The sequence below is a fragment of the Lacinutrix gracilariae genome (assembly GCF_042684485.1).
Lineage (GTDB): Bacteria > Bacteroidota > Bacteroidia > Flavobacteriales > Flavobacteriaceae > Oceanihabitans > Oceanihabitans gracilariae.
This window is the reverse complement of sequence record NZ_JBHULM010000004.1, coordinates 1-115,343: the sequence shown is the minus strand read 5'-3', so window position 1 is coordinate 115,343 and position 115,343 is coordinate 1. Positions and strand designations below refer to the sequence as shown.

At 32.0% G+C, this 115,343-nt stretch carries 90 protein-coding genes, 1 tRNA gene and 1 pseudogene (1 of these 92 running past the window's edge); 54 read left to right on the top strand and 38 right to left on the bottom strand.

Annotation, left to right across the window (positions count from 1 at the left end; genetic code table 11):
* The 16 genes from ACFSSB_RS02315 to uvrB all read left to right on the top strand — a co-directional run.
* Window positions 1-835, top strand: partial view of a hypothetical protein gene (locus ACFSSB_RS02315; protein WP_379900538.1) — the 3' portion only. It extends 119 nt beyond the left edge of the window; the window shows 835 of its 954 coding nt (coding positions 120-954); the start codon falls outside the window, past its left edge; its stop codon occupies window positions 833-835.
* 2 nt (window positions 836-837) lie between these two features.
* The gene (locus ACFSSB_RS02310) at window positions 838-1,398 is read left to right on the top strand and encodes an L-threonylcarbamoyladenylate synthase (RefSeq protein ID WP_379900536.1); all 561 of its coding nucleotides are present in this window, start codon (window positions 838-840) and stop codon (window positions 1,396-1,398) included.
* Window positions 1,399-1,438: 40 nt separating this feature from the next.
* Window positions 1,439-2,854, top strand: coding sequence for a CCA tRNA nucleotidyltransferase (locus tag ACFSSB_RS02305; protein ID WP_379900534.1), 1,416 nt, complete (start codon window positions 1,439-1,441; stop codon window positions 2,852-2,854).
* Between the two features lie 38 nt (window positions 2,855-2,892).
* A complete protein-coding gene (locus tag ACFSSB_RS02300; RefSeq protein ID WP_379900532.1) occupies window positions 2,893-3,342 on the top strand; it encodes a GNAT family N-acetyltransferase in 450 nt (149 codons plus the stop codon).
* A 2-nt stretch (window positions 3,343-3,344) separates the two neighbouring features.
* On the top strand, window positions 3,345-4,358 hold the full coding sequence (locus ACFSSB_RS02295; protein WP_379900530.1) for a COX15/CtaA family protein: 1,014 nt from the start codon (window positions 3,345-3,347) through the stop codon (window positions 4,356-4,358).
* A gap of 109 nt (window positions 4,359-4,467) precedes the next feature.
* The gene (locus ACFSSB_RS02290; RefSeq protein ID WP_379900528.1) at window positions 4,468-4,983 is read left to right on the top strand and encodes an IS1096 element passenger TnpR family protein; all 516 of its coding nucleotides are present in this window, start codon (window positions 4,468-4,470) and stop codon (window positions 4,981-4,983) included.
* 133 nt (window positions 4,984-5,116) lie between these two features.
* The gene (locus tag ACFSSB_RS02285) at window positions 5,117-6,016 is read left to right on the top strand and encodes an ABC transporter ATP-binding protein (RefSeq protein WP_379900526.1); all 900 of its coding nucleotides are present in this window, start codon (window positions 5,117-5,119) and stop codon (window positions 6,014-6,016) included.
* A gap of 92 nt (window positions 6,017-6,108) precedes the next feature.
* Window positions 6,109-6,933 (top strand): ABC transporter permease, encoded by an 825-nt coding sequence (locus ACFSSB_RS02280; protein ID WP_379900524.1) that lies wholly within the window; start codon window positions 6,109-6,111, stop codon window positions 6,931-6,933.
* A gap of 84 nt (window positions 6,934-7,017) precedes the next feature.
* Window positions 7,018-9,708, top strand: a complete 2,691-nt coding sequence (locus ACFSSB_RS02275; RefSeq protein ID WP_379900522.1) for a T9SS type B sorting domain-containing protein — start codon at window positions 7,018-7,020, stop codon at window positions 9,706-9,708.
* Window positions 9,709-9,716: 8 nt separating this feature from the next.
* A complete protein-coding gene (locus ACFSSB_RS02270; protein WP_379900520.1) occupies window positions 9,717-12,164 on the top strand; it encodes a T9SS type B sorting domain-containing protein in 2,448 nt (815 codons plus the stop codon).
* Between the two features lie 36 nt (window positions 12,165-12,200).
* Window positions 12,201-14,042: a gliding motility-associated C-terminal domain-containing protein gene (locus tag ACFSSB_RS02265; protein WP_379900517.1), complete on the top strand. Its 1,842-nt coding sequence runs from the start codon at window positions 12,201-12,203 to the stop codon at window positions 14,040-14,042.
* A 92-nt stretch (window positions 14,043-14,134) separates the two neighbouring features.
* Window positions 14,135-19,000: a T9SS type B sorting domain-containing protein gene (locus tag ACFSSB_RS02260; RefSeq protein ID WP_379900515.1), complete on the top strand. Its 4,866-nt coding sequence runs from the start codon at window positions 14,135-14,137 to the stop codon at window positions 18,998-19,000.
* An 81-nt stretch (window positions 19,001-19,081) separates the two neighbouring features.
* Entirely contained in the window at window positions 19,082-21,409 is a 2,328-nt protein-coding gene (locus ACFSSB_RS02255) for a T9SS type B sorting domain-containing protein (protein WP_379900513.1), read from the top strand.
* Between the two features lie 71 nt (window positions 21,410-21,480).
* The gene (locus ACFSSB_RS02250) at window positions 21,481-23,979 is read left to right on the top strand and encodes a T9SS type B sorting domain-containing protein (protein WP_379900511.1); all 2,499 of its coding nucleotides are present in this window, start codon (window positions 21,481-21,483) and stop codon (window positions 23,977-23,979) included.
* A 149-nt stretch (window positions 23,980-24,128) separates the two neighbouring features.
* The gene (locus ACFSSB_RS02245; RefSeq protein ID WP_379900509.1) at window positions 24,129-27,962 is read left to right on the top strand and encodes a T9SS type B sorting domain-containing protein; all 3,834 of its coding nucleotides are present in this window, start codon (window positions 24,129-24,131) and stop codon (window positions 27,960-27,962) included.
* Between the two features lie 100 nt (window positions 27,963-28,062).
* Window positions 28,063-30,066 (top strand): excinuclease ABC subunit UvrB, encoded by a 2,004-nt coding sequence (gene uvrB, locus ACFSSB_RS02240; RefSeq protein ID WP_379900507.1) that lies wholly within the window; start codon window positions 28,063-28,065, stop codon window positions 30,064-30,066.
* A gap of 168 nt (window positions 30,067-30,234) precedes the next feature.
* Here the strand turns inward: uvrB and ACFSSB_RS02235 are convergent, their stop codons facing one another.
* Complete coding sequence (locus ACFSSB_RS02235; RefSeq protein ID WP_379900505.1) at window positions 30,235-30,636, bottom strand: TerB family tellurite resistance protein; 402 nt, start codon at window positions 30,634-30,636, stop codon at window positions 30,235-30,237.
* A gap of 219 nt (window positions 30,637-30,855) precedes the next feature.
* Here ACFSSB_RS02235 and ACFSSB_RS02230 point away from each other — a divergent pair, with 219 nt between their 5' ends.
* Window positions 30,856-31,134 (top strand): DUF1456 family protein, encoded by a 279-nt coding sequence (locus ACFSSB_RS02230; RefSeq protein ID WP_379900503.1) that lies wholly within the window; start codon window positions 30,856-30,858, stop codon window positions 31,132-31,134.
* A gap of 132 nt (window positions 31,135-31,266) precedes the next feature.
* Here ACFSSB_RS02230 and sucC read toward each other — a convergent pair whose 3' ends face one another.
* A complete protein-coding gene (sucC, locus tag ACFSSB_RS02225; protein WP_379900501.1) occupies window positions 31,267-32,457 on the bottom strand; it encodes an ADP-forming succinate--CoA ligase subunit beta in 1,191 nt (396 codons plus the stop codon).
* Between the two features lie 178 nt (window positions 32,458-32,635).
* Here sucC and lysA point away from each other — a divergent pair, with 178 nt between their 5' ends.
* On the top strand, window positions 32,636-33,880 hold the full coding sequence (lysA, locus tag ACFSSB_RS02220; RefSeq protein ID WP_379900499.1) for a diaminopimelate decarboxylase: 1,245 nt from the start codon (window positions 32,636-32,638) through the stop codon (window positions 33,878-33,880).
* A gap of 61 nt (window positions 33,881-33,941) precedes the next feature.
* Here lysA and ACFSSB_RS02215 read toward each other — a convergent pair whose 3' ends face one another.
* A complete protein-coding gene (locus ACFSSB_RS02215) occupies window positions 33,942-34,931 on the bottom strand; it encodes a T9SS type A sorting domain-containing protein (RefSeq protein ID WP_379900497.1) in 990 nt (329 codons plus the stop codon).
* A gap of 314 nt (window positions 34,932-35,245) precedes the next feature.
* Here ACFSSB_RS02215 and ACFSSB_RS02210 point away from each other — a divergent pair, with 314 nt between their 5' ends.
* Window positions 35,246-35,755 (top strand): nuclear transport factor 2 family protein, encoded by a 510-nt coding sequence (locus ACFSSB_RS02210; RefSeq protein ID WP_379900495.1) that lies wholly within the window; start codon window positions 35,246-35,248, stop codon window positions 35,753-35,755.
* 24 nt (window positions 35,756-35,779) lie between these two features.
* Here the strand turns inward: ACFSSB_RS02210 and ACFSSB_RS02205 are convergent, their stop codons facing one another.
* From ACFSSB_RS02205 to ACFSSB_RS02195, 3 genes are all read right to left on the bottom strand, one after another.
* The gene (locus ACFSSB_RS02205; protein ID WP_379900493.1) at window positions 35,780-37,183 is read right to left on the bottom strand and encodes a M20/M25/M40 family metallo-hydrolase; all 1,404 of its coding nucleotides are present in this window, start codon (window positions 37,181-37,183) and stop codon (window positions 35,780-35,782) included.
* Window positions 37,184-37,413: 230 nt separating this feature from the next.
* Entirely contained in the window at window positions 37,414-38,718 is a 1,305-nt protein-coding gene (nhaA, locus tag ACFSSB_RS02200) for a Na+/H+ antiporter NhaA (RefSeq protein ID WP_379900491.1), read from the bottom strand.
* Between the two features lie 290 nt (window positions 38,719-39,008).
* Window positions 39,009-39,887, bottom strand: coding sequence for a PPK2 family polyphosphate kinase (locus tag ACFSSB_RS02195; protein WP_379900489.1), 879 nt, complete (start codon window positions 39,885-39,887; stop codon window positions 39,009-39,011).
* Window positions 39,888-40,070: 183 nt separating this feature from the next.
* Here ACFSSB_RS02195 and ACFSSB_RS02190 point away from each other — a divergent pair, with 183 nt between their 5' ends.
* A complete protein-coding gene (locus ACFSSB_RS02190; protein ID WP_379900487.1) occupies window positions 40,071-41,279 on the top strand; it encodes a hypothetical protein in 1,209 nt (402 codons plus the stop codon).
* Between the two features lie 80 nt (window positions 41,280-41,359).
* Here the strand turns inward: ACFSSB_RS02190 and ACFSSB_RS02185 are convergent, their stop codons facing one another.
* From ACFSSB_RS02185 to ACFSSB_RS02160, 6 genes are all read right to left on the bottom strand, one after another.
* A complete protein-coding gene (locus tag ACFSSB_RS02185) occupies window positions 41,360-42,523 on the bottom strand; it encodes a sigma-54-dependent transcriptional regulator (RefSeq protein WP_379900485.1) in 1,164 nt (387 codons plus the stop codon).
* 12 nt (window positions 42,524-42,535) lie between these two features.
* The gene (locus tag ACFSSB_RS02180; RefSeq protein WP_379900483.1) at window positions 42,536-43,360 is read right to left on the bottom strand and encodes a mechanosensitive ion channel family protein; all 825 of its coding nucleotides are present in this window, start codon (window positions 43,358-43,360) and stop codon (window positions 42,536-42,538) included.
* Window position 43,361: 1 nt separating this feature from the next.
* Complete coding sequence (locus ACFSSB_RS02175; RefSeq protein WP_379900481.1) at window positions 43,362-44,672, bottom strand: ABC transporter permease; 1,311 nt, start codon at window positions 44,670-44,672, stop codon at window positions 43,362-43,364.
* A 3-nt stretch (window positions 44,673-44,675) separates the two neighbouring features.
* Entirely contained in the window at window positions 44,676-45,602 is a 927-nt protein-coding gene (locus ACFSSB_RS02170; protein ID WP_379900479.1) for an ABC transporter ATP-binding protein, read from the bottom strand.
* Window positions 45,603-45,976: 374 nt separating this feature from the next.
* Window positions 45,977-47,101 (bottom strand): molecular chaperone DnaJ, encoded by a 1,125-nt coding sequence (gene dnaJ / locus ACFSSB_RS02165; protein ID WP_379900477.1) that lies wholly within the window; start codon window positions 47,099-47,101, stop codon window positions 45,977-45,979.
* 137 nt (window positions 47,102-47,238) lie between these two features.
* Complete coding sequence (locus ACFSSB_RS02160; RefSeq protein WP_379900475.1) at window positions 47,239-47,763, bottom strand: nucleotide exchange factor GrpE; 525 nt, start codon at window positions 47,761-47,763, stop codon at window positions 47,239-47,241.
* A gap of 160 nt (window positions 47,764-47,923) precedes the next feature.
* Here ACFSSB_RS02160 and ACFSSB_RS02155 point away from each other — a divergent pair, with 160 nt between their 5' ends.
* Together ACFSSB_RS02155 and ACFSSB_RS02150 are read left to right on the top strand one after the other, a co-directional pair.
* Window positions 47,924-48,592 (top strand): YceI family protein, encoded by a 669-nt coding sequence (locus tag ACFSSB_RS02155; RefSeq protein WP_379900473.1) that lies wholly within the window; start codon window positions 47,924-47,926, stop codon window positions 48,590-48,592.
* Window positions 48,593-48,828: 236 nt separating this feature from the next.
* A complete protein-coding gene (locus tag ACFSSB_RS02150; protein WP_379900471.1) occupies window positions 48,829-49,263 on the top strand; it encodes a hypothetical protein in 435 nt (144 codons plus the stop codon).
* On the opposite strand, the gene mnmD is transcribed toward ACFSSB_RS02150, so the two are convergent.
* Genes mnmD through ACFSSB_RS02135 form a run of 3 tightly spaced genes read right to left on the bottom strand, consistent with a single transcriptional unit; the run spans window position 49,264 to window position 50,893 of the window.
* Complete coding sequence (gene mnmD / locus ACFSSB_RS02145) at window positions 49,264-49,941, bottom strand: tRNA (5-methylaminomethyl-2-thiouridine)(34)-methyltransferase MnmD (RefSeq protein ID WP_379900470.1); 678 nt, start codon at window positions 49,939-49,941, stop codon at window positions 49,264-49,266.
* Between the two features lie 8 nt (window positions 49,942-49,949).
* Window positions 49,950-50,381: a hypothetical protein gene (locus ACFSSB_RS02140; RefSeq protein ID WP_379900469.1), complete on the bottom strand. Its 432-nt coding sequence runs from the start codon at window positions 50,379-50,381 to the stop codon at window positions 49,950-49,952.
* Window positions 50,382-50,386: 5 nt separating this feature from the next.
* Window positions 50,387-50,893 carry a DUF4920 domain-containing protein gene (locus ACFSSB_RS02135; RefSeq protein WP_379900467.1) on the bottom strand — a complete coding sequence of 169 codons (507 nt, stop codon included), beginning with the start codon at window positions 50,891-50,893 and terminating at the stop codon, window positions 50,387-50,389.
* Window positions 50,894-51,011: 118 nt separating this feature from the next.
* Between ACFSSB_RS02135 and ACFSSB_RS02130 the strand changes: the two genes are divergently transcribed.
* Entirely contained in the window at window positions 51,012-52,079 is a 1,068-nt protein-coding gene (locus tag ACFSSB_RS02130) for a branched-chain amino acid aminotransferase (protein ID WP_379900465.1), read from the top strand.
* 72 nt (window positions 52,080-52,151) lie between these two features.
* On the opposite strand, the gene ACFSSB_RS02125 is transcribed toward ACFSSB_RS02130, so the two are convergent.
* Window positions 52,152-52,538 (bottom strand): pyrophosphohydrolase domain-containing protein, encoded by a 387-nt coding sequence (locus ACFSSB_RS02125; RefSeq protein WP_379900463.1) that lies wholly within the window; start codon window positions 52,536-52,538, stop codon window positions 52,152-52,154.
* 414 nt (window positions 52,539-52,952) lie between these two features.
* Between ACFSSB_RS02125 and ACFSSB_RS02120 the strand changes: the two genes are divergently transcribed.
* The 5 genes from ACFSSB_RS02120 (at window position 52,953) to ACFSSB_RS02100 (ending at window position 60,057) form a co-directional block, all read left to right on the top strand.
* On the top strand, window positions 52,953-53,384 hold the full coding sequence (locus ACFSSB_RS02120) for a hypothetical protein (protein ID WP_379900461.1): 432 nt from the start codon (window positions 52,953-52,955) through the stop codon (window positions 53,382-53,384).
* 57 nt (window positions 53,385-53,441) lie between these two features.
* Window positions 53,442-55,244 carry an ATP-binding protein gene (locus ACFSSB_RS02115; RefSeq protein ID WP_379900459.1) on the top strand — a complete coding sequence of 601 codons (1,803 nt, stop codon included), beginning with the start codon at window positions 53,442-53,444 and terminating at the stop codon, window positions 55,242-55,244.
* A complete protein-coding gene (locus ACFSSB_RS02110) occupies window positions 55,241-55,867 on the top strand; it encodes a response regulator transcription factor (RefSeq protein ID WP_379900457.1) in 627 nt (208 codons plus the stop codon). The genes ACFSSB_RS02115 and ACFSSB_RS02110 overlap by 4 nt, the downstream gene beginning before the upstream one ends.
* Window positions 55,868-55,978: 111 nt before the next feature.
* On the top strand, window positions 55,979-57,088 hold the full coding sequence (locus ACFSSB_RS02105) for a hypothetical protein (RefSeq protein WP_379900455.1): 1,110 nt from the start codon (window positions 55,979-55,981) through the stop codon (window positions 57,086-57,088).
* Between the two features lie 2 nt (window positions 57,089-57,090).
* Window positions 57,091-60,057, top strand: a complete 2,967-nt coding sequence (locus tag ACFSSB_RS02100) for a T9SS type A sorting domain-containing protein (protein ID WP_379900453.1) — start codon at window positions 57,091-57,093, stop codon at window positions 60,055-60,057.
* Window positions 60,058-60,381: 324 nt separating this feature from the next.
* Here the strand turns inward: ACFSSB_RS02100 and ACFSSB_RS02095 are convergent, their stop codons facing one another.
* Window positions 60,382-62,409: a dipeptidyl-peptidase 3 family protein gene (locus ACFSSB_RS02095; RefSeq protein WP_379900451.1), complete on the bottom strand. Its 2,028-nt coding sequence runs from the start codon at window positions 62,407-62,409 to the stop codon at window positions 60,382-60,384.
* Window positions 62,410-62,500: 91 nt separating this feature from the next.
* Here ACFSSB_RS02095 and ACFSSB_RS02090 point away from each other — a divergent pair, with 91 nt between their 5' ends.
* Entirely contained in the window at window positions 62,501-63,535 is a 1,035-nt protein-coding gene (locus ACFSSB_RS02090; protein WP_379900449.1) for a GyrI-like domain-containing protein, read from the top strand.
* Between the two features lie 74 nt (window positions 63,536-63,609).
* On the opposite strand, the gene ACFSSB_RS02085 is transcribed toward ACFSSB_RS02090, so the two are convergent.
* Window positions 63,610-65,688, bottom strand: coding sequence for a hypothetical protein (locus tag ACFSSB_RS02085; protein ID WP_379900447.1), 2,079 nt, complete (start codon window positions 65,686-65,688; stop codon window positions 63,610-63,612).
* 175 nt (window positions 65,689-65,863) lie between these two features.
* Here ACFSSB_RS02085 and crcB point away from each other — a divergent pair, with 175 nt between their 5' ends.
* On the top strand, window positions 65,864-66,229 hold the full coding sequence (crcB, locus tag ACFSSB_RS02080) for a fluoride efflux transporter CrcB (protein ID WP_379900445.1): 366 nt from the start codon (window positions 65,864-65,866) through the stop codon (window positions 66,227-66,229).
* An 81-nt stretch (window positions 66,230-66,310) separates the two neighbouring features.
* Here the strand turns inward: crcB and ACFSSB_RS02075 are convergent, their stop codons facing one another.
* Window positions 66,311-66,913, bottom strand: a complete 603-nt coding sequence (locus ACFSSB_RS02075; RefSeq protein ID WP_379900443.1) for a DUF1684 domain-containing protein — start codon at window positions 66,911-66,913, stop codon at window positions 66,311-66,313.
* Window positions 66,914-67,176: 263 nt separating this feature from the next.
* Between ACFSSB_RS02075 and ACFSSB_RS02070 the strand changes: the two genes are divergently transcribed.
* A complete protein-coding gene (locus ACFSSB_RS02070) occupies window positions 67,177-68,388 on the top strand; it encodes an MDR family MFS transporter (RefSeq protein ID WP_379900441.1) in 1,212 nt (403 codons plus the stop codon).
* 60 nt (window positions 68,389-68,448) lie between these two features.
* On the opposite strand, the gene ACFSSB_RS02065 is transcribed toward ACFSSB_RS02070, so the two are convergent.
* Window positions 68,449-68,889 carry an Lrp/AsnC family transcriptional regulator gene (locus ACFSSB_RS02065; protein ID WP_379900439.1) on the bottom strand — a complete coding sequence of 147 codons (441 nt, stop codon included), beginning with the start codon at window positions 68,887-68,889 and terminating at the stop codon, window positions 68,449-68,451.
* A 118-nt stretch (window positions 68,890-69,007) separates the two neighbouring features.
* On the opposite strand from ACFSSB_RS02065, the gene ACFSSB_RS02060 reads away from it, so the two are divergent.
* Window positions 69,008-69,403 (top strand): hypothetical protein, encoded by a 396-nt coding sequence (locus ACFSSB_RS02060; RefSeq protein ID WP_379900437.1) that lies wholly within the window; start codon window positions 69,008-69,010, stop codon window positions 69,401-69,403.
* Between the two features lies 1 nt (window position 69,404).
* Here the strand turns inward: ACFSSB_RS02060 and ACFSSB_RS02055 are convergent, their stop codons facing one another.
* The 4 genes from ACFSSB_RS02055 to ACFSSB_RS02040 all read right to left on the bottom strand — a co-directional run bounded on the left by ACFSSB_RS02055 (window position 69,405) and on the right by ACFSSB_RS02040 (window position 72,562).
* Window positions 69,405-70,019: a DEAD/DEAH box helicase gene (locus ACFSSB_RS02055; RefSeq protein ID WP_379900435.1), complete on the bottom strand. Its 615-nt coding sequence runs from the start codon at window positions 70,017-70,019 to the stop codon at window positions 69,405-69,407.
* Between the two features lie 62 nt (window positions 70,020-70,081).
* Entirely contained in the window at window positions 70,082-70,621 is a 540-nt protein-coding gene (locus tag ACFSSB_RS02050) for a sigma-70 family RNA polymerase sigma factor (protein ID WP_379900433.1), read from the bottom strand.
* A 265-nt stretch (window positions 70,622-70,886) separates the two neighbouring features.
* Window positions 70,887-71,354: an OsmC family protein gene (locus ACFSSB_RS02045; RefSeq protein WP_379900431.1), complete on the bottom strand. Its 468-nt coding sequence runs from the start codon at window positions 71,352-71,354 to the stop codon at window positions 70,887-70,889.
* A 209-nt stretch (window positions 71,355-71,563) separates the two neighbouring features.
* On the bottom strand, window positions 71,564-72,562 hold the full coding sequence (locus tag ACFSSB_RS02040; RefSeq protein WP_379900429.1) for a YhdH/YhfP family quinone oxidoreductase: 999 nt from the start codon (window positions 72,560-72,562) through the stop codon (window positions 71,564-71,566).
* Between the two features lie 139 nt (window positions 72,563-72,701).
* On the opposite strand from ACFSSB_RS02040, the gene ACFSSB_RS02035 reads away from it, so the two are divergent.
* Window positions 72,702-73,019 (top strand): winged helix-turn-helix transcriptional regulator, encoded by a 318-nt coding sequence (locus ACFSSB_RS02035; RefSeq protein WP_379900427.1) that lies wholly within the window; start codon window positions 72,702-72,704, stop codon window positions 73,017-73,019.
* A gap of 278 nt (window positions 73,020-73,297) precedes the next feature.
* Here the strand turns inward: ACFSSB_RS02035 and ACFSSB_RS02030 are convergent, their stop codons facing one another.
* On the bottom strand, window positions 73,298-74,044 hold the full coding sequence (locus tag ACFSSB_RS02030; RefSeq protein WP_379900425.1) for a hypothetical protein: 747 nt from the start codon (window positions 74,042-74,044) through the stop codon (window positions 73,298-73,300).
* Between the two features lie 315 nt (window positions 74,045-74,359).
* Complete coding sequence (locus ACFSSB_RS02025; protein WP_379900423.1) at window positions 74,360-77,773, bottom strand: methylmalonyl-CoA mutase family protein; 3,414 nt, start codon at window positions 77,771-77,773, stop codon at window positions 74,360-74,362.
* Window positions 77,774-78,003: 230 nt separating this feature from the next.
* On the opposite strand from ACFSSB_RS02025, the gene purU reads away from it, so the two are divergent.
* The 4 genes from purU (at window position 78,004) to ACFSSB_RS02005 (ending at window position 80,537) form a co-directional block, all read left to right on the top strand.
* On the top strand, window positions 78,004-78,852 hold the full coding sequence (gene purU, locus ACFSSB_RS02020; RefSeq protein ID WP_379900421.1) for a formyltetrahydrofolate deformylase: 849 nt from the start codon (window positions 78,004-78,006) through the stop codon (window positions 78,850-78,852).
* 129 nt (window positions 78,853-78,981) lie between these two features.
* On the top strand, window positions 78,982-79,686 hold the full coding sequence (locus ACFSSB_RS02015) for a DUF4197 domain-containing protein (RefSeq protein WP_379900419.1): 705 nt from the start codon (window positions 78,982-78,984) through the stop codon (window positions 79,684-79,686).
* A gap of 404 nt (window positions 79,687-80,090) precedes the next feature.
* A complete protein-coding gene (locus tag ACFSSB_RS02010; protein WP_379900417.1) occupies window positions 80,091-80,288 on the top strand; it encodes a Lacal_2735 family protein in 198 nt (65 codons plus the stop codon).
* A 102-nt stretch (window positions 80,289-80,390) separates the two neighbouring features.
* The gene (locus ACFSSB_RS02005) at window positions 80,391-80,537 is read left to right on the top strand and encodes a hypothetical protein (RefSeq protein ID WP_379900415.1); all 147 of its coding nucleotides are present in this window, start codon (window positions 80,391-80,393) and stop codon (window positions 80,535-80,537) included.
* Here the strand turns inward: ACFSSB_RS02005 and ACFSSB_RS02000 are convergent.
* From ACFSSB_RS02000 to ACFSSB_RS01970, 7 genes are all read right to left on the bottom strand, one after another.
* Window positions 80,509-81,294, bottom strand: coding sequence for an ABC transporter substrate-binding protein (locus ACFSSB_RS02000; protein WP_379900413.1), 786 nt, complete (start codon window positions 81,292-81,294; stop codon window positions 80,509-80,511). The two genes, ACFSSB_RS02005 and ACFSSB_RS02000, sit on opposite strands and share 29 nt — an antisense overlap.
* A 43-nt stretch (window positions 81,295-81,337) precedes the next feature.
* On the bottom strand, window positions 81,338-82,156 hold the full coding sequence (pyrF, locus tag ACFSSB_RS01995) for an orotidine-5'-phosphate decarboxylase (RefSeq protein ID WP_379900411.1): 819 nt from the start codon (window positions 82,154-82,156) through the stop codon (window positions 81,338-81,340).
* Window positions 82,157-82,195: 39 nt separating this feature from the next.
* Entirely contained in the window at window positions 82,196-83,272 is a 1,077-nt protein-coding gene (prfA, locus tag ACFSSB_RS01990; protein WP_379900409.1) for a peptide chain release factor 1, read from the bottom strand.
* A gap of 412 nt (window positions 83,273-83,684) precedes the next feature.
* Window positions 83,685-84,650, bottom strand: coding sequence for a DUF3078 domain-containing protein (locus ACFSSB_RS01985; RefSeq protein ID WP_379900407.1), 966 nt, complete (start codon window positions 84,648-84,650; stop codon window positions 83,685-83,687).
* Between the two features lie 77 nt (window positions 84,651-84,727).
* A complete protein-coding gene (locus tag ACFSSB_RS01980) occupies window positions 84,728-85,906 on the bottom strand; it encodes an AIR synthase related protein (RefSeq protein ID WP_379900405.1) in 1,179 nt (392 codons plus the stop codon).
* Window positions 85,907-85,946: 40 nt separating this feature from the next.
* Window positions 85,947-86,618: a Curli production assembly/transport component CsgG gene (locus ACFSSB_RS01975; protein WP_379900403.1), complete on the bottom strand. Its 672-nt coding sequence runs from the start codon at window positions 86,616-86,618 to the stop codon at window positions 85,947-85,949.
* A gap of 447 nt (window positions 86,619-87,065) precedes the next feature.
* Entirely contained in the window at window positions 87,066-89,252 is a 2,187-nt protein-coding gene (locus ACFSSB_RS01970) for a glutamine synthetase III family protein (RefSeq protein ID WP_379900401.1), read from the bottom strand.
* Between the two features lie 187 nt (window positions 89,253-89,439).
* Here ACFSSB_RS01970 and ACFSSB_RS01965 point away from each other — a divergent pair, with 187 nt between their 5' ends.
* Complete coding sequence (locus tag ACFSSB_RS01965) at window positions 89,440-90,459, top strand: glutamine synthetase beta-grasp domain-containing protein (protein WP_379900399.1); 1,020 nt, start codon at window positions 89,440-89,442, stop codon at window positions 90,457-90,459.
* Window positions 90,460-90,552: 93 nt separating this feature from the next.
* Here ACFSSB_RS01965 and ACFSSB_RS01960 read toward each other — a convergent pair whose 3' ends face one another.
* Window positions 90,553-91,494: a calcium/sodium antiporter gene (locus ACFSSB_RS01960; protein WP_379900397.1), complete on the bottom strand. Its 942-nt coding sequence runs from the start codon at window positions 91,492-91,494 to the stop codon at window positions 90,553-90,555.
* A gap of 158 nt (window positions 91,495-91,652) precedes the next feature.
* Here ACFSSB_RS01960 and ACFSSB_RS01955 point away from each other — a divergent pair, with 158 nt between their 5' ends.
* On the top strand, window positions 91,653-92,012 hold the full coding sequence (locus ACFSSB_RS01955; RefSeq protein ID WP_379900395.1) for a BlaI/MecI/CopY family transcriptional regulator: 360 nt from the start codon (window positions 91,653-91,655) through the stop codon (window positions 92,010-92,012).
* A gap of 2 nt (window positions 92,013-92,014) precedes the next feature.
* Window positions 92,015-93,664 carry a M56 family metallopeptidase gene (locus ACFSSB_RS01950; RefSeq protein ID WP_379900393.1) on the top strand — a complete coding sequence of 550 codons (1,650 nt, stop codon included), beginning with the start codon at window positions 92,015-92,017 and terminating at the stop codon, window positions 93,662-93,664.
* A gap of 72 nt (window positions 93,665-93,736) precedes the next feature.
* On the opposite strand, the gene ACFSSB_RS01945 is transcribed toward ACFSSB_RS01950, so the two are convergent.
* Complete coding sequence (locus ACFSSB_RS01945; protein WP_379900391.1) at window positions 93,737-95,701, bottom strand: endonuclease; 1,965 nt, start codon at window positions 95,699-95,701, stop codon at window positions 93,737-93,739.
* Window positions 95,702-96,279: 578 nt separating this feature from the next.
* Here ACFSSB_RS01945 and ACFSSB_RS01940 point away from each other — a divergent pair.
* From ACFSSB_RS01940 to ACFSSB_RS01875, 14 genes and pseudogenes are all read left to right on the top strand, one after another.
* Entirely contained in the window at window positions 96,280-96,432 is a 153-nt protein-coding gene (locus tag ACFSSB_RS01940) for an SsrA-binding protein (RefSeq protein WP_379900389.1), read from the top strand.
* A gap of 241 nt (window positions 96,433-96,673) precedes the next feature.
* Window positions 96,674-96,747 (top strand) — tRNA-Arg (locus ACFSSB_RS01935).
* A 190-nt stretch (window positions 96,748-96,937) separates the two neighbouring features.
* Window positions 96,938-97,072, top strand: a pseudogene (locus ACFSSB_RS01930) (ATPase); the annotation flags it as partial.
* A gap of 274 nt (window positions 97,073-97,346) precedes the next feature.
* The gene (locus tag ACFSSB_RS01925) at window positions 97,347-97,748 is read left to right on the top strand and encodes a hypothetical protein (protein WP_379900387.1); all 402 of its coding nucleotides are present in this window, start codon (window positions 97,347-97,349) and stop codon (window positions 97,746-97,748) included.
* A 305-nt stretch (window positions 97,749-98,053) separates the two neighbouring features.
* Window positions 98,054-100,540, top strand: a complete 2,487-nt coding sequence (locus ACFSSB_RS01920) for a T9SS type B sorting domain-containing protein (protein WP_379900385.1) — start codon at window positions 98,054-98,056, stop codon at window positions 100,538-100,540.
* A 355-nt stretch (window positions 100,541-100,895) separates the two neighbouring features.
* Entirely contained in the window at window positions 100,896-102,683 is a 1,788-nt protein-coding gene (locus tag ACFSSB_RS01915; protein WP_379900383.1) for a helix-turn-helix domain-containing protein, read from the top strand.
* Between the two features lie 105 nt (window positions 102,684-102,788).
* Complete coding sequence (locus tag ACFSSB_RS01910; protein WP_379900381.1) at window positions 102,789-103,865, top strand: serine hydrolase domain-containing protein; 1,077 nt, start codon at window positions 102,789-102,791, stop codon at window positions 103,863-103,865.
* A 21-nt stretch (window positions 103,866-103,886) separates the two neighbouring features.
* A complete protein-coding gene (locus tag ACFSSB_RS01905; protein ID WP_379900378.1) occupies window positions 103,887-104,747 on the top strand; it encodes an SDR family oxidoreductase in 861 nt (286 codons plus the stop codon).
* 396 nt (window positions 104,748-105,143) lie between these two features.
* Complete coding sequence (locus ACFSSB_RS01900; protein WP_379900376.1) at window positions 105,144-105,761, top strand: CatB-related O-acetyltransferase; 618 nt, start codon at window positions 105,144-105,146, stop codon at window positions 105,759-105,761.
* Window positions 105,762-105,947: 186 nt separating this feature from the next.
* Entirely contained in the window at window positions 105,948-106,592 is a 645-nt protein-coding gene (locus tag ACFSSB_RS01895; protein ID WP_379900374.1) for a hypothetical protein, read from the top strand.
* Window positions 106,593-106,664: 72 nt separating this feature from the next.
* A complete protein-coding gene (locus ACFSSB_RS01890; RefSeq protein WP_379900372.1) occupies window positions 106,665-107,228 on the top strand; it encodes a hypothetical protein in 564 nt (187 codons plus the stop codon).
* A gap of 187 nt (window positions 107,229-107,415) precedes the next feature.
* Entirely contained in the window at window positions 107,416-108,468 is a 1,053-nt protein-coding gene (locus tag ACFSSB_RS01885; RefSeq protein WP_379900369.1) for a type 1 glutamine amidotransferase domain-containing protein, read from the top strand.
* A 6-nt stretch (window positions 108,469-108,474) separates the two neighbouring features.
* Window positions 108,475-109,611, top strand: a complete 1,137-nt coding sequence (locus tag ACFSSB_RS01880) for a serine hydrolase domain-containing protein (RefSeq protein ID WP_379900367.1) — start codon at window positions 108,475-108,477, stop codon at window positions 109,609-109,611.
* A 4-nt stretch (window positions 109,612-109,615) separates the two neighbouring features.
* Complete coding sequence (locus tag ACFSSB_RS01875; RefSeq protein ID WP_379900365.1) at window positions 109,616-110,866, top strand: S41 family peptidase; 1,251 nt, start codon at window positions 109,616-109,618, stop codon at window positions 110,864-110,866.
* Window positions 110,867-111,290: 424 nt separating this feature from the next.
* On the opposite strand, the gene ACFSSB_RS01870 is transcribed toward ACFSSB_RS01875, so the two are convergent.
* From ACFSSB_RS01870 to ACFSSB_RS01860, 3 genes are all read right to left on the bottom strand, one after another.
* Window positions 111,291-113,234, bottom strand: a complete 1,944-nt coding sequence (locus tag ACFSSB_RS01870; protein WP_379900363.1) for an OmpA family protein — start codon at window positions 113,232-113,234, stop codon at window positions 111,291-111,293.
* 10 nt (window positions 113,235-113,244) lie between these two features.
* Entirely contained in the window at window positions 113,245-114,180 is a 936-nt protein-coding gene (locus ACFSSB_RS01865) for a PorP/SprF family type IX secretion system membrane protein (protein ID WP_379900361.1), read from the bottom strand.
* A gap of 63 nt (window positions 114,181-114,243) precedes the next feature.
* The coding region (locus ACFSSB_RS01860; RefSeq protein WP_379900359.1) for a T9SS type B sorting domain-containing protein at window positions 114,244-115,343 on the bottom strand (1,100 nt) is incomplete at its 5' end.

Below are 115,343 nucleotides of genomic sequence, written 5' to 3'. Positions count from 1 at the left end.
AAAATATAAATACAAGCATATTTTTGAAAAAGCCTACGCAGCAATCTATAAACTTTTTACAAAAAACAAATTAAAAAACTACTACAAGCTACAACCTATAATTGAAGCTACTGCTGGTAAAACCTACGATTATATTTTAATTGTAAGACCTGATTTATTTTTTGATTCGCAACTATCTATATTAAAAAGTAAAACCAAAAACTTTATTGCTTATTATCATGATTCTATCAATAATATTACTAGAAAAAAAGAAGTAATTTCCTTTTTTGATAAAGTATATTCTTACGAAAAAAAGGATGTTAAAGATTATAATTTAATTTTTTTACCAAACTTTATTTATTTAAATCAAGACTATAAAAAAACAGCTTTAACGTATGATGCTTTTACTATTATGTCTAAAGATTTTAGATTTAACACCTTAGAAAAACTTGCAGCATACTTTAAAAAGAAGCAAGTAAAATATGAGTTTTTAGTACAATCTGATAAAAAAATAGAATCCGAACTTATTCATTTTATTCAAGAAAGAAAAAACAACAAGCAAGTATTAGAGTACTTACTAAAAACCAATATTATTGTAGATATTCATAAATATGGTGTACAAGACGGACTAACGTTTCGTGTTTTTGAAAGCCTTTTTTTAGAAAAAAAATTAATCACAACAAACGCTGATATTAAAACTTACGATTTTTACAATCCTAATAATATTCACGTGATTACACCTGATACAGAAATTGATATTCCGGAAACATTTTTAAATACTCCGTATGAACCTATTCCTTCAGAAATTTATCAAAAATATCACTATACAAACTGGTTAAAAACCATTTTAAGTTAATTATGCATCAAGAAATAAAAAAAACAATAGAAGTTCTTAAACAAGGCGGAATAATCTTATATCCTACAGATACCGTTTGGGGAATTGGCTGTGATGCTACCAATGCAGAAGCCGTTGCTAAAATTTACAAACTAAAAAAACGTATAGAAACTAAGGCTATGATTTGCTTGGTTGCAGATGATAGAATGCTAAAAAAATACGTAAAAACAGTTCCTGACGCTGCACAAAGCATTTTTGATATTGCAGAAGAACCAATAACTATTATTTATGATGATGCGCAAAACCTTGCTCCTAATTTAATTGCCGAAGACAAAACCATTGCTATTAGAATTCCTGATGATGAATTTTGCTATCAAATATGCAGAAAACTAAATGGTGCTATAGTTTCTACCTCAGCAAATATTAGTGGTGCTCCTACTCCAAAATCCTTTAAAGAAATATCTCAGGAGATTATAAAAGGTGTGGACTATGTTGTAAATTTGCACCACGAAAAAAAGGCAACAAAACCATCCTCTATTATCAAGTTAAGTCGCGATGGTGTTGTTAAAGTTATACGAAAGTAAAATACTTTTAGCCACGCATACACAGGAGTAAAAAATTAAAATGAATTACAAAAACGCATTACAACATAAAATATTTAAAACCATTTCAAAATCTGCTAAAGAACTAGGTCTTGAAAGCTATGTTATTGGTGGTTTTGTTCGTGATTTTATCTTAAATCGTGGCACTGCAAAAGATATTGATATTGTTGCTGTTGGTAGTGGTATTGCGCTAGCAAAACAAGTAGCAAAAAACCTACCTAACCAACCTAAAGTACAAGTATTTAAAACCTATGGTACAGCAATGCTTCGTTTTGATGGTATTGAGGTGGAGTTTGTTGGTGCTAGAAAAGAATCTTATAATGAAAACAGTAGAAATCCTATTGTTGAAAATGGTACGTTACAAGACGACCAAAACAGAAGAGATTTTACTATAAATGCACTCGCTTTAAATTTATCTGAAGACCATTTTGGGGAACTTTTAGATCCTTTTCAAGGTTTAGAAGATTTAGAGGCTAAGATTATTAAAACGCCATTAAATCCTGATATTACTTATAGTGATGATCCGCTTCGTATGATGCGTGCCATACGTTTTGCCACACAGCTAAACTTTATTATTGAAAAAGAATCGTTAAACGCAATTACTAGAAATAACGAAAGAATAAAAATAATAACCAAAGAACGTATAGTTGTAGAATTAAATAAAATCCTGGAAGCAAACAAACCTTCTATAGGTTTTCTACTATTAGAAAAAACAGGACTACTGCAATATATTTTACCAGAGTTAACAGCCTTAAAAGGAATTGACGAGGTTGAAGGACAAAAACATAAAGACAATTTTTACCACACTTTAGAAGTGGTAGACAATATTGCAAAAACTACAGATAACCTATGGTTACGTTGGGCTGCATTGTTACACGATATTGGTAAAGCTCCTACAAAAAGATTTAGTAAAAAAGTAGGTTGGACCTTTCATGCACATGAATTTGAAGGCTCTAAAATGGTCTACCATTTATTTAAAAGACTAAAAATGCCATTAAATGACAAAATGAAATTTGTTCAAAAAATGGTTTTTATGAGCTCTAGACCTATTGTTTTAGCGCAAGAGGTTACAGATTCTGCTGTAAGACGATTGGTTTTTGATGCTGGTGAATATGTAGATGATTTAATGACACTTTGCGAAGCTGATATTACTACAAAAAACCCTCACAAATTCAAGAAATACCACAACAACTTTAAAATTGTTCGTGAAAAAATTGTAGAGGTAGAAGAAAGAGATCACATACGTAATTTTCAGCCTCCAATTTCTGGTGAAGAAATTATGAAAACCTTCAACTTAAAACCTTCTCGCGAAATTGGTGTTATAAAAGAACATATTAAAGAAGCCATTTTAGAAGGAGTAATTCCTAACGAACACGATGCCGCTTTTCAATTGATGCTAAAAGAAGGTGAACGTTTAGGACTAACAAAAAGTGAGTAGCACATGGTGTTTCGTGTTTGTAAATAAAAAGCAAAAAAATGCATTTAGTTAAAACCAATTCAGAAAACCCAGACTTTATTCATTTAGTACAACAACTAGATGCATATTTAAAAATTATGGATGGTGAAGAGCATGATTTTTACAACCAATTCAATAATATTGATGTTTTAAAAAATACTATTGTTGCTTATATAGACAATGTTCCTGTTGGTTGTGGCGCTTTTAAAGAATACAACACATCTAGCGTTGAAATTAAGCGCATGTATACAAATACCAAATCTAGAGGTCAAGGTGTTGCCACAAAAATAGTACAAGCTTTAGAAGATTGGGCAAAACAATTAGGCTATAAAAAATGCATTCTAGAAACCGGAAAACGGCAAACCGAAGCTGTAACATTTTACAAAAAAAATAATTACAAAATAATAACAAACTATGGCCAATATGCAAATATTGAAAACAGCTTGTGCTTTGAAAAAGAATTAATTTAAAAATGAAAAAAGACAACAAAAAAGTAATTTACTGGCTATTTACAGGATGTTTCTTAATATTTATTATGGTTGTAGTTGGTGGTATCACTAGATTAACAGATTCTGGTTTATCTATTTCAAACTACAAATTAATTACAGGTACTATTCCGCCAATAGGCGAACAAGCATGGCAAGAAGCTTTTGCGCTGTACCAACAATATCCTGAGTTTCAAAAACTGCATTCGCATTTTACCTTAGAAGATTTTAAAAGTATCTATTTCTGGGAATGGCTACATCGCGTTATAGGTAGATTAATTGGTATGGTTTTTATTATTCCGTTTTTATACTTTTTGGCTACCAAACAGCTTACTAAAAAAACAATAAAAAAATGCATTGTACTTCTTGCTCTTGGTGGTTTTCAAGGCTTTTTAGGTTGGTATATGGTAAAAAGTGGTTTGGTAGATAAACCAGATGTAAGTCATTTTAGATTGGCTGCACATTTAACAACGGCCTTTTTAACTTTTGCGGCAACCTTATGGGTAGCTTTAGATTTAATTTTTCCGGAAAGAAAAACAGTAGACAAAAAATTTAGAAACCTTATTATTGGTGGTTATGTTGTTTTAATTTTTCAAATAATTTATGGTGCTTTTGTAGCAGGATTAAAAGCTGGATTATTACATAATCATTGGCCTTTAATGAATGAAGGAAAGTTTATGCATGAAACCGTTTATATACTACAACCGTTTTATAAAAACCTTATTGAAAACCCAAGTGGTATTCAATTTATTCACAGAACAGCAGCTTATTTAGTAGTTGTTTTTATCTTACTAATATGGTTTCAATCTAAAAAACTAACACGTACTAAATACCAATTAAAAGCAGTAAATTCTTTGTTAATTCTAGTAGTAGTACAATTTTTATTAGGTGTATTTACTATAGTTTACCAAGTACCATTAGCCTTAGGTGTAGCACATCAAATAGGTGCGTTTTTTCTATTGAGTGCCATGACATTTACATTGCATCGTTTTAGTAAATAGAAACAAAAAAGGTAGTATACTTTAAGAAGTATTTAGTTTTAATATTTACAAATTTAGTTTTTGGGTTTTGAGGGTTGGAAATCGTACCTTTGCAAAATAATTTTTTATAATGATTTACAGATTTAGAATAGTACTTGATAATGATACGGAAGATGATATTTTTCGTGATTTAGAAATTCGTGAAACAGATACTTTAGAAGACTTACATAATACCATTACGCAATCTTTTGGTTTTGATGGTTTAGAAATGGCTTCCTTTTACATAAGTAATGATACTTGGGAGCAAGGTGAAGAAATATCTATGTTTGATGTTAGTGAAGGTGCAAACACAGTTCGTTTAATGAACGAAACCACCATTAATGATGTGGTTCATGAAATGCAAACCAAACTAATTTACGTATACGACTTTTTAAGCATGTGGACTTTTTATGTAGAACTTGCTGAAATTGTTGATGAAGCAGAAGGTACAGACTATCCAAACCTTATGTTTGTTCATGGGCAAATTCCTGACGAAGCTCCTACCAAAAATTTTGAAAGTGACGATTTAGAAGAATTTGATGAATTTGACGATGGATATGATGTAGATGATTATGATAACCTAGACTTTGAAGAAAACTGGAACTAGGCTATATTAACCCTACAATTCTTAATATATAAAGCACTCTACATTACTATAATTAGAGTGCTTTTTTTTGTTGAGTATGTAACATTTTTTTACTTCCTTCGTCTTACCTATAACTAATCAAACCGCTTTAATTTTGGAATCTATTTTAACTATTAATAACCTTACCAAAAAATTTGGTTACCTCACAGCTGTAAAAGACCTATCGTTTACCATTAAAAAAGGAAATGTATATGGTATTCTTGGACCTAACGGAAGCGGAAAATCTACAACACTTGGTATTGTTTTAAACGTAGTAAACAAAACACATGGAGATTTTAAATGGTTTGATGGTACAGTATCTACACACGATGCATTAAAAAAAGTAGGCGCCATTATTGAACGTCCTAACTTTTATCCATACATGACTGCTGCACAAAACTTAAAATTAGTCTGTAAAATTAAAGGAGTAAGCTATAGTAAAATTGAAGAAAAACTAGCAGTTGTTGGTCTAGAAGACAGAAAAAACCACAAGTTTAATACCTACTCTTTAGGTATGAAACAACGTTTAGCTATTGCTTCGGCATTACTAAATGATCCTGAAATATTAATACTTGACGAGCCTACAAACGGATTAGATCCGCAAGGAATTCATCAAATAAGAGAAATAATAAAAGATATAGCTGCAAGCGGAACAACCATTCTTTTAGCTTCGCACCTTCTTGACGAAGTAGAAAAAGTATGCTCGCATGTTGTGGTGCTTCGTAAAGGAGAAAAATTATACGCTGGTCGTGTTGACGAAATGATTTCTAGTCATGGCTTTTTTGAGTTAAAAGCAGACAAACAAGAAGATTTAATTCAATTACTAGAAAGCAACACTACTTTTAAAAATATAAAAGTTGAAAACGGTTTAATTACTGCCTTTTTAAATGAACCAATGGATGCTTCAGATTTCAATAAATTAATGTTTGAAAAAGGCATCATCTTATCGCATTTAGTAAAACGTAAAGAAAGTTTAGAAGAACAATTTCTTCAGCTTACAGATAATTTAAACTAATTCAATACACTCCTTTATTTTTTAAAAGAAAAGTGTATTGGATTAAAAAAAGAATCAAAGACAAAAAAAGGTAAAACACCAAAACCAATCTCATGTTACGACTATTAAATCTTGAATTACAAAAACTACTACTAAACAGAGCTAGTAAAGTACTTATATTTGTTTCCTTTATTTTGCCTTTCACAGTACTGATTCTTTCTTCTATAAAAATAAACTTCTTTGGTTTTTTCACTTTAGAATTAGGAGAACTTGGCATCTTTAATTTCCCTATAATTTGGCATATTACTACCTTTTTTGCATCACAATTCAAGTTCTTTTTTGCTATTGTAGTGGTAAGCATGATTGGTAATGAATATAGCAACAAAACCATAAAACAAAACTTAATTGATGGTTTAAGTAAAAAAGAATTTATACTTTCTAAATTCTATACCATTGTATTCTTTTCATTAATAGCTACAGTATTAATAGCATTGGCTTCTTTTTTTATTGGCCTTTACTACTCTAGCTACACCGAAGCTAGCATTATTTTTAGAGAAACTAATTTTTTAGTTGCCTATTTTGTGAAGCTGGTTGGTTTTTTCACTTTATGTCTATTCTTTGGTATGCTGGTAAAACGCTCTGCTTTTGCTTTAGCTTTCCTATTTATTTTATACATTTTTGAATACATTGTTTTAGGTTTAATTACTTGGCAAAGCAACTATGAATTGGCAGAGAAAATCCAGAATTTCTTTCCTTTAAAATCTATGTACAAATTAATAGATCAGCCTTTTCAACGTGTCATGATGACTAAGTTTCCAGATAAAACAGATCTTACGTATGACTATGCTGTACATGGGTATGAACTAGCAATTGTTGTTGGGTGGACAATTCTTTTTGTGTTTTTATCTTATAAAATATTAAAAAAACGAGATTTATAAATTGTAACTTCTCGTTTTTTTAACATTCTTCTATAATTATTACAGAATTAAATGTAATACCTTTGGTAGCTATTGCTTTTTAAAATGAAAAAAATATTCTACCTCCTTTTTCTAGCCTTTGCTATGTCTTATTCTCAAGACCAAGCATCTAACTGGTATTTTGGCGAAAATGCAGGAATTCAATTTAATACTTTAAATGGTGCTGTTACCGCTTTAACAGACGGACAATTAAACACTAAAGAAGGTTGTTCTTCCATTTCGGATGAAAATGGTAATTTACTTTTTTATACAGACGGCTCTACTGTTTATAACAGAATGCACAGTATAATGAGTAATGGTAGTAATTTGTATGGAGATGAATCTAGTACGCAATCTGCAATTGTTGTTCCTAAACCTGGTGATCCTGATATTTACTATATTTTTACGGTAGACAACGCTGTAGATGGTACTAATGATGGTTTAAATTACTCTACTGTAGACATGAGTTTTGATGGTGGTTTTGGTGCTGTAGTTAACAAAAACAGTAGTTTACTTAGTCTTTGTTCAGAAAAAATAACAGCCGTTTTAAAAGACTGCGACTCAGAGTCTATTTGGGTTTTAACTTTAGCCTCCTTAAACGGAAGCACTGACACTTACAATACTTATCATGCTTTTGAAGTTACCACGACTGGTGTAAGTAACAATGCAGTAAAATCTACCTTTTCCACAAGCATAACAGATGCTAGAGGATACTTAAAAACTTCGCCTGATGGAACAAAACTAGCTTCTGCTAACACTACTAGCGGTATGTTTTTATATGATTTTGACACAGCTACAGGAATAGTTAGTAACCCTGTAACCCTAAATATTAATACGTCTAATCCTTACGCATATGGTGTAGAGTTTTCACCAAATAATCAATACCTATATGTACACGCTTATAATGACGCTACAGGAAGTGCTATAAATAATGCTTCGTCTTTAGTACAGTTTGATCTTTTTGCTGCAGATATTAATAATTCGCAAATACTATTAGACGAACAAAGCCTATTTAGAGGTGCATTACAACTAGGACCTAACGGAAAAATATACAGAACCTTAAGTAACTCTTACACTAGTGGTATTCCTTATTTAGGTGTAATAAATAATCCTAATGAAGCAGGAACAGCATCAAACTACCAACATTTTGGTGTTGATCTTGGTGGTCTTAATTCTACACAAGGCCTTCCTCCTTTTATAACCTCTTTTTTTAATCAGAAAATAGATATTATTCAAAATGGAGAAGCGTCTACATACCTACCTTTATGTGATGGAGATAATTATACCTTAACAGCCGAAAACATTGTAGGTGCAGATTATATTTGGTCGCAAGATGGTACCGTAATAACAGAAAGCGACTATGACTTAGAGATTACTCAAGCAGGAACCTACGAGGTGCTTATTGAACTTCCTGGTGATAATTGCGAAACACTAGAAGGCGAAGCGGTTGTTGAATATTTTGATAATCCTGTAGTGACAAACACAGTACTTATTCAATGTGATGAAGATGGTGTTGATGATGGAGAAACCATTTTTAATCTTACAGAAGCTAATGAAAGTTTAACAGGATCAAACCCAGATTTAGAAGTAACTTATTACAGCTCTTTCACTAATGCTGAAGATGAATTAAACCCAATTGCAGATAACGTTTTTGAAAACACAAGCAACCCACAAACCATTTATGCTCTAGTAAGAAGTGCAGCAGCTGGTTGTTCTACAATTGCAGAAGTAACCTTACAAGTAAGTAGTACACAAGCCAACAACGCTACCATTAACGCTTGTGATGATGATGGTAATGAAGACGGATTTTACACCTTTGATTTAACTACTGCAGAGAGTGATATTCTATTAGGTTTACCTGCTGGTTTAACCATACATTATTATGAAAATTATAATGATGCGCTTTTAGAAGAAAACGAAGTATCTACAACCTATACAAACACAACGGCTTACAGTCAAATATTATTTGCAAGAGTAGAAAATGCTAATGATTGTTATGGTATTAGTGAAATTACATTAACTGTAAATACGCTTCCGGAATTACAAGAAGACGAAACCCTTTTCTATTGTTTAAATGCATATCCTGAAACCATAAGTATTGAAAGTGGTGTTATTGGTAATCCTAATGACTATACCTACGCTTGGTCTACTGGAGCAACTACAAATGAAATTCAAATTAATCAAGAAGGCACTTACACAGTAACTGTAACCAATAGTAATGGATGTAAACAATCTAGAACCATCACTATAGAACCTTCAAACATTGCTACAATTGACTCTATTACTGTTGTAGACGCTTCTTCAAATAACACCATAACCGTTTACGCTTCTGGTGAAGGAGAATATGAATACGCCCTTTTTAATGATGCAGGTTTATACGCTTATTACCAAACTAGTAATGTATTTACCAATGTAGCTCCTGGCGGATTTTATACCGTTTCTATTAGAGATACTAAAAACGATTGTGGTATAGTAGAACAAATTGTTTCTGTTATTGGTTTTCCTAAGTTTTTTACACCAAATAATGATGGTATAAATGATTATTGGCAAGTATCTGGAGTTTCTAGTTTGTTTCAACCAAACACAAAAATTAAAATTTTTGATCGTTATGGTAAACTTCTAAAACAAATAAGTCCTATTGGTCCTGGTTGGGATGGTAAATTTAACGGACAATATTTACCAAGTGATGATTATTGGTTTGCAGTAACACTACAAGACGGAAGAGAATATTTTAACCACTTTACCCTAAAAAGATAATTATCCTTTTGAAAACAAAACACTATATATTCATACTACTTTTTACAAGTTTTTGTATACCATTTTCATATGCACAACTACCAACAGACTGTATAGACGCTGTTATTGTATGTGGAAACTCTAATGTAAACTTAGATGCTAACGGAATAGGCACACAAGAACTCTCTGGTTCTAACACATGTGCAAGTAGTGAAAACAATAGCCTATGGCTACAAGTTACAGTTATAAATGATGGTACACTTGGTTTTACATTAACTCCGTCTAGTCCTTCTACAGTAATAGATTATGATTTTTTTGTCTTTGGCCCAAACGTAAGTTGTGGTAATATTGGTCAAGCTATTAGATGCTCTACCACAAACCCGCAAGCTGCAGGACAAGGAAATAATTTAACAGGAATGAATGGTACTGAAACAGATACTTCTGAAGGTCCTGGCGCTGCTGGTAACAGTTTTGTTAGATGGCTAGATGTTCTTGCTGGCGAAACTTATTATATTGTTTTAGATAGACCTGTAGGTACAAGCCCTTTTACTCTAGAGTGGACAGGTACTGCAGAATTTGCAGAACCACCAACGAATGAAGTTGCAGACACCACAACCATTAACATAGAAGAATGTGATGTGGTTGCTCCTTATGATGATGGGTTTACTACTTTTGATTTAGATGCGAATACAGCTACTATTTTGGGTTCGCAAACAGATGTTATAATAAGCTATCACGAATCAGAAAGTGATGCTAACATTAATATAAATCCGTTAACTAGTCCATACACCAACACAAGCAACCCAAAAACAATTTATACAAGATTAACCAATACTACAACAGGTTGTTTTAATCTTGCTTCTTTTGAATTAACAGTAAATCCTGGACCAGAATACAACGCACCATCAGATCTTGAAAGTTGTGATGATTATTCAGATGGAGATGCTTTTAATAACGTTACCTATTTTGACTTAGAGTCTAAAAATAACGAAATATTAAATGGACAAAATCCTGCGTTATTCAATATTAGCTACCACGAAACTAATAATGATGCTGTAAACAATACCGCTGCTTTAACAAGTCCGTACTTAAGCACTCCTAAAACATTATTTGTAAGAATAGAAGATGCCGCAAACCCAACTTGTAAAAACATATTTACTTTAAATTTAGTTACTTTACCTGTTCCTGATAGTTTTAATAGTTCTCTTTTTCAATGTGATGAAGATGGTACTGTAGATGGCATCACCATTTTTAATCTTTTTGAAGCTGAAGACGCGCTTACTGGTGGAGCAACAAATACTTCCGTAAAGTTTTATTCTTCCATTTTAAATGCTCAAAATAGCAGCAATGAAATAGATGGTACGAGTTATACAAATAACACAAACCCAGAAACAGTTTATGTTCAAGTTACCAATAATAGTACAGGATGTTTTTCTATTGCAGAACTTACACTAGAAGCAAGCACTACGCAAATTCAAGATTATAATGCTCCAGAAGTTTGTGACGAATTAAATTCTGAAGACGGAATAAACACCTTTAACTTAGATGACTTTACTACAGACATTCAAGCTATTAATGGTATTACTTTTCCTACAACGTATTATGAAAATTATACCGATGCACTTTTAGAACAAAACGAACTCACTACACCTTATACCAACACCACACCATACACACAAACCATTTATGCAAGAGCAGAAGATAATAATGCTTGTTATGGTATAAACGAAGTAACTTTAACCATAAACCCTCTTCCTGAACTATTAGAGGATGAAACTGTTTTTTATTGTTTAAACACATATCCAGCAACCATTCAATTACAAAGTGGTGTCATTGGCAACCCTAACAATTATACCTATTTGTGGTCTACAGGAGAAACCACAAATCAAATTCAAATAAATGAAATTGGCAGCTATACAGTAACTGTTATAAATGCTGAAAATTGCCAAAAATCAAGAACAATACTAGTCGAAGCTTCTAACACAGCAACAATAGATGCTGTAGAAGTAGTTGATGGTACTATTAGCAATACCATAACCGTTAATACTTCTGGTGAAGGCACTTATGAATATGCTTTATATGATAGTGCAGGAAATCCGTATGTTTCTTTTCAAACAAGCAATTTCTTTAGTGATATTTACCCAGGAATGTACACAATAGCTGTAAAAGACACCAAAAATGATTGTGGTACTATAACCCAACCTGTTTCGGTTGTAGGGTTTCCGCAATACTTTACACCAAACAATGATGGCTACCATGATACTTGGCAAGTGTTAGGAGTTTCAAACATAATACAACCCAACACTACTGTCAAAATATTTAATCGTTTTGGTCAATTATTAAAACAAATAAGTCCTTTAACTCCAGGTTGGGATGGTACTTTTAATGGTACTAATTTGCCAAGTGATGATTATTGGTTTGCTATTACGTTACAAGATGGTAGAGAATATTTTAATCATTTTTCATTAATTCGATAAAATTATTCACGTACATTTACATAGAACTCTATGAAAATGCGCAACCTACTTATAACTATACTTGCACTACTTTTTAGTTTTTTACAACTAAAGGCACAAGATATATCACTATATCAGCAATACAATGGTACTATTAATTACACAGCAATTGGTAATACCTTAAATGCATTTGAAAATAATCTTGTTAGAGAATTTTGCGAAATTCTACCTAGTTCTTCGGCTGATTTAAACATACCAAACTCAGCCAACGTGGTAGCAGCCTATTTATATTGGGCTGGTTCTGGAACTGGTGATCAAGAAGTTACTCTAAATAACACACAGGTAACTGCTGAAGAAATCTATAACGTAGAATACCAAGATTCTTTTTACGGAACACTAACTTATTTTTCTTGTTTTACTGACATTACCAATATAGTAACCGCTTTAGGAAACACCACTTACACTTTAAGTGATTTAGATATTTCTGAAACCTTAACAACAAATATTGGTTATTGTAATAATAGAACCAATTTTGCTGGCTGGAGCATTTATGTTATTTATGAAGAAGCAAGCTTACCTATAAACCAAGTTAGTCTCTTTCAAGGTTTAGAAATTATAAACCAAGTAGAGCAAGAAAAAACAATTGTTATTGATAATATTAATGTTTTAGATAATGATGGAGCAAAAATAGGTTTCCTTGCTTGGGAAGGAGATAGCAATTTAAATTATGGCGAAACGCTACAAATTAATGGGAACTTAATATCGAATCCACCTTTAAACCCTTCTGATAATGCTTTTAATGGTACCAACTCATTTACCAATACTAGTACTTTTTACAATGGAGATTTAGACGTTTACAACATTCAAGATAATATTGCTATTGGTGATACTTCTGTAGAAATAAAACTCACAACAGGAGATATAGATGACACAGGTGTATTTAGAGCTGACTTAATTATTTTAAATAATATAATAACCGTTTTAAACAGTCAACTACCAGATGCTACTGTAAGCATAGACTATTATAACAATGATTGTTACAGCAATACTATAGATCTTGATTATACTATTTACAACAGTAATAGTACAGAGGTTTTACCAGAAAATACACCAATTGCATTTTATGCTAACAACCAACGTATAGCGCAGAGCGTTACAGAAAATGATATAGCTATTGATGGTTTTGAAAATAAAAACATAACACTTACAATACCCAACAATATACCAGATAATTTTACTTTAACTATAGTAGTAGATGATGATGGAGAAGGAAACGGAACTGTTGTAGAGTTAAACGAAACCAACAATACAACAACAGAAAACATACAACTTACTCCTTTACCTGAGAGTATAGAATTAGAACCTTTGCTAAGCTGTGATATCGGGTTTAATACTGCCATTTTTAATTTAACCAACCCATTAGAAGAAATCACAAATAACAGCTTAAACAGCGTAACTTTTTACACTACAATAGAAGACCTAATTAATAATGAAAATAACATTATTATTCCAGAACATTACCAAAGTACCACAAGTCCGCAAACTATTTACATAAAAATAGAAACCGAAGATTGTGCAGATATTTATCAATTTAATTTATTAACAGAAAACTGCCCTCCTACTATTCCGCAAGGGTTTTCACCAAATAATGACTCGGTTAATGATTGGTTTAACATTCAAGGTTTATATGATATTTTTGAAAACCATGAACTAAAAATTTACAATAGATATGGTACACTTCTATTTGTTGGCGACAATACAAAAAGATGGGAAGGAAAAGCAAATAGAGGTATAACCAATCAAGGCAAACTGCTTCCTGTAGGTACTTATTTTTACGTACTAAATCTTAACGATAACAACTTCAAACTATTAACTGGTTGGGTATATTTAAATAGATAATTTAAGTATCAAAAATGCATTTCATCGATTAAATTTGCATTTAATCTATTTTAGGTGTAGTTTCGTCCTCTAATTAACTAAGCCCTAATAAATTGAAAGAGAATACTTACCCTACAAATCATAATATCAAGCTTGCAGTAGCTTGCGTATTATTAAGCATATGCTTTTTACAATATTCCTTTTCGCAACAAATTATTGTAGATAATACCCAAACACCTCAACAACTTATAGAAAATAACTTAATTCAAGGTTGTGTAGAGGTATCAAACATAGTATCAAACGTAAACGGAAATGCAAATGGGATTACCAGTTATGGTTATTTTGAGCAAGACAATTCTAGTTTCCCTTTTCAAAATGGAATTGTTTTATCTACCGGAAACGCCACTTCTGCAGGAAACACAAACAACACAAATACCTTAAATGATGGTGATGCTTCTTGGCCTACAGATCCAGATTTAGAATCCGCACTTGGTATATCAAATACAGTAAATGCTACCTCTATTGAGTTTGATTTTGTTTCGGTTTCTAACCAAATACAGTTTAATTATATTTTAGCTTCCGAAGAATACTACGCGACCTATCCTTGCGAATATTCAGATGGTTTTGCTTTTCTTTTAAAAGAAGTTGGCGCTTCTTCATATACCAATATTGCAGTAATACCAGGAACGAGTACTCCTGTAAATACCAATACCATACACGACGAGATTGTAGGTTTTTGTCCTGCTGAAAACGAATCTTATTTTGATGGTTATAATTTAGGTGACACTAACTTTAACGGTCGTACTACAGTACTTTCTGCAAGTGCAAGTATACAACCAAACGTACAATACCATATAAAATTAGTTATTGCAGATCAAGCAGATCAAAATTTTGATTCTGCGGTATTTATTGAAGGAAATAGCTTTAATGCCACTGTAGATTTAGGAGAAGACATTACTACTTGTGCAGATTCTGTTTCATTAAATGCAAATACCCAAAACCCTTTAGCTACTTATGAGTGGTTTTTAAATGGCACTTTAATTCCTGGTGAAATACTTCCTAATCTAGATAATATTACCCAATCTGGAACCTACCAAGTGGTAGTTACTATGCCTATTAGTACTAGCTTTTGCGAAATTCAAGATGAAATAGTTGTTAATTTAAGTTCTGAACAAACAGCAGATGCTATTGCAGACTATCAAATTTGTGATGATATTAGTAATGATGAAACAGAAACCTTTGATCTTTCTACAATGCAAGATCAGGTGTTAGATGCTGTACCTTCTTCAAATTATACCATAAGTTATTATTACTCTAGTGAAGATGCACATACAGAAACCAACCCAATTACTGCTCCTATTACTAACACTACAAATCCGCAAGTAATTCATGTTAAAATTGAAGACACCAATAATGGCTGTTTATCTTTTGCTACATTTAATCTAGTAGTAAATCCTTTACCAACCATTGTAGAACCTACCCAATTAGATGTTTGTGATGACACTACTTCAGATGGTTTTACAACCATAGACTTATCTGTTAAAGACGAGGAAATTACAGGAGGAAACGCAAACTATATAGTAAACTACCATTACTCACAAATAGATGCAGAAAATGTAGAAAATGCCATACCACTTCCGTACGCAAATACAAATGCAACAGAACAACTTTTTGTTAGTGTTGTTGACGCTACCACTGGCTGCATTAGCACCACAACACTAACTATAAACGTACTTGAAAATCCTGATATTAATCAAGAACCACAACTTATTAATGCTTGTGAAATTGATGATGATGGTTTTGCTTCTTTTGATTTATCTACTATAATTCCAGACGTATTACAAGGCTTAACAGGTGTTACTGTTACCTTTCATACAACTTATGAAGATGCGCAAACAGGAGATAACCCTATTACAGATTATCAAAACTTTGACAACACAGTACCTAACCTACAAATTGTTTATATTAGAGTGGTTAATGATGCTACAGGCTGTGCTGCAATTTCTTCTGTAGAATTATATGCTAACTTAATTAGAAACAACGCTATTACTAGAGACTTTACAAGATGTGATGACGACTCTAATGATGGTATTTATGATTTTGACTTAGAAAATATAGCAAATACAGTTGCTAGCAACATTGAAGATGCTACTGTAACTTTTTACGAAACAGAAGAAGACCAAAACAATACTATAAATGAAATAGACCAATCTGTACTATACACAGTTACAGATAGTCCGCACACACTTTATGTTACAATAGAAACCGATGACTGTATTCACCTAACAAGTATTCGATTGGTTATTAATCCGCCAACAATAATACAACCTTTAAGTCCTGTTGATTATTGTGACACTAATGATGATGGCTTTACCTCTATTTCGTTAGAAGATTTTAATGACTATGTAAGCGAAGGAATTACCAATGCATCGGTTAGTTATTTTCTTACAGAAGAAGATGCTAACAACAATGAAAATGCCTTACCTCCTTTTTATACTAACACAACAAATCCGCAAATAGTATTTACAAGAGTTTTAAATACAGACACAGGCTGTCATGATGTTGCTGAATTAGAAATTCAAGTAATTCCTGCTCCTACAGTAATGCAACCTGAAGACATTATTATTTGTGATGATGATTATGATGGCGCATACCTAATAAACCTAGAGGACAAAATAGATGAAATTGTTGCTAGTACCACAGATTTAATTATTACGTTTCATACCTCAGCAAATGACGCAAATTCAAATAATAACGCCATTACTAACACTATTGCTTACAATGCCAATACACAAACCATATATACAAGAGTAGAAAGTGAAATTACATCGTGTTTTGCCTTAGTTGTTTTTCAAGTGATAGTAAATACAGAACCTATATTTACAGACATTACTAATTTTAGACATTGCGAAATAGATGGAGACCAAACAGGTGATTTTATTTTTAACCAAAAAGATGCTGAAATTTTAAATGGACAACCAGGTAAACGTGCATTGTATTTTGAAACTGCACAAGACGCTATAGACAGAACAAACATTATCAATAAAAATGTTGCATATCAAAACACTGCAAACCCTCAAACCATTCATGTTAGAGTAGAAAATATTTCAGACACAGACTGTTTTGACACTTCTTCTTTTACTATTGAAGTAGGTTTAATACCTGAATATATTGCTCCTGTAAACTGGATGGTTTGTGATGATATTGCAAATGATGGCATAGAAACTTTTGACTTATCTGAAAAAATAGACGAAATGTCTGCTGCTAGTACAGAAGACCTTACTATTACCTTTTACACTTCTTTTGAAGATGCTGACAATGGAGAAAATAATTTAGATCTAGAATTTCAAAACACAGAAAACCCACAGCAAATCTATGCTAGAATTGAAAACGGAACCTATTGTCATGGTATTTCAGAGTTTTCATTAAATATTATTCAAGTACCAAATGTAAATCCTGCTGCTCCTTTACAAAAATGTGATACAGACACAGACGGATTTACAAATTTTGATTTAACTGTAGTAGAAGTAGATGTTTTTGGTGTAAGACAAGATAATATTGAAGTAAGCTACCATCCTTCTTTTCAAGATGTAGAAGACCATACCAACATAATAACCAACCCAACAAACTATACTAATATAAGCAATCCGCAAACAGCTTATATTAAAATTACTAGTACTATCTCTAATTGCTATGTTGCTGTTCCTATAGAACTAATTGTAGATGTACCTACAAGCATAAACAATGTTCCGCCTTTTGAAACCTGTGACAACGCAGAGCACACTTACAATCTTGAAGAAACCATAGATAGTTTAGTTGATGATACCACAAATCTTGCGCTTACGTTTTACAGCAACCTTGAGGATGCAGAAAACAATCAAAATGCAGTAAACGCTAATAACTATAACTATAGCACAAATGATGATACTATTTTTGTGAGAGCTGAAAATACAATTTCGCATTGTTATGCTACTTCCTCTTTTGTTTTGCATGTTAATTCTACTCCTATTATTTATCCAATAACAGACCTAGAAACTTGTGATGATGATTATGATGCTTTTGCTTTATTTAATCTAGACCAACAAACAGCAATCGCTTTAGGAGACCAAAACCCTAATAATTTTACGGTTTCTTATTTTGAATTAGAAGAAGAAGCTATGCTTAATGAAAATAAAATTGAAGACCTAAATTATGATGCTTTTGATGGGCAAACCTTTTATATTCGTATAGAAAACAAAACTACGTTATGCTATGACATTGCTAGCTTTAATACCATTGTACACAGAAAACCTATTGTAGAAATTGAAGATCAAACCATTTGTTTAGAAAGTCTTCCGCTTATTGTTAGCGCTAATACTGGTTATAGTGATGATACTTATTCTTGGTCTACAAATGCTACAACATCAGAAATTGAAATTACAGAAATAGGAGACTATTCCGTAACAGTAACCACTGCCTATGGTTGTACTAGTTCTGCTACTTTTAATGTTATAGAATCAGAACAAGCAACTATTGAGTTTACAGAACAAGTAGATTTTTCAGATCCTAATAACATTACAGTAACTATTAGTGGTATTGGTGATTATTTTTACATTCTAGATAATGGTCCTGCACAAGAATCAAACTTTTTTAATAATGTAACCCTTGGGCCACATACTATTACTGTTCTAGATGCTAATGGTTGCGCTTCTGCTGTCAAAGAAATTGTAATTATAGATACACCATTATTCATGACACCTAATAATGATGGTTATAATGATACTTGGCATATTACAGGAGTAAACCAACTTACAGGAACCATTGTGCATATTTTTGATAGATATGGTAAACTAATAAAAACACTTTCTCATACTTCTCCTGGTTGGGATGGTACCTATAGAGGGCAAAATTTACCTGCAGATGATTATTGGTTTCTTGCAGAAGTAATACAAGAAGGAAAGAAATTTGAATTAAAAGGAAACTTTACCTTAAAACGTTAAAAAGTAAAAAGCCTTTCTTTAACATTTGTTTTTCGGTTTAAAAACAAGTTCTTACGTATCTTTGCAAACCAATTATATGTAATGAAGAATTGTTTTTTAGTGGTATTATCTTTTTTTACTTGTGTAATGTTTTCGCAAAATATACAAGTAGACAATAACACCTATACTCCGCAAGAGCTAATAGAAGATATATTAATTAATAGCGACTGCATTAGCAATGTTGTGGTTACTAATGTTGTTGGTGGTAATTTTGGAGGAACAGACCAAAGCTATGGTTATTTTGATGCTACAGGAACCTCCTTCCCTATAACTAGTGGTTTAGTTTTAAGTACAGGAAGATTATCTAACGTTCCTGGTCCAAATACCAGCTTAAGTGATGATGATGCTTCGGGTTGGTCTGGAGATGCAGATCTTGAAACCGCTTTAGGAGAAAACAATACCTATAATGCAACGGTTTTAGAATTCGATTTTCAATCCATTAGCAATCAAATAAGTTTTCGCTATTTATTTGCTTCCGAAGAATATCAAGAAGGAGATGCTAACACGTGTCAATATTCCGATTTATTTGGTTTTTTAATTCGTCCTGCTAGCGCTTCAAATTACACAAATATTGCACTAGTACCTGGTACCAATACGCCTGTTAAAGTTACAACTGTACATTCGGGAATTCCTGGTTCTTGCCAACCTATAAACGAAAACTATTTTGGCGGATGGAACAATTCTGTGGCACCAATTAATTTTAACGGACAAACCGCTGTGCTTACAGCAAGCGCAAACATTATACCTAATGAAACCTACCATGTAAAACTTGTAATTGCAGATGAGGCTAATTACAGATATGACTCTGCTGTATTTTTAGAAGCAGGAAGTTTTACTTCTAATATAGAACTTGGCACAGATAGACTTTTTGCAACTAGAAACCCTTTATGCGAAAACGAAACTTTAGATCTAGACGCAACACAAACAGGAGCTAATGGATACACTTGGTTTAAAGACGGCTTACCTATTCCTGGTGAAAACAACCCAACCTATACTATTGTAGATGCAGGAACCTATAGCGTTTCTATAACCTACCCTTCGTCTTGCATCACTACTGGCGAAATTACCGTAGAGTATGCTACAAACCCAATAGTTAATGACATAACACTGGTAGCTTGTGATAGTAATCAAGACGGAATCACAACCTACAATCTACAAGATGCGGAACAAGATATTATTAGCAGTGGTAGCAATCTGGTCATTGATTTTTACAACTCGCTACTAGATGCGCAACAAGAAGCCAATGCTATTACTAATGTAACTTCTTTTGAAAACACAACAGCTATGCAAATCATTTATGCTCGTGTAAGAAATGAGTTTGGTTGTTACGCTATTGCGGAAGTTACTCTAGATATATCAAACAACACAGTTACTATTCCTCCTTTTACAGTTTGTGATAATTCTCCTGTAGATGGTTATTCTGAATTTGATCTAAACCAACTAAGAACTCAAATTGAAACACAAGTTCCTGCAGGTAGTACAATTACATTTTTTCCTACAGAAGCAGATCTAATAGCAGAAACAAATAGCATAGACGGAAACTACACCAACAGCATTCCTAATACAGAAACTATTTACGTACGTATCACTAACGGAAGCAGTTGTTATGCAGTTAGTACTGTTAACCTATCTATAATATACACACCTGTACTTTTAGAAGAGGAAACTATAAAATATTGTGTAGATAATTTTCCTAACACCATCTCTTTAGAAGCAGGACTTACCACAGGTTCTCCTCAAGAGTTCACCTACCAATGGCTATTTAATAATACAGCTACAACCTATACTAGTGAAACTATAAACATAAACCAAATTGGTACATACACCGTAATTGCAACCCATCAAGATGGTTGTTCTGCTACTAGAAACATTATAGTAGAAGCTACAGAGATGGCAGTTATAGAAACAGTTACTGTTGCTGGTATTGCACCAAATAACTCGGTAACAATTTCAGTTTCTGGAAATGGAGATTATGAGTTTGCCATAGATAATATAAACAGCACCTATCAAAACAGTAATATTTTCACCAACGTTTCAGCTGGAGAACATATTGTTTATGTACGTGATAAAAATGGTTGCGAAACAACAGAAGAAACTATTTATGTTTTAGGTTTCCCTCCTTATTTTACACCAAATGGAGATTCTTACAACGATTATTGGATGCCTTTAGGAGTAGATATAGACTTTAAAGCAAGCATGATTATTCAAATTTTTGATAGATACGGAAAACTACTTAAGCAACTACATCCTGAGAGCCAAGGTTTTGATGGTAGATATAATAATGAAAACTTACCAACTTCAGATTATTGGTTTATAGTTACTTTCTCTAACGGAAAATCATATCGTGGACATTTTGCTTTAGTGCGCTAATTTATTCTTTACAATAGCATCACATTACGTAGTCTTTTTTTTACTATTTTTGGCGTCCTTAAAACTTTTTAATGAAAAAATCAATCTCTTTATTTTGTTCAATAGTACTTTTATTATTTACAAGTACCATTAAATCTAACCATAACAATACTAGTAATAGTATAAAGAATACAATTGCCTGTCCTGCAGCTATTATAACTTCTTTCGCTCCAGCTTCTGGACCAGAAAACACTTTAATTACCATAAGTGGAAGCAATTTTAGCACAGCTGCAACTGTAACTTTTGACGGAGTAAGCACTTCTTTTACGATTAATAGTGATAACCAAATTCAAGCTTATGTTCCTGCAGGAACTTCTACTTCTGCATCAATTGCAATACTAAGTTCTGGTGGATGTACAGGTGTTTCGTCTACAAACTTTAACGTGTTAGCTTCTACATGTGCTTCTGCAGATATTTATATTTCAGAAATTTATGATGCCATTTCAGGTGACTTCGCAGTTATAGAACTTTATAACCCAACAAACGCTCCTGTTGTAATAGATAATACATATACTATTGTACGTTATGGTGATATTGGAAACGCTGCACCTAATAACACCTTTGATGAAATTACAGGTACCATTCCTCCTTTAAGTACCTTTATTATTCAAATGGGAACAAGTGCATCTGAATGTCCTTCTATAACAGCAGATTATAATATTGGTACTGGAATTAATGACAATGATGAATTTGAACTTTTAAAAAATGGCGTAATCATAGATAATGTATATGCTCCAGACGAAAGAGGTTATACTATTATTAGAAATGCAAATGCACCAATACCACAAACTACTTATAATAGTAATGATTGGAGTATTAGCTCACAAGAAGATTGTACAGATTTAGATTTGCATACAGCAGATCCTATTCCAGATAACACGCCAAATATTACACATCCTACTTCACAAACTACTTGTGAAAATGGATCTGTTACTTTTACTGCTTCAGAAGACTCTGGTACTTTTTCATACCAATGGAAAACATTAGATGCTTCAGGAAACTGGGTAAACGTTACCAACAATACCTACTATTCTGGTGCAACAACAAGTACATTAACAGTAAATAATATTCCTGTAAGTTTTAATAACAACCAATATTATTGCGAAATTAAATCCTCTTCATGTACACTAATCACCAATGCTGCACAATTAGAAATTAATGCAATTGCTGTGGATAGTTTAGAAAACCAAACAGCTTGTGAAAGCTATACCTTACCAAGCTTAACCAATGGTAATTACTTTACAGATATTAACGGAACAGGAACAGCTCTTAACGCAGGTGATGTAATTACTAGCTCACAAACTATATACATATATAATACTGTAGGTACTTGTACCAACCAAAGTAGTTTTACGGTTACTATTACTCCTATTCCAAGTGTAGATATTTTAGCAGATGTTTCTGTTTGCGTGAGTTATACACTGCCTGCGCTTACCAACGGAAACTATTTTACAGCAACCAATGGAGCTGGAACCTCTTTAACAGCTGGTGATGTAATTACAACTACACAAACCATTTATATTTATAGTGCTGTAGGAATCTGTACCAACCAAAGTAGTTTTACAGTTACTGTAAATGGCACACCTACTGTAGATACTTTAGAAAATCAAACCGCTTGCGAAAGCTATACCTTACCTGCTTTATCTAATGGAAATTACTTTACAGGAAGCAACGGAACAGGAACTGCTTTAAATGCAGGAGATGTAATTACTACATCACAAACTTTATATATTTATTCAGAAATAGGAACAGCGCCTAACAACTGCTCTAATGAATCTAGTTTTTATATTACCATAAACCCTACTCCTTTAGTAGACACGCTATCTAATATGGTAATATGCTCAGAATATACCTTACCAAACCTAACAAATGGTAATTATTTTACTGGAGAGAACGGAACAGGAACAGCTCTTAATGCTGGAGATGTGATTACTAGTTCACAATCCATTTATATTTATAATTCAGTATCCTCATGTACCAACCAAACAAGTTTTGACATTACTATTTTACCTGCTACAGATTTTACGCTTTCCGAAGATAATCTTAGCATACTAGAAGATGAATTAACGGTAAACATGGAAGATACTAGCATTAACTATATCTATGCTGTAGATAACGGAGACTACCAAACAAACAATAGCTTTACCAACTTATCTAACGGAACACATACATTGTATGTAGAAGATGAAAATGGCTGTATTGTAAAATCTATTACATTTGAAATTCTTGTTGTTTATGATGAAATTATAATACCTAACGGATTCTCTCCTAATGGAGATGCATATAACGAATGGTTTAACATTCAAGGTTTATATGGTAATTATGTACATCATAAATTAGAAATTTACAATCGTTACGGAACATTAGTATTTACAGGTAACAACAATAACAAATGGTACGGAAAAGCAAATAGAGGTGCTTTAAACACAAACAAAGTATTACCTGTTGGCACCTATTTTTATGTATTGTACCTTAATGATGCCAATGCTTCTAAACAAAGATATACAGGTTGGGTTTACCTTAACAAATAATTTATAGTTCTAGCATTCTTTACTAATTCGTTATTTTATTATACATTTAGGGGCTTTATTTTTAAAATAAAGCCCCTTTTTATAAAGTAACACTCGCTTAACATGAAACTAATTAAATATTAATTATTTTTGCGCCCTAATCATAACTAATGAAACGTATTAAACTTTTACCTTCCTTTATTTGTATTTTTTTTATTTACAATGCAAGCATAGCTTTTAACGCAAACAAAAACACTACAAATGTTACATTGGCATCAAGTGTATGTCCTGCAGCAGTTATATCCAATTTTTTTCCTGAAAGCGGACCAGAAAATACTCTAGTAACCATAAGCGGAAGTAATTTTAGCACAGCTACAAACGTTACTTTTGATGGAGTAAGCACTACATTTAACATTATTAGTGATAATGAAATAGAAGCTTATGTACCTGCAGGAATTTCTGCTTCTGCAACTATTTCTATTATAAGTTATGGAGGATGTACAGGAAACGCAACAACAGACTTTACTTTTCTAGACTCACAATGTAGCACTGCAGATGTGTATATTTCAGAAATATATGATGCCATTTCTGGAAGCTACGCGGTAATAGAATTATATAACCCAACCAATGCTCCTATTGTTTTAGATGGTGTTTACATTATTGAACGTTATGGAGATATAGGTAATGCTGCACCAAGCCACACCTATAATGTTCTTGGAACCATTCCTCCCTTAGATACCTTTATTATTATTTTAGGAAGTGGATCAGATTGCCCTTCGTTAGTTGCCGATTTTAATGTTGGTACAGGAATAAATGACAACGATGAATTCAAACTATTAAAAAACGGAGTGCTTATTGATATCGTTCATGCGCCAGACGAAAGAGGATATACTATTATTAGAAATCCCGATGCTGCTGTAAGCCAAACCTCTTTTGATAGTAGTGATTGGACTATCGATTCACAAGAAGATTGCTCTGATTTAGATTCGCATACTGCAGATCCTATTCCAGATAATACACCAACAATTACCAACCCAACCTCGCAAACTATTTGTGAAAATGGTACAGCTACTTTTACAGTCTCAATATCTGGTACAGAAACATATACTTACCAATGGATGGTTTTAAATGCCGCTGGAAACTGGGTAAATGTAACTAATAACACAAATTATTCTGGTGCAACAACCAATACGCTAACTATTGCAAATGCACCTTTAACTTTTGACGCTAATCAATATTATTGCCAAATAACTTCTACCTCATGTGATTTAGTTAGCAATGCAGCACAATTAAATGTTGGTAATGCAGAAGTAGATACACTTTCTAACGAAACCGTTTGTACAAGTTATACCTTGCCTACACTTACTAACGGAAACTATTTTACAGCAACCAATGGTGGAGGTTCACCTTTAAATGCTGGTGATATTATTACAGCTACACAAACTATTTATATTTATAACGAAGTTGGTACTGCTCCTGATACTTGTTCTAACGAATCTAGTTTCACTATTACGGTAAGCGGAACACCTCCTGTAGATACGCTTTCTAACGAAACGGTTTGTACAAGTTACACCTTACCTACACTTACCAACGGAAACTATTTTACAGCGACCAATGGTGGAGGTACGTCTTTAAATGCTGGTGATACTATTACAGCTACACAAACTATTTATATTTATAACGAAGTTGGTACTGCTCCTGATACTTGTTCTAACGAATCTAGTTTCACTATTACGGTAAGCGGAACACCTCCTGTAGATACCCTTTCTAACGAAACGGTTTGTACAAGTTATACTTTACCTACACTTACCAACGGAAACTATTTTACAGCGACCAATGGTGGAGGTACGCCTTTAAATGCTGGTGATATTATTACAACTACACAAACTATTTATATTTATAACGAAGTTGGTACTGCTCCTGATACTTGTTCTAACGAATCTAGTTTCACTATTACGGTAAACGGAACACCTCCTGTAGATACGCTTTCTAACGAAACGGTTTGTACAAGTTATACTTTACCTACGCTTACCAACGGAAACTATTTTACAGCAACCAATGGTGGAGGTACTCCTTTAAATGCTGGTGATATTATTACAGCTACACAAACTATTTATATTTATAACGAAGTTGGTACTGCTCCTGACACTTGTTCTAACGAATCTAGTTTCACTATTACGGTAAGCGGAACGCCTCCTGTAGATACGCTTTCTAACGAAACGGTTTGTACAAGTTACACCTTGCCTACACTTACTAACGGAAACTATTTTACAGCTACTAATGGTGGAGGTACGCCTTTAAATGCTGGTGATACTATTACAGCTACACAAACTATTTATATTTATAACGAAGTTGGTACTGCTCCAAATACGTGTTCTAACGAATCTAGTTTCACTATTACGGTAAGCGGAACGCCTCCTGTAGATACCCTTTCTAACGAAACCGTTTGTACAAGTTATACTTTACCTACACTTACCAACGGAAACTACTTTACAGCGACCAATGGTGGAGGTACGCCTTTAAATGCTGGAGATATTATTACAGCTACACAAACTATTTATATTTATAACGAAGTTGGTACTGCTCCTGACACTTGTTCTAACGAATCTAGTTTCACTATTACGGTAAGCGGAACGCCTCCTGTAGATACCCTTTCTAACGAAACGGTTTGTACAAGTTACACCTTACCTACACTTACTAACGGAAACTACTTTACAGCGACCAATGGTGGAGGTTCTCCTTTAAATGCTGGTGATACCATTACAACTTCTCAAACTATTTATATCTATAATGAAGTTGGTACTGCTCCTGACACTTGTTCTAACGAGTCTAGTTTCACTATTACTATAAGTGGTAATCCTCCTGTAGATACGCTTTCTAACGAAACGGTTTGTACAAATTACACATTACCTACGCTTACCAACGGAAACTACTTTACAGCGACCAATGGTGGAGGTACGCCTTTAAATGCTGGAGATATTATTACAACTACACAAACTATTTATATTTATAACGAAGTTGGAACTGCTCCTGATACTTGTTCTAACGAATCTAGTTTCACTATTACGGTAAGCGGAACACCTCCTGTAGATACCCTTTCTAACGAAACGGTTTGTTCTAGTTATACTTTACCTACGCTTACCAACGGAAACTATTTTACAGCGACCAATGGTGGAGGTTCTCCTTTAAATGCTGGTGATATTATTACTACTACACAAACTATTTTTATCTATAATGAAGTTGGTACTGCTCCTGACACTTGTTCTAACGAGTCTAGTTTCACTATTACTATAAGTGGTAATCCTCCTGTAGATACGCTTTCTAACGAAGCCGTTTGTACAAGTTATACTTTACCTACACTTACCAACGGAAACTACTTTACAGCGACCAATGGTGGAGGTTCTCCTTTAAATGCTGGTGATACCATTACAACTTCGCAAACTATTTATATCTATAACGAAACTGGGACTGCTCCAGATACTTGTACTAACGAGTCTAGTTTTACTATTACTATTTATCCTGCAACAGATTTCACGCTTACAGATGCAAATATTACTATTGTAGATAATACCATAACGGTTAACATGACAGATACTAGTATAAATTATCTGTATGCTGTAGACACTTCTGCGTTACAAGCAAACCCTACATTTACTAATGTTGCTAACGGAAACCACCTTTTATATGTTCAAGATGAAAACGGTTGTATTATAAAAGCACTACCATTTACAATAGATGGTTTTGTTGAAATAAACATTCCTTTATTTTTCACGCCAAATGGTGATGGTTATAATGACACTTGGTTAATTACAGACAATCAAAACACCATTAAAGAAATTCTAATTTTTGATAGATATGGTAAACTTTTAAAACAAGTTTCTCCTGCTTTAAAATCTTGGGACGGAATCTACAATGGTTATTTTATGGAAAGTAATGATTACTGGTACCTTATTACATTACATACAGGTAAAACCATCAAAGGGCATTTTACACTTAAAAGATAAACTATAAAAATTTCAGAAACTTAAATTCTATATTAGAATATCTTTTAAGTAATTTAGCCTTTAAAGCGCTACAAGTACTCAAAACTTCAGACATTTAAGTATGAAATTCAAAATAGAATCCGAATTTAAACCAACAGGAGATCAACCACAAGCCATAAAAAAACTGGTTTCTGGTTTAGATGCCAATGAAAAATACCAAACCTTACTTGGTGTTACTGGTTCTGGTAAAACATTTACCGTTGCTAATGTCATAGAACAAGTAGAGCGTCCTACCTTAGTACTTGCACATAACAAGACTTTGGCAGCACAATTGTACAGTGAGTTTAAACAGTTTTTTCCTGAAAATGCTGTAGAGTACTTTGTTTCCTATTATGATTATTACCAACCAGAAGCCTATATTCCTGTTTCTGGTGTGTATATAGAAAAAGATTTATCTATCAATGAAGAGATTGAAAAGATGCGTTTAAGCACAACCTCTTCACTGCTTTCTGGTCGTCGTGATGTAATTGTAATAGCTTCGGTTTCTTGTTTATATGGTATTGGTAATCCTGTAGAGTTTCAAAAAAATGTAATCACTTTAAAACGAGATCAAGAAATTTCTCGTACTCAATTATTACACCAATTAGTACAAAGTTTGTATTCGCGTACAGAAGCAGATTTTAACCACGGAAACTTTAGAATTAAAGGAGATACTGTAGATATTTTTCCGAGTTATGCAGATGATGCTTTTAGAATTCACTTTTTTGGTGATGAAATTGAAGAAATCGAATCTTTCGATATTCAAACCAATCAGGTCATTGAAAAATATGACATTTTAACCATTTATCCTGCAAACATGTTTGTAACTTCTCCTGATGTGTTACAAGGAGCCATTACAAGTATTCAAGACGATTTAGTTAAACAATACGATTATTTTAAAGAAATAGGAAAACATCTTGAAGCAAAACGCTTAAAAGAAAGAACCGAATTCGACCTGGAAATGATTCGTGAACTTGGTTATTGTTCTGGAATTGAAAATTATTCTAGATACCTTGACGGAAGACAACCAGGAACACGACCATTCTGTTTATTAGATTATTTTCCAGAAGACTTTTTAATGGTTGTAGATGAAAGTCACGTTACCATATCTCAAGTACATGCCATGTATGGAGGAGACAGAAGTAGAAAGGAAAACTTGGTAGAATATGGTTTTCGTCTGCCTGCTGCCATGGACAACAGACCTTTAAAATTTGAAGAATTTGAAGCTCTGCAAAACCAAGTCATTTATGTGAGTGCAACTCCTGCAGATTATGAGCTTGAAAAATCAGATGGTGTGTATGTTGAACAAATAATAAGACCTACAGGATTATTAGATCCTATTATTGAAGTAAGACCAAGTTTAAATCAAATTGACGATTTAATTGAAGAAATTCAGCAACGTGTAGAAAAAGACGAACGTACTTTAGTAACAACGCTTACCAAGCGTATGGCAGAAGAGCTAACCAAGTATTTAAGCAGAATTCAAATACGTGTAAATTATATACATAGTGATGTAGATACTCTAGAACGTGTGCAGATTATGCAAGATTTACGTAAAGGTTTGTTTGATGTATTGGTTGGTGTAAACTTACTTCGTGAAGGATTAGATTTACCTGAAGTTTCGCTGGTTGCTATATTAGATGCAGATAAAGAAGGTTTTTTACGTTCGGCTAGATCGTTAACCCAAACGGTAGGTAGAGCTGCAAGAAACCTTAACGGAAAAGCTATTATGTATGCCGATAAGATTACTAAAAGCATGCAAAAAACCATTGACGAAACCGAATATAGAAGAGCAAAACAAATTGCCTATAATACCAAAAACAATCTAGTACCTAAAGCACTAAATAAAAGTTTAGACAGTGCTTTATCTAAAAACTCTGTAAGTACCTATAGTTATGAATTAGAAGCTGCAAAAGCGGCAGAACCTGAAAGCGCATACCTTACTAAAGAAGAACTAGAAAAGAAAATTCGCGAAAAAAGAAAAACCATGGAGCAAGCTGCAAAAGCATTAGACTTTTTAGTAGCAGCAAAATTGCGTGACGAAATTAAAAGCTATCAAAGCAAACTAGAAGAATTAAAAGCTTAAATTGATGGAAAACTTAGAACTGAAACCTTTGTCATTTCGAGCATGTCGAGAAATCTTTTTAATTTAGAGTAAAAAAAATCAATAATGAAATGAGATTCCTGCCTACGCAGGAATACCTTCAACGAACTAAATAAAATGCATCTTTTGCTTTTCTATTAAGAGTTTCACTTAATTATACTGCACCTTAAAAACGTCTATTAAAACATCTGGTGGTACTATTTTATTAGGAAAACTTTCCATTAAATACAAAACCGTATTAATACAGTCATGGTTTAATCCCATTCGTAATCCAAAATTATGCAGTTTATAAATTTCTTTTTCTGTAATTTCACCATCTATACTCATTAACAACACCAACCTATGAAATTGCACAATACGCTCACTATGAGACTTTAAATGCACATGATGCACAGGGTTTTCAATAAGATAATCAAAATCTTCACGAGAAACACTAAGTTGTTTTGCAACACCTAATAAAAATTTATATTCTACCCTTTTTATTCTTTTCTCATTTTTTGCAAATGCAATCATTTCAGACAAAAGGCTTAATTTTTCTACTCTATTTATCATATTTTACTGAGGAATTAATTAATTATTATAAAGTTAGATATAATCCATCTTTTATAATCGTTGATATATTGTATCTTGTCGAAAAAAAAAGAGTAATTCATCGAATTTTTACTAGTTTCATAGAATATAATCAAAAACAAACTAGTTTCAAAACCTTTATTCACAAGGTTTTAGACGATATTTATTTATTAAACTAACACTATTTATTAAAATTCTACAATGACAAATAATGATATTTTTAAAAAACTACGAGTAGCACATAAACTTCGTGACGATGATATTATAAAAATTCTTGCTTTGGTAGACTTTAGAATTGGAAAAAGTGAACTAAATGCTTTTTTTAGAAAAGAAGATCATCCAAAATACATGGAGTGTGGAGATCAAATTTTACGAAACTTTCTTAATGGCTTAGTGATTCATTTAAGAGGACCAATGCCTAAAAAAGGAGAAAAGAAACCTAATACAACTTCTGTAAAAAAGAATACTGACAAAAAGTAATACTACAAATACGTTTTCTTTTGTAGAGAAAACATTTCATATAGAATCAAAAAAAAAGAGCAACTTAATAGTTGCTCTTTTTTATGTATATAATTAAAATATGCTAAAGACTAGCATACCTCTATTTTTATATTAAGCTAATACTTCTTGTACTTTATCAGCAGCTTCTTGAAACTCAGTAGCACTCATTACATCTAAACCAGAATTGTCAATTAATTCTTTAGCGATGTCTGCATTAGTACCTTGTAAACGAACAATAATTGGTACGTTTATAGTTCCCATGTTTTTATAAGCATCAATAACACCTTGTGCAACTCTGTCACAACGTACAATACCACCAAAAATATTAATTAAGATTGCTTTTACAGCAGGATCTTTTAAAATAATTTGAAAAGCAGCTTCTACACGTGCAGCATCAGCAGTACCACCAACATCTAAAAAGTTAGCTGGTTCACCACCTGCTTGTTTAATTAAATCCATAGTTGCCATTGCAAGACCAGCACCATTAACCATACAACCAACGTTTCCGTCAAGGTCAACATAGTTAAGTCCTAACTCACCTGCTTCTACTTCAATTGGGTTTTCTTCACGTAAATCACGTAAAGCAGCTAAATCTTTATGTCTAAATAATGCGTTATCATCTAAAGAAACTTTAGCATCAACAGCCATTATTTTAGAATCACTAGTTTTTAAAACTGGGTTAATTTCAAATAATGAAGAATCAGACTCTACATAAGCAGTATATAAAGAAGTAACAAATTTTGTCATTTCTTTAAAAGCCAATCCTGATAATCCTAAGTTAAAAGCAATACGTCTTGCTTGAAAAGGAATTAATCCAATAGCTGGATCTACTTCTTCATGAAAAATTAAGTGAGGTGTTTCTTCGGCAACAGTTTCAATATCCATTCCACCTTCTGTAGAATACATAATCATATTTTTACCAGTTCCTCTATTTAAAAGTACAGAAATATAATATTCTTCTGGCTCAGAGTCTCCAGGATAATAAACATCTTCAGCAACTAAAACTTGGTGTACACGTTTACCTTCGGCAGAAGTTTGTGGTGTTACCAAATCCATTCCAATGATTTGTCCTGCAATTTCTTCTACTTGCTCTAAATTTTTAGCAAGCTTAACTCCTCCACCTTTACCACGTCCACCAGCATGTACTTGTGCTTTAATCACGTGCCAACCAGTTCCGGTTTCTTCCGTTAATTTTTTAGCAGCAGCTACTGCTTCTTGAGCATTTTGTGCAACGATTCCTCTTTGAATACGTACGCCAAAACTGCTTAATAATTCTTTTCCTTGATATTCGTGTAAATTCATCTTGTTTAAAGTAAAATTTTAGAAATACAAAAGTAAATAATCACAAGAACTTACCCTAATTTAATTATTAAAAAACGAAGCGTACTTAAAAAACTTAATTTGTTAAATAATTAACAAATTGTTTTAAATATGTAATAATATGTTGTTTTAGTTTTTAAACAAGAAGAAAAAAATATCTTTGAAAAAAAAATTACACATGCAAAACAGCAAATTATTAGAAATAGCAAAGGATTTTGGTAGTCCTATTTATGTTTACGATGCAGAAAAGATTAGTTTTCAATATACGCGTTTAACTTCGGCATTTAAAAAAGTAAAGCAGGTAAAACTTAATTATGCTGTTAAAGCATTGTCCAATATTTCTATTTTAAAATTAATGAAATCTCTAGGAGCAGGATTAGACACTGTTTCTATTCAAGAAGTAAAATTAGGGCTTACTGCTGGTTTTACTCCAGATCAAATAATTTTTACACCTAACGGTGTTTCTTTAGAAGAAATTGAAACTGCAGCAAAACTTGGTGTTCAAATTAACATAGATAACCTTTCTATTTTAGAGCAGTTTGGTACCAAACATCCAAAAACGCCTGTTTGTATTCGTATAAATCCGCATGTAATGGCTGGAGGAAATACCAATATATCTGTAGGACATATTGATAGTAAATTTGGAATTTCTATACACCAAATACCACATATACTTCGTATTGTAGAAAACACAAAAATGCATATTAATGGTATTCACATGCATACAGGAAGTGATATTTTAGATATTGATGTGTTTTTATATGCAAGTGAAATTTTGTTTGAAACAGCTAAAAACTTTAAAGAATTAGAATTTATCGATTTTGGTTCTGGTTTTAAAGTACCTTATAAAGAAGGAGATATTGAAACCAATATTGAAGAGTTTGGCGATAAACTTTCAAAACGTTTTAACGAGTTTTGTGCTGCTTATGGTAAAGAATTAACCTTAGGTTTTGAGCCTGGAAAATTTTTGGTGAGTGAAGCTGGTCAGTTTTTAGTTAAAGTAAACGTGGTAAAACAAACTACATCAACCGTTTTTGCTCAAGTAGATTCTGGTTTTAACCATTTAATAAGACCTATGCTTTATGGATCGCAACATGAAATTGAAAACATTTCTAACCCAAAGGGAAGAGAGCGTTTTTATAGCGTAGTGGGCTACATTTGCGAAACGGATACTTTTGCAAACAACAGACGTATTGCAGAAATTAACGAAGGAGATATTTTATCTTTTAAAAATGCTGGAGCATATTGTTACTCTATGTCTAGCAATTACAACTCGCGTTATCGTCCTGCAGAAGTACTTTGGCTAAATAACAAAGCACATTTAATACGAAAAAGAGAAACTTTTGATGATATACTTAACAATCAAATTGAAATAGAGATTTCTGATAAAAAGAAATCAAAATAAATTAAAAAATGCGCTTCTTAATGGAAGCGCATTTTTTTTGCATTATAAACAAAAGCTTATTTTAATTTTTAATAAACTTTTTAGTACGTATTGCTGTATCTGTTTCTACTTGTACAATATACATACCTGTTTGTAGTGCACTTACATCTATTGAAGATGCATAATTACTTTGTAATACTCTTCTTCCGTTTACATCATAAACAGTAACTGTTTTTATTGCTGCTGCAGTTTCTAAATGTATGTTTAAAATAGAACGTACTGGGTTTGGTACTATAGAAAAAGAACTTATTTCGTTTTCTTTAACATGCAGTAAATTAGTTAACAGACTTTCATTAACAGTACTTGACTCTTCAATATTAAAAAGAGGTATACTATAGCTTAAAATATTGGTTCTAAAAACCAAGTTTCCGTTACTATTGTCATAATAATAGTACGATATTTGCGTTGCAGTCCCAGCATTTGGAAAAATAGGAGGTAAACTTAATGATGCATTTTGTACTATTTTTAATCTAGTAACGCTTCCGCTGTAAGCTCCTGCTCCTACATCATTTAAATTTAAAGTTCCATAAGCATCTACCGTTTTTATAATATTTCCATCAAAATCACCAGATGTATCTGAAGTAAATGTTCCTGCTACATCATCGGTATTAGTATAACCAAAACTTAGAGGAAAGGCACCAATTAACGCATTATCATCATTATAATTTAAGGTTAAGTCGTCCGTTATTATTCCTGTTATAGAAAGCAGTCCTCCACTTTCACTTAATAAGACACTTCTTTCATAAATACCAGCGGTATTAACAAACACATTGGTAGTATTAGGAAAAGTAGTAAGTTGAGCTGCTGTTGGTAAAACATAAGTATCTATAGAGCTTTCTGTGGTTGTTAAGTCGGTAAAACTCCATGTAGCATTCATTCCTGTGACACTATGATCTATAGTGCCTTCAACAATAGCATATTCTGAATTATTAACACTGTTAAAAGTGCTAATACTTTGCGCAAAAGTATAGCTAGTTATTAGACAAGCTAAAAAAAGTAGTTTTCTTTTCATTTTATAAAGGATTGATTAATAGTAAAATAAAAATACGAAAAGGAATTAGACAAGCTATAATTATACCATAAAAGACCACTAAAAACGTTTAACTGTAAAATAACTTGCTGTATTAACTACAAACCCACAAACATGCTAAAAACAAGCAGCACAAACACATGAAAATCAATTAAATGCACAGTAATAACATTAAAATTTTGTATATTTATGTAATACATTACGCGTACTTAAAATAAGTAAAGCCTCACGTTTACACCATTTTTAGCTTTCCTATTTCTTTATGAAAAAGCTTTATTAACTTAAACTATAATTTCATGAAAAATTTAATTGCAATAGTATTATTACTACTAGTACTGGTTTCTTGTAACAAACCACGTTACACGCAAGACTCACCAGAAATAGACATTGTTAAGTCTGTAATAAATAATTACGACTACCAAAAATGGGATAGCTTAACCATGCATTATGCAGATACAGCTAAGGTATATTACAATACAAGAAACCTGTATTTTACAGCTAAAAGTTTACCTGAATATCACAAAAAAAATGATTCTAGCTTTTTAACTAGAGCTTTTGAAGAAAACCGACGAGAGTTTGAAATGGTTACCGATGATAACGGAAAAAAATGGGTGAATTTTTGGGGAATTTGGGAAGGTAATCTCTTAGAAAACAACAAAAAAATTGAAATGCCTGTGCATATAACCTATCAATTTATTGGAAAAAAAATAGCACTTGAATACGGTTATTGGGATGCGAGCCAGTTAGTATTAGAGCTACAACGATTAGAAAATATGAAGAAAGCAGATACTATTTTTATTAATTAACAAAATAGCACCTGCTTTTTAAATTTAGTTTTTAACCGCACTTTGCTTAGGTAAAGGGTTGGTACCATAGGTATCAAACAAATACACTAACGAAGCCATAGTTGCTGCGCCAAGTTCAAGTTCGCGTTTATTTACAGCATCAAAAGTATCAGTAGCCGCATGATGATGATCAAAATAACGTTGTGAGTCTGGACGCAATCCTGCTAATACATTATTATCTGTTTTTAAAGGACCAACATCTGCTCCACTTCCTCCTTTTTCAAAATAATGAATAAGATACGGTTTAAACAAAGGTTTCCAGCTTAGTACTTGATTAAAGTTAGCATCACTACAATCAAAACTAAAACCTCTTGGTGTAAATCCTCCTGCATCACTTTCAAGCGCAAACACGTGGTTTTCCCCTTTACGTTTTGCTTCTTCTGCATATTTTTTTCCGCCACGTAATCCGTTTTCTTCATTCATAAATAAAACAACACGAATACTTCTTTTTGGTGTAATACCAGATGCTTTTAATAATCTTAAAACCTCCATAGATTGCACAACTCCTGCTCCATCATCATGAGAACCATCACCTAAATCCCAAGAATCAAGATGACCTCCTATTACCATATACTCCTTAGGAAATTCGCTTCCTGTGATTTCACCAATAACATTATAAGACAATACATCTCTAAATTGCGAGCAACTTTGTTTAAAATAAAACTCTAAATCTGCATCTAGTTGTAACGAGGTACTTAACAGTTCGGCATCATTGGTACTAATTGCTGCTGCAGGAATTCTTTTTTCTAATGGTAAATTATCATAAGTCATACTTCCTGTATGCGGAAAATCATCTAAACGCAAAGTCATAGAGCGCACAATAACACCAACTGCACCATATTTTTGTGCTTCAACAGCACCTTGATAACGTTGGTTTACACAGCCACCATAAGCATTAAAAGTGCTAATTAAATCTTCTTGCATAGGTCTGTTATAAAATACAATCTTGCCTTTTATTTGTTCTTCACCAAGTTTTTCTAGTTCTTCAAAATTTTGAATCTCTATCACTTTAGCTTTTAAGCCTAGTGGATTGGTAGCTACAGAACCACCAAGAGCACAAATATTAACATTGGTAGTTTGCTTTTTAGAAGATTCTATAAATGCATATTCTTTGGCTCCACGAACCCATTTTGGCACCATTACCTCTTGTAACCAAACTTTATCTAATCCTAGTTTTTCTAATTCTTTTTTTCCCCATTGCACAGCTAGTTCTGCTTGTAAAGATCCAGATAAGCGTCCTCCTATTTGATTAGACAAATAATCTAACCATTGGTAGCTTTTACCATTGGTTAATGCTTGTTTATATATTTCTTTTAGGTTTTCTTCATCGGTTTGCGAATAGCTTACCATAGCATGTAATGCAAAAAGGAGTAGGATTATTTTTTTCATACGTAATCAATTTTAGGCAATGTAAATTAAAGTTTAAAGGTACTATTTCTATAAAATAGGAATTCTTAAAGAAAGTATAAATAATGCTCTTTTTAAAACAGCAACTACTTTCTATTTTAATCCCTTTTGCAAACTGCTAGATCAAGATATCTAAACAACACTTTAATAACACTTTAGACAATGAAGCATTTAAAATTATTCATTGAACAGGAGTACTACCAAACTATAATCTATTCTGGCACTTTAGAGGTATTCCATCTTAAAATGGTAAACCCAATAATAGCGGAAATAAAGGATCCTATTAGAATACCAATTTTTGCAGAATCCATATACATTGGTGCATCTTGAAAAGCCAATCCGGAAATAAAAATAGACATTGTAAACCCTATTCCTGCTAAAAACGCAACTCCTATTATTTGTTGTACGCCAATATCTTCTGGTACCTCAATAAACTTTAATTTTTTTGCTATAAAAATAACCGTCGGAATTCCTACACTATTACCTACTACCAAACAAATAATTAAATTAGTTATAAGTTGCACATCTAAAGCAACCGCATTATTAAAGGCAACTCCTGCATTGGCAAGCGCAAATATGGGAATAATAAAATAAGCAATCCAACCATGTAAATTATGCTCTAAACGCTGTAATGGAGATTGGTATCTCTCTGTCCAATATTCTAGATTATCTATTTCTTCAATTTGCTCTTTAGTTAAAACAGGATCTTCAGTGATTCTAGCATTTTTAATTTTATCTGCTATTTCCACTAGGTTATTTATAAATTCTGGTGTGTCTACTTTTTGTCTAACAGGAACAGAAAAAGCCAATAAAATTCCTGCTAAAGTAGGATGAATACCTGCTTTTAAAAATAGTGTCCAGATAATTACACCAAAGCCTACAATAAGGTATTTAGAGTAAAAACCTTTATATGCTATAAAGTACAGTATTGCCAATAAGGAGAAAGCACTAAATAGTAGCGTTAAATCAATATTACTACTGTAAAATAAGGCTATTACTAAAACGGCTCCTATATCATCAACAATAGCAAATGCGGTTAAAAATATTTTTAAACTTAAAGGAACACGACTACCTAATACATTTAAAACAGCCAAAGAAAAGGCGATATCTGTTGCCATAGGAACTCCCCAACCTTTAAGTGTTTCTGGGTTATCATTTAAGAATAAGAAAAACAAAACAGGAACTAACATACCTCCTAAAGCTCCAAAAAGCGGAAACGCTATTTTTTTCATCGAGTTTAGTTCTCCTATTAAAAATTCTCTTTTTATTTCTAATCCAATAAGGAAAAAGAAAATAGCCATTAAACCATCATTAATCCATAAAATCAGTGGTTTTTGTAATTCAAAAAAAGGTGTGCTAAATCCAACTTTATATTGCCAAAGCGATTGATAACTGTCTGCATATGGTGAGTTGGCCCAAAGAAGCGCTATTAGAGTAGTTACAAGTAGTAGGATACCACTTAAACTTTCTATTTTTATAAATTTTTGAAATGGTGTGAGAATAATTTTTTTTATCATATAAAACGGTTAAATATTGGTATTATTTACATAAAAGAAAGTTGCTTTTTCCCTGTTGAAATTTTAAAATAAAATTAAAAACAACAAAATAGCAACTACTTAGTTTTTGCAGTAAAATAACAATAAATCAGGAAACCATAAAGTCTATTTTCTTATAATATTCTTAAAGTTTTAGCCTGTATTTTATAATAAACCTATATTTTTTTAACCGTTTTAATATTTACGCAATAAAATTACTTAAACCTATTTTTTTAAACTCATTATTACACCCAAAATAAACGTTCTAGAAACTACTCTTTACTAAGTTCTTCTTTATAATGTTCAATATTAGCTTTTACAGCATCATCTAACTCTGGTTCTTTAATATCACTATATTTTTTTAAGGTATCATACATTATTTTAGCAACAATATATCGTGCTGTTGCTTTATCATCTGCAGGAATATTAAACCAAGGAGCATGTGGCTTAGAGGTTCTGTTTATAGCATCTTCATAACATTCTTGATATGCATCCCAAAGTTTACGTTCTTCTATATCTCCTGGAGAGAATTTCCAGTTTTTAGATTTTTTATTTAAACGACGTAGTAAACGGTTTTTCTGTTCTTCTTTAGATAGGTTTAAAAAGAATTTAAAAATAATTGTTCCTGTTTCTGTTATATGTTTTTCAAAATCATTTATCTGTTTAAAACGCGTGTTCCAGAAAGCATCATCAATATCTTCTAAAGTATTTACTTTTGGTAAATGTTCACCTAAAACATATTCTGGATGTACTCTTGTAACAAGTACATTTTCATAGTGGGTTCTATTAAAAACACCAAACTTACCACGTTCTGGTAACGCTATATAATGACGCCATAAAAAATCATGTTTTAACTCTAAAGATGTTGGCACTTTAAAACTGTGTACTACTACTCCTCTAGCATTAAAATCTTTAAACACTTCACGAATTAAACTGTCTTTTCCTGCAGTATCCATACCTTGAAAGCATACTAAAACGGCATATTTACCATGTGCATAAAGAGTATCTTGTAACTCGCCAAGTTTACGTCTTACTTTTTTTAATTCGTCTTTGATATCTTCTTCATCTGCTTTTAAGTCAAAAGCAGTTTGTAGGTTAGAAATCTCTATTTCTGATTGTATTTTAAAGTCTTTTATTTTTATGTTTTTCAATGGTATGGACATTTTAAGTTATGTTTAAAGATATTAATATTTTTTATTAATATAAATTCTACTACAAAATAGTATAGCTACTCGTTCTATTCCTTTCTTCCTATACAAACACAAACAACACATATAAACAACTGTAATTCAGTTTGTTATAAATATTGTAATTTTAAGATTAGCTAATTAATCATGAAAACCTTTTATTTATATTTATTTCTACTAGTACTGTTTCCGTTTATTGCTTTTTCGCAACAAGAAGATGTGATACCTACTACCATAAAAAACGGAATTACAAAACCTAGTATTTTATCTTCGCATCCTTTTGGTATCTTTTTTTCAAGACTTCAAGGAAACTTTAAAACGCATGCTACCAAACATAGTATGCTGACCATTAGCTTAGAAAGCGCTAATGTTTGGGGACCACCTGTAACTACATATATCCCTAAAAATGAAGCCACAAGAAAGGAAGCAGAAAAATACAACTGGGACTTAAGGCAATATCATTTTAACGTAGAAGAATTAGATGCAGAAATTTTTCAATTGCAAATAGACGGTGTTATTAAAAATATTAAGGCTAATCTTGCTATTAATTTAAAGAAAAACAAAGAAATAGTAATAGCCTTACGTCTTGCCATGCTTTCTAATGGAAAACAGCCTTTTTCTATTTTTACAAGCGATACATTTATTGAAGATTTTCATAGCAAAATTGCAGGAGGAAAAGATCCTTTTGACAGAAAAGTTTTTCAATTAAATGAAGCAGGAATTACATATACAGACAGAAATGGCAATACTGCAAAACTGAAAAAAAACGATGTTTTTATTAGCGGAATAGAAACTACCTGCTATTATTATCCCGAATGGCTAACTAATAAAAATTATTTTATAAATATTGGCACTCACCTTGGCACAAACCTATCTAAGTATAACACCTCAATAGACTTAGGTGTATCTATAAATGCGGTAAAAAAAATACCTTTTAATAACAGAAACTACTCTCAAATAGGAGCTAGTTTAGGCTCCTTAAGAAAAAATGCCTTGCAGCTAAAAAAAGACAATCTAATATTTGGAACCAATAAGTATCTTGCTTTTTTTGAAAGCGCTTTAGAGTATGCTACTATATCTAAAAAGGGAACTACGCATACTATTGGTTTAGACTTTTACATACAAACAAGCTTTAATAAAAGAAAAGAACTAGATTATATTATACCTATTAGGCATCCAGAGGTACATGATGCTTGGGGAATTGGTACTACCAACTTATATAAAAACACTAATTATTGGACTTTGTTATATTCTTTTACCAGAAAGATTACCACTACCTTTTATATACAACAAGACCTTACCGTAAATAACAATCCAGATATACAAACAGGAGTTGCTGTGCTTTTTAAAATTTAAAATACCAAGAGCTTCTATTACTAACAAAAAAAGACACTACGTGTGTAGTGTCTTTTTTAAACTTTAAAGTGTTTTATAATTTACTTACTAGCAAACATTTTTACGTCTTTCTCACTCACTTCTTTTTCACCAAGAATAATTAAACGTTCTACCACATTACGTAACTCACGTATGTTTCCTGTCCAATCATATTCTTGTAATAATTTGATAGCCTTTGCTGAAAAACCTTTTTTTGCAGTGCCTTGCTCGTTCGCAATTTTTCCTGCAAAATATTCTATTAATAACGGAATATCATCTCTTCTATCATTTAAAGCAGGAACTTTTATTAAAATTACTGCCAGTCTGTGGTATAAATCTTCACGAAATCTACCTTCTTCAATTTCTTTTTTCAAGTCTTTATTGGTTGCAGCAACTACTCTTACATTTACTTTAATATCTTTATCACTACCAACACGCTGTATTCTACTTTCTTGTAAAGCACGAAGTACTTTTGCTTGTGCAGAAAGACTCATATCACCAATTTCATCTAAAAAAATGGTTCCTCCATTTGCAGCTTCAAATTTACCTGCTCGGTCTTTATTGGCACTTGTAAACGCTCCTTTTACATGTCCAAAAAGTTCACTTTCTATAAGTTCACTTGGTATTGCTGCACAGTTTACCTCTATCATTGCACCTTTAGAACGATCACTTTTTTGGTGTAACCAATGCGCTACTAATTCTTTTCCTGTTCCGTTAGGACCAGTAATTAACACACGTGCATCTGTTTGTGCTACTTTTTCAATAATTTCTTTAATTTGATTGATAGCATCACTATTACCAATCATTTCGTAGTTTTTGCTAACTTTCTTTTTTAGCCTTTTATTTTCTACAACAAGCTCTTTTCTATCTAAAGCAATACGTACAGTATTTAATAAACGATTTAAATCTGGTGGCTTAGAAATATAATCAAAAGCACCTAGACGCATTGTATTTACTGCAGTATCTAAATCACCATGACCAGAAATCATAACCATTGGTGTTTCTGGTTTTATTTTTTTAGTAGCTTCTAACACTTCAACACCATCCATTTTTGGCATTTTAATATCACAAAGTACTAGATCATAATCTTCTTTCTTAATTTTTTCGATTCCTACTAAACCATCTTCCGCTTCTTCAACGGTATAGGTATCATTTTCTTCAGAAAGTATTTTTACTAATACTCTTCTAATTGCTGCTTCATCTTCAATTACTAATATTTTAGGCATCTTATATTTTTTTTATTTCTGAATAATATGAATATCTCTTTGAGGAAAAGGTATAGATATATTGTTTTCTCTAAATAGTCTATCTATTTCAAAACGTATATCGCTTTTAGGAATAGAGGCTTGAAAGCTATCATTTAACGTAAAAACCAATTTAAAATTTAACGAACTATCTCCAAAATTAGTAAATAATACTAAAGGTGCTGGATGTTTTAAAACCAATTTATGGTTAGAAGCGGCTTGCAAAAGCAACTCTTTTACTAACTGCACATCACTACCATAGGCTACACCAACCTCAACACTTTCCCTTGTGGTGGTTCCGTTTTGCGTCCAATTAAACAAGCTATTAGACAAGAACAAATGGTTAGGTATCACCAAGACTTTATTGTCTATGGTTATAGCTCTTGTGGTACGTAATTTAATTTCCTCTACGCGTCCTACTTTTCCATCTAATTCTATAATATCACCTACATGAACCGATTGGTCTATTAAAATAAATATACCTGAAATAATGTCTTGAAACAGGGTTTGTAATGCCAAACCTATACCAATAAGTAATGCAGCAGATGCGGCAAAAACACCTGTAACGTTTACACCTACAGCATGTAAAGTAACAAGAACTATAATAACATAACTAAACCAAGTAGCATAAGAAAAAACAGCTTTAAATTTTAACTTATCTTCGTCTGGTAACTTTCTCGTTATTAAACGCCTTAGAATTCTTAAAACAATGGTTGCCAATATTAAAATAACAACCAAGAGCAATATGTTTTGTACGCTTATTTCAACATCTTGACTTATTTTAATAGACTTTTTTAATATGTTTTTTATTTCATTCATATTAATACTTAATCCATTTTATAATTTCTTTATAACTAGGCTTTTTTCCATACATTAAAATACCTACTCGGTATATTTTTGCTGCAAACCAAACCGTTAGCATAAAAGTACCAATTAATAATAAAAAAGATACTATTTGTTGCCAAATAGGAACACCAAAAGGAATACGCATTAACATCACTACAGGTGAAGTAAATGGTATAAATGAAAACACCGTAGAAACCGTACCATGAGGATCTTCTATAACAGTAAAAATACCAATATAAACCGCTAAAACTAATGGCATGATAATAGGAAACATAAATTGTTGTGTATCTGTTTCGTTATCTACAGCTGCACCAATTGCGGCATATAAAGAACTGTATAACAAGTAACCAGCTATAAAAAAGAAGATAAATGCAAAGACAAGGTTTGCTATGGGTAAGTTCCAGAAAGCAAGCATTGCATTTTGCATTTCTACTGCTACTTCTGGGTTATCTATAGCTTGCTGCATCATTTCTTGCTGTGGTGATTGTTGCATAAGGTCTATACCTAAAATTGCAGAAACTACAGTCATTAAAATGCTTCCTATAAGAATCCAAATTACAAATTGTGTAATTCCTGCTAAAGAGGTTCCTATAATTTTACCAAGCATTAATTGTATTGGTTTTACAGATGAAATGATAACTTCTATAATTCTGCTTGTTTTTTCTTCTATAATACTTCGCATAATCATGTTACCATAAATAATAATAAACATGAATAGTAAGTATCCTGCTGCTAGACCAAAACCTAATTTAAAATAACTATCTATTTTAGAGGTTTTCTCGCCTATAAAACTTTCTTGTGCAATATTTACACTAGTTTTTGATGCGGATAACTTACTTAAATCTATACCTTGTTGCTGTAACTTAACGTCTCTTAATTTGTTTTCTAACTTGCTTTCTAAACCAGTCATTACAGACAAAGAAGGTGTTTCTTTAGAGTAGAATTTAATATGCGTTACTATAGCTGCAATACTATCTTGCTTTGGTATATATAGCAAACCATAAGTTCCTGCTTCTTCTACAATAGTTTTTGCTTCGTCTAAAGACACATTACTAAGTATATTATAAGTAGTATGCTCTGTATTCTGAAAAATTTCGGTAACCAAACCAGATGCATCTAATACAGAAATGGTTCTCGTTTTATTGTTATTTAATTGCGATAAGTAAGCTACAACTGCAATAAGTGCTATAAAAATAATAGGACTTAAAATAGTCATAATAATAAACGATTTGTTTTTAACTTTTGTTAAATACTCGCGTTTTATAATAAGTGGTAAATGGTTCATAAATTAATTATTCTTAACTGCTTGAATAAAAATATCGTTAGCACTAGGTATTAACTCTACAAAATGAGACACTTCTCCTTTAGTAGTTAAATAGCTTAATAAATGGTTTGCGGTTTCGTTTTGGCTAAGCTTTATATTTAGTTTTAACTCATCGTTTAACGATTTAAAATCGGTAAGTGAGGTATCAAATTTTTTCGATATCGTTTCAGCAAGTGCTATTTTATCACTTGTTTTTATACCAACCTCAAAGGTATTGGTTTTATATTGTCTTTTAATATCTGTTAGCTTACCATCTAATATTTTGTTAGACTGATGAATTAAGGCAATATGATCACACAGTTCTTCTACAGACTCCATTCTATGTGTAGAAAATATTACGGTTGCACCATTGTCTTTTAAATGTAAAATCTCGTCTTTAATTAAATTGGCGTTTATAGGATCGAATCCTGAAAAAGGCTCATCAAAAATTAACAGTTTTGGTTCGTGCAACACAGTTACCACAAACTGTATTTTTTGCGCCATTCCTTTAGAAAGCTCTTGAATTTTTTTGTTCCACCAATCGCCTATTTCTAAACGTTCAAACCAATATTTTAATCTTTTTTTTGCTTCAGCTTTACTTAAACCTTTTAATTGTGCTAGGTATAAAGCTTGCTCTCCTACTTTCATCGATTTATATAAACCACGTTCTTCTGGCAAGTAACCAATATTCTGCACATGATGGGCTTGTAGTGGTTCTCCGTCTAAAATTACATGACCAGCATCTGGCATGGTAATTTGGTTTATAACACGTATTAATGTTGTTTTTCCAGCTCCATTAGGTCCTAATAAACCAAAAATGCTTCCTTTTGGTACTGCAATGGATACGTTGTTTAACGCTGTAAAATCTCCAAAGTTTTTAGAAACTGCATGTGCTTCTAAGAGGTTTTTCATAATTTATTTTTAGTAATACCAAACTTCTTTATTGGTAATATATAAGGGTTGTAAATATAGAAAATGTTACATGGATTAGCATGCTATATTTTAAATTTAAAGATACCAAAAAGAGTTTAAAGTAGCAGTATAATGAAGATAGCATTTAGTACAGACAAGAATTGCCATAAAAAACAAAACCCACCCTTTTACTTGTGGTGAAAGGATGGGAAAAAATTGCTATGAAAAAGAAAAATTACCACTAAAATTAATTAGTGATAATCAAATATACTATTTTTTGCTAAATAAATGTTAATGTAACAAGATTAGTTCAAAATTCTTTATAAAAAAATTCCACTTCAGGAAGTGGAATTTTTATCTTTTGCATAGTTTTACTATGAAAACATGTCTTTTACTTTTTCAAAAAAAGATTTATCTGTGCTTTCTGGTTTAGGCATGAAATGCTCATCATCACGCATCGTTTCAAAGAAATCTTTTTGTTGCTTATTTAAAGTTTTAGGCGTCCATACATTTACATGTACTAGTAAATCTCCTTTACCATATCCATTAATGCTTGGTATTCCTTTTCCGCGTAAGCGTAAAATTTTACCAGATTGTACACCTGCTTCTACTTTAATACGCACTTTACCTGTTACTGTATCTATTTCTTTTGAAGTACCAAGAACAGCATCTGGAAGACTTACATATAAATCATAATGTAAATTATCACCTTCACGTTGTAAGCTTTCATGTGCTTGCTCTTCAATAGCTACTAACATATCTCCAGAAATACCATTTCCAGGAGCCTCGTTACCTTTTCCGGCTACTTTAAGTTGCATACCATCTACAACACCTGCAGGTATTTTAATAGAAACCGTTTCTTCTTTAATAATTAAACCATGTGCATCTGCATCTGCTGGTTTTTTATCTATAGTTTGTCCTGCTCCACCACAAGCATTACATGTAGCAGCTGTTTGCATTCTTCCTAAAATAGTATTGGTAACTCTAGTAACTTGACCTGTACCATGACAAGTAGAACAAGTTTTATAGGTAGTACCAGGAGCTTGAACTTTACGTTTTACTTTTATTTTCTTTTCTACACCATTAGCAATTTCTTCTAGCGTTAGTTTTACGCGAATTCTAAGGTTACTACCTTTAACTCTACGTTGACCTCCTCCGCCAAAACCACCAGAGAAGCCTCCTCCTCCGCCAAAAGCGCCACCAAAAATATCTCCAAACTGGCTGAATATGTCATCCATATTCATGTTTCCGCCACCACCAAAACCACCAGAGCCATCAAATGCTTGATGCCCAAATTGGTCATAACGTGCTTTTTTGTCTGCATTACTTAAAACTTCATAAGCTTCTGCAGCTTCTTTAAATTTAGATTCTGCATCTTTATCATCTGGATTTTTATCTGGATGAAATTTTAAAGCCATTTTTCTGTAGGCTTTTTTTATTTCTGCAGCTGTTGCACTTTTACTTACTCCTAATATTTCGTAATAATCTCTCTTTGCCATAGTTCTTTTAGCTTTCAGTTTTGTAGTAACAGTCTACGCTTTTACGATTTCTGTATACCTTTTACTGAATACTTATTTATTTTAATTTGCAGATTCTGCATACTGTTGTAGTAATTAATTACCAACAGCATACTGTTTTATTGTCCTATTACAACTTTTGGATAACGGATTACTTTTTCTCCTAATCGGTATCCTTTTTCTACTACATCAATTACTTTTCCTTTTAAATCTTCTGAAGGTGCAGGAATTTGAGTAATTGCCTCATGATCATCAGCATTAAAGGCATCTCCTTTTTCTACTTTAATAGCCTCTAATCCTTTCTGCTCTAAGGTAGAAAGTAATTTTTGATAAATTAAATGTACTCCTTTACGTAATTCTTCTGCTTCTTTATCTTCGTCAATATGCGTTATAGCACGCTCAAAATCGTCTATAATAGGTAAAAGTGACACCATTACATCTTGACTTGCAGTTTTAAACAACTCAATACGTTCTTTAGAAGTACGCTTTTTATAGTTTTCAAACTCAGCAAAAAGACGTAAAAACTTATCTTTTTCTTGTTGTAATTCTCCTTGTAGTTGCTCTTCAACAGATAACTCTTGGGTTTCTGCTGTGGTTTGTTCAACTTGCTCTTCTATAACTTCTTCTTTATTTTTCTTGCTCATTTTTGTACCTAGATTTTAAATACTTTTTTAAAGATGGCAAAAGTACTGCCATTATTATAAAAATGTCAAAATGTCATTGATTTTTTTTTAGTTATTTTTTATTTAACTAGTTTAACAATTTGTATTTTTGTTATTTAACACTAAAAAACAAATAATAATTATGAAAAAACAAGTTTTAAATATTTTTACGGTTATTGCATTATGTACTGCTGTAGTTGGTTGTAAAAAAGCAAAAGAAGCAAACACAAGTGAAGCCGAAGCTGCTGCTGTAAGCGAAAGCACTACCCAAAAATATGTTGCTAATGTAACAGAATCTACTATTGAGTGGAAAGGTTTTAAACCAACTGGTACACATAATGGTACTGTAGCTATTGAAAGTGGTGTTTTTCATGTAGATAATGGAACTTTGCAAAGTGGTACTTTTTTAATTGACATGACCTCTATAAACGCTATAGATGTTGAAGGAGATCAAAAAAAGAATTTAGAAGCGCATTTAAAAGGTACTGTTGAAGGTAAAGAAGGTGACTTTTTTGATGTTACCAAATTCCCAAGTGGAGCTTTTGAAATTACAGGAACTCAGGCTGCCGAAGCTGGTAAAACAATGCTTTCTGGTAATTTAGCTTTAAAAGGAAACAAACATAATGTTACTTTTCCTGTAACAATTACTACAGAAGGTGATTTTATTACTATTACAAGTGATGCTTTTTCTATTGATAGAACAAAATGGGGAATTAACTATGGTTCTAAAACAATTTTTGATAACCTTGGAGACAAGTTTATTAATGATGAAATGGAGTTAAAAATAACTGTTAAAGCTAAAAAAGCTTAATTACATCTATTTATATTTTTATAAAGCCATACTTTTTTAAGTATGGCTTTATTTTTGCTCACAGTTAAGTATAAAACAATAATTTACAACCACTTAACCGTTAAATACGGAATATACTTGTAGTTTATCGAATAATTAACACGTATCCTTACATTAAGTGTACTTTTTATAAATTAGTATGTTATATTTATTTCCCATAATTATGGAAAATGAAGCCTTAAATTTAAAATTACGTAATGAAATTTATTTTTACCTTTTTATTTGTATTTACCTATATCTCAACAGCATTTAGCCAAGAGTCTAACACCTTAAGTTTCGCTAATTTTGAAACTGATTTTTTTACCTACAAACCAGAACAAAAAAAATCGGTAACCAATGACCATTTTAGCTTTGCCGAATACGTGATTGCAGAAACTAAAAAATCTTTAAATAATGAGGTTAGCAATTACAATGTAATTCACTACTGGAATATACTAACTGCTTTAGATATGCTTAAAGAAGATAAAGGCACGATTCTTTTAGCGTTTCAAAAAATGGCAGAATTAGAAGGTAGCTGTAAGTATATAGTAAATTATAAAGACAAGATTTCTTTTTATAAAACCATTACAGGAATGTATGAGCACTACTACTCGCAATGCAAAAAAAGAGACACCTTAGTAGGCACCAATTAATTACAGTACTTTTGTAGCTCTAAGCATATGCCTTTTTCCTGGAGGTCCTTGCAAACGTTTTAAATTAAAACCAACATTTCTTAAGGCTCTTTTTACACTGCCTTTTGCGGCATAAGTTACCAAAACACCATTCTCTTTTAATGCTGTATACATGCTTTTAAAAATTGCTTCTGTCCATAATTCTGGTTGTACTTCTGCGCCAAAAGCATCAAAATAAATAATATCAAAAGCGTTCTTTTCGCTTATTTCCGAAAAATCTTTCTGCTCTTTTATTAAATCAAAATACTTAGTAATTGCTGCTTTATTTTCCCAAGGTATGGCATGTAACTTATTAAAAGCAGCTTCTTGATGTAATGCATTTAATTGCGAAACATAGTTTAATTGCTTTAACTCTGTTGCTAAAACAGGAAAAGCCTCTACGCCTTTATAGGTAATATTAAGCTGCAATCTTTCGGCCTCTAGCAAGGTCATAAAAGCATTTAAACCAGTACCAAAGCCTATTTCAAGAATAGAAATAGGCTTTGCTTGGTTAGTATCTATATAATAATGCAATCCGTTTTTAATATATACATGCTGTGCTTCTTGAATAGCACCATGTGTAGAATGATATTGTTCATTCCATTCTGGAATATGAATAGTTGTAGAACCGTCTTCAGTAATAATTATTTTACGTTTCAAAAGAACAACTATTGTATTAGTAGTTTTTTAATTCTTGGTATAGGTCCTGTACATTCTGTTTGATGACAAGAGATACATACATTTACAGCATTATTAAATCTATCTTCAATAGGAAGACTAGATGCTGTATTGAAAATTTCTTTTTCTGCCGACACAAATAGTGCGGAAAAGGATTGAAATTTTTGGTTTCTAGCTTTAAAATCAGAAAGTTCTGCTGTATGAATATTTAAAAAATCGGTAGGAAACTCTGTAGGTATTTCACCTGCAAGAATTTCTTTTTTAATTTTTAAGTTATGTGCATACATCTGGTTCATGAGTATTGCCATTTCTGATGGCTCATACATATCATACACCTTTTTTTCTTTAGTTTCTTCTTGTTTTGTTTTACTAGTACAACTTAGTAAAAAAGTAAAACAAAAAAACAATAGTACATGTTTCATTGTAATTATTCTTCAACAATTAAAACACCATCAGCCTCAAAAGAATAAGTTTTTTCTGCTGCTGTTATTTGTGCAATCTCTTCTTCGGTTTTTCCTGCATCTGCAGCATAATGACGAAGTTCTTCAACAGGCACTTCATTTACATATGCTTTACCATTTACAATAACTTCTTGTCCTGCAATGTTTTTAGGCATAAAAAAACCGTAGTCTTTAAATTTAACCATTACCTGCTCACCATTGTCTAAATTTAATTTCATCCAACATCCTTTAGCTTGACAAACCGCATCTACTTTGGCTTTCATTTTAGTGTTTATACTATCGCCAACTTCCATTTTTTCATATTGCGCTGTCATAGACGCAGAAGACAAAGCATCATCTGCTTTAATTTCTTTCCCAAAAGATGCGTAGCTAATTTCTTTTGCTTCTGGAGCTACAACAGTTTCTTTTTTAGCCTCTTCTTTACAAGCTACAAACACAGATAGAAGTGCGGTAATACATATAATTTTTTTCATTGTAATAAAATTGATTTTGAATATTTTGCCCTAAAGGTAGTGCTTTTTTAAAAAATAATTAATCTTTTTTATACCACTATAATTCTGTATTTTTGTAGGAATTAAACAGCTATTAAATATGAGTAATACAATTGTAAACGAAATGAAAATAGTAAAAGCAGAAAGCTCAAAAATACAAGATGTAGATTTTGATAATATAGATTTTGGTCGTGTGTTTACCGATCATATGTTTTCTTGCGATTTTAAAGATGGAAAATGGCAAACACCAGAAATAACACCTTATCAGCCACTAACAATTGATCCTTCTGCAAGGGTTTTTCATTATGGGCAAGCTGTTTTTGAAGGAATGAAAGCCTTTAAAGACGATAAAGATGCTGTATGGTTATTTAGGCCTGAAGATAATTTTAACAGAATAAACATTTCTGCTAAAAGACTAGCAATGCCAGAATTTCCAAAAGAATACTTTTTTAATGGATTAGAAACCTTATTAAAATTAGATAAGGAATGGGTAAAAAAAGGAGACGGTAACGCGCTTTATATTAGACCTTTTATTATTGCTTCAGAGCCTGCAATTTCTGCATCTCCAGCAGAGGAGTACAAATTCATGATTATTTGCTCTCCTGTTAAAGCTTATTATAAAGACAAAATAAAAGTGGTTATAGCAGAAAAATATAGTCGTTCTGCAGATGGTGGTGTTGGTTTTGCTAAAGCTGCTGGTAATTATGCTGCACAGTTTTACCCAACAAAACTAGTACAAGAAACAGGTTTTCATCAAGTAATTTGGACAGACGCAAATACGCACGAATACTTAGAAGAAGCTGGAACTATGAATATCTTTTTTAGAATAAATGATAAACTAGTTACTGCGCCTACAAGTGATAGAATTTTAGATGGTATTACTAGAAAGAGTATCATTCAAATTGCTAAAGACAATAATATTGAAGTAGATATACGTCCTGTTACAGTTAAAGAAATTAAAGAAGCTGCCAAAGACGGAAGTTTAAAAGAAATTTTTGGTAGTGGTACTGCTGCAGTGGTTAGCCCTATTTCTGCGTTTAAACATGGAGAAGAAGTTTTTGATGTTGTAGAACCAGAAAATACTTATCATGGTATGTTTAAAAGACAACTTATGGATATACAATACAATATTGCAGAAGATAAACACGGATGGCGTTATAAAATATAACACCTATCTTATTTACAAGATAAAAAAAAGAGAAGCTACTGCTTCTCTTTTTTTATTTGGTATACTTTCTTTTTATTTATCTAATATCTCAGAAATATTCGGTTTAAAATAATTTGGACCTTTAAGTACTTTTCCGTCTTCTCTGTAAATAGGCTGTCCGTCTTCCCCAAGCTTACTCATGTTGCTTCGTTGTATTTCATTAAATACCTCTTCTATTTTATCTTGCATACCATGCTCTATAATAGTACCACAAAGTATATACAACATATCTCCTAAAGCATCAGCAACCTCAACCAAATCATTATTATTTGCTGCTTCAAGGTATTCTTCATTTTCCTCTTTCATTAAATTAAAACGAAGCGTGTTTTTAGCTTCTCCTAAATCTGCTTTTGGCGCTTCTCTATGCCCTATTTTAAAAGCAGTATGAAATGCTTTTACTGCTTCAATTTTATTTTTCATATAAATTTTTATTTTTCCTTTCCATAAAAACGGAAATCTTATGGTTTTGTTTCTTAATTTTGCATAAAAGTATAGATATGTTTAGTAATGGTCAAATGGTTTTCGGAATTTTATTTGCAATCGCATTTATTATAGCGCTTGTGTACACTTACCGAAAAGACTTAAAATTACACAAACGTTACTACAAAGGAAGCATTTGGGTTTTACTCGCTTTTATTTGCTTTATTCTATTTATTGTATCTATTAAATACTTCTTTAAGTAATTCAATAATTAATTTCGTTTTCTACCTATTTTTTCTTTAGACTAAAAGAAATAATGCGTAATATTTTTAAAATACCTAGTAATGGGTATATTTACATATCTCTATTTATGAGAGATTTACGCTATTATTCTAACCTAACCAGTTCTTTTTTATGAAAACGAAACTATCTTTTCTAATTCTGTCTTTTATTGTATTCCATTTCAACGTCTCTTGTTTGGGTTCTAAAGAAAGCACAATGGATTTAAAAACATCTTTTTGCGAAAACCCTTGTGCCATAACCAATAAATGCGAATATAACACAGAAACAGGTACAGCATCTTGGGAAGTAATAATACCAGATGGTGGTAAACTTAGCGCTAAAAGCCAATCTGGTAACACCATTACCTATACTTGTACTGGAGGAAATGGCAATACCTCTAAAGTAACTTTAAAACAAGATACCGCAAAAGGCTTATCTAAAAACCCACAATCAAAACTTATTATTATTGTTACTTATGAAGCCTGTGATACTGAAGAACTACTAACAAAAAAGAAAACTTCGGTAGTGCAAGGATCTCCTTTCAACAACCCAACCTGTTATTAATATAATTGTAAAAAGTTGATAAAGCGTCTAATAAAAATAGCAATAGTAACTTGTAGTATGTCTTTTTGTTTTGCACAAAACGACTCTACCTATTACTATTTTGACAATACAACGCCTTTAGTGCAATTAGAACAAAAACTTAAAAACCTAAAAGACACCAAAGAGCAAGCGTTTTTTAAGTTAATCTATTTTAGTAGACTAAGAGAAATTGACTCTATGCGCAATTATCTTAATATCCTTAAAAACAAGCACACAATAGCCAATCAAAAAAAAAGCAAACTGCTTTATTTTGAAGGTTTTTTACATAAGATTACAAATAACGATTCTTTATTTTTTAAAAAAAGTAACGAAGCCTACCAACTTTCATTACATGCTAAAGACAGCCTAACCACGTTATACAGTTTATCTGCATTAGCACAATCTTATGATTATAATGATGACAATTATTATAACATAAATTACCTGAATGCATTAAGAGATAAATCGACAACCTATAACAACTCCTATTTTCAAAAAATTCATCTGTTCTTACTTGGTAATTATTATTTGTTTAGAGATCAAACTAGCAATTCTATAAAACATTTTAACCAATTACTCCATTCTAAGTTCACAAAAAAAGATAGCACCTATATTTTATATACCTATAGTAATCTTGGTGTACTGTATGAAACGGTTATTGAAAATTCAGATTCGGCTATTTATTATTATAAAAAGAAATTAGATTTTATAAATAAGAGTCCTGCACATGCAACTCCAGAAAATTATTTTAACACCTACTTAAACATTGCTACTTCATACAAATCAAAAGGTAAACTTATTACAGCTAAAAACTTTTATATGAAAGCAGATAGCGTTAAAAGCTTAAGTAATGCAGTGTTTAATAAATCGCTTATTAAAGAAAATTTAGCCGCACTTTATGAGCAAATGAATGATTTTGAATTAGCATATAAAAATTTAAAAGAGTACAACCTTTTATCAGATAGCCTAAAAACAGAAGAACAACATATTGCTGTTGCTAAAATTAAAGAACAATACGATAACCAAAGACTAAGAGCAGACCACCTAGAAAGCGAAGCAAAACGAAAACAAAACCAAAACCTATTAATTGCTTCTTTGTTTGTGTTACTTTTTGGTAGTATTACCGCCTTTTTAATTAATAAAAACACAAAACGAAAACAACTACTAGCAGAACAAGAACAAGAAATACAAAAACAAAAAGTAAGCACACTTCTTAAAGAACAAGAACTCTCTAGTATTGATGCCATGATTGCAGGTCAAGAAAAAGAAAGACAACGCATTGCTAATGATTTGCATGATGATCTTGGCGGACTCATGGCTACAGTAAAACTGCACTTTAACTCCTTAAAAGAAAAACAATCAGAAGACCTTTTTGATAGAACAAATGCGCTTTTAGACCAAGCATATCAAAAAGTAAGAAGCATAGCACATGCTAAAAACTCTGGTGTAATTGCTAAACAAGGGTTACTAAAAGCAATACATGAAATGGCTAATAAAATTTCTGCCTTAAATAAAATTCAAATAGAGGTAGCAGATCATGGCTTAGAAAACAGACTAGAAAACAGTTTAGAACTTACTATTTTTAGAATCATTCAAGAGCTAACCACTAACATCATTAAACATGCACAAGCAACACAAGCTACCATAAGTTTAACAAATCATGAAGACAGCCTTAACATTATGATAGAAGATAATGGTATTGGCTTTAACCAAAAAAACATTTCTAAAAAGGGAATGGGAATTCACAGTATTGATAAACGTGTAGAGCACTTAGAAGGAAAAATGACTATTGAGTCTGAAAAGAACCAAGGTACAACCATAATAATAGACATACCATTATGATACGACTAGCCATTGCAGAAGACCACCAATCCTTAATTGACGGATTACAATTATTATTAAAATACGAAGAAGACATCTCTATAATTGGAACTGCAAATGATGGAGAACATTTATTAGAAATTGTAAGACTAAAACAACCAAATGTCATTATTACAGATATACGCATGCCCAAACTAGATGGCATTGCAGCTACAAAAATAATAATGAAAGAGTTTCCTACCACTAAAATTTTAGCTTTTTCTATGTTTGACCAAATGGATGCCATAGAGCAAATGTTAGACGCAGGCGCTAAAGGATATATATTAAAAAACTCCTCCTTAACAGAAGTTTTACAAGCTATTAAAACCGTTTATAAAGGAGAAACATACTTAGATAAAAACATTGACACCAATGCGCTTGGTGCAGATAAAAACAATGCTAAAAAAGGCCTTTTAACCAAACGCCAAATAGAAATTTTACAACTAGTAGCACAAGGTAAAACTTCACGCCAAATTGCCGAGCAACTTTTTATAGGTATTCATACTGTAGATACACATAGAAAAAATATGATACGCATTCTTGGCCTTAAAGGTAAAGGGGAATTAATGCGTTATGCTTTAGAGAAAAAGTACACCTTTTTATAAACACACAGGTATTAACTTCTTATCATTTTAAAAAATCCCCAGTATTGGGGATTTTTTTGTGTACCTACCTTTTCTACTTTGCTATCATTATTAATCAAACATAATTTTATCATGAAAACATTTACAACTAAATTAAAAAACACATTCATTTTATGCTTTGTCCTTGTCTCATCAAGTGTATTAGCACAAACCATTATCACTGTAGATAATAATCCTGGCTCTACAACAACCCACCAGACCATTCAAGAGGCGCACGATGCAGCCACAGATGGAGATATTATTTATGTGCAACCCTCAAGCTCCTCCTATGGTAACATAATTATAGATAAAGAATTAACCATCATTGGTAGATCGCATAGCGAACCTAGTAAGGTTTCACAATTAGGAACTATTACTATTCGTTCTTCTAATGTAACCATTAAAGGTTTATACATTTCTTCTTTATACGCTTCGTCTTCTGGTGCACCAAACACACCTCCTTATATTGGGTTAAACATTTTTGACTCTTACTTTAATTCATACCTACAATTAGGAACAAATTCAGCAACTGTTATTCAAGATGATGTTACAGTAAGAGGTTGTGTTTTAGCTGGTACCAACTACATCTATGAAGATGCAACAAATGTTTTGTTATCTAATAATATATTTAAATCTAATAGTCCATTACGTATCTATAATACAACTAGCACTGTTATTGCTAATAATGTTTTTAAATTCACTTCTTCTTTATCCTTCACTAACTACAATACTTCAGGCACTGCTATTTTATATAACAACATGTTTATTACTAACTATGCATCAGATGCAACCATTAACTTTAATAACGGAGATTTCAACCTATCTAACAATCTTACCTACAACTATGGTAATGGTGATATTTTATTCGCAAATAGTACTACTGGCAGTTATTTAGAATCTAACACTTTAGCAAACACAGATCCTTTATTTACAAATGTAGACAATACAGTTTCCAACAGCTTTGCTGGTACTAGTAGCTATAACCCAAATTCACGTCTAGAAGATGATTTAACACTACAAGCTACTTCTCCTGCACTTACAGGAGGTGGTGGAGGTTCAGAAATGGGCTTATACAATAATGGTTTTTTATATAATATACTTGGTAATGCTAGAGGTATACCAACACTAGATATAATTAGTTATGATGGTGCTGTACCAAAAAACGGAACAATTAACGTAACTATTAACGCTAAAGCACATTAATTATGAAAGCGCAAAACACAAACATGCGCTTACCAAATAAGTATCTACTCGTATTTTTTATATTATTCTTTTTTAATTTTGCTACACTAACCTCGCAAAACATTCAACAATTAGAATATTATTTTGGTACAGATCCTGGTTTAGGCAATGGTACTTTGGTAAATGCAAATACAAACACAGGCGAACTTACACAAGCTTTAAACTTCTCTATTGCAGGTTTAAACCAAGGCTTTCATAAATTAACACTTAGGGCTCAAGACAATTTAGGTACTTGGGGATTTTACCACAATGTAACCTTTTATGTTTCAGAAGATTTTGCAGCTGGCGATCCTATTGCTAATATTGCAGGAGCAGAATATTGGTTCAATACAGATCCTGGACATGGAAACGGAAATCCTTTAACCATTTCTAGTAACCCAAGTGAAACCACAGAAAATTTTGCCATTCCTCTAGGTACACTAGAAGTTGGTTTTCATACCATTGGTATTCGTGTACAAAATCTAGATGGTGCTTGGAGCTTATTCGACAAAAAAACATTTTATGTCTCGGAAGAAATTAGTGCTGGAGATCCTGTTTCTAACATTGCTGGAGCAGAATATTGGTTTGATACAGATCCTGGTTTTGGTAACGGAAACCCATTAACTATCTCTGGTAGCCCTAATGATACAACAGAAAGTTTTGTTATTCCGCTAGGCACATTAGATGCTGGATTTCATAAACTAAGTCTACGTACTCAAAATCTAGATGGTACTTGGTCTTTATACCAAAAGAAAGCATTTTATGTTTTTGAAGCAGATGAAAACCTTCCTCCTGCTGCTTTAACAGAAGCTGAATTTTTATATGATGCAGAACTAGGCTTTGGCACAGGAACTTCAGCAGCATTAACACCAACAGGCAATACAGACGAATATATAGTAGAAATACCTACTAATATGGTAAGTTGTAACATACATGATGTTTGGTTAAGTATAAAAAATGCTGATGGCAATTATTCGCTATACAAAATTGCTATAGATGTAGATGTTTATGACAACTTACCTCCTACCATTGTAGTGCATCCAAATATTACTGCTGCGCTAGATGCAAACGGTCAAGCCGCTATAGATATTGAGGATGTAAATAACGGTACGTTTGATGATTGTGAACTAGTTTCGGTAGTATTAAACCAAGCCCAATTTAATTACACCTGTGCAGATCTTGGTGAAAATACAGTTACCATTACTGCTACAGATGCCGAAAACAAAGTTAGTACGCAAGAGGTAACTGTTACTGTTGTAGATAATATAAATCCTGTAGCAATTGCACAAGACATAACCATTCAACTAGATGCAAATGGAGAAGCAAGTATTACTCCTTCGCAAATAGAAAATGGCTCAACAGACAATTGCGCAATAGCAAGTAGTAGTTTAGACAACACCTCTTTTACTTGTGAAGATTTAGGAACAAATACAGTAACTCTTTCTGTAACAGATTCTAGTAATAATACCGAAACAGCAACTGCAATAGTAACCGTTGAAGATCTTATTAGTCCAACAGTAATTACACAAAATATCACTGTGCAATTAGATGCTAATGGTAATGCTACAATTTCAGAATCTCAAATAGAAAACGGTTCTACAGACAATTGTGCTATAGCAAGTAGCAGCTTAGATATTACTAGTTTTACTTGTGAAGATTTAGGCACAAACACAGTAACACTTTCTGTAACAGATACTAGCAATAACACAGGAACTGCAACTGCAATAGTAACTGTTGAAGACCTAATTAGTCCAACAGCAATTACACAAAACATCACTGTGCAATTAGATACTAACGGAAACGCTACAATTACGCCAAATATGGTAGACAACAATTCTACAGATAATTGCGCAATAGCAAGTAGTAGTTTAGACAACACCTCTTTTACTTGTGAGGATTTAGGCACAAATACAGTAACACTTTCTGTAACAGATTCTAGTAACAATACCGAAACTGCTACTGCAATAGTAACCGTTGAAGACCTTATTAGCCCAACAGTAGTCACACAAGATATTACTGTGCAATTAGATGCTAATGGTAATGCTACAATTTCAGAATCTCAAATAGAAAACGGTTCTACAGACAATTGTGCTATAGCAAGTAGCAGCTTAGACATTACTAGTTTTACTTGTGAAGATTTAGGCGCAAACACAGTAACACTCTCTGTAACAGACACTAGTAATAACACAGAAACTGCAACTGCAATAGTAACCGTTGAAGATTTAATTAGCCCAACAGCAATTACACAAAACATTACTGTGCAATTAGATGCTAACGGAAACGCTACAATTACGCCAAATATGGTAGACAACAATTCTACAGATAATTGTGCAATAGCAAGTAGTAGCTTAGATATTACCAGCTTTACTTGTGAAGATATTGGTGACAATACTGTAATGCTAACTATTACAGATGCTAACAATAATAGCGATACAGAAATGGCTATAGTTACAGTTCAAGATAGTATAGAACCAATAGTGCTTGCACAAGATATTACTGTAGATTTAGAAGGAAATCCTTCGGTTACCATTACAGCTAATGATGTAGACAATGGTTCTTCAGACAATTGTACTTTTTCTTTAAGTATAGATCAAGACACCTTTACGCTTCCTGGAGAATATCCTGTAACCTTAACAATTACAGATGGTTTTGGCAACACAACTTCCACAACTATTACAGTAACGGTTACAGATAGTTCTTTAAGTATAGAAGAAGAAACTATAACTAAAAACCAAATTAAAATATTTCCTGTACCAACAGATGCTATTTTAAATATTACTACCAATATGCAAATAGAAGAAGTAGTGATTTTTGATTTAAACGGAAAAAAAGTGCTTCAAATTAACGAAGCTACTTCTAAAATAAATGTATCTAAATTACAGGTTGGTATGTATATAATCCGATTTAAAGTAGAAGACAAATATATTACCAAACGAATGATTAAAAACTAGTTACAACAAGAAAAGTTTAATACAAATCATTTTTAATACAAATAAAAAAATCCCCTGCATTGGGGATTTTTTGCAGTATAACAAATCCTTAAATTTAATAAAACACCTTTACACCATGAATTCTATACTAATAACACTGTTAATTCTTCTTTTATTAAATTTTGCACTATTAAAGTTTAGCAGCAACAAATAAACGCAAGCACCTCTTTTTAGTGCTAAAAATAGTAGTTAGTATCACAAACAAACTGCTAACAACCATTTTTAAACAAAAAAAGCCTTCATGTATTGCATGAAGGCTTTTTTAAAAGTAAAAGTTACTTATTTCTATTCGGTAAGAAAACTATAAGTTTTACTATAGTTTAGCATTTGCCCAACAAAAGTTTCTGGTTGTGTTACTTGTATTGCAGTAATTTCACCTTCAGCATTCATTTCTGGTACAAGTACAGGATTTACAAACCCACTATAAGGAGCAGATGTAAATTGCTTGTTACGCTCTAAAATTTCAGCATGTAAATCTTGGTCTACTTTTACACCATAATTTTCTACTAATGCTTCAACAGCTTTATAATCTCCTTCAGATTTTATACGTTGTGTTTCGCGTAATAACTGACCAAATAAATCATGTAATTTATCATAATCATTAATGTTATAATAGGTTTTTCCGTCACGTGTAATTTTTTCTATCACGTTATCTGCTTGTCCTTTTTCAAAAACCCAAGCACTTACCCATTGTCTGTTTCGCATATGTGCTTCTTCTACATCATCTCCTAAGTTTAAACGAATTAATTGTGTCATCAATCCATTTCTAATATAACCATCATACGCTGCTTTTCCAACAGATTTCCAATCGTCTACCAAACCTAACTCTTGTAATTTAGGGTTGTATAAATAATAAAGACCTACTAAATCTGCACGTCCTTCTTCTAAAGTAGAGGCATAATTTTTAAGCGTTTCTTTAGTTTCACCAACACCAGGATTTAATTGTCCAGAAGCATGACCAATAACTTCATGCAATGCTGTGTGTAATTTATCTGCTAACTGTCCGTATTTTTCTTCTAGTTGCTCTTCTTCTTCATCGTTTACAAATTCTTTTAATCTACCTGTACTTCCTGCATTATTATAGGCATGAATTATGTTTCCTAAAGAAACCGATTTACTTCCTACAGCTGCACGAATCCAATTGGCATTTGGTAAATTAACACCTATTGGTGTACTTGGCGATGCATCACCAGCTTCACCTGCTACATTAACCACTTTGTAGGTTACACCAACAACATTTTTCTTTTTATGTGCATCCATCAAAGGAGAATTATCTTCAAACCATTGTGCGTTATCAGACAATACTTTCATTTTTTCAGACATGTCAAAATCGTTAATTTGCACAATACTTTCATAAGATCCTCGGTATCCTAACGGATCATTATACACTTCAATAAAACTGTTTATATAATCTACATTTCCTGCTGTTGCTGCTGTCCATGCTACATTATAATCATCCCAAGTTTGTAAATTTCCTGTTTTGTAGTACGCTATTAATAAATTTAATGCATCTGCTTGTGCTTTATTTTCAGCAACACCTTGTGCCAATTCTAACCATTTAACAATTTGGTCAATTGCAGCACCATATAATCCTCCAGATTTATAAACCATTTCTTTTAATTGGCCATTTTCTTTTACCAACTTAGAGTTTAATCCATAAGACAATGGCTTTTCTGGGTTTGGAGATTTTTTATCTTTATAGAATTTTTCTACATCGGCATTGGTAACGTTTGGTCCATAAAAATTAACTGCCGAAAGTGCTACATTATCTACACCTTTAGCTTGGTTAACTTTTTTAGCATCTTTATCGTTAAAAATAACTGCAAAAGCTTCTCCTTCTAAAGTAGTATCGGTTTCTGCTAATAACAGTTTTAAGTAATCTTCAGAAAATTCTGGTTTCAACTTATCGTTAGAGTAATGGTGGTGAATTCCGTTACTAAACCAAACACGCTTTAAATACATTTCAAAAGCTTTCCAATCTGCAGACGTCTTATCGCCATCATAATGTGTATAAATGGCTTCTAAGGCAGTTCTAATTTTAAGATTATGACGGTAATTTTGGTCCCACATAATATCTCTTCCTGCTAAACCAGCTTGCGTTAAATAATAAACTAGTTTTTGTTCTTTTAAAGTTAAATGTTCCCAACCAGGAATTTGATAACGTAATATCTTAATGTCTGCAAACTGCTCTACATTATAATCAAAAGTCTGTTCTTTTTTTACTTCAACAGGTGCTTCTACGGCTGTTTTCTTTTCTTGGTTACAAGACACCAAAACAGTACATGCTAAAGCAAAACTTAATAGTTGTTTCATTTTTAAAATTTTAAATATTGAAACACAAATGTAACACTTATTCAAACAGAATAAAATTGATTATCTTTGAAAAACACCTAAAACTGGATACATGAAAACTTTTAAGTACCTACTACTTGTAATACTAATCTTAATTATTGGTTTTTTCACCTACGTGGCTGTGCAACCCAATAAGTATGAAGTAAAAAGGACCAAAGTAATTAATGCGCCAGCAAAAATTATTTTTAACCATATTAACGACTTAAAAAAATGGGAAAATTGGGGACCATGGCATGATGCAGACAGTACTATTGTTACTACCTATTCTGAAAACACTATAGGTGTTGGTGCTAGTTCTAGCTGGACAAGCAAAGATGGACCTGGTAATATGAAAATTGTAAATACAGTGCCTAACCAAACCATAGACTTAAGCTTACAGTTTGGAGAATATGAACCTACAGATATTCATTGGATTTTAGAGGAAGCAGAAGAGGAAACCAAGGTAACATGGATAATGAAAAGCGACAATACGCCTTTTTTATTTAAAATTTTTGGCGCCTTATCTGGAGGAATGGATAACATGCTAGGTCCTATGGAAGAACAAGGATTAGAAAATTTAGCCAAAGAGGTAGATACCCAAATAAAAAATATGCCTAAAGCTTTTACTCTAGGAGAGGTAGAAGAAGTAACTTTACCATCACAAACATTTATTGGCTATTTACAAAAGACTTCAACAGATATGAGTCCTGAAGAAATGTCTAAACTTTTTATGGAGTTTATGCCTAAAGCAGGAATGTATATTGCAGACAAACTAACTCCAGAATCCTATATTCCTGGTACTTTTTACACCAAATGGGATGAAGAAACAAAGGAAGCAGAATTTTATATTGGTCTATTGTTAAAAACAGAAACAGCTCCTGCAGAAGGAATGACTAAAATAGAAATACCTGAAGGCAAAGCATTAAAAATTGCGAAGTTTGGCAACTATGGCAAAGGAGATTATGAAGCACACACTGCATTAGCAAAACACATGCAAGAAAATAATATAGAAATGAATGGCACTTCGGTTTGGGAACTGTATGTTAATGACCCAACAACTGTAAAACCAGAAGAAATACAAACAGATATTTACTATCCTATAAAATAAAGGAAGAACCATAACGTAATAAAAAAGCAGCTCCAAAAGAGCTGCTTTTTTGTTTTAAATAAACGATTACAAAATTAATTTCCTTTTAAACAAATGGTTTTTGGTAAATGTCTGCCATCATGCATTTTTATACTATTTACAATAGTTCGTGGTTTTGCGTACAGTGTAATAGCGCCACAATTTTTTGTTGTAGAAGCAGTAAACTCAAAGTTACCACTAAACGCTGTATCTGCAGGATTTGTTGGCGTTACATGCTCTAAAATAGTTACAGGAACATTATTAATATTTGTAGATAGTCTATAATATTCTATATGACTTTCAGACACCGAAAAATCACCTTTAATTGGCAATCCTTTTATAAAGTGCGAACAATCGCCATAGTTTTCTATGTTTAATTCTAAAACAGGACTTGCATTATCCATTTGAATAATTTTACTAAAGGATGTACCGTCCATATGCTCTATGGTAATTCTAATAGCATCATTTGTAGGATGATAAAATTTTGCAACCGCATTCAATGAATTATTTGATGCATCACCATAATAGGTGTACTCATTGGTTACTGGGTCCGGATTAGAAACATAAATGGCCTCATCCATAATAAACGAATTAGAAACATAATAACTAGAGCCATCACTCATATTATCTACTCGAACTTTGTAGCGTTGCCCATCAAAAGCATTCGTTTCTGCTTCTACAATAATAAGTCCACCAAAAGCACTACCCGAAGTAACAGGTAAACCCGTAAATTTAAAATGAGCACTTGGTATGGTTAGTCCTGTTGCATTAATATAATCTATATCTACACCACCAATGGCAACAATTTCTGGCCCATCTCCTTCAAAAACTCTTTTTGGTTGCAATTGTACATAAGACTCTAAAATATTACCCCATCTAGAACACGCCATACCATCAGGAGCTACATTCCAAGATAAAACGGCCTTTACTTTAAGCACCTGAGGTTTGGTACAATCTTTTTTTAAACCATCAAAATGATATGGCAAAACTACCGAATAAAACAACCCATTGTCTGGCACTTCTTGTATATCATGAACCGTTACATGTGAAGTTCCTGCATGCACCCATTCGCAGTTTTCTTCGTTTTGTATCCAAAAAGAAACATACTCTTTACTACCTGCAGTACATAAACCTCCATTATAGCCAGAAGATTTTTTAATTTTTATAGTTCCTACTAAGGCTTCTCTATGATAATCTGCACCAACACAAACTAATTCTTCATATTGGGTATCACAATTTAAGGTATTCAAGTCCACCAAACTATCGTTTAGATTCCAATTATTCACTTCAAACATATTTGAAATTTCATTGTACGCTATGCTATCCGAAATATGCATTGCTTGATGCAACTCTTTATAACCAAAACGATGTGGTTTAATTTTTTCACTATTGTATAAACCAGAAAGTTCTGTAAAACTTAATGCTTTAGGCATTAAAGAAGCTTTTGCTTTATTTAATACTGAAAGCTTTTCTGGGTGTTCAACACTTAATTGATTTAAAGATATATTAGGATTTAAAATTGCCGAATGAAACAAATCATCTAACTCGAAAATTGGAAAATTAGGAATGAAAAATTTATATGCATCCATTTGAATTTGTGCATCTTTTTTATCACTCCAAACATAAGTACCAATCGTTAATTCTGGATCATTTGGTTCTGGTATAACATTCCATGCAAGAACCGCTCTTACTACTGGTAAGTTAGCAGAAGTACAATTAGCTCTTTTGGGGTTAATATCTAATCGTACAACATAATTTATTGGCGTTTCATTATTACCATCACAATCTTTACTGGTAGCTATATCGTGTACATTTACACCTACAACACCCATATCTTCCCAACCATCACCATTTTGATAGTCCATATAAAATCGTACATATTCATAAGATCCGTTAGTACATAAGCTACCAGAATATCCTGTTGTTCTTTTAATATTAATTGTAGCTGTTAATTGTTTCTTTGCCGCATTATAACCTACACACCCCAAAGATTCAAAAGTGGTATTTAGCTTTTGGCTAAAAGCGCTTAATGGCGTTTTTAATTTTAGCTTTGAAAATACATTATGGTTAGAGGCTAAATAAGGTTTAAATTCTTGCCTTGCAGTTACTAGCTGCTTGTCGCTTAATTTTTCCATGATTTTTTTATTTAAGAAATACCTACTCTATTTAAGGTTTTTCGGCTTACACCTTTTTGCTAAACCAGTGTATTTTAAGAGGATGAATACAAATATTAATAGCCAAAAAGGAAAAAGGTTAACATGTTTAAAAAATTAATTCCATTGTAATTTAATAGATAGTATATTTGTTATTATGAAGAATTTATTATTGGTATTTGTTGGTGGAGGTTTTGGTAGTGTACTACGCTATATTATTGGAAAATATTTAAACAATACCGAAAACGGAATCCCTTACGGAACATTTTTAGCAAACATTTTAGGTAGTTTGCTTATTGGTTTTATACTTGGCTATGCATTAAAACACAACAGCCTTTCTTCTAACCAAACGCTATTACTTGCAACCGGGTTTTGTGGTGGATTTACTACCTTTTCAACTTTTGCTTATGAAAATCATGTGTTTTTAAAATCTGGCGACTTTACCAGTTTTGCTATTTATACTATTGCCAGTTTTGTATTAGGGTTTCTTGCAGTTTTCTCCGGAATGTATCTAGCAAAATAAAAAAAACACTCCTAACACCTAACAACTAACACCTACCACCTAATACCTAATCCCTACCACCTAATACCTACTACCTAACACCTACTTCTTCACAAAAGCCTTCACTCCTGCTTCAATAGTTTCATCTACATAATTTTCTCTAGGTACAATAGGACAAGAATACTTAACATTATAGGTACAATACGGATTGTAAGCCTCATTAAAATCAAGCATCATAGTATCTCCTTCCGGAATACGTAAATCCATATAACGTCCTCCTCCATAAGTAGTATCTCCATTGGTATTATCTAAAAACGGAAGAAATAAAAAGTCTTCAAAGCCTTCTGTTTCCATTAATTCCTGACCTTGATACACATTTAAGCTATACTCCTTGCCATGCATGGTAAAAGATAAAACACCATAAACACGTTCTTTAGAAACACGATCTGTGGTAGTTTGCATGGTAAACCATTGAGAATCTGGCGTTCTTTTTAAGGTTGCTTTTACCACATAAGCAGAATCATATTTAAAAAAATCTAAGGTTCTAAAAGTCTTTCTGTCTTTATCTTTTAAAGGCGATTTAGAAGCGTCTTTAAACTCTGCATTCTTTTGGCGTTGCCAATCGGTATCGCCTAATAAAGGCAATTTTTCTTGTGCACAACTACAGGTTACTACAAACAGAATAAGATAAAGTAAATTTTTCATGCTAATATTTTTTCGGTTTAAAAATACAACTTCTTATTATTTTGTTTAGCTTTGATGAACAATAAAAACAAAAAATGATTACTTGTAGTATTAAATATAGAAAAAGAAAAACCACTTCATACCGAAGTAGGACTTGCTATATATTGTGCTGATGCTATTATTAATTTATTCAATATAAAAAAGTCCGACTTCTACGTCGGACTTTTTATTTTTAGTAAACCATGTATTGCTTATTAAAAGAATACACACAACAACCAACCAACATGAAAAAACTAATACGTAACTATATAAATACATTTAAAGGTCTCTCAACCGAGGTTTGGTGGCTTGCCTTAATTACTTTAATTAACAGAGCAGGAACTATGGTTATTCCTTTTTTATCCTTATACCTTATTGAAGATTTAAAATTCACCCTTAAAGATGTAGGATGGATTATGACTGCCTTTGGTTTAGGTTCTGTTGCTGGCTCTTGGCTAGGCGGAAAACTAACCGACAAAATTGGCTATTACAAAGTAATGGTAAGAAGCTTACTCTCTACAGGAATACTATTTATAGCACTGCAATTTTTAAACACTTTTGCTACTTTATGTGTTGGTATTTTTTTGGTAATGCTGGTGGCAGATATGTTTCGTCCTGCCATGTTTGTTGCCTTAAGCGCATATAGCAAACCAGAAAATAAAACAAGAAGTGTAACCCTTATTCGTTTAGCTATTAATCTTGGTTTTTCTGCTGGACCTGCTGTTGGCGGACTAATCATTACAACCATGAGCTATAGTGGTTTGTTTTGGGTAGATGGTATTACTTGTATGATAGCAACCTTAGTATTATTTCAAGTACTAAACCCTAAAACAGCTAAAATTCAAGATAATATTATTGTTGAAAATCCAGATTCGGCATATAAAGATCATGCGTTTTTAATTTTTCTTGTTGCCATGTTTTTGTTTGGTTTTGTGTTTTTACAATACTTTTCAACCATGCCTATTTATTACAGAGAAAAACATCTATTAAGCGAATTTAAAATAGGCTTGCTACTTGGTGCCAACGGGTTCTTTATCTTTTTATTAGAAATGCCACTAATAAAATGGCTAGAAAACTCAAAATATACCAAAACAGGTTTAATGCTTTTTGGTGCCACACTAACAGCATTAAGTTTTTTAGTTTTAAACCTAACCACGTTTACAGGAATACTAATTATAGGAATGTTTTTAATGACGCTTGGCGAAATGATTGCCTTTCCGTTTTCTAACGCCTTTGCTTTGCAACGTGCAAAAAAAGGAAACCAAGGAGAATATATGGCACTATACTCTATTGCTTTTTCTATTGCGCATATTTTTGGACATAATGCAGGAATGCGATTGGTAGATGGCTTTGGCTATGATAACACTTGGTATATCATGACGGTTTTAGGTGGTGTTTGCGCTTTTCTTTTTCTCTTTTTAAAAAGCTATATGAAAAACAAAAACGACAAACAATAAGTTAGTTTTAAACAAACATCTAATAAAATAATCAAAAAGACTTTAAAGCATTTAAAACCTTTAAAGTCTTTTTATCTCTTTATTTTTTACCACATGTGATAGCACAATTTGCGTTTTACTTTCGCCATACACAATAAGCTGATCAATAAAAGTTTCTAAATGCTTCTGATTTTTTAAAACCACTTCCATCACAAAGTTTTCATTACCTGTAATTCTATAGCAATTTATAACCTCATCAAAAGTTTTTACTTTTTCAAGAAAGGGTTTTAATTTTCCCATAAAAGCACTTAAAGTAATTAGTGCTTTTAGCTGATAACCAACCTCAAAAGGAGAAATTAAAGTAATGTGATTTTGAATAATTCCTAAATCTTCCATCTTCTTTATACGCTCTGAAACAGCTGGAGAACTAATACCTACTTGCCTACCAATTGCTGCATTTGACTGTCGCGAATTTTCTTGCAAACATGTTAAAATTTTCCAGTTAAGATTATCTAAACTCATTATTAAAGTATTATTTTAAAACAACTTAATTTTTAAAGTAAATATACAATTTTACTTTAAAATCAAAAGCTAAAAATACGCACTTGTCACTAATTTTGATAGAAACCGAAAATAAATCATGTTAGCGCATATTCCTTCACATCTTTCCAATTTACCAATATACAAGCAAGCCTTGCTTATTTTTATTTTGTCTAGAAGTATCTCTAACTATCTAAGCCAAGATTTGGCACACTTAGATGAAGATGGTTCAGAAGATGAACACATTTATTTTTCTGGAGATATTGTTAGGCATTCTATCTCTCTTGCTCCTGCAATTATTAATGCAGAAATGGAACGTTTTTCAGATAAAAAACACAAGCATATTGCTGCTATACGTTTTTTAACAAGCAGGTTATATAGCCATTGCAAAAGATTAGAAAAATGCAATAGTAATGGTAAAGATTATATTCCTATTTTAAGAAAAGAGCTTAAAATATTTAAAAAATTACAAAATAGCTGGATGCATACTTTGTAGGCTACTCCATTTTTACTTCCTGAGCATTAAACATAAAAGAGTCTTTTAATCTTTCATATTTGCTATGCATACTTTCTGCTAGAATAATATATTGGCATTTTTGAATACTTTCGGTAACACGTAAAACATCATTATGGTAGTTGTTTCGTATTAAAAATTCGGCATCTTCTAATGCAAAAATTTGTAGTTGCCCTAAATGCACACTATTCATAAAATAGAGTTTGTTTAAGCGTTTTGGTGTTGCTATTAAAACATCTACACCATAGTAAATTTCTTCGCGTTGTTGGTCTAATGTTTGTTCTTCGTAGGCAGCGTAAACTCTTAAATCGGTACGTCTTGTAAACTTTTCAAACTCCGCTTTTAAATCTAAAGCTGCTTGTTTGTCTTTTACTAAAATTAAGGCTCTAGGAGAATCTTCAAAAGCTTCTGCTTTTAATTTATGAATGGTAGCAATAATTAATGCTGTAGTTTTACCAAAACCTGCAGGTGCTAATCCGTATACATTTGCTCCTCCTTTTAATTTAGGTAATATTTTTTTCTGAAACGCTAAAGGTGCTTCAAATTCAAGGGTATCTAAGGCTTCTTTTAATGCTGGATGTAGTTTTTTAAAGGACATGCTAATTTAATTTGTACGTTGTAAAACAAGTGCATTGTTTTAATGCGCTACAAAGGTACATATTAATGGCACATTTTACAGTCTGCTTTGTCTTTGATTTCGCCTACTAAAAATCCTTCGTCATTAATTACAAAATCACAACAGTCAACAAAGCCTTGTGCTATCATTTTGCGTCCGCGTTGTATTTGCGATTTTACTGTTGGTAAAGCCAATTGTAATTGTTTGGCAATTTGGGCTTGCTTCATGCCTTTAATATCGCTTAAAAACAAAGGTTCTCTGTATTTTTTTGGTAAGCTCTTAATAATGCCATGCAAGCAATCTGCTTCGGTATGTTCTAACTTTTGTTCTTCAAAAATAAAATCTTCATCTGTAGTTTCATACACTATTTCTTTACTTCTAAAATAATCTAAAACCGTATATCTTGCTATAGAAAACAACCAAGACTTTATCTTATCCTCGTCTTTTAAAGTATGTAACTTGGTGTGTACTTTTATAAAGGTTTCTTGTAACAAATCATCTGCAATAACAGCATCTTTTACCTTACTTAAAATAAAGTATTTAATAGCTTCTGCATGTAATTTCCAAACTTCTTGTGTATTCATAACCATATAGTAAAAGCAACGCTAATCTTAGTATAAAGTTACTAAAATTAGCGTTAATAGTATGTGTTTTAAGGCTTATTAACAATTGCAATTGGTACAGGTACAAGTAGCACAAGTACAGTTTTTACAATTTCCTTTTGCGCAACCATCACAGGTGCACGTGCATTCTTTATTTTTCATGGTATCTATTTTTTTAGGTTCATATAATAGACGTGAAGGTTTTAAAAAAGATGCAAAAAAGATCCCTTAAATTTTAAAAAAGAATTTATTCTACCAATATAGTAGCCTCGTGAGAAATTGGAAAATTACAAGAATTAGCTATAAAACATAAAGCATTTGCTTGTTGATGCAAATTCAATGCTAAGGCTTTTTTACTCGCATCTTTTATAGTAACTATGGGTTGTAATCTAACGGTTTTAAAACTTCCGCTTCCTGATGCCTGTACTTCTAGATCGCCTTCTGCATGATCGGTATAACGTAAAACTTCAATATTATTTTGTGCACATACGTATAGATAAGACATCATGTGGCAAGACGCTAATGCAGATAGTAATAAGTCTTCTGGATTGTATAAACTAGCATCACCTCTAAAAGGTTTTGCTGCTGACACTTGCAATGCCGAAGTTTTATTGGCAATTAAAACCTCATGGTTTCGGCTAAAGGTTCTTGGGTTTAAAGTGCTTTCGCCTTGGTTTATAGACCAGTTTACGTTTGCCTTAAAAGTATGATGCATAGCCTTGCTATTTTTTGTTTCGTGTATTATAAGCTTTTTTTGTCATTCCGACGAAGGAGGAATCTCTTAACACGTTGTAAAATTATATAAAAAAGCCCCTAAATAATGCTTGTAATTTAACAATTAAAAACAGACTAAAAAATCCATAAGTTTTTTTTTAATCAATCTAACACCTACAACAAATAACTCCTAAACTTCTATCACATAGCCTATACTTGTAAAGCAACTACGGTTCTTCCTTGTAATTTTCCTTGTAACATTAAATCTATTTTTTCGTTTAATGCCGTTAATGGTATTTCTGTAGCAGTAGCTGTCATTTGATCGGTTTTCCACGCATTAGATAATTTTTCCCAGACTTTTTCTCGATATCGCATCGGGTAATTTTGCGAATCTATACCAATTAATGTAACTCCGCGTAATATAAACGGAAACACGGTTAGCTCTATTTTCGGAGAAGCAACATTACCACAGCAAGTAACAGCTCCCATAGCTCTAGTACATTTAATAATATTTTCAAGTATCACACCACCAACAGTATCTATACCTCCAGCATAAATTGGTTTTAAAAGTGGTTTTTTATCCATTTTCTCAAAATCTTCTCGCAGAATAACTTCATCTGCTCCTACGCTTTTTAAAAAGGAAACCGCTGTTTCTTTTCCGGTAATTGCAACCGTTTTATATCCCATTTTTTTTAAAATACCTAGACTTATAGAACCCACTCCTCCTGTAGCGCCAGAAACAACAATTGGTCCATCTTCTGGTTGTACAATTTTACTTAATCGCAATACAGACATACCTGCTGTTAATCCCGCAGTACCAATAGTCATTGCTTCCTTCATTGTAAGGTTTTCAGGTAGCTTAACTGCCCAGGCTGCAGGTACTTTAACGTACTGTGCAAAGCCTCCATCGGTATTCATTCCTAAATCATAACTAGTTACAATAACAGACTCTGAAACACGAAATTTAGGTGACTCTGATGAAACTACAGTTCCTACAGCATCAATACCTGGTGTATGCGGATAATTTTTGGTTACCCCTTTATTTCCTGAAGCTGACAAGGCATCTTTGTAATTTAAAGAACTATAATGTACTTGTATTAGTATTTCGTCTTTCTGTAAATCAGAAAAAGGCATGTCTTTAATACTAGAAATGTAGTTCCCCTCATGTTCTTCAACTCTAAAAGCTTTGTAAGTAGATGATGTATGCATAGTTGTTATTTTATAGGTTTTACTTATTTTTACATCAAATATCGCTAAAAACACACTGATATACAAGAACTTACATTTTATACATATACGAACATTTTGTACCGTTTTGTCTGTTTATCAAGCCTTAAAGCATTAAAAAATGAAAAAAAGTTATTGCCCTATAGATACTTTTATAAATACCATTAAAGGAAAAAGAAAAGCAACTATTATTTTACATCTTTTTCAAGGAAATAAAAGATATAATGAATTGGTAAAGTTATTACCTGATATAAGCGAACGCATGATTACCAAACAACTCAAAGAACTAGAAAATGACGGATTAATCCATAGAACCGTTTTTCCAGAAGTACCACCTAGAGTAGAATATAGTTTAACTAAATTAGGCAGCAAAATTCATCCCGTTTTAAAAGGAATGTACAAAGGAGGTTTACTTTTTGAAGAAAGTATTATAAGCTAGTAGCTTCTAGTAAAACATACTAAACATAATTGCATAATACCTTTTCTTTACGTTTAAGCTCCTAGTATACCTAATAAAAAAAAACAGAAAGTATTTAGTAAACACCTATTACTATATATTTTACAGGGTTAGCCCTATTTCTATAATGGCTAACCTACTTTTCAGCAAATCCTTTAAAAGCATTTAAATACTTCATAAATATGACCTTAATAAAATTATTTATCGAATTTAGAGGTGTCCTAAAAAGAGGAAGCCTACCACAAACACCTCAACAGGACTTACTCCTTAACAGAAACCACCTCTACTCCAAAAGCATTACCTCCTGCTAATAAATAATTTTCACCATTTACTTCCTGATAAAAAGCGACACGCAGCATGGCAAATAAAACACCAGTACCACCAGGTAGTGCTGCAACTGAAAGCGTAAAAGAATTGCTAGCATACTCGCGATCTATAACCAAAGGAGCAGCCATAACAAGTGAATAGGTTAAAGTTTGAAAATCAAAACGCACCACACCAAAAACAAGCTCCATAAAACTAGCCTCTTTAGGAAAACCTACCGTTTGTACATCAAAATGCGTAGCGCTCAACAATAAGGCATCCCAATCAAAACCATAACTACAAGGTAACAATACAGGTCGCTTTGGGGTAAAAACAAAAGCTTTAAAACGTTGCACTCCAACACTAGTAGAAATCCCCTCTGCTACACAACGCGCTCCACGAGCAGAGTTAATATCACAATCTTTAATTTTTAAAAACAATTGCATCAACCTACTATGTAAAGTGCCATCTTTATAACCCAATAAAAAAGGCCTAATCGCCTGCTTAAAGTTTTTATTTACCTGTGCACACTTGCCAAACTCACTATTACTTTCACGCACACGCACCATATTAGCACTCGTTTTTATTGCCTTTTTAGTAAAGCCTCCTCCTGCTGCTCTTGCTGTAGGCACGCCTTTTCTATAATAAAAATTAACACCTCCAATAGTACCTTCTAAAAACACTACTCCTTTTTGCTTTGCCATAACACATGATTTTAACGAACTTAAATATAGCGTATAATTCTTTAAAAATCAAACAAATAACACTCATACATACCTAGTATATAGTAACTATATGCCGACTTTATGCCTACTATATACCTTCTTTCACTAAAGTACAAGCAATAAAAAACCCAAGCCTAAGCTTGGGTTATATACTACTAAAATTCTAAAACTAGTTTGGGATAAGCGATTCGCACACTCTTCGTAAAAACGAAAAGTGGCTCTCTGGGATCCCGAAACAAATTCGGGATAAGCGATTCGCACACTTTTCGTAAAAAACGAAAAGTGGCTCTCTGCTTACATGTTTCTGCGATACTGACCACCAACTTCAAATAAAGCTGCTGTAATTTCTCCTAAACTGCATACTTTACAAACATCCATTAAGGCTTCAAAAATATTTTCGTTGTTAATGGCTTTGTCTTGCAAGTCTTTCAACAAGGCTTGGGTATCATTTCTTTTATGAAGGTTTTCTAAGGTTTTAATCTGGAATTGCTTCTCTTCTTCCGTAGCTCTAATCACTTCCGCAGGAACAACCGTTGGTGAACCTTTACTACTTAAAAAGGTATTTACTCCTACAATTGGGAACTTTCCGTTGTGCTTTAAAGTTTCGTAATACAGACTTTCTTCCTGTATTTTACTACGTTGGTACATGGTTTCCATAGCACCAAGAACACCTCCTCTTTCTGTAATTCTGTCAAACTCGGTTAATACCGCTTCTTCTACTAAATCGGTTAACTCTTCAATAATAAAAGATCCTTGTATTGGGTTTTCGTTTTTATTAAGTCCTAATTCTTTATTAATAATTAGTTGAATAGCCATTGCTCTACGCACAGACTCTTCGGTTGGTGTAGTAATCGCTTCATCATACGCATTGGTATGTAAAGAGTTACAGTTATCATAAATAGCATACAAAGCTTGAAGCGTTGTACGTATATCATTAAAGTCAATTTCTTGCGCGTGTAAGCTTCGTCCAGAGGTTTGAATATGGTATTTTAACATCTGTGCTCTTGCATTGGCACCATATTTATGCTTCATGGCTTTTGCCCAAATTTTACGTGCTACACGACCAATTACTGCATATTCTGGGTCGATTCCGTTAGAGAAAAAGAACGATAAGTTTGGACCAAATTTATTAATATCCATGCCACGACTTAGATAGTATTCCACGTAAGTGAAACCATTAGATAAGGTCAGTGCTAATTGTGTAATTGGGTTAGCTCCTGCTTCTGCAATATGGTATCCAGAAATAGATACCGAATAGAAGTTTCGTACATTATTTTCAATAAAATACTCTTGTACGTCTCCCATTAAACGCAGCGCAAATTCGGTAGAAAAAATACAGGTGTTTTGTGCCTGATCTTCTTTTAAAATATCTGCTTGAACGGTTCCTCTAACCTGAGCAATGGTATTCTTTTTAATTTCTGCATACACATCTGCTGGTAATACTTGGTCTCCTGTAACACCAAGAAGCATTAATCCTAAACCATTGTTTCCTTCTGGTAGCTCTCCATTATAAGATGGACGTTCTTTGTCCTTATATATCTTAGCAATTTTTGCTTCCACCTCTTTTTCTAGACCATTTTCTTTAATGTATAACTCACATTGTTGGTCTATAGCTGCATTCATAAAGAAACCTAATAACATTGGTGCAGGACCATTAATAGTCATACTTACTGATGTCATTACATTGGCTAAATCAAAACCAGAATAGAGTTTTTTAGCATCGTCTAAACAACAGATACTAACTCCTGCATTTCCAATTTTACCATAAATATCAGGTCTTAAATCTGGATCGTTTCCGTAAAGGGTTACACTATCAAAAGCAGTAGATAAACGTTTTGCTGGTAAACCTGCACTTACATAGTGAAAACGTCTGTTGGTACGTTCTGGTCCTCCTTCTCCTGCAAACATACGTGCTGGATCTTCTCCTGTACGTTTAAAAGGATATAATCCTGAGGTGTACGGAAACTCTCCTGGTACATTTTCTTGCAATGTCCAACGTAATAAATCTCCCCAAGCTTGGTACTTTGGTAACGCTACTCTTGGTATTTGTAAATGCGAAAGAGATTCTGAATGTGTTTCTATTTTGATTTCCTTATCTCTTACTTTAAAAGTATAGACAGGGTTTTTGTATTTGTTTACTTTTTCATCCCAACCTGTAATTACTTCCCAATTGTAAGGATCTAGGTTTAATTTTACTCTGTCGAATTCTGAAACAAGCATTCGTACAAAATCTTTATTAGCTTCTGTAGCAGTTACAGAATCTGAAGCAATTCCTGCTTTGTCTAATTCTGGAGTAGTTTCTAAAACAGACTCTAAAGTCTTATAAATTCCGTACAATTTCTGAGCAACTTCAACTTGAGTATTTGCCGTTTTATCATAGGCACGATTATTTTCGGCAATCTCAGATAAGTAACGTGTTCTTGAAGGAGGAATAACAAAAATCTTTTCGCTCATTTCATCAGAAATATGAAAAGTAGATTGTAATTCGGTATCTGTTTTTTCTACTAACTTATCCATTATCGCTTTGTATAGCGTATTCATTCCTGGATCGTTAAATTGCGAAGCAATAGTACCATAAACAGGTAGTTCTTCTTGCGGAACATCCCAAAGGTTATTGTTACGCATGTATTGTTTTTTTACATCACGAAGCGCATCTAAAGAACCACGTTTATCAAACTTATTGATGGCAACTAAATCGGCAAAATCCAGCATGTCAATTTTTTCTAATTGTGTTGCTGCACCAAATTCTGGAGTCATTACGTATAAAGCTACGTCAGAATGTTCCATGATTTCGGTATCTGATTGCCCAATACCTGAAGTTTCTAATATAATTAAATCGTATTCTGCTGCTTTTAAAACCTGAACCGCTTCATTTACATATTTTGATAATGCTAAGTTAGATTGACGTGTAGCCAAACTACGCATGTATACTCTAGAATTGTTAATGGCATTCATACGTATTCTATCTCCTAAAAGCGCTCCTCCTGTTTTTCGTTTAGAAGGATCTACAGAAACCAAACCAATGGTTTTTTCAGGAAAGTCGATTAAAAATCTACGTACTAGCTCATCTACCAATGAAGATTTTCCTGCTCCACCAGTTCCTGTAATACCTAAAACAGGAGTTTTAGAACTTTCGTTTTTTATATGAATTTTATCTAAGGTGTCTTTTGCTACTTCTGGAAAGTTTTCTGCTGCAGAAATAACACGAGCAATAGCTTTAGGGTTTTTGGTTGGTAGCACATCTATTTCTCCGTTTAAAGCATCACCTATTGCAAAATCAGATTGCTCAACCAAATCATTAATCATTCCTTGTAACCCCATAGCACGACCATCATCTGGCGAATATATACGTGCAATACCATAATCCATTAATTCCTTAATTTCTGAAGGAAGGATTACTCCTCCACCTCCACCAAATATTTTGATGTGACCTGCACCTCTTTCCTTTAAAAGATCGTACATATATTTAAAATACTCATTGTGTCCTCCTTGGTAAGAAGTTAAACAAATGGCATTGGCATCTTCTTGAATGGCTGTATTTACCACTTCTTCAACACTTCTATCATGTCCTAAATGAATAACCTCTACTCCTGTAGCTTGAATAATTCTACGCATGATGTTAATAGATGCATCGTGTCCATCAAAAAGAGATGCTGCAGTTACAATTCTAACTTTGTACTTTGGTTTATAAGGTGCTACTTGTATCATGTTTTGTTTTATATGGCTTTATATTATAAAAATGTTCATTAAAAGCTATTTGCTTTACGCTTTTTAAAAAGCTATAAATGTTTCATTCTTAATAAATCTTCGTTTTAACACTACAAATTTACGGAATATTCAAAAAATTTCATCGATTATATTAAATAATATAAAATTAAACCACAGCTTAAAATTCTATCTATATTTAAACTAGCTTTACTTATAAATTTATAGTAATCATGACAAAAATAACTTTATTAATTCACTGTAAAGATCAATCTGGAATTATTGCAGATGTAACCAATTTTATTGCTAAAAACAAAGGAAACATTGTATACATAGACCAGCATGTAGACAGAGAGCAAGATATATTTTTTATGCGATTAGAAAGTGAATTTACTTCCTTTTCTATGGAAGACTTTACTACAAATTTTAAAAACGACTTGGTAGCTAAGTTTGCTATGAAATGGCGTATTTACAATACAGAAGCCAAACCTAAAATGGCTTTGTTTGTTTCTAAATACGACCATTGTTTATATGATCTTTTAGGACGTTATAATTCTGGAGAGCTGTTTGTTGAAATTCCTTTTATTATTAGCAACCACAATACCTTAAAACCTATAGCAGATAGTTTTAATATTCCGTTTTACCATATTCCTGTTACTAAAGAAACCAAGGCTGAAGCCGAAGCACAACAACTAAAACTGTGTAAAGAATTTGATATTCACTTTATTGTTCTTGCACGATACATGCAAATTGTGTCTTCTAAAATTATTAACCAATACCCAAATAAGGTGATCAATATTCATCATTCTTTTTTACCTGCATTTGTTGGTGCTAAACCATACCATTCTGCTTACAAGCGTGGAGTAAAAATTATAGGAGCTACAAGCCATTATGTTACCGAAGAATTAGATGCAGGACCAATTATAGAGCAAGATGTTACACGTGTATCTCACACACATGCTATTGACGACTTAATAGCCAAAGGAAGAGATTTAGAAAAAATAGTATTAGCTAATGCTATAAAATTACATATTAAAAGAAAAGTAATGGTGTACAATAATAAAACAGTTATTTTTTCTTAAAAAAACAGTTTTATTATTTATAAGAAAATCAATCTATCTCCTTTTTTTATAAAAAAAGAATAAAACACAATTTTTCATTAAAAAACGCATCTTAATAATAAGTATATTTGAAACCAAAAAAAACAAATTATGAAAAAAGTATTTGCCTTTATTATTATTTTAAACCTTACTGCTTGTACAGAGTTACAACAAGTAATTGACCAATTGCCTCAAGAAGTAGGTACATTATCTGAATCTGAAATTGGATCTGCATTAAAACAAGCACTAGACCTTGGTATTGACAAACAAGTAACTAAATTAACCCAAGAAGATGGTTTTTATAAAAACGATTTAGTAAAAATAGTACTACCAGAAGAATTACAAAAAGTAGACAAAGCACTACGTGATATAGGTTTAAGTAGTTTAGCAGATGAAGGTTTAAAAGTATTAAATAGAGCTGCAGAAGATGCTGTTAGTGAAGCTACTCCTATTTTTATTAACGCTGTTAAAGAAATAACTTTTGCCGATGCAAAAAACATACTTCTTGGTGATGACAATGCTGCTACACAATACTTATCTAGCAAAACACAAACTGCTTTATATGATAAATTTAACCCAGTTATTAAAAGTTCTTTTAGCAAAGTTGGTGCAGACCAAATTTGGGCTAACTTAATTAACAAGTATAACTCTATTCCTTTTACAAATGACGTAAATCCTGACTTAACAGATTACGTAACTGGTGAAGCTTTACAAGGTGTATATACCATGATTGCTGTTGAAGAAAAAGAAATACGAAGCAAATCTTCTTCTAGAACAACAGATTTATTACGTAAGGTTTTTGCTTTACAAGATTAATTCCTGTAACAATAACTACATCTAAAAAAATCTAAAAAAAAGAAGAAATTTAATTTCTTCTTTTTTTTTTGCCCTAAAGTAACTCGCTAAAGCAAGTTTAAACATCCTCTTGAATTATATTTATTTTAATTGCTTCTGCTTGTTTTTTAGTTAAAAACAAGGACTAAAAAACCTATGTTATTACGGATTTAACATAAAGCTAATAGTAAGCTAACCATTTTAATACATATACACCTTAAATTTGCACTATCAGAAATACATTGTCATATTTTTGGGTTAGTTAGTTATTTAGAACAAAAACCGATTTAAAGCCTTAAATCGGTTTTTTGATAATTATTTTTATCTTATTATAAAATATTCGAAAAATAACGTATATTTAATTACGTTTTTCCTAGCACCAACAAATGAATAGAACTAAATCCATATTAAAGCACAGAAAAAAGCTTAAAAAAAAATATAAGTTACTAATAGAAGAAGCTTATAATTTTAGGCAAACCGATCATGCTTTAAGTGATATTTCTGAATTTAAAGCCATCAAGCTTCTAGACAAGTTAAATAAGCTCAAATATTTATCTAGAGAAGTACCACCTCCTACTGTTTAAAAACAATTATACTTTCTTTAACCTTTAGCTAACATCCAAGTTCGCGTTTTGCACGTACTTTATATATAAAGAACGAATAAAAACAAGTTAAAAGAAAAAACTATGAGCACACAGTATTGCAAAGTTGGCAAAAAGAGACCAAACGAAAACAAAATATTTAGCATAAAAAACATTGAAAACAAGGCAAAACAAATAGTAGACTCTATGTCTAACCAAAAACCTACACAAGATTTTGATGTAGCCACTTAAAATAGGCAAAAGCCTGTATAAGCCTTGAACCATACCAAGAAAACATTTCGCCATCTACCAATTGTATGTTGGCCTTAGTATAGTATGCCTTTAATTCTTCTATATGCTTTTCTTTAAAAGGATAAGGCTCACTAGACAAAAGAACCAAATCGATATCTTTATCTTCTTTTGGTTGTATTTCTGGGTAGCGCGCTAAGTCTGCGTAGACATTTTCAAACTTATTAAGCTGTAACAAGTGATTAATAAAAGTTTCTTTTCCTGCTACCATAAAAGGATCTTTCCAAATAAAATAAGCAACCTTTAAGGTTGTTTTGTTTTGAATATAACTTTGAAAATCTTTTAAATTATCTTGAATAGCCTCTACTATTTTTAAAGCCAGATTTTGCTTTTTAAAGATTTCTCCATATTGCGTAATCATTGCAAGACAATCTGAAATATTCTCGATATCTGAAACATGTACAGTACAAATAGCACTACATGCTTCTACAATATCTTTTGTATTTTCCTCCTTATTACATAAAATAATATCTGGTTGCAACGCTTGTATCTTGTCTAGATGTATTTGCTTGGTACCACCAACAACCTTTTTTGTTTTTATTAAATGATTAGGATGCACACAAAACTTGGTAATACCAACAATAGCATCTTCTAGACCTAAATCATAAAGCAATTCGGTTTGCGAAGGCACCAAAGAAATAATTCGTTTAGGAGCAGATTTAAAATGCAACTCTTGTCCTATTTGATCTTGTAGTTTCATACAGGTGATTGCTTAAGTGTTTTAATTACTAAGGAGGTTCTCTTTATTTTTGGTTTAAAACAACTTCCATTTGCTCTTGTAGCTCTTTAGCTTTAGTAGCAGCTGCTTGTGCAAAATCTTCTTCTTTAGATGCGTAAATAATTCCTCTAGAAGAGTTGATTAATAAACCTACATTGTCACTCATTCCGTATTTACAAACCTCTTGTAAGTTTCCGCCTTGAGCGCCAACTCCTGGTACCAATAAAAAGCTATTCGGTATAATTTTTCTTATTTCAGCAAAATATTCGGCTTTAGTAGCACCTACTACATACATTAAGTTTTCGGCATTTTCCCAAGTTTTTGAAGTTTCTAAAACTTGTTTATACAACTCAGTACCTTCTACCTTTTTAGTTTGAAAATCAAAAGCACCTTGGTTTGAAGTTAAGGCCAACATAATAGTATGTTTATCTTTAAAAGCTAAAAAAGGTTCTACCGAATCTTTTCCCATATATGGAGCAACGGTTACACTATCAAACGCCAAATCTTCAAAAAACGCTTTAGCATACATAGTACTTGTATTACCAATATCACCACGTTTTGCATCTGCAATAGTAAAAATATCTGGATGGTTTTGGTTTAAGTAGTTTATGGTTTTTTCTAGAGCCTTCCATCCTTTTAAACCATAAGCTTCATAAAATGCTGTGTTTGGTTTATACGCTACACATAAGTGATGTGTAGCATCTATAATTGCTTTATTAAAGGCAAATATAGGATCTTCTTCTTTTAAAAGATGTTCTGGAATTTTATTTAAATCGACATCTAATCCTATGCATAGAAAGGATTTTTTCTTTATAATTTGTGCAGTTAGTTGTTGTGTTGTCATGCTATAAAAAAAAGCCTCAAAAAAAGAGGCTTGTTATTATTAAATATGTTCGTCACTAGCTTTTAACTTCTCTGTGTTATCTGCTAGTTGTAATTCGTCTATAATTTTTTGAATGTCTCCGTTTACAATATTTTGCAAATCGTAAAGGGTTAATCCAATTCTGTGATCGGTTACACGACCTTGTGAATAGTTATACGTTCTAATTTTAGCACTTCTATCACCAGAAGTTACCATAGTACCACGTAAGGCAGCATCTTCTTCCATTTTTTTAGCTAATTCTAAATCGTATAATCTAGAACGTAAAACTTTGAAAGCTTTCTCTTTATTTTTATGCTGAGATTTTTGGTCTTGACATTGCGCTACTAATCCTGTAGGTATGTGTGTTAAACGTACCGCTGAATAGGTTGTATTTACAGATTGACCACCTGGACCAGAAGAACAGAAAAAATCGATACGTACATCTTTAGGGTTGATATCTACATCAAACTCTTCGGCTTCAGGAAATACCATTACAGTTGCTGCACTAGTATGTACACGACCTTGTGTTTCGGTTTGTGGTACACGTTGCACACGATGTACTCCTGCTTCAAATTTTAAAGTTCCGTAAACATCTTCTCCTGATACTTCAAACTGAATTTCTTTAAATCCACCATTAGTACCTTCGCTATAATCTACAGTATCTACTTTCCAACCTTTGCTTTCGCAGTATTTAGAGTACATTCTAAATAAATCTCCTGCAAAGATACTTGCTTCGTCTCCTCCTGTTCCTGCACGTAATTCTACTACAGCGTTTTTAGAGTCTTGCGGATCTTTAGGTATTAATAGAACACGAATTTCTTCGTCTAACTTAGGAATAGCTTCTTTAGCTTCTTCATATTGCATTTTGGCCATTTCAACCATTTCGGCATCACTACCATCTGCAATTATTTCTTCTGCTTCGGCTAAATTATTGGTATACTCTATGTATTCTTCACGCTTATCCATTAACAAGCGTAAGTCTTTGTATTCTTTATTTAATTCTACATAACGTTTTTGATCAGATATAATATCTGGTTGAATGATTAAATCACTAACCTCATCAAAACGTTGTTTTACTATTTGTAATTTCTCTAACATGTATCTTCTAAAAAATTGTGTGTCAAAAATACGATAATTTATGGATTTTATATTATGGATTAGGTAGCAATATTGCGATAAAAATAATTATCGGTGTTTTGCGTTTTATAATACTCATGAAACTACTAAAATGCATATTTGCCTATTACAAGCCACTATTTCTGTGGTCTTTTACCATAAACCTTCTGGTATTAATGGCAAGTAATAGCTTTTTACTTACTATTTTAACCAAGGTCTTTTTAATGACTTTGGGATGGTTACTACTAAAAGATTGTAGTGTTAGAAAGAAAATAGGGTTCTATAAAATAGCAGGAATCTCTAACCTAAGACTACTGTGTTTTTTATTTATAATAGACTGTTTTGTATCTATACCTTTCCTTTTTTTAGTAAAAGGATTTACATAATATAGGATTTAAAAATCAACAATTACACCAATACCAAGTATTTGTTTCCATTGTATTCTTGCTCCTTCCTCAAGATATTCTACTTCTTCGGCTTCTTCATCTATAGCAATAAGATTTTTTACATCGTTATCATACTTTAAATGCGAACCTAGGTTTGCTCTAACGTAGTTATTTACTTTAAAATCAAGGTTCACTTGCCAATCAACATCTATGTTTCCGAAATCATTAAGATAATCGGTATAAAAATTCACAGAATGTTTCATATAAATATTTGCGGCTATTTCTGTTTCGTAGGCATTAGTAAGTAAAATACCAAACTCATTTCTTACTTGCTCTCCTTCTTTTACCACATTACCTTCTTCATCTAAAACGGCAGGTTCTACACCAAAGGAACCAGCATCTGCTAAGTCTTGATCTAACACAAAAGTTGTTTTTATAGTAGCTGGAGAAAAGTAAACAGACAAGTTATCCATTCTTTTCCCATATTCAATTCCTGCTCCATAAAACAAATAACCAGGTGCCATTAATTTAGAAATTGCGTTAGAAGTATCTGGGTAAGTATACCCATTTGTAAACTGTGTTTTAAAATTAAATTTAGAGGTATAAAACCAGTTGCTTAAAGTGTCTCTTCTAAATCCTACTTCAGAGTTAATTTCAATTAAATCTTCGGTTTTTCTTAACTCTTGATCCTGTTGCTTATTAACACCATAGCGAATATTAATATTATTATTCCAAAAAAAATGCTTGTATCTATAATTTGCTTCACTAGCAATACCTAGTAATGCTGAAATAGAGTTACTACCTCCAGAATTCCAGTTTACAAAGGCTACTTCGCTAACATCTAAGGTTGCTACATTTTTGTTTTTCCATTTCGGAAAATCTATATCAAAATCTTTAGCTACAGCTGTAGAATCTGTTTGTGCTTGGCTAAATTGGATAAAGAATACTACAAATAGTATAAGAAACTTTTTCATACGTAAAATTTAATAGCATACTAAAATAAATAGTACAATAATAAGGATTAAGGGTTTTAACTAATTTTAACGATTTACTAATATGCAAACGTCCCGAATTCACTTTTTATTGTTAATTTTTTACTTTCTGAAGCCTCTACACGTCCAACTATTTTAGCATCAACATTAAAGGATTTAGAAATAGCGATAATATCTTCTGCTATTTCCGGACTTACGTAAAGTTCCATTCTATGACCACAGTTAAATACTTGGTACATTTCTTTCCAATCTGTTTTAGATTGCTCTTGAATAAGTTTAAATAAAGGTGGTATTGCAAACATATTATCTTTAATAATATGTAGGTTTTCAATAAAGTGAAGTATTTTAGTTTGTGCTCCTCCAGAACAGTGTACCATTCCGTGTAGCTTATCACTATTGTATTTAGACAAAATAGCACTAATAATTGGCGCATACGTTCTTGTAGGAGATAAAACTAGTTTACCAGCATCTATTGGAGCATCTGCTACTGCATCTGTTAATTTTACATTACCAGAATACACTAAATCTTCTGGTACAGAAGCATCAAAACTTTCAGGATATTTTTCTGCTAAATATTTAGCAAACACATCATGTCTTGCAGAAGTTAAACCGTTACTTCCCATTCCACCATTGTACTCCTTTTCATAAGTTGCTTGCCCAAAACTTTCAAGACCAACAATAACATCTCCTGGTTTTATGTTTGCATTATCTATAACATCTTCGCGTTTCATTCTTGCTGTTACTGTAGAATCTACAATAATCGTTCTTACCAAGTCACCTACGTCTGCTGTTTCGCCTCCTGTAGAATGAATTGTTACACCAAAAGTTTTTAAGTCTTGAATAAGTTCTTCTGTACCATTAATAATAGCAGAAATGACTTCACCAGGAATTAGATTTTTATTTCTACCAATAGTAGAAGAAAGCATGATATTGTCTGTTGCACCAACACAAAGTAAGTCGTCAATATTCATGATTAAAGCATCTTGAGCAATGCCTTTCCAGACAGAAACATCTCCTGTTTCTTTCCAGTACATATACGCAAGCGAAGATTTTGTACCTGCACCATCTGCATGCATGATTAAGCAATAAGCATCATCATTAGTTAAATAATCTGGAACAATTTTACAGAATGCTTTTGGAAACAATCCTTTATCAATGTTTTTAATTGCATTGTGCACATCTTCTTTAGAAGCAGAAACGCCACGTTGTGCATATCTTTTACTTATATCTTGGCTCATGAGTATGTTTTGAGCCACAAAAATAAGAATTGTATTTTAGTTATTTATAAATTATTGGATTGGAATTAATAATTGTTTTAGTTTCTGCTGGTATTTTGTTCTTTTTGTTAGCAATACCAAAGTAATAATTAACACCAAAACCTATTCGCCAAAAGGCATCATTTGCATTACCATAAATTTTTTCATCTAAATTATCTTCAAAGGCATGGTTATATTCTGTAAACAATTTTACCCCAAAGTCTTCTAAAACCAAATACTCTACTCCTAAACCTCCTTGTAATTTAAGGGTTTTTTCTAAAAAATGATTACTAGCATTAATACCTCCTCCTGCAAAAACAAATGGCGTAAATAATTTATAAGGCATAAGTGTGCTTTCTACATTTAAATCAAAAGACATATAGCCTTTATTAATTACATCTTTATAACCGAGATTAAATTTGTTATAGGTCGCATTTATATTTATATATGGATTAATATATCTTTTATAACCTATTTGGCCATAAAACTCAAATAAAGGGTTTGAGTAATCACCATTAATAATAGCAATACCTAAAGCAGCAGTAACAACATTATCTGCTCTATACTTTTGTAATGTAATTTCGGTATTGTCTTTTAATTCTTTATCCTCTTCATTTTGGGTTTGTGCATTAGCTTGTGTGAAACAAAAACACAGAAATAACACTGCAAAAACTGGTTTTAATTGTACTTTCATAATAGCCTACTATTTTGGGGTTGGTTTTATAAAAAAAAGACAAATGAGAAACCTCTATTTGTCTTTATTGATAATACTTAAATTAACACAAAATAACTCATCAAGTCATTTACTAACTAAAATTAGTTATTATCTTTTTGAATACTTTGATTATTCTGTACTAAATCTTTGTTGAAATCCTGATCCTCATTTTCATTATTTGCTTGCGAGAAGATAAAGGTCGCAACCATAAGCATAAGGACACTTAGAAAAAGCCTCTTCATATTAAATTGATTATTGATTAATAGCAAGGCTAAAATACAGAAAAAAGAAGCACTAAAAGACTATATATCAAATATTTCGATAATCTGCGAATTATTTTAGATAAACGACAATCAATTAAATTTTCTGCAATAAAAAAGGCCACTTTTATTAAAGTGACCTTACTTATTTATTGCTGTTAAACGATTAGTTAGTAAACAACAGCTCTCTGTATTTGGTTAATGGCCAAAGGGTATCATCTACTAATAACTCTAATTTATCACAATGATATCTTATATCACTAAAAAGAGGTTTTACCTTAAAACAATACGCATCTGCTTTTTTCTCTATATCCTCTAAGTTGTTTGCTTTTTTGCGTTCGTTAATCATTTTAGTAACATTAGAATTTATAGCTTCTAAATGTCCAGAAATTGTTTCAATTAAGACCATTTGTTCTTTAGCAAATTTTTTAAAGTCTGAACCATAAATTTCTTTAAGTCCTCTTACATTTTCAATTAAAATATTTTGATACTTAACAGCTGTAGGAACAATATGATTTCTAGCAATATCTCCCAAGGTACGACTTTCAATTTGTAAGCGCATGGTGTATTGCTCTACTTCAATTTCATAACGTGCTTCTACCTCTACCTTATTCATAACACCTAAGTCCTTATAAAGGTCTATGGCTTTTTTAGATATTTTAGCTTTAAGCGCTTCTGGTGTGGTTTTATTATTACTAAGTCCACGTTTTTTAGCTTCTTTTTCCCAAGCTTCACCATAACCATTACCTTCAAAAAGTATATTTTTAGATTTCTTGATATACTCTCTTAAGATGTTAAAAATAGCTTCGTCTTTTTTTAATTTCTTCTTTTCAATTAAAGTATCTACTTCTCCTTTAAACTCTACCAACTGCTTTGCTACAATAGCATTTAAAACAGTCATTGGGTTAGCACAATTAGCTGTAGAACCAACTGCTCTAAATTCAAATTTATTTCCTGTAAAAGCAAAAGGAGATGTTCTATTTCTGTCGGTATTATCTAATAACACATCCGGAATTTTACCTACTACATTTAACTTTAAATCTGTTTTTTCTTCTGGTGATAATTTACCTGCAGTAACATTTTCAAGTTCGCTTAAGGTTTTGGTTAATTGCTCACCAATAAACACCGAAATAATTGCTGGAGGCGCTTCATTTGCACCTAAACGATGGTCATTACTAGCAGACGCTATTGCAGCACGCAGTAATTCTTCATTATCACAAACCGCTTTAATAGTATTAATAAAGAAGGTTAAAAATTGCAGGTTGCTCATTGGTGTTTTTCCTGGACTCAACAAGTTTACACCTGTATCTGTTGCTAAACTCCAATTGTTATGTTTACCAGAACCATTAACACCTGCAAATGGCTTTTCATGAAAAAGCACTTTAAAATTATGACGAGCAGCAATTTTATCCATAACATCCATAAGTAAGGAGTTATGATCTACTGCAAGATTAGCTTCATCAAAAACAGGAGCTAATTCAAATTGATTAGGAGCAACTTCATTATGTCTGGTTTTTACAGGAATACCAAGAAGCATACATTCTGTTTCTAAATCACGCATATAAGCCATAGCACGATTTGGTATAGTACCAAAGTAATGGTCGTCTAACTGTTGTCCTTTAGCAGGTGAATGCCCTAATAAAGTTCTACCTGTTAAAACAATATCTGGACGAGAATTAGCCAAAGCCAAATCAATTAAAAAGTATTCTTGTTCCCAACCCAAAGAGGCATTTACCTTTTTAACATTTTTATCAAAATATTTACACACAGCAACTGCAGCTTGATCTACTGCTTGCAAGGCACGAAGTAAAGGTGTTTTATAATCTAAAGCTTCTCCTGTATACGAAACAAAAACCGTTGGCACACAAAGTGTTGTACCATAAATAAATGCTGGAGAAGTAGGATCCCAAGCGGTGTAACCACGAGCTTCAAAGGTATTTCTAATTCCTCCATTAGGAAAACTAGAAGCATCAGGTTCTTGTTGTACTAATTGTCCACCTCCAAATTTCTCTATTGCTCTTCCGTTTCCTATGGGTTCAAAAAAGGCATCATGTTTTTCTGCAGTAGCTCCAGTTAATGGCTGAAACCAATGTGTATAATGTGTAACACCCTTAGAAATAGCCCATTCTTTCATTCCTGTAGAGATATGATCTGCTACTACTCTTTCTATCTTAGATCCATTTTTAATAGCATCTTGCACACTATTAAAAGCCTCTTTAGTTAAATATTGACGCATGGTATCTTCATTAAAAACATTAGCCCCAAAAATGCTAGAACGACGCTCATTCTCCTCAATATGAACAGGTTCTCTTTGATAGGTTTGTTTTACAGCATGAAATCTTAATGTTGACATATATATGTTTTAAAATTATTTTATGAAATTACTATTTTTAGGCAAGATAAAAAACAATACCCTAAAAAATATAGGGTTATTAACAGTAATTTAATAAAATTTAAACGAAGACTCCTATTTTTTTATAGGCCAAACCGAAAAATAGTTATATTTGCTCCATCATTTATTAACACAACGAATATTAATTATGAGTAAATCGAAACTAGAGTATATTTGGTTGGATGGCTATAAACCAACACAAAACATGAGAAGTAAAACTAAAGTTGAAGAAGACTTTAGTGGTAAATTAGAAGACTGTCCAATTTGGTCTTTTGATGGCTCATCAACAAGACAAGCATCTGGTGGATCTTCAGATTGTTTATTAAAACCTGTTGCTATTTATCCAGATCCTGCAAGAAAGAATGGATACTTAGTAATGACTGAAGTTTTAAATGCAGATGGAACACCACACATTTCTAACGGAAGAGCAACAATTGATGATGACGATAATGATTTCTGGTTTGGATTTGAGCAAGAATACTTTATTATGGATACACAGACACAATTACCATTAGGTTTCCCTATTGGTGGTTATCCTGCTCCACAAGGTATGTATTACTGTTCTGTTGGAGGAAAACATACACATGGTAGAGATTTAGTTGAAGAACATGCAGATTTATGTATTGCTGCAGGTTTAAACTTTGAAGGTATTAACCAAGAAGTTGCTTCAGGACAATGGGAGTTTCAATTATTTGCAAAAGGCGCTAAAAAAGCTGGAGACGAAATTTGGGTTGCTCGTTACTTACTAGATCGTTTAACAGAACAATATGGTTACTATATAGAATACCACCCAAAACCATTAGGTAAAGATATGGATTGGAATGGTTCTGGAATGCATGCAAACTTCTCTAATTCAGTATTAAGAACTTGTGGAAGTAAAGAAACTTACGAAAAAATATGTGAAGCATTTAGACCAGTTGTAGCAGAACACATTGCTGTTTACGGAGAGTTTAACGACCAACGTTTAACAGGAGAACACGAAACTGCTTCTATACACGACTTTAGTTATGGTATTTCTGATAGAGGAGCTTCAATAAGAATCCCTATTATTACAGTAGAAAAAGGATGGAAAGGATGGTTAGAAGACAGAAGACCTGCTTCTAATGGAGATCCATATAAAATTGCTGGAAGAATTATTACAACCGTTAAATCTGCAAATGTCGGTTAATTTTGTTTACATTATTTTAATATCCATTAAAAAAGGTTGTCTGTTTAGACAACCTTTTTTTTATTCTTTATTTATTCTTTACTCTTTCTTTATTTACCCTTTAAATACTAAGAATATAAAAATACCATAAAGCACCACTAGGCCAAATCCTTTAATTTTATTTATCTCATGCTTTTTTGGTAAAAGAGCCAATACAAGAACACTTGCAGCAAAAATTAACATCCAAAAAATATCACGAGACAGAATTAAAGGCTCTGTAACAGGAATGGTTTTAATTATAGAAGTTAAACCAAGCACAGAACCTATATTAAAAATATTAGAACCTAATAGGTTTCCTAATGAGATTGCTTTTTCTTGTTTCGCTGCAGCAATAACCGAAGCTGCTAATTCTGGTACACTAGTACCTATGGCAATCATGGTAACACCAATTACAGCTTCACTAACACCAAGAAGTGTAGCTATTTCTGTAGCACCTTTTACTAACCACTCACTACCAAAGTATAAGGCCGAAGCACCTATTAATAACCAAATAAATATTTTAAAATTAGAAACAGTTGCTAGTGCAGCATCTACTTCTTCTGAAACTTCATCGTTTTTTTGATTCTTAATTAAAAAGATTATAAAAGCAATTAAAGCTGCAAAAAGCACTCCTCCTTCTATTGCTGTTAACTGGCTATCATTCCATAAAAAATAATAAAGAGCTATAGAAAACAACATCATAACTGGCCAATTCACTTTGTAAAACGACTTATCTACAGCAATAGCACCAACTATAGCAGTTATACCTAACACCAAACCTATATTAGCAATATTAGAACCTACTACATTATTTATAGCAATAGCTGGCGAGCCAGACAAGGCTGCATTTAAACTAACTAGTAATTCTGGTGCAGAAGTTGCAAAAGAAACTACTGTCATACCTATTACTATTTTAGATATGTTTAATTTAAAAGATAAAGCAACAGAAGCTCGAACAAGAAACTCTCCTCCTATTACCAACAAAACAAAGCCTAAAATTAAAAATACTACACTCATATTTACTTTTTGTGCGAAGATACTATTTCTTCTAAATGAAAAAGCAAAACTTAAAATTTAGTTAAATAACTACACAAGTAGTTGTATAACTATAAATATAGTTATATATTTGAATACGCTTATATAATGTATTGTATTAAAAACTAACATTTAAGTTTATGCAAAAGTTAACCAATAAAGAAGAAGAGATTATGCACATTTTATGGAAGCTGGAAAAAGCTTTTGTAAAAGATGTTTTAAAAGAAATAACTACAGACAAACCTCACTACAACACCCTTTCTACTATTATTAGAAACTTAGAAGAAAAAGGCTATGTTAGTTATACTGCTTACGGAAAGACACATCAATACTTTCCTATTATAACTAAAGAAGCTTATAAAAAGAAGTTTATGAGCACTGCTATTGATAATTATTTTAATAGTTCTTACAAAAATGTAGTTTCCTTTTTTGCTAAAGAAGAAAAAATTAGTGTAGCTGAATTAAAAGAAATTATTTCAATAATAGAACAAAAAAAGTAAACATGGAATATTTTTTAAAAGCATCTGCCATTACTGCACTTTTTTATATATGCTATACGTGTTTACTGCAACGCGAAACATTTTTTGAAAGTAATAGATGGTTTTTAATTACAGGAATTTTAGCAACAGTTGTAGCTCCTTTGTTAATTATACCTATTTATATAGAAAACCCAAATACAGCAATTGATCTTTCTGCCTATTCTACAAATGTAAGTACAGCAAACACGACAAATACAGACTATAATTATATTATAATATCAAGCATCTATTTAATAGGTGTAAGTTTCTTTTTAATAAAATTAGTTATTGAGTTAGCTTCTTTAGTGCAATTGCTTTGTAAAAATAAATCTTATAAAAAAAATGGTTTCAACATTATAGAAACCGAAGATACAATATCTCCATTTTCCTTTTTTAAATATATAGTATACAACCCAAAACAATTTAATCAAGAAGAATTAAAACATATTATTAACCATGAAAAAGTACATGTTAATCAATGGCATTCTATAGACGCCTTGCTTATGCAATTAGCAAGTATTGTTTTTTGGTTTAATCCGTTTATCTGGTTGTACAAAAAGGAAGCATTACAAAATTTAGAATTTATTGCAGATAAAAACGCGCAAAGTATTTCGTCTTGTAAAAAAAGTTACGAATATGTTTTACTTAAAACAACCGTTTCTAATCCGCAATTAATACTAACAAATAATTTTTACACATCATTAATCAAAAAACGAATCGTTATGTTACACAAATCAAAATCAAACAAATTAAATCTTTTAAAGTACACATTAATACTACCTGTATTAGCTCTATTTTTAATGAGTTTTAATACCAAAGAAGTGTATTTAAATCAAAGCACTGTAAATAGTAACCAAACTATTATTAGTTCTATTGAAATAGCAATTATAGACAAAAATTATACAGATGCTGCTCTTGAAGAAGTTAAAGCAACATTTAAAAAAAAGAACGTTGACCTAAGTTTTAAAGCTATTAAACGAAATGACTTAAATGAAATAATAGCTCTTAAAATAAAAGGAGTTTCACAAAACACGAAAACCAACTATAGTTCAGATTCTAAAGACGCTATTAAACCTATTAAAATAACTTATAACAGTAAAAACGAAAGCCTTATAATAGGAACAATAGAAGAAGACAGAACACAAATAACAGAAGATATAACTACTAAAATTGTAAAATCGGGTTCTGGTAGTAATTTAATAATCTCTGAGGAAGATGCTACAGAATCAAACCATGATATAGAAGTTATTGTGGAAGATGAAAATAAAAACAGTGAAGAAGACAAAGTGGTAATTATAAGAAAAACTAAAGATTTAGATTCTGATGCCTCTGAAAAAGAAGAAGAAACAATATTTATTACCAAAAAGGAATTCCAAAACAAACAAACTTCGGTTGAAGATGAGGATGACATTGATATTATCGAAACCATAACGGATGACGATTCATCAATGATTGCCACAGATATTGAAAACAGTGTATTAATATTTATAGACGACAAAGAATCTACAAGAAAAGCTATGGAAGAATTAGACCCAAATCATATTTCTAGCATGCAAGTATTTAAAGGAGATAAAATGACCAAAAAATATGGACCAAAAGCCAAAGATGGCGTTATATTTATTACTACTAAATAGGTTTAATTGACCTTACAAAAAAAAGCGCAAACCTACAGTTTGCGCTTTTTTTTATATATTATTTAAGTTTTTTTAATTTATAAATATCTTTTTTACTGTTGCTTTATCTTCTGAAGTAATTTTAAAGAGATACATTCCAGTAGAAAGATTAACATTTAAAACCGTATTTCCGTTTATAGGATACGTTTTTACTTTTCTTCCTTCAACAGAAAAAACTTCAACTTTTGCTGGACTTAAAAGTCCGTTAACATAAACCATATTTGTTGCAGGATTAGGATAAACTTCCACTTGCAACGTTGTATTTTCAGCAGCACTTAATTCTTGATCCCAAGCTTGACCTTGCATATTTCCCCAAATATACTCTACTAAATCAGGTTGGTCTATAAAAGGGTTTCTATTAAACTGCCAATTGTACACTACATTATTTCTATTCATTTCAAAATCATCAGGTGGATCATTTCTATGCCATTCTAATAATGTGGCTAAATCACCTAACTCACCTGTTGTATCTTCAGAAAAACCATTTACAACTTGTAAACCATTAAAACGAATTTCCATATACAAAACACTTCTAGCTACATCTCCATAAAAACTTCCAAGTGTATTTTCTGGACCATTATAACCTCCTAAAATTGGATCTCCATAATTTTTATTATTACGGGAACTATTTTCTGGACCATCTACTGCTCTTAAAGCGTGTGCATCTGAATTACCATGACGTAAAGAATCTGCTTTGGTTGTCCAAAAAACATCTACTCCATCTGCTATTTCATCTTCTTCTATACTATAAAAACCACCACGAGATCTAGGGTAAGTATGTTCTCTATTCCATTTTCCATTACTATCAGAAGTAAGTTGGTAATCTAATTTTGCTCTACCTTGTTCTGTATACAGCAACCACACTTGATTACTATTGGCTGGATTTTGATCTGCTTCTTTTAATATATCTATAACATCTGCATATGTTTGCGCTCTTACTATGCTAGGATCTGCAATAATATCTTGCAATGCTTGGTGCAACTCTGCATCTGCCAATCCATCTAGACTATCATAATATCCTGCAGGTTGTGTACTTTGTACTATTCCATAGGTTGGGTTTAATGGTGTACCAAAAGGAGCAACTGTAAAATCATCATCATTAACTCTTAATTTTAAAAAGTTATTATTAGCTATATAAGGCCAATTTAAGTTTTCGTATTTTATTATTAGCTCTTCATCACCTTCATCTACAGTATCATTAATTAGAGTAATTGTAGTAGACACAGAATTGAATCCATTAGGAATGGTAACTGTTGTATCTCCAGAAAAGTCAGAAGCATTAAAACCATAATTATCTAAAGTAAAACTAAAAGTAATGTCTTCGGTAACATTTTCTTCAGTAGAAAAAACAATATCAAAAGATTCTCCTTCATTATACTGGTCTTGATCTGTAGCCATACTAATTGCTATAAAACTTTCTCCTACTCCATCGTTAACTTCTCGAGGTGTTGGTGTAGTAGAAACATAAGAGCCATCTTGTAAACGTTGAATAGAGTTGGTATTATTACTAGATCCTTCATTAATTTGCTCTGTAACTCCTAAAAGCGACATTAAAACGCTATCATCAGAATCACTAGTATCATACACCAAAGCATCAATTAAATTGGTTTGGGTTGCTAATGTTCCTTCAGGAAAATCAGATTCGCTTCCAGAATAAATTGCTACTGCATCTGCTCCGTTTTGAATAGTATTAGCTGATATTAACAACTGCGGAAATGGAGCTAGAGTATCGCTACCAATTACTAGCAATCCATTAATATCTGTTTGGTAACCATCTAATGCTACAGTAAAATAACTAGAATCTCCTCCAGAACTGGAACCATTAAAGAAAACCAGCACGTAACCATCTAAAGAAAAGTATGGTGTATCAGATTTTAGTTCTACAAACTCTTTATCGTCTGTACTTGGCGTATCGCAATCTAGTTCGTTAATAACAATTTGACTAAAAGTAAACTGACAAACAAATAAAAGGACAAGTAGGGAAAATTGCTTTTTCATTGAATATATTTTTTACAAATGTACGTATCCCACCATACTTTTAAGTTTAAAGAATGATTAAATCTTAAAATTTAACACTAACCTCTTTTTTAGTAAGAAAAAGATGAACACTATGGTTTATTATTTCTATTTAAACAATTTACCTCTAGAAAACATAAAAGCATTAAAAAAAAGCCCTACAATTATTACATATTTATATTTAAAAATGAAAAATAACAACAAATTAAAACACAAATTAAGAGAATACAGTTTCAATTAACAACTATAATTATCTTTTTAATTATAATACAGTATGCAAATACATAGTTTTTATATAAAACATTTGGAGGATGCTTTTCAAAAAATATATATTGAAAAAACAATTAAAAAAGTAACGCTTTATTAACCACTAAATCCCAAAAATTATGATGACACTTGCTAAAGCTTTAATGGAGTTTGTTCTTTCTACTATGTAGAATGTATAAAAAGAAAAACTTAGTCTAGAATAAGTTTTTTCTATTTTATAAAAACAAGACATTTGGCTTAGTACTTTTAAATCAATATTTTTACTCTGTGGAACATAAAATTGCTGTACAATAATGAAAAAAAAAGCGTTTAAATTATTAGCAAAAATGAATAAAATGGTATTACCTAGTTTTACAAAACAAGGCTTAGACCTAAGTAAAGCATCAAAGTTACAAATGGCTGTTTTTGGATGGAAACTTTATGTAACCAAAAACGCATTAGATTAATACTATTTAAAAAAATAGTAGCTTTATTTCATTTTTAGTTCTTGCCTTATAAAAAACACAACTGTTTAAAAACCTTTTTAAAGTATCACTAAAAGTAAATCACTTACTGTATTATACCTAAAACATAAGACTTGAAGCGTATTCTTCTTGTAAGAATTGACCAGCAATAAAAAAAATTAAATAAATTTTTAATTTGTTTTGTGGTTATTATAAAAAGGAATATATTTGCATCCACAAAAAAGGCCTCGTGGCGCAACTGAATAGCGCACTTGATTACGGCTCAAGAGGTTATAGGTTTGAATCCTATCGAGGTCACTAGTGTTTATAAAGCTTCCAAGAGATTGGGAGCTTTTTTATTTTTGGTATTTGCCCACGATTTGCCCACTTTTTACGAATTAAGACATATTTAGGTCTGAATATTTATCTAGTAACTTTCCAGTTTTAAAACTACTAATTTCTGAAATTGAATTTATTTTAGAACCATAAACAACCTCAACAAAAAAACATCCTAACACATATCACAACCAACCTCAACGCAGAAGAACTCCAAGAAAAATATGGCGAACGTGTTAGATCTAGGATGCGAGAATCTTTTAACTTAGCAAGCTTTACCTCCAATAGTGTGGATAAAAGGAAATGATGTTCAATATGTATTAGTGTTCATTGCCACTGAACAAAAACAAATCTCATTATTTCATATTTTCAACAACAAAACAAAAGAAAAAAAAAAAAAAAAAAAAAACACCCCATACCCCCTTAACATCAATCAATTACCCTAAGACCTTTATATCTTTTATATTATTTCAATCAATACGTTTCAGCAAAAAACCTCTTTTACACAACCCTTCATAAAAACAAAGTATTGGTTATACACGTATATAAATAAGTTAGCTACAATTTGAATTGATAATCTTATGAAAAATTTAATTATCATAATTTCATTATTCCTTTTTAGTTTAAATTCAGATTCTCAAGTCGATATAAAACTAAAAAATGATTATTTACTGAAAGGCAAATTAATAACCAAGATTGACAAACTTATTCCTCAATGCGGAATTCTAGCTTGGGCAACTATTGTGGAATTTGAAGTTATTTATTTTTCCGACAGCAGTTATTCTGAAAAAATAATTCCTGTAGTTATCGCTTGTCCAAATCCTTATAAAACTGGATTATATGAAATTGGGAATACTTACGAATTAGTTTTAAGCAGTAATAAATGGGATATATCTGAATGGGTTTTCTTTGAGTCTTCAAAAGAATTACTTACTAAATACGATATGAAAAAGCATTATTGGTTTTCTAAACTGATAAAATAAACTGTAGCTAACACCGTATATAATTTATTGCTGGCTTCTCGCCTACTTACGAAAGTCCTCTCGGACTTTCTTGGTCGGTAATTATTTACTAAATTAGTTGCTTAAAACACGCAACGAAACCATATACAAACACGTTGCCAACAATTGTCCCCCAACCTAAATAAAGGCTACATAATCCAAAACAATTATTTACTAAAATAACCTTGCAATTGGTACTCTGATTTAAACGATTAAAAATAAAATCCAACTTCAAAATTTTTTACTGAATAAGTTAAACCTAATAATTAATTGTTAGTTTTGAAACTATGAAAATTACTTTTATTATAATAGCTTTCATTAGTCTTAACTTATGTTATGCTCAAACCCAGATAGGTCAGGATATAGATGGAGAAGCTCCAGAAAATAGTTTTGGTTTTAGTACCTGTTTATCTTCTAATGGTTTAATATTAGCAGTTGGGGGCTATAGAAATAATGTTAACGGAAATTGGTCTGGACATGCAAGAGTCTATCAAAATATTAACAATAATTGGGAGCAGATTGGTCAAGATATAGATGGAGATCAAGCAGATAGTGAAGCTGGATATTCAGTAAGTTTAAGTTCCGATGGCAGTATACTCGCAATTGGCGCTCCAGGTTGGGGTGTCCCTGGTCGCGTAAAAGTATATCAAAACCAGAATGATAATTGGATACAAATGGGAAGCACCTTGTTTGGAGGTGAATCAGATAATTTTGGAAATTCAGTTTCTCTCAACAGCAGCGGTAATATTCTAGCTATAGGCGCCCCAGCCGACAATAATAGTAACGGGCTAAATGCTGGTCGTGTAAGGGTCTATGGATACCAGAATGGAAATTGGGTTCAAATTGGAGGTGATTTGTTTGGTGAAGGTCTCCATGATCGATTTGGTAGTTCGGTCAGCCTTAACGATAATGGCGACAAATTATCTGCTGGTGCAACTCAAAATACCCAACCAGGTTATGTGAAAATATTTGAAAATCAAGGAAGTGATTGGATTCAATTAGGAAATAATATTGTTGGCGAAATGCCAAGAGATCACTGTGGTTTTTCAGTTGATTTAAATTCAAGCGGTACTATTATAGCAATTGGATCTGAAGATGCAAATTCAGGTATTGGTCATCTTAGAGTTTTTGAATACCAATCAAATTCATGGTTACAAATTGGCAACAATATTGATGGAAACAATGATGATTCTTCAGTAAGATCAGTAAGTATTAGTAGTGATGGTAATATTGTAGCCACTGGAGCAACTCATAGCGCTGGAGTGAATAGTGTACTTTCGGGTAATGCTAGGGTATTTGAAATTTTAAATAATAACTGGACACAAATTGGTCTAGATATAGATGGGGAAGGGTTACTTGACCTTTCTGGACGTTCAGTAAGTCTTAATGCAGATGGTTCAGTGTTAGCCGTAGGTGCGCCTTTCAACGATGGAATAAATGGAGAAGACTCAGGTCATGTTCGCGTGTATAATCTTGAGTCAAATTTGATTACACCAATGTTCGATTCAGTAGTTTCTGTATGTGAGGGCGATACATTAAACCCACTTCCAACAACATCCAATAATGGTATTATTGGAACATGGTCGCCAGCCATTGATAATACACAAACCACAACTTATACATTTACTCCCGATTCAGGACAATCAGCTACAACTACTACTTTAACAATAGAAGTTGACGAACTTGTAGCAGCAGAATTTGATTCTATTCCACCCATTTGTGTAGGCGATATGTTAAGTCCTTTACCTACCATATCCAACAATGGTATTGCTGGAACATGGTCACCAGTAATAGATAATACACAAACTACAACTTATACTTTTACGCCTAATTCAGATGAGTGTGCCACAGTAACTACTTTAACAATAGAAGTTAATGAAGGAATTATACCAGAATTTGACCCTATTATGCCCATTTGTATCGGTGATATGTTAAGTCCTTTACCTACTATATCCAACAATGGTATTGCAGGAACATGGTCGCCAGCCATAGATAATACACAAACTACAACTTATACTTTTACGCCTAATTCAGATGAGTGTGCCACAGTAACTACTTTAACAATAGAAGTTAATGAAGGAATTATACCAGAATTTGACCCTATTATGCCCATTTGTACAGGTGATATGTTAAGTCCTTTACCTACTATATCCAACAATGGTATTGCAGGAACATGGTCACCAGCATTAAATAACACCCAAACCACAATATATACGTTTACACCAAATTCTAGTGAGTGTATTTCAACCACACAACTTGAAATAACAGTCAATGAAATTGATGAGCTAGAGGTTATATTAGAAGTCTTGTCCGCTCCTTTTAGTAATTATGGTATCATTAAGGCTAATGCTTCAGGTGGGTCTGGTAATTATGAATATCAATTAGATGATGGCTTTTGGGTAACGTCAAATGTTTTTAATAATCTCAATGATTGTGATCAATACATTATTTCAGTAAGAGATGTTAATGGTTGTAGCACAAAGGCAAGTGCTACTATTCAGATATTAATTTATCCCAAATTCTTCACACCTAATGATGATGGTGTAAATGATAGATGGAATATAAGATGCTTAAGCTATCAGCCATTAGCAAAGATTTATGTATACGATAGATATGGTAAATTACTTAATAAAATCTCCCCTAGTGGAGTGGGTTGGGATGGTACATATAATGGAAAAGCATTACCGTCAAATGATTATTGGTTTGTGGCAGAGTATCTTGATGAATTAAATATTAAAAAGACATTTAAATCACATTTTACATTAAAACGTTAATATTTTTAATAGTTTCTCTTGATTTTTGATGAAATATTTCGCAACTACACTCAACCAATTCCCCAACCAAATCAATCTGATTTTAGCCTGTTTGCGGTTCTATTACTCAATCGGATTTTTTTTAAAACTTAAAATAAGTAAAATTGAAAAACAACTATTGCCAACACCGTATAAAATTAATTGCTAGGTTCTAGCCTACTTACGTAAGTCCTCGCAGACTTCTGTCTGTGATTTATTTGCTAACTTTAAAGCCAAACCAACGCAACGAAATCATACACAAAACCGTTGCCAATAATGCGAGAGTAAGTATGTGTAAACAACAACAAGTAATATATTCTACTAAATTCTGTAAAATTTGAATTATCAAAAATCCATAGCAGTCCTTCCTTTCGTCAATATGAGCAGTGATATTGATAACGAATATTTCTGCGATGGGATTACAGAAGAAATTATTAATGCACTCACAAAAGTAAAAGGCTTAAAAGTAATAGCAAGAACCTCATCTTTTGCCTTTAAAGGAAAGGATATTGATATCAGAGAAATTGGTAAGCAATTAAGTGTAAACACAATTTTAGAAGGTAGTATAAAGAAATCGCAAGATAAGGTTAGAATAACCGCCCAATTAATCACAGTTGCCGACGGAATGCATTATTGGTCCAAACGATTTGATAGAGAGCTAATAGATATTTTTGATTTAGAAGATGAGATTAGTCTTGCTATTGCGGATGAAGTTAGAAATAATTTCGGGCATTTTGATATCGAAGATCATTTAGTAAGTGAAAAAACAAATAGTTTAAAGGCTTATGATAGTTACTTAAAAGGCCGTTATTATTTTTTCAAATGGAATCTTCCTGCTATTGAACAGGCTATCTCCTTTTTTAAAGAAAGTATTAAATATGATTCAGAATTTAATGAACCTTATTTTAGTATTGGATTATGTTACAATCTACTTGCTGCTTGGGGTTATCTGCCTAAACAAGAAACTTTTTCTAAAGCCACAAATTACCTAAATCTTGGTAGAATAAAAAATTCAGAATCTGTAGATGGATATTTTGCCTTGGCTGCTCAGGAATTTTGGGGAAATTGGAATTCAAAATTGGCTTATAAATATCTTCAAAAAGCACTAAATATTAATCCCCAATCTTCAGATGTGTTAGATTTTATGGCAGAAATACATCGTTCTAATGGTGATTTTAAAAATGCTATTAATTTAAATGAGCAGGCCCTTTTATTAAATCCATTATCTGCCAATGCTAATTATACGCGCTCAACAGTACACTATTTAAATGATGAAGCTAGTGAATCTCTTAAATACATAAACAAAGGACTCGAACTTGATGCAGATTTTAGTTTATTTCATAATTTAAAAGCTCTTGTGTTAATTCAATTGAATGAAAGAGAAGAACTTTTATACTTTTTAGATAGTGAAAATAAAATTCCATTCCTAAAAAAAGCCTCATTAGCATTATTCGATTTATATAATGCAGTTGAAAATACCAGTTTAAAAGTTAACGAAATACTAGATGAATTAAAAAAATTGAAATCACCTTTATTATATCCATGGGATATCTATTTAAATTTATATGCCAATAAATCTGAAAAAGCGATTAATTTATTAGTAGATAAAGTGGAAAGAAAAATGGGACAGGTGGTTTGGTATAAACATGACCCTCTTCTTAAACCTATTAAAGAAGAAATTTTTAAAAAGAAAGTATTAAAATCTAATTTTTTAAACAGTTTTGAAAGACTGCATCAGAATGTAAAACATGATACATCTAAAAAAGATTATTTTGAAAAAGAAGAAGTAAATAAGTTAATTGACAAACTGAATGTAATGATGGAATCTCAGCATCTTTATACGAATCAAGATTTAACTTTACGATCACTTGCTAAACAAGTAAATCTTCACCCAAATAAATTATCTTGGTTACTAAACGATTGTGTCGGTAGCAACTTTAATGACTTCATTAATTCTTATCGCCTAAATCATTTCAAATCTATAGCTTTAGACCCTAAAAATGCCCACCTAACTATTCTTGGCTTAGCTTATGATAGTGGCTTTAATTCCAAAAGTGTCTTTAATACTTACTTTAAAAAAACAGAAGGCATTACACCTAAAGTTTGGTTAAAAGCTAATTCGTAGCAAATCATATTCAGTTCGTTTCAAATTATAATTCAGAACGATTGCCTTAGTTATCTGATGAATCTTTGCACCATCATTTAATTAATAATCAAAAAACGAGCAGTTATGACAACTTTACACAAAATTATAGTAGCATTTATAGTAACTACCATAATACTTTTTACATCTTGTTCAAAAGATGACAACAACACACCTTCAAACAATTATACAACCGTTGAAAATTTACTAACTGAAATTGATTTTCAAGGGTATGCCATTGTAACTGAAAATGGAAACGATTTAGTGAGACAAGGATTTGGATTGGCAAACCAAACCACAGCTTTGGCACAAGATTACAATCTTGCTTATCGTATTGGGTCCGTAACCAAAACATTAACCGCAGCTGGCATTGTCCAATTAAAACGCGATGGCTTAATCACTAGTTTTAATCAAACTTTAGATGAATTTGACCCTGAATTTCCAAACGGTAGTCAAATTACTATTGCACAATTATTATCACATCAATCGGGTATTCCAGATTATCAACTTGTAGTAGAGGAGGCTTACGAGCTAGGAGAAACTTTGGATGAAGAAGATATATACCAAGTAATTAAAGAATTGATTATTGAAAATGGTCTCGATTTTACCCCAGGTACAAATAAACAGTACAGCAACTCAAACTTTCTTATTTCGGCTTTATTAACTCAAGAAATATCTCAAATGCCTTACCACGACTATATTCAACAAAAAATATGTACCCCCCTTGCAATGTCCAATACGTATAAAGGCATGAATATAGTAGATGAAAATACACACGCCCAAGGCTATTTAAATGGTAGTGCAAATAGTACTTACCCAATGGCGATAGCTTTTGGTGCAGGCGATTTTAGTAGTACCCCAAAAGATATGGAAACTTGGGTAAATGCTGTAAAAAACAATTGGTTTACAAATGCAGAAAAAACCGAAATATTTACTCAAAACGTACCAAGTGGCTATACTGATTTTGGTTTAGGCTGGTTCACCACACAAGAAGGAAATACAACTATGTATTGGCACGGTGGTGATATTAATGGCTATTGGAGTATGATTGGTTTTATTCCAGAGTACGATGCCACCATTGTATTATTAAGCAATCAGCAAGACGATACAGGTATGCAACGCAATACCATTATAGAGCAATTATTAACAAATGAGTTTAATTAAAATCAAATTAACCAAATAGTAATGAAACATACTAACATATTATTAGCAGGTGCTACAGGTTACTTGGGGTCTTATGTATTAAACGCCTTAATTGAAAAACAAAATCAGGTAGTAGCCATTGTGCGTAACCCTGATAAGTTTTTAAATACGAATGAAAACTATTTAGAAATAAAACAAGCAGAGGTTACTAAACCTGAAACCCTTAGAGATATTTGTAAAGGTATTGATACCGTAATTTCTACCGTGGGTATTACTAGACAAAAAGAAGGACTTACTTATATGGATGTCGATTATCAAGCCAATATGAACTTGTTGGAAGAAGCAAAAAAAGCAAGTGTAAAGCATTTTGTCTACGTTTCGGCAATCAATGGCAATAAATATCGGAATTTAAAAATTTTTGAAGCCAAGGAAAAGTTTGTTGATGCTTTAAAAGTGTCTGGATTAAATTACACCATAATAAGACCTAATGGATTTTTCTCAGATATGAAAGATTTTTTGCAAATGGCAAAATCGGGTCGTGTTTATTTGTTTGGCTCGGGTCATCAAAAATTTAACCCAATTCACGGTAAAGATTTGGCAACATTTATTGTAGATAATTTAGAGGAAACCAATAAAGAATTAACCATTGGAGGACCAGATGAATTAAGTCTTAATGAAATTAGTGAATTAGCCTTAAATGCATTTAACAAACCCATAAAAATCATTCATTTACCAGATTGGATGCGAAAACTAACTATTTGGAGTTTAAGAACCTTTACTAGTGTAAAAACTTATGGGCCAATTGAGTTTTTCTTAACGCTTATGGCAGAGGATAATATAGCACCAACTTACGGAGAGCAACGTTTAAAGGATTTTTATTTTAAAGAAGTCCAAACGATTTGAGTATGCAAAACATCACAATGAAATTATCTCTAAAAATTGCCCTAATTATTGTAATTGCTTACTGCATATTTCACGTATTGGTTTTATTTCAAATCATTCCATACCATCTAGTTTGGGGTGGCAAAATAAAATCTGTTAACGAAATGTACATTTTAGAGGGAGTGGCATTAACTATAATGCTGTTTATAGGTGCAATCCTTTCTATAAAAAGCAGACTGGTAAAACCAATTTTTGCATATAAAACCATAAAAAGAATACTATTGGTTTTTACGTTTTTTTTATATTAAATACTATTGGTAATCTTTTAGCTGAAACAATAATTGAAAAATGTCAGGCTATCATAACCTCATATTTAGCCGTAGTATTTTATAAATCATCAAAATAAATGAAGTCTCTATGAAAGCACCCAACCCAAAAAACCTATTTCCGTTATCCAATTATAAAAAACTTTGTTTTTTAAAGAATTTGATTAACAATCCAAATATCGTAGTAGGTGACTTTACGTATTATGATGATTTTGAAGAGGTGTCAAACTTTGAGAAAAACGTAAAATATCATTTTGATTTTATTGGAGACAAACTAATCATAGGTAAGTTTTGTATGATTGCTTCAGATGCTACATTTATTATGAATGGAGGTAATCATTTAACCAAAGCCACATCTGCTTACCCATTTGCTATTTTTGGTGGTGCTTGGCAAGATGCTATGAACCGTAAAACCTATCCAACCAAAGGTGATACCATAATTGGTAATGATGTATGGATTGGTCACGATGCTACTATTATGCCTGGAGTTCACATTGGGAATGGAGCAATAATAGCATCAAAAGCGGTGGTTACAAAAGACGTAGCACCTTATACCATTGTTGGAGGTAATCCTGCGAAACCAATTAAAAAGCGTTTTTCTGATGCTACAATCTCAAAACTATTACAATTAAAATGGTGGGATTGGGATATTAAAAAAATTACAGAAAATGTAGAAAAACTTACTGCTCATCCTGAATCTTTACTTTAAGATAATAACCTAAGAACTATTAAAAGGCTTAACACTACAACTGTTAAGCCTTTTTCTTTTAGTAAAAAAAACATTAGTACTAAATATCAAAAAGGTTTCAAATTATAATTCAAAACGATTGCCCTTAAAATTCAATGAATCTTTGCATCATCAAATAATAAAAACGAACAATTAAAATTCATTAAAATGAAAAAAATAGTTATTATCTGCTTAACACTTTGTACACTAAATGTTTTTGCACAAAGTAACAACGGATCTTTGAAAAATAAGGATTCAGATTTCAAATACAGAGTAAGTTTTCCTGCTATTATCTTAGGTAACATTGGTAAAGGTGGCGAAAGAACCAATACGCAACATTTTGAGTTGCATATAAAAAAAGAATTAGATGCTAAAAATATTGTTGGAATTAAGTTAGCCACTTGGCGTTTATTTCAACCAATGGGTATTCAGTGGTGGGATGGTCTTTTAGATAAAATAGATTCTGAAACCGAATTTTATCCAGGTTATCTACGTGAAACGGGTATTGGAGTATCTTATCAACGTATGCTTTGGAAAGGACTGTTTGCATCAGTAGAAGTATTACCACAATACAAAACCTATTTAGATTTAGATAACAAAAAAATAGCAAACGGTTTTAAACTTTACAATTCGTTTCATCTTGGTTATCATTTTGCATTTGGTAAGAATAAACGCTTTTTTATCGAACCTCAGGTTCATTCTCAATTTTGGGTTTTTGACACCAATACACCAGATGCATTTAAACAATTAGATAATAGATGGAAAAACCACTTCCTTTTTGAACCAAATCTTTATATAGGAATTAGATTTTAGTAAAAAATAAAAACTTATAAAACAATTAAAATGAAAACAATCAAAAAACAAATCCAATTAAAAATTGCCTTTATGGCCTTGGTTCTAATGTCATCATTAGCGTTTGCACAAAACAATTCAATTATTGAAGAATCTTCAAAACGAGAAGGTTTTATCTTTGAATTTAGTCTAGGTGGTGGTGTAATTGGTGTTGAAGATAGTGAAGGCATTCAAACCTTTGATAAAGCTCAAGGAGTCATAAGTTTTCCCGAGTTAAAATTTGGTTATATGTTAAACGATAACTTAGCTATAACCGCTTCAATGCCAGGTATGATTTATGAATTTCAAAACAATGACAGGCACTTTGGCGGTTTTATTCCCTCAGTACAATATTGGGTAAAAGACCGTTGGTGGATTCACGGAGGTATAGGTTTAACTATAGATTCACCAGCACTTTACGATATTAAAGATAATGTTAATGACGATTGGAATTTTGGGTGCGCAATTATGGCAAGTACAGGATATGAGTTTTACAAAAAGAAAAACTTTGCTTTGAATGTACAATCCAAATTAGTGATGGGAAGAGCATTTTTAGAAGGAGATGCACATCGAGATGCAGTAACCTTTAACATTGGCCTAGGTTTTAGTTGGTTGTAATTTTATTTTTTTAATAAAAAAAGTATGTACATAAATCATTAAAAAACTGTTTTGTAACAGCCTCATTAAAATTGTAATGCTATTAATATAATTATAGAATATTTTAAAATTAAACTCATCGTATTAAAAAAAAAAAGAAATAATGTTTAAAAAATACCGAATACTAAAATGGATTCTAAGGAGTCTTATGATAACAATAATTATTATCATTTTAACAGGTTTATACATTGCAAATTTATTGCCAACGGAAGATATTACCTTACCACAAAGTAAAGCAAGTGAAATATCATATCTTACTAAAGATGTGCCTTCTTATCGAGGTAAAATACTAGCTATTGTAACAAGTACAGACTCTTTGGGTACAAGTGGTAAGGGAACAGGATATGAACTAACAGAGTTATCTAGAGCTTATTATGTATTTAAAGCTAATGGTTTTGATGTTGATGTTGCAAGCCCTTTAGGAGGCAAGCCACCTGTAGTTTTAGATAACGATGATATGGGAGTTTTTGATTATGCATTTTTAAATGATTCTATTGCTCAATCTAAAACCAATAAAAGTCTTTTATTAAAAGATGTTAAACCAGATTTATATGAAGCTATTTATTTTGTTGGTGGTAAAGGAGCTATGTTTGATTTTCCAGATAATAAATTTATACAGGCACTAGTACAAGATTTTGATAAAAATAATAAAGTAATAGGTGCGGTCTGTCATGGTCCTGCTGCTTTGGTAAATGTTACCTTAGAAAACGGACAATCATTTTTAAAAAATAAGCAAGTAAGTAGTTTTACCAATAAGGAGGAGTTATTATTTATCCCCAAAGCTGCAGCTATATTTCCTTTTTTATTGCAAGACGAGTTAATAGCTCAAGGTGCTGTGTTTAACGAAGGGGTTATGTATCTTGAAAAAATAAGTCATGATAATAATTTAATAACGGGTCAAAATCCATGGTCAGTATGGGTATTGGCAGAAACTATGGTGAAACAATTGGGGTATTCACCCAAACAAAGAACAATAACTCCAGAAGAAAACACTGTTAAAGTTTTGAATGCATATGCAATAAAAGGTAAAGATAATTCTAAAGCATTAATGAAGCAGATTATCGAAGTGAATAAAGAATCTATTTCTAGAGAACTACTTATTAGCCATAGCGCTATTTCTGTACTTCAAGGAAATCTGATAAAATTTTACGATCTAATACGCTTAGCTTCTTATGCCAAAAACCTTAAATCTAGTAAATAGAAAATAATGAAAAAACTAGTAATAACTATAAGTATTTGTGTTTTATCCTTTTCTCTTTTTAGTCAACAAACTCTAGAAAAGGATGTTAAGAACTTGTTTAAAAACGAATTAAAAAAAGAAGCAATAAAAAGCGCTTTTTTGCATGTATATTCAAAATCAAAAGATATTAATATTAAGTTAGCTGAAAGTAAATTTAATTCTAAAGATACTATCACAGCCAATAATCCTTTTTATACAGCTAGTATTACCAAAATGTTTACGGCTACTTCCATTGGTATTTTAAAGGATCAAAAAAAATTAAACTTTCAAGATAAAATAGCTCAATATTTGCCAGATACATGGATAGAGAATTTACACGTTTTAGATGACAAAGAATATTCGAGAGATATTACTATTGCTCAGTTATTACAACATACTTCTGGGTTGCCAGACTATTTTGTTGACAAAACTATTGATGGTAGCCCAAATATCATAAACCAATTATTGGTTGATACGAATAAGATTTGGGCACCTCAAGAAATGATTAAGTTTACCAAAGCAAAAATGAAACCTCATTTTATTCCTGGTCAAGGCTATCATTATACCGATACAGAATATGTGCTTTTAGCTTTGATAGTAGAAGAAGTAAGTGGCCTCTCTCTAGACAATTTTTTTCAACAATATATTTTTCAACCTTTAGGGATGGATGGGTCTTATATCAATTTAAAATCAAAACCTCTAAAGAATCAATTACCTATGGCTAAGTTCTATGTTGGTGATATGGAGCTGTCATCAATTAAAAGTTTAAGTGCAGATTGGGGCGGTGGCGGTTTGGTATCAACTAGCCAAGATTTAATACGTTTTTTAAAAGCGTTTAATGAAGATATAATTGTAAAAAAAGATACTCGTTTAGCAATGCAAAATTGGACTAATGAAACCCTAGGAATGGAATACGGATTTGGTATACGAAAGGTATCTTTTAATACCATTTACAATACAGACTCAAACTTAAAACTAATTGGACACACAGGAAGCACAGCATCTTTTTTATGGTATTGCCCAGAATTAGATACTTATATAGCTGGTACTTTAAATCAATTAGAGGTCTCAAAAAGTACAATTCGTTTAGTTTACAATATACTTAAAACAATAGAAAACAACTAGTTATATGAACTCATTTCAAAAAGGAATAATTTGTTTATCAATTTTTATTGTGTCGGTATTTAATACATTATTCGCACAATCATCAGACAAAATTAATTGGAAAGAAGACCTTAAAACCTATAAAGCATCTATAGAACAAAAACATATAGATATATATCATTCAATTACTAAAGAAGATTTTACAAAAGAATGGAATGAAATTTATAATAATGTGGAGTCATTCAGTGATTTTGAAATCATTTTAAAATTAATGCGTTTAACAAGGCGTATTAATGATGGTCATACAGCTGTATCCCTTAGAAATTTATCAACGCACCGTTTTCCATTTGAAATTGCATGGATCGAGAATCGATGGTATGTTGTAAAAACATTGAATAAGAATAAACAAATTCTCAAAACTACTTTGGAATCCATTAATGGTATTTCGATTGATACAGTTACTCAAAAAATATCAGAAATAGCTCAATTTGTTGAAAATGAATATTCTTTAAAAGATAGAACAGGTAGTTATTTAACAATTGCAGAATTACTTTTCAATCTCAATTTGATTGATTCTACCAATGAAGCCACATGTAGTTTTCGTAACAATAATAATGAATTGATACATCTGAAATTGAACACAATTACTAATGATATTTGGGAGAATAGCAATCTTTCAAATGTAACTTTAACTGTACCAGAAATAACAAAACCAAATAGTGGCAATCGTAATTTATGGTTTACATCAATTTCTGACACAAAAACAGTATATATAAATTTTGAAAGTTATCCAACTTTTGAAGAGATACAGGTGTTTGGAGAGCAATTAGTCAATTACATTCAAGAAAACCAAATGAAAAATATAATTATTGATATGCGTAAAAATGGCGGTGGTGATTTGTATGTAGGTACAGTTTTAGCCTATGCCCTTAACCTTGCTGACTCTATAGACTGGAAAAATGGTGTGTTTGTATTAACAAGTAATAAAACTTTTTCTGCAGCAACAAGTAATGCAGCGCTTTTTAAGCAATTGTTAAATGCAAAAATTGTTGGTCAGCCTACGGGTTCAAATCCAAATGGGTATCAAGATATGGATAGCTTTATATTACCAAATTCAAAACTTGTAATTACCTATTCTAAAAGATTATTTCGATTATCAAATCAAGTAAACACAGCACTTCAACCTGATATAATTATAAACCAAAAAAAAAGTGACCTATTAAAGAATTTAGATACTGTATTGATGGAATTAATAAACTTAATAAAAAACAGGTAATAAGGTGTTCGTCAGTCGTTCCATTTAGTTCCATAAAACATAATCACAAATGCTTCTATCGTCGCATTGGTGCTTACCATAAATAGTACCACTACGGCGACACGTCCTCGTTGGCACTATTTATTTGTTTTACTGCACACATTCTCTCCTTCCTCACCCATAGCTACTCTTGTACCTTAAAATCCAAAGCAGTTGTGTGCTATGCACACGCATAGTTTATTAAGGTACAACCGCTATTTCATGTTTCGCGAGCCTGCGGGTCGCTGCGGCCAAAACCCACAGAAACCCCAACAAAAACAGAATTTGCAGTACTTTTAATTCCAATAGTATTAAAAAACAAAGTGTAAGAATAGAGAGTTAGCTATCAAAATAAAAAGACCACCTAGTTATAGGTGGTCTTTTTATATACTATAGTTTATTAGTATTAGTCCATAGACACTACAATAAACTCACTACGTCTGTTTAATTGATGTTCTTCTTCTGTACACGGAACACCATCTGAACATTTATTAGTTAATTGTCTTTCGCCATAACCTCGCCCTGTTAGTCTATTAGCATCTATTAAACCAACTTTAATAATATGCGCAATGGTAGACTTGTTTCTTCTATTAGATAAGGACTCATTATAAGAATAAGGAGCTCTAGAATCTGTATGCGAACGAACATCTATCTTCATATTAGGATATTGTTTCATTACAGCAATTACTTTTTGTAATTCTAAAGCAGCGTCAGGTCTAATATTAGATTTATCAAAATCAAAATAAATAATTGGTATATCTAATACTTTTGCTAGATCTGTACCTACCTTAATTTCTCTTACTTCTTTAGAAAGGTTTAGTTCTAATTCTAAGTCTTGCTTGGTACTTGGTGTTGTAAAACGTACTTCATCTGAAGCATAATCACTTTTCTGAGCACGTACTAAATATTCTTCATCACAATCTACATTAAATGCAAATGTTGCACTTTCACCAACAACCAATCTTTCTATTTCTTTTCCGTTTTTATCAAACAAGATAACAGTAGCTTCTGCCAATAACTCTCTTGTATTTTTATCTTTAACAATACCTTCTACAATTTGTTGACACTTATTTTCAACAGCTGCAAAACTATAGATATCATCATCACCTTTTCCATTTAATCTATTAGAAGAGAAAAAACCTTCATTTGTACCTAAGTTTTCATAGTATGCAAAATCATCTTGAGGACTATTAATTGGCTTTCCTAAGTTTTCTGCTACTAGTGTTCCTGAACGCTCAAATTTATTTTCAAAATCTCGTATTACATATATATCTAATCCACCTAAACCAGGATAACCGTTAGAAGAGAAAAACAAATCTCCTTTTTCATTAATAAAAGGAAATGTTTCTTGACCTTCTGTATTAATTTTTGACCCTAGATTTTTAGGAGTTCCTAGAGTACCATCAGGATTAATATCTACTACATAAAGATCAGAGCTTCCTTTTGTATCTGGCATATCTGAAGCAAAATATAATTTTGTTCCATATACATTAACTGAAGGGTGTGCTACACTATATTGGTTACTGTTAAAATGTACCGATTCAATATCATCCCAAGTACCATCATCTTGTAATCTTGCTCTATATAATTTTAACCTCGTAACATCCTCACTATCTCTTTTTAGTTTTTTATTGGTATAGTTATTTCTTGTAAAGAACATTAATTGGTCATCTGGAGTAAATGAAGGTGTAGACTCATGATATGTAGTATTTACATTATCATCATAATTCTGAACGTTTATATAGGTTCCGTCTTCTTGTTTATCTACGGAAAACAAATCTAAAAAAGGCTGATCATTCCAACCATAAGTTTTACCATCTCCTCTTGAAGAAGCAAATATTAATTTGTCTTTGTATTGCGTTGTTCCAAAATCTGAAACTTCAGAATTAAAGTCCATATTGGTTACTTTAAAATCTTTACTTACTTTTTCAATTTTAGCTAGATAATCTACTGTTGAAGCAAATGCTCTTCCTCTTGAATCATTAGATTTTGTTTGGTTGAATTTTTCCATCCATTTATCTGACTCTTCATAGTTTTCGCCATATTTTAAAGCTTGAGCATATCTAAAGTAATATTCGGCATCAATATTTTCTTCTAATTTCATTAACTCTCCATACCATTTAGCAGCATCTTCCATTTTATTATTAAAATAGAAAGCGTTACCTAATTTTTGAAATAAGTCTACAGATTTATGTCCAGCTTCTGCTACTTCAAGTAATATTTCACTTGTTTTCACATAACTAAATTGATCGTATTCTTTATTAGCCTTTTTAATTTTTCCTTTTTGGGCATATCCTACAGATATGAAGAAACCAAAAAAAGCGATTAATGTAAGTTTATATAATTTCATAATCTTTTATTTAGAAGAATCTAGGAGAAATAATTTTACTATCTTTTTTAAACAATTCAAATCTTAACATAATTTCATAAGACCCACTATTGAATTTTGTTTTACCAAGTTCTGTTGTTTCTCTATCATAGGCTAAACCAATCATTAACCCTTCTGATATTTGAAAACCTGCTAATGCACTTACTGCTGCACTCCATCTATAAGCAGCTCCTAAAGTAAGTTTATCATTTATTAAAAAGTTTGCTGTTAGATCAAGTTGTAAAGGAGCTCCTTCAACAGCTTTAGTTAAAAATGCTGGTTTAAATTTTATATTTTCTGATAGATCAAACACATAACCTGCAATTAAGTAATAATGAATTCTTTCATTAGCAGTAGACAAGGTTACTTCATCTAAATGCTCTGTTTCTAACAAGTTAGGAGCAGAAACACCTACATACCATTTATCAGCATGACGATAATAAAATCCGACACCTACATTAGGAGAGAATTCATTTATAGATCCTGTAGGTAAGATAACATCACCTTCATTATATCTACTAAGCTCATCATAATTAATATTCATTAAATAACCACCTGCTTTTAAACCAAATGAAAATCTACCTTTATCTGATGTATTAATCGTATAAGAAAGGTCTACATCAAAATGAGTTTCATTCGTTGGCCCAATTTCATCATTAACTATAGATAAACCAAGTCCTAATTTTTCACTACTACCAATTGGAGAATGAATACTAAGCGTTTGTGTTTTTGGAGCACCATCTAGCCCAACCCATTGCGTTCTATATAAACCTACAACGCTCAGTACTTCTCTTGAGCCAGCATAAGCAGGATTTACACTCATAGTATTATACATATACTGCGTATACTGCGCATCTTGTTGCGCATTACTTTCTAAACAAAAAGCAGTACTAATGCTTATAACTAATAGTAAGATTTTATTTTTCATTCTAATTTGTTATGTTTTATTTTATTATTGGAGGCAGATAAAAATCTACCTCCTTATATAATTTTATCTATGAATATATAAATAACCTGATTTTTCTAGTGTTTCTCCATCTTTAACGAAAGTAACAATATAGAAATAAGTTCCTACAGGTAATAATTCATCTTGTTTAACAGTAACTCTTCCTTTAGATCTTCCTCTAAAATATTCTCCATTCTGACCATATCCTAGAGTTTCATATACTAATACTCCCCATCTATTGAATATTTGTACTTGATTTTCTGGGAATAACTCTATGTTTTCAATAGTAAACACATCATTATCATAATCTCCATTAGGAGTTACAGCATTAAATATTTCAATAAAATCATCTGCTGCTGTTAATACACCATTATCCGCTTCTAAATAATCTGGTAAACCGTTTCCATTACTATCTAATGCATCATCACCAAATCCTATTCCATCGTCATTAGGATCTGGATATTCATCACTGGTAAGAATACCATCATTATCATCATCATTATCTAGATAGTCTGGTGTTCCGTCTCCATCTGTATCATCATTAGTAGGATCATCATCTCCTGTTGGATCAACTTCTCCGTCTGTTACATCAGTATCAGCATAATCTTCATTAATAGTATCTACACCATCATTATCGTCATCTGGATCATTAAAGTTTGGCATACCATCTCCATCTGTATCACCATAAGCTATTTCATCTCCATTTGAAACATTATCAAAATCACAGTCTAATGCATTCCATTCTTCTGATGGACTAACTGTAATACTATCTATGTTTAAATCACATGGATCATTCCAGTCTGTATCATTTGGTCCTTGTGTACCATCTCCATCAGGATCAACTTCATCAATATTTACTACTCCGTCACCATCACAATCTGCAAGAGCCCAATCGCTTAATGAATCTGTTAAATCAATATTAGTAATATCACCTCCTACACATGGATCTAATGGTTCTGGATCTTCTCCGTTTGGTGTTCCGTCTCCATCACAATCTGCTGATGACCATATTGGGTTGTTAGCATCTTCATCTCCTGTAACTCCATTGTCGATACATGGATCTAATGGTTCTGGATCTTCTCCGTTTGGTGTTCCGTCTCCATCACAATCTGCTGATGACCATATTGGGTTATTAGCATCTTCAT

What these genes read in the sequence shown, in the direction of transcription:
- ACFSSB_RS02090 (WP_379900449.1), top strand. Translation starts at nt 62,501, where the DNA reads ATGAAAACTTTTAAGTACCTACTACTTGTAATACTAATCTTAATTATT.
- ACFSSB_RS02030 (WP_379900425.1), bottom strand. Translation starts at nt 74,044, where the DNA reads ATGGCAAAGCAAAAAGGAGTAGTGTTTTTAGAAGGTACTATTGGAGGT.
- ACFSSB_RS02250 (WP_379900511.1), top strand. Translation starts at nt 21,481, where the DNA reads ATGAAAAAATCAATCTCTTTATTTTGTTCAATAGTACTTTTATTATTT.
- ACFSSB_RS02025 (WP_379900423.1), bottom strand. Translation starts at nt 77,773, where the DNA reads ATGATACAAGTAGCACCTTATAAACCAAAGTACAAAGTTAGAATTGTA.
- ACFSSB_RS02215 (WP_379900497.1), bottom strand. Translation starts at nt 34,931, where the DNA reads ATGAAAAGAAAACTACTTTTTTTAGCTTGTCTAATAACTAGCTATACT.
- ACFSSB_RS02040 (WP_379900429.1), bottom strand. Translation starts at nt 72,562, where the DNA reads ATGCATACATCATCTACTTACAAAGCTTTTAGAGTTGAAGAACATGAG.
- ACFSSB_RS01865 (WP_379900361.1), bottom strand. Translation starts at nt 114,180, where the DNA reads ATGAAAAATAAAATCTTACTATTAGTTATAAGCATTAGTACTGCTTTT.
- ACFSSB_RS01900 (WP_379900376.1), top strand. Translation starts at nt 105,144, where the DNA reads ATGAAAGCACCCAACCCAAAAAACCTATTTCCGTTATCCAATTATAAA.
- ACFSSB_RS02185 (WP_379900485.1), bottom strand. Translation starts at nt 42,523, where the DNA reads ATGCCTAAAATATTAGTAATTGAAGATGAAGCAGCAATTAGAAGAGTA.
- ACFSSB_RS02295 (WP_379900530.1), top strand. Translation starts at nt 3,345, where the DNA reads ATGAAAAAAGACAACAAAAAAGTAATTTACTGGCTATTTACAGGATGT.
- ACFSSB_RS02100 (WP_379900453.1), top strand. Translation starts at nt 57,091, where the DNA reads ATGAAAGCGCAAAACACAAACATGCGCTTACCAAATAAGTATCTACTC.
- ACFSSB_RS01880 (WP_379900367.1), top strand. Translation starts at nt 108,475, where the DNA reads ATGAAAAAACTAGTAATAACTATAAGTATTTGTGTTTTATCCTTTTCT.
- ACFSSB_RS02290 (WP_379900528.1), top strand. Translation starts at nt 4,468, where the DNA reads ATGATTTACAGATTTAGAATAGTACTTGATAATGATACGGAAGATGAT.
- ACFSSB_RS02235 (WP_379900505.1), bottom strand. Translation starts at nt 30,636, where the DNA reads ATGATAAATAGAGTAGAAAAATTAAGCCTTTTGTCTGAAATGATTGCA.
- ACFSSB_RS01940 (WP_379900389.1), top strand. Translation starts at nt 96,280, where the DNA reads ATGAAAAAAAAAGCGTTTAAATTATTAGCAAAAATGAATAAAATGGTA.
- prfA (WP_379900409.1), bottom strand. Translation starts at nt 83,272, where the DNA reads ATGTTAGAGAAATTACAAATAGTAAAACAACGTTTTGATGAGGTTAGT.
- ACFSSB_RS02120 (WP_379900461.1), top strand. Translation starts at nt 52,953, where the DNA reads ATGAAAACGAAACTATCTTTTCTAATTCTGTCTTTTATTGTATTCCAT.
- ACFSSB_RS02075 (WP_379900443.1), bottom strand. Translation starts at nt 66,913, where the DNA reads ATGAAAAATTTACTTTATCTTATTCTGTTTGTAGTAACCTGTAGTTGT.
- ACFSSB_RS02005 (WP_379900415.1), top strand. Translation starts at nt 80,391, where the DNA reads ATGAGCACACAGTATTGCAAAGTTGGCAAAAAGAGACCAAACGAAAAC.
- ACFSSB_RS01895 (WP_379900374.1), top strand. Translation starts at nt 105,948, where the DNA reads ATGAAAAAAATAGTTATTATCTGCTTAACACTTTGTACACTAAATGTT.
- ACFSSB_RS01870 (WP_379900363.1), bottom strand. Translation starts at nt 113,234, where the DNA reads ATGAAATTATATAAACTTACATTAATCGCTTTTTTTGGTTTCTTCATA.
- sucC (WP_379900501.1), bottom strand. Translation starts at nt 32,457, where the DNA reads ATGAATTTACACGAATATCAAGGAAAAGAATTATTAAGCAGTTTTGGC.
- ACFSSB_RS01970 (WP_379900401.1), bottom strand. Translation starts at nt 89,252, where the DNA reads ATGTCAACATTAAGATTTCATGCTGTAAAACAAACCTATCAAAGAGAA.
- ACFSSB_RS02060 (WP_379900437.1), top strand. Translation starts at nt 69,008, where the DNA reads ATGTTAGCGCATATTCCTTCACATCTTTCCAATTTACCAATATACAAG.
- ACFSSB_RS02140 (WP_379900469.1), bottom strand. Translation starts at nt 50,381, where the DNA reads ATGAAACATGTACTATTGTTTTTTTGTTTTACTTTTTTACTAAGTTGT.
- ACFSSB_RS01885 (WP_379900369.1), top strand. Translation starts at nt 107,416, where the DNA reads ATGATAACAATAATTATTATCATTTTAACAGGTTTATACATTGCAAAT.
- ACFSSB_RS02160 (WP_379900475.1), bottom strand. Translation starts at nt 47,763, where the DNA reads ATGAGCAAGAAAAATAAAGAAGAAGTTATAGAAGAGCAAGTTGAACAA.
- ACFSSB_RS01875 (WP_379900365.1), top strand. Translation starts at nt 109,616, where the DNA reads ATGAACTCATTTCAAAAAGGAATAATTTGTTTATCAATTTTTATTGTG.
- ACFSSB_RS02070 (WP_379900441.1), top strand. Translation starts at nt 67,177, where the DNA reads ATGAAAAAACTAATACGTAACTATATAAATACATTTAAAGGTCTCTCA.
- ACFSSB_RS01980 (WP_379900405.1), bottom strand. Translation starts at nt 85,906, where the DNA reads ATGAGCCAAGATATAAGTAAAAGATATGCACAACGTGGCGTTTCTGCT.
- purU (WP_379900421.1), top strand. Translation starts at nt 78,004, where the DNA reads ATGACAAAAATAACTTTATTAATTCACTGTAAAGATCAATCTGGAATT.
- ACFSSB_RS02175 (WP_379900481.1), bottom strand. Translation starts at nt 44,672, where the DNA reads ATGAACCATTTACCACTTATTATAAAACGCGAGTATTTAACAAAAGTT.
- ACFSSB_RS02035 (WP_379900427.1), top strand. Translation starts at nt 72,702, where the DNA reads ATGAAAAAAAGTTATTGCCCTATAGATACTTTTATAAATACCATTAAA.
- ACFSSB_RS02105 (WP_379900455.1), top strand. Translation starts at nt 55,979, where the DNA reads ATGAAAACATTTACAACTAAATTAAAAAACACATTCATTTTATGCTTT.
- ACFSSB_RS02065 (WP_379900439.1), bottom strand. Translation starts at nt 68,889, where the DNA reads ATGAGTTTAGATAATCTTAACTGGAAAATTTTAACATGTTTGCAAGAA.
- ACFSSB_RS02280 (WP_379900524.1), top strand. Translation starts at nt 6,109, where the DNA reads ATGTTACGACTATTAAATCTTGAATTACAAAAACTACTACTAAACAGA.
- ACFSSB_RS02275 (WP_379900522.1), top strand. Translation starts at nt 7,018, where the DNA reads ATGAAAAAAATATTCTACCTCCTTTTTCTAGCCTTTGCTATGTCTTAT.
- ACFSSB_RS01950 (WP_379900393.1), top strand. Translation starts at nt 92,015, where the DNA reads ATGGAATATTTTTTAAAAGCATCTGCCATTACTGCACTTTTTTATATA.
- ACFSSB_RS02255 (WP_379900513.1), top strand. Translation starts at nt 19,082, where the DNA reads ATGAAGAATTGTTTTTTAGTGGTATTATCTTTTTTTACTTGTGTAATG.
- ACFSSB_RS02190 (WP_379900487.1), top strand. Translation starts at nt 40,071, where the DNA reads ATGAAAACCTTTTATTTATATTTATTTCTACTAGTACTGTTTCCGTTT.
- dnaJ (WP_379900477.1), bottom strand. Translation starts at nt 47,101, where the DNA reads ATGGCAAAGAGAGATTATTACGAAATATTAGGAGTAAGTAAAAGTGCA.
- ACFSSB_RS02010 (WP_379900417.1), top strand. Translation starts at nt 80,091, where the DNA reads ATGAATAGAACTAAATCCATATTAAAGCACAGAAAAAAGCTTAAAAAA.
- ACFSSB_RS01955 (WP_379900395.1), top strand. Translation starts at nt 91,653, where the DNA reads ATGCAAAAGTTAACCAATAAAGAAGAAGAGATTATGCACATTTTATGG.
- ACFSSB_RS02055 (WP_379900435.1), bottom strand. Translation starts at nt 70,019, where the DNA reads ATGTCCTTTAAAAAACTACATCCAGCATTAAAAGAAGCCTTAGATACC.
- ACFSSB_RS01925 (WP_379900387.1), top strand. Translation starts at nt 97,347, where the DNA reads ATGAAAAATTTAATTATCATAATTTCATTATTCCTTTTTAGTTTAAAT.
- nhaA (WP_379900491.1), bottom strand. Translation starts at nt 38,718, where the DNA reads ATGATAAAAAAAATTATTCTCACACCATTTCAAAAATTTATAAAAATA.
- ACFSSB_RS02130 (WP_379900465.1), top strand. Translation starts at nt 51,012, where the DNA reads ATGAGTAATACAATTGTAAACGAAATGAAAATAGTAAAAGCAGAAAGC.
- ACFSSB_RS02015 (WP_379900419.1), top strand. Translation starts at nt 78,982, where the DNA reads ATGAAAAAAGTATTTGCCTTTATTATTATTTTAAACCTTACTGCTTGT.
- ACFSSB_RS02230 (WP_379900503.1), top strand. Translation starts at nt 30,856, where the DNA reads ATGACAAATAATGATATTTTTAAAAAACTACGAGTAGCACATAAACTT.
- ACFSSB_RS02245 (WP_379900509.1), top strand. Translation starts at nt 24,129, where the DNA reads ATGAAACGTATTAAACTTTTACCTTCCTTTATTTGTATTTTTTTTATT.
- ACFSSB_RS02110 (WP_379900457.1), top strand. Translation starts at nt 55,241, where the DNA reads ATGATACGACTAGCCATTGCAGAAGACCACCAATCCTTAATTGACGGA.
- ACFSSB_RS02115 (WP_379900459.1), top strand. Translation starts at nt 53,442, where the DNA reads ATGTCTTTTTGTTTTGCACAAAACGACTCTACCTATTACTATTTTGAC.
- ACFSSB_RS02150 (WP_379900471.1), top strand. Translation starts at nt 48,829, where the DNA reads ATGAAATTTATTTTTACCTTTTTATTTGTATTTACCTATATCTCAACA.
- ACFSSB_RS02205 (WP_379900493.1), bottom strand. Translation starts at nt 37,183, where the DNA reads ATGAAAAAAATAATCCTACTCCTTTTTGCATTACATGCTATGGTAAGC.
- ACFSSB_RS02265 (WP_379900517.1), top strand. Translation starts at nt 12,201, where the DNA reads ATGCGCAACCTACTTATAACTATACTTGCACTACTTTTTAGTTTTTTA.
- ACFSSB_RS02300 (WP_379900532.1), top strand. Translation starts at nt 2,893, where the DNA reads ATGCATTTAGTTAAAACCAATTCAGAAAACCCAGACTTTATTCATTTA.
- ACFSSB_RS02125 (WP_379900463.1), bottom strand. Translation starts at nt 52,538, where the DNA reads ATGAAAAATAAAATTGAAGCAGTAAAAGCATTTCATACTGCTTTTAAA.
- pyrF (WP_379900411.1), bottom strand. Translation starts at nt 82,156, where the DNA reads ATGACAACACAACAACTAACTGCACAAATTATAAAGAAAAAATCCTTT.
- ACFSSB_RS02135 (WP_379900467.1), bottom strand. Translation starts at nt 50,893, where the DNA reads ATGAAAAAAATTATATGTATTACCGCACTTCTATCTGTGTTTGTAGCT.
- crcB (WP_379900445.1), top strand. Translation starts at nt 65,864, where the DNA reads ATGAAGAATTTATTATTGGTATTTGTTGGTGGAGGTTTTGGTAGTGTA.
- ACFSSB_RS02180 (WP_379900483.1), bottom strand. Translation starts at nt 43,360, where the DNA reads ATGAATGAAATAAAAAACATATTAAAAAAGTCTATTAAAATAAGTCAA.
- ACFSSB_RS02310 (WP_379900536.1), top strand. Translation starts at nt 838, where the DNA reads ATGCATCAAGAAATAAAAAAAACAATAGAAGTTCTTAAACAAGGCGGA.
- ACFSSB_RS01920 (WP_379900385.1), top strand. Translation starts at nt 98,054, where the DNA reads ATGAAAATTACTTTTATTATAATAGCTTTCATTAGTCTTAACTTATGT.
- ACFSSB_RS02000 (WP_379900413.1), bottom strand. Translation starts at nt 81,294, where the DNA reads ATGAAACTACAAGATCAAATAGGACAAGAGTTGCATTTTAAATCTGCT.
- ACFSSB_RS01890 (WP_379900372.1), top strand. Translation starts at nt 106,665, where the DNA reads ATGGCCTTGGTTCTAATGTCATCATTAGCGTTTGCACAAAACAATTCA.
- ACFSSB_RS01910 (WP_379900381.1), top strand. Translation starts at nt 102,789, where the DNA reads ATGACAACTTTACACAAAATTATAGTAGCATTTATAGTAACTACCATA.
- ACFSSB_RS01905 (WP_379900378.1), top strand. Translation starts at nt 103,887, where the DNA reads ATGAAACATACTAACATATTATTAGCAGGTGCTACAGGTTACTTGGGG.
- ACFSSB_RS02095 (WP_379900451.1), bottom strand. Translation starts at nt 62,409, where the DNA reads ATGAAACAACTATTAAGTTTTGCTTTAGCATGTACTGTTTTGGTGTCT.
- ACFSSB_RS02045 (WP_379900431.1), bottom strand. Translation starts at nt 71,354, where the DNA reads ATGCATCATACTTTTAAGGCAAACGTAAACTGGTCTATAAACCAAGGC.
- uvrB (WP_379900507.1), top strand. Translation starts at nt 28,063, where the DNA reads ATGAAATTCAAAATAGAATCCGAATTTAAACCAACAGGAGATCAACCA.
- ACFSSB_RS02050 (WP_379900433.1), bottom strand. Translation starts at nt 70,621, where the DNA reads ATGAATACACAAGAAGTTTGGAAATTACATGCAGAAGCTATTAAATAC.
- ACFSSB_RS02155 (WP_379900473.1), top strand. Translation starts at nt 47,924, where the DNA reads ATGAAAAAACAAGTTTTAAATATTTTTACGGTTATTGCATTATGTACT.
- ACFSSB_RS02170 (WP_379900479.1), bottom strand. Translation starts at nt 45,602, where the DNA reads ATGAAAAACCTCTTAGAAGCACATGCAGTTTCTAAAAACTTTGGAGAT.
- ACFSSB_RS01965 (WP_379900399.1), top strand. Translation starts at nt 89,440, where the DNA reads ATGAGTAAATCGAAACTAGAGTATATTTGGTTGGATGGCTATAAACCA.
- ACFSSB_RS01975 (WP_379900403.1), bottom strand. Translation starts at nt 86,618, where the DNA reads ATGAAAGTACAATTAAAACCAGTTTTTGCAGTGTTATTTCTGTGTTTT.
- ACFSSB_RS01985 (WP_379900407.1), bottom strand. Translation starts at nt 84,650, where the DNA reads ATGAAAAAGTTTCTTATACTATTTGTAGTATTCTTTATCCAATTTAGC.
- ACFSSB_RS02305 (WP_379900534.1), top strand. Translation starts at nt 1,439, where the DNA reads ATGAATTACAAAAACGCATTACAACATAAAATATTTAAAACCATTTCA.
- ACFSSB_RS02210 (WP_379900495.1), top strand. Translation starts at nt 35,246, where the DNA reads ATGAAAAATTTAATTGCAATAGTATTATTACTACTAGTACTGGTTTCT.
- ACFSSB_RS02085 (WP_379900447.1), bottom strand. Translation starts at nt 65,688, where the DNA reads ATGGAAAAATTAAGCGACAAGCAGCTAGTAACTGCAAGGCAAGAATTT.
- ACFSSB_RS01960 (WP_379900397.1), bottom strand. Translation starts at nt 91,494, where the DNA reads ATGAGTGTAGTATTTTTAATTTTAGGCTTTGTTTTGTTGGTAATAGGA.
- ACFSSB_RS01945 (WP_379900391.1), bottom strand. Translation starts at nt 95,701, where the DNA reads ATGAAAAAGCAATTTTCCCTACTTGTCCTTTTATTTGTTTGTCAGTTT.